General features: G+C 68.2%; 101 protein-coding genes, 1 tRNA gene, 1 pseudogene and 1 CRISPR repeat array (1 of these 104 running past the window's edge). Of the genes and pseudogenes, 53 read left to right on the top strand and 50 right to left on the bottom strand.

Going from position 1 to position 112,632, the window contains the following annotated elements; translation table 11 throughout:
• Nucleotides 1–22 precede the first annotated feature (22 nt).
• Together NL115_RS08200 and NL115_RS08205 are read left to right on the top strand one after the other, a co-directional pair.
• Complete coding sequence (locus NL115_RS08200) at nt 23–1,477, top strand: amidohydrolase family protein (protein WP_254832693.1); 1,455 nt, start codon at nt 23–25, stop codon at nt 1,475–1,477.
• 95 nt (nt 1,478–1,572) lie between these two features.
• Nucleotides 1,573–2,037: a DUF3592 domain-containing protein gene (locus NL115_RS08205; protein WP_254832694.1), complete on the top strand. Its 465-nt coding sequence runs from the start codon at nt 1,573–1,575 to the stop codon at nt 2,035–2,037.
• Between the two features lie 263 nt (nt 2,038–2,300).
• Here NL115_RS08205 and mutS read toward each other — a convergent pair whose 3' ends face one another.
• Entirely contained in the window at nt 2,301–5,054 is a 2,754-nt protein-coding gene (mutS, locus tag NL115_RS08210) for a DNA mismatch repair protein MutS (RefSeq protein WP_254832695.1), read from the bottom strand.
• A 196-nt stretch (nt 5,055–5,250) separates the two neighbouring features.
• On the opposite strand from mutS, the gene trxA reads away from it, so the two are divergent.
• Together trxA and NL115_RS08220 are read left to right on the top strand one after the other, a co-directional pair.
• A complete protein-coding gene (gene trxA, locus NL115_RS08215; RefSeq protein ID WP_254832696.1) occupies nt 5,251–5,664 on the top strand; it encodes a thioredoxin in 414 nt (137 codons plus the stop codon).
• A gap of 75 nt (nt 5,665–5,739) precedes the next feature.
• Nucleotides 5,740–6,471: a CPBP family intramembrane glutamic endopeptidase gene (locus NL115_RS08220; RefSeq protein WP_254832697.1), complete on the top strand. Its 732-nt coding sequence runs from the start codon at nt 5,740–5,742 to the stop codon at nt 6,469–6,471.
• Between the two features lie 18 nt (nt 6,472–6,489).
• Here the strand turns inward: NL115_RS08220 and NL115_RS08225 are convergent, their stop codons facing one another.
• From NL115_RS08225 to NL115_RS08235, 3 genes are all read right to left on the bottom strand, one after another.
• The gene (locus tag NL115_RS08225) at nt 6,490–6,750 is read right to left on the bottom strand and encodes a DUF2249 domain-containing protein (RefSeq protein WP_254832698.1); all 261 of its coding nucleotides are present in this window, start codon (nt 6,748–6,750) and stop codon (nt 6,490–6,492) included.
• A 79-nt stretch (nt 6,751–6,829) separates the two neighbouring features.
• A complete protein-coding gene (locus NL115_RS08230) occupies nt 6,830–7,144 on the bottom strand; it encodes a hypothetical protein (protein WP_254832699.1) in 315 nt (104 codons plus the stop codon).
• A 150-nt stretch (nt 7,145–7,294) separates the two neighbouring features.
• Complete coding sequence (locus NL115_RS08235; RefSeq protein WP_254832700.1) at nt 7,295–8,428, bottom strand: TIGR04053 family radical SAM/SPASM domain-containing protein; 1,134 nt, start codon at nt 8,426–8,428, stop codon at nt 7,295–7,297.
• Between the two features lie 97 nt (nt 8,429–8,525).
• On the opposite strand from NL115_RS08235, the gene NL115_RS08240 reads away from it, so the two are divergent.
• Nucleotides 8,526–9,188 (top strand): helix-turn-helix domain-containing protein, encoded by a 663-nt coding sequence (locus tag NL115_RS08240; RefSeq protein WP_254832701.1) that lies wholly within the window; start codon nt 8,526–8,528, stop codon nt 9,186–9,188.
• Between the two features lie 30 nt (nt 9,189–9,218).
• Here the strand turns inward: NL115_RS08240 and NL115_RS08245 are convergent, their stop codons facing one another.
• Complete coding sequence (locus NL115_RS08245) at nt 9,219–9,560, bottom strand: CGCGG family putative rSAM-modified RiPP protein (RefSeq protein ID WP_254832702.1); 342 nt, start codon at nt 9,558–9,560, stop codon at nt 9,219–9,221.
• A complete protein-coding gene (locus tag NL115_RS08250; protein ID WP_254832703.1) occupies nt 9,557–9,808 on the bottom strand; it encodes a DUF2249 domain-containing protein in 252 nt (83 codons plus the stop codon). The genes NL115_RS08245 and NL115_RS08250 overlap by 4 nt, the downstream gene beginning before the upstream one ends.
• Before the next feature lie 336 nt (nt 9,809–10,144).
• Here NL115_RS08250 and NL115_RS08255 point away from each other — a divergent pair, with 336 nt between their 5' ends.
• Complete coding sequence (locus NL115_RS08255) at nt 10,145–10,666, top strand: GNAT family N-acetyltransferase (RefSeq protein ID WP_254832704.1); 522 nt, start codon at nt 10,145–10,147, stop codon at nt 10,664–10,666.
• 50 nt (nt 10,667–10,716) lie between these two features.
• Here NL115_RS08255 and NL115_RS08260 read toward each other — a convergent pair whose 3' ends face one another.
• The 3 genes from NL115_RS08260 to NL115_RS08270 all read right to left on the bottom strand — a co-directional run bounded on the left by NL115_RS08260 (nt 10,717) and on the right by NL115_RS08270 (nt 13,529).
• Nucleotides 10,717–11,916 carry a TIGR04347 family pseudo-SAM/SPASM protein gene (locus tag NL115_RS08260; RefSeq protein WP_254832705.1) on the bottom strand — a complete coding sequence of 400 codons (1,200 nt, stop codon included), beginning with the start codon at nt 11,914–11,916 and terminating at the stop codon, nt 10,717–10,719.
• Nucleotides 11,913–12,224: an Htur_1727 family rSAM-partnered candidate RiPP gene (locus NL115_RS08265; protein WP_254832706.1), complete on the bottom strand. Its 312-nt coding sequence runs from the start codon at nt 12,222–12,224 to the stop codon at nt 11,913–11,915. The genes NL115_RS08260 and NL115_RS08265 overlap by 4 nt, the downstream gene beginning before the upstream one ends.
• 138 nt (nt 12,225–12,362) lie before the next feature.
• A complete protein-coding gene (locus NL115_RS08270; protein WP_254832707.1) occupies nt 12,363–13,529 on the bottom strand; it encodes an RNA ligase in 1,167 nt (388 codons plus the stop codon).
• 135 nt (nt 13,530–13,664) lie between these two features.
• Between NL115_RS08270 and NL115_RS08275 the strand changes: the two genes are divergently transcribed.
• Complete coding sequence (locus NL115_RS08275) at nt 13,665–14,339, top strand: RNA ligase partner protein (protein WP_254832708.1); 675 nt, start codon at nt 13,665–13,667, stop codon at nt 14,337–14,339.
• 63 nt (nt 14,340–14,402) lie between these two features.
• Here the strand turns inward: NL115_RS08275 and trpB are convergent, their stop codons facing one another.
• The gene (gene trpB, locus NL115_RS08280) at nt 14,403–15,569 is read right to left on the bottom strand and encodes a tryptophan synthase subunit beta (RefSeq protein ID WP_254832709.1); all 1,167 of its coding nucleotides are present in this window, start codon (nt 15,567–15,569) and stop codon (nt 14,403–14,405) included.
• Nucleotides 15,570–15,958: 389 nt separating this feature from the next.
• Here trpB and NL115_RS08285 point away from each other — a divergent pair, with 389 nt between their 5' ends.
• From NL115_RS08285 to NL115_RS08320, 8 genes are all read left to right on the top strand, one after another.
• A complete protein-coding gene (locus NL115_RS08285) occupies nt 15,959–16,663 on the top strand; it encodes a coiled-coil domain-containing protein (RefSeq protein ID WP_254832710.1) in 705 nt (234 codons plus the stop codon).
• A 134-nt stretch (nt 16,664–16,797) separates the two neighbouring features.
• Entirely contained in the window at nt 16,798–17,103 is a 306-nt protein-coding gene (locus NL115_RS08290; protein WP_254832711.1) for a hypothetical protein, read from the top strand.
• 72 nt (nt 17,104–17,175) lie between these two features.
• The gene (locus NL115_RS08295; protein WP_254832712.1) at nt 17,176–17,538 is read left to right on the top strand and encodes a hypothetical protein; all 363 of its coding nucleotides are present in this window, start codon (nt 17,176–17,178) and stop codon (nt 17,536–17,538) included.
• Between the two features lie 94 nt (nt 17,539–17,632).
• Nucleotides 17,633–18,052 carry a dCTP deaminase/dUTPase family protein gene (locus NL115_RS08300; protein ID WP_254832713.1) on the top strand — a complete coding sequence of 140 codons (420 nt, stop codon included), beginning with the start codon at nt 17,633–17,635 and terminating at the stop codon, nt 18,050–18,052.
• 45 nt (nt 18,053–18,097) lie between these two features.
• Nucleotides 18,098–19,429 carry a hypothetical protein gene (locus tag NL115_RS08305; RefSeq protein WP_254832714.1) on the top strand — a complete coding sequence of 444 codons (1,332 nt, stop codon included), beginning with the start codon at nt 18,098–18,100 and terminating at the stop codon, nt 19,427–19,429.
• Nucleotides 19,430–19,555: 126 nt separating this feature from the next.
• Nucleotides 19,556–20,347 (top strand): hypothetical protein, encoded by a 792-nt coding sequence (locus NL115_RS08310; RefSeq protein WP_254832715.1) that lies wholly within the window; start codon nt 19,556–19,558, stop codon nt 20,345–20,347.
• Nucleotides 20,348–20,349: 2 nt separating this feature from the next.
• Nucleotides 20,350–21,324, top strand: a complete 975-nt coding sequence (locus NL115_RS08315; protein WP_254832716.1) for a hypothetical protein — start codon at nt 20,350–20,352, stop codon at nt 21,322–21,324.
• A 1-nt stretch (nt 21,325) separates the two neighbouring features.
• Nucleotides 21,326–22,246, top strand: a complete 921-nt coding sequence (locus NL115_RS08320; protein ID WP_254832717.1) for a hypothetical protein — start codon at nt 21,326–21,328, stop codon at nt 22,244–22,246.
• 24 nt (nt 22,247–22,270) lie between these two features.
• Here the strand turns inward: NL115_RS08320 and NL115_RS08325 are convergent, their stop codons facing one another.
• Nucleotides 22,271–24,346, bottom strand: coding sequence for a hypothetical protein (locus tag NL115_RS08325; RefSeq protein WP_254832718.1), 2,076 nt, complete (start codon nt 24,344–24,346; stop codon nt 22,271–22,273).
• Nucleotides 24,347–24,445: 99 nt separating this feature from the next.
• On the opposite strand from NL115_RS08325, the gene mutL reads away from it, so the two are divergent.
• From mutL to NL115_RS08345, 4 genes are all read left to right on the top strand, one after another.
• Nucleotides 24,446–26,731, top strand: coding sequence for a DNA mismatch repair endonuclease MutL (gene mutL, locus NL115_RS08330; RefSeq protein ID WP_254832719.1), 2,286 nt, complete (start codon nt 24,446–24,448; stop codon nt 26,729–26,731).
• A 281-nt stretch (nt 26,732–27,012) separates the two neighbouring features.
• Nucleotides 27,013–27,966 carry a PfkB family carbohydrate kinase gene (locus NL115_RS08335; protein WP_254832720.1) on the top strand — a complete coding sequence of 318 codons (954 nt, stop codon included), beginning with the start codon at nt 27,013–27,015 and terminating at the stop codon, nt 27,964–27,966.
• Between the two features lie 235 nt (nt 27,967–28,201).
• Nucleotides 28,202–29,515 carry a PGF-CTERM sorting domain-containing protein gene (locus NL115_RS08340; RefSeq protein ID WP_254832721.1) on the top strand — a complete coding sequence of 438 codons (1,314 nt, stop codon included), beginning with the start codon at nt 28,202–28,204 and terminating at the stop codon, nt 29,513–29,515.
• 156 nt (nt 29,516–29,671) lie between these two features.
• Nucleotides 29,672–30,151, top strand: a complete 480-nt coding sequence (locus NL115_RS08345; RefSeq protein WP_254832722.1) for an RNA-binding protein — start codon at nt 29,672–29,674, stop codon at nt 30,149–30,151.
• Nucleotides 30,152–30,266: 115 nt separating this feature from the next.
• On the opposite strand, the gene NL115_RS08350 is transcribed toward NL115_RS08345, so the two are convergent.
• The gene (locus tag NL115_RS08350; protein ID WP_254832723.1) at nt 30,267–30,530 is read right to left on the bottom strand and encodes a hypothetical protein; all 264 of its coding nucleotides are present in this window, start codon (nt 30,528–30,530) and stop codon (nt 30,267–30,269) included.
• A gap of 167 nt (nt 30,531–30,697) precedes the next feature.
• Here NL115_RS08350 and NL115_RS08355 point away from each other — a divergent pair, with 167 nt between their 5' ends.
• The 5 genes from NL115_RS08355 (at nt 30,698) to NL115_RS08375 (ending at nt 35,290) form a co-directional block, all read left to right on the top strand.
• Nucleotides 30,698–31,426: a type 1 glutamine amidotransferase gene (locus NL115_RS08355; RefSeq protein WP_254832724.1), complete on the top strand. Its 729-nt coding sequence runs from the start codon at nt 30,698–30,700 to the stop codon at nt 31,424–31,426.
• A gap of 87 nt (nt 31,427–31,513) precedes the next feature.
• Nucleotides 31,514–32,167, top strand: coding sequence for a hypothetical protein (locus tag NL115_RS08360; RefSeq protein WP_254832725.1), 654 nt, complete (start codon nt 31,514–31,516; stop codon nt 32,165–32,167).
• A gap of 329 nt (nt 32,168–32,496) precedes the next feature.
• On the top strand, nt 32,497–33,381 hold the full coding sequence (locus NL115_RS08365) for a lipoate--protein ligase family protein (RefSeq protein ID WP_254832726.1): 885 nt from the start codon (nt 32,497–32,499) through the stop codon (nt 33,379–33,381).
• A 95-nt stretch (nt 33,382–33,476) separates the two neighbouring features.
• The gene (locus NL115_RS08370) at nt 33,477–33,716 is read left to right on the top strand and encodes an Rdx family protein (protein ID WP_254832727.1); all 240 of its coding nucleotides are present in this window, start codon (nt 33,477–33,479) and stop codon (nt 33,714–33,716) included.
• A 179-nt stretch (nt 33,717–33,895) separates the two neighbouring features.
• Nucleotides 33,896–35,290: a wax ester/triacylglycerol synthase family O-acyltransferase gene (locus tag NL115_RS08375; protein WP_254832728.1), complete on the top strand. Its 1,395-nt coding sequence runs from the start codon at nt 33,896–33,898 to the stop codon at nt 35,288–35,290.
• A 54-nt stretch (nt 35,291–35,344) separates the two neighbouring features.
• Here NL115_RS08375 and NL115_RS08380 read toward each other — a convergent pair whose 3' ends face one another.
• Both NL115_RS08380 and NL115_RS08385 read right to left on the bottom strand, forming a co-directional pair.
• Entirely contained in the window at nt 35,345–36,004 is a 660-nt protein-coding gene (locus tag NL115_RS08380) for a hypothetical protein (protein ID WP_254832729.1), read from the bottom strand.
• Between the two features lie 94 nt (nt 36,005–36,098).
• The gene (locus NL115_RS08385) at nt 36,099–36,785 is read right to left on the bottom strand and encodes a helix-turn-helix domain-containing protein (RefSeq protein ID WP_254832730.1); all 687 of its coding nucleotides are present in this window, start codon (nt 36,783–36,785) and stop codon (nt 36,099–36,101) included.
• 137 nt (nt 36,786–36,922) lie between these two features.
• Between NL115_RS08385 and NL115_RS08390 the strand changes: the two genes are divergently transcribed.
• Entirely contained in the window at nt 36,923–37,714 is a 792-nt protein-coding gene (locus NL115_RS08390) for an alpha/beta fold hydrolase (RefSeq protein ID WP_254832731.1), read from the top strand.
• A gap of 106 nt (nt 37,715–37,820) precedes the next feature.
• On the top strand, nt 37,821–39,866 hold the full coding sequence (locus tag NL115_RS08395) for a bacterio-opsin activator domain-containing protein (RefSeq protein WP_254832732.1): 2,046 nt from the start codon (nt 37,821–37,823) through the stop codon (nt 39,864–39,866).
• Nucleotides 39,867–39,990: 124 nt separating this feature from the next.
• Here NL115_RS08395 and NL115_RS08400 read toward each other — a convergent pair whose 3' ends face one another.
• The 3 genes from NL115_RS08400 to NL115_RS08410 form a co-directional block, all read right to left on the bottom strand.
• Nucleotides 39,991–41,175 (bottom strand): tail fiber domain-containing protein, encoded by a 1,185-nt coding sequence (locus tag NL115_RS08400; protein ID WP_254832733.1) that lies wholly within the window; start codon nt 41,173–41,175, stop codon nt 39,991–39,993.
• A gap of 20 nt (nt 41,176–41,195) precedes the next feature.
• The gene (locus NL115_RS08405; protein WP_254832734.1) at nt 41,196–41,642 is read right to left on the bottom strand and encodes a hypothetical protein; all 447 of its coding nucleotides are present in this window, start codon (nt 41,640–41,642) and stop codon (nt 41,196–41,198) included.
• Between the two features lie 518 nt (nt 41,643–42,160).
• A tRNA-Tyr gene (locus tag NL115_RS08410) sits at nt 42,161–42,234 on the bottom strand.
• A gap of 230 nt (nt 42,235–42,464) precedes the next feature.
• Between NL115_RS08410 and NL115_RS08415 the strand changes: the two genes are divergently transcribed.
• The 4 genes from NL115_RS08415 to NL115_RS08430 all read left to right on the top strand — a co-directional run bounded on the left by NL115_RS08415 (nt 42,465) and on the right by NL115_RS08430 (nt 45,569).
• Nucleotides 42,465–43,007: a double zinc ribbon domain-containing protein gene (locus tag NL115_RS08415; protein ID WP_254832735.1), complete on the top strand. Its 543-nt coding sequence runs from the start codon at nt 42,465–42,467 to the stop codon at nt 43,005–43,007.
• 358 nt (nt 43,008–43,365) lie between these two features.
• Nucleotides 43,366–43,542, top strand: coding sequence for a transcriptional regulator CdrS (gene cdrS, locus NL115_RS08420; protein WP_254824288.1), 177 nt, complete (start codon nt 43,366–43,368; stop codon nt 43,540–43,542).
• A 3-nt stretch (nt 43,543–43,545) separates the two neighbouring features.
• Nucleotides 43,546–44,721, top strand: a complete 1,176-nt coding sequence (gene ftsZ, locus NL115_RS08425; protein WP_254832736.1) for a cell division protein FtsZ — start codon at nt 43,546–43,548, stop codon at nt 44,719–44,721.
• A 164-nt stretch (nt 44,722–44,885) separates the two neighbouring features.
• On the top strand, nt 44,886–45,569 hold the full coding sequence (locus NL115_RS08430) for an RAD55 family ATPase (RefSeq protein ID WP_254832737.1): 684 nt from the start codon (nt 44,886–44,888) through the stop codon (nt 45,567–45,569).
• A gap of 261 nt (nt 45,570–45,830) precedes the next feature.
• On the opposite strand, the pseudogene ncsA reads toward NL115_RS08430, so the two are convergent.
• The 7 genes and pseudogenes from ncsA to NL115_RS08465 form a co-directional block, all read right to left on the bottom strand.
• A pseudogene (ncsA, locus tag NL115_RS08435) lies at nt 45,831–46,796 on the bottom strand (tRNA 2-thiolation protein NcsA); the annotation flags it as partial.
• An 801-nt stretch (nt 46,797–47,597) separates the two neighbouring features.
• Nucleotides 47,598–47,888, bottom strand: a complete 291-nt coding sequence (locus tag NL115_RS08440) for a DUF8036 family membrane protein (protein ID WP_350355307.1) — start codon at nt 47,886–47,888, stop codon at nt 47,598–47,600.
• A gap of 8 nt (nt 47,889–47,896) precedes the next feature.
• Nucleotides 47,897–48,169 carry a winged helix-turn-helix domain-containing protein gene (locus NL115_RS08445; RefSeq protein WP_254832740.1) on the bottom strand — a complete coding sequence of 91 codons (273 nt, stop codon included), beginning with the start codon at nt 48,167–48,169 and terminating at the stop codon, nt 47,897–47,899.
• Nucleotides 48,170–48,264: 95 nt separating this feature from the next.
• Complete coding sequence (locus NL115_RS08450; RefSeq protein ID WP_254832741.1) at nt 48,265–49,161, bottom strand: spondin domain-containing protein; 897 nt, start codon at nt 49,159–49,161, stop codon at nt 48,265–48,267.
• A gap of 165 nt (nt 49,162–49,326) precedes the next feature.
• Complete coding sequence (locus NL115_RS08455) at nt 49,327–49,911, bottom strand: NADPH-dependent FMN reductase (protein WP_254832742.1); 585 nt, start codon at nt 49,909–49,911, stop codon at nt 49,327–49,329.
• Between the two features lie 64 nt (nt 49,912–49,975).
• A complete protein-coding gene (locus tag NL115_RS08460) occupies nt 49,976–50,770 on the bottom strand; it encodes a class I SAM-dependent methyltransferase (protein ID WP_254832743.1) in 795 nt (264 codons plus the stop codon).
• Nucleotides 50,771–50,893: 123 nt separating this feature from the next.
• Nucleotides 50,894–51,061 carry a hypothetical protein gene (locus NL115_RS08465; RefSeq protein WP_254832744.1) on the bottom strand — a complete coding sequence of 56 codons (168 nt, stop codon included), beginning with the start codon at nt 51,059–51,061 and terminating at the stop codon, nt 50,894–50,896.
• Nucleotides 51,062–51,453: 392 nt separating this feature from the next.
• Between NL115_RS08465 and NL115_RS08470 the strand changes: the two genes are divergently transcribed.
• Together NL115_RS08470 and NL115_RS08475 are read left to right on the top strand one after the other, a co-directional pair.
• Nucleotides 51,454–52,119, top strand: a complete 666-nt coding sequence (locus NL115_RS08470) for a DUF7504 family protein (protein ID WP_254832745.1) — start codon at nt 51,454–51,456, stop codon at nt 52,117–52,119.
• 18 nt (nt 52,120–52,137) lie between these two features.
• On the top strand, nt 52,138–54,312 hold the full coding sequence (locus NL115_RS08475) for a hypothetical protein (protein WP_254832746.1): 2,175 nt from the start codon (nt 52,138–52,140) through the stop codon (nt 54,310–54,312).
• Between the two features lies 1 nt (nt 54,313).
• Here the strand turns inward: NL115_RS08475 and NL115_RS08480 are convergent, their stop codons facing one another.
• The gene (locus NL115_RS08480; RefSeq protein WP_254832747.1) at nt 54,314–54,457 is read right to left on the bottom strand and encodes a DUF7503 family protein; all 144 of its coding nucleotides are present in this window, start codon (nt 54,455–54,457) and stop codon (nt 54,314–54,316) included.
• A 192-nt stretch (nt 54,458–54,649) separates the two neighbouring features.
• On the opposite strand from NL115_RS08480, the gene NL115_RS08485 reads away from it, so the two are divergent.
• Complete coding sequence (locus NL115_RS08485; protein WP_254832748.1) at nt 54,650–55,414, top strand: nucleotide-binding protein; 765 nt, start codon at nt 54,650–54,652, stop codon at nt 55,412–55,414.
• Nucleotides 55,415–55,555: 141 nt separating this feature from the next.
• Here NL115_RS08485 and NL115_RS08490 read toward each other — a convergent pair whose 3' ends face one another.
• The 3 genes from NL115_RS08490 to NL115_RS08500 all read right to left on the bottom strand — a co-directional run bounded on the left by NL115_RS08490 (nt 55,556) and on the right by NL115_RS08500 (nt 58,357).
• Entirely contained in the window at nt 55,556–55,798 is a 243-nt protein-coding gene (locus tag NL115_RS08490) for a hypothetical protein (RefSeq protein ID WP_254832749.1), read from the bottom strand.
• Between the two features lie 256 nt (nt 55,799–56,054).
• Complete coding sequence (locus NL115_RS08495) at nt 56,055–56,945, bottom strand: hypothetical protein (protein WP_254832750.1); 891 nt, start codon at nt 56,943–56,945, stop codon at nt 56,055–56,057.
• A 176-nt stretch (nt 56,946–57,121) separates the two neighbouring features.
• Entirely contained in the window at nt 57,122–58,357 is a 1,236-nt protein-coding gene (locus NL115_RS08500) for an RNA-guided endonuclease InsQ/TnpB family protein (protein WP_254832751.1), read from the bottom strand.
• Nucleotides 58,358–59,337: 980 nt separating this feature from the next.
• Between NL115_RS08500 and NL115_RS08505 the strand changes: the two genes are divergently transcribed.
• Nucleotides 59,338–60,252, top strand: a complete 915-nt coding sequence (locus NL115_RS08505) for a hypothetical protein (protein ID WP_254832752.1) — start codon at nt 59,338–59,340, stop codon at nt 60,250–60,252.
• Between the two features lie 269 nt (nt 60,253–60,521).
• On the opposite strand, the gene NL115_RS08510 is transcribed toward NL115_RS08505, so the two are convergent.
• Nucleotides 60,522–61,130, bottom strand: coding sequence for a PH domain-containing protein (locus NL115_RS08510; protein WP_254832753.1), 609 nt, complete (start codon nt 61,128–61,130; stop codon nt 60,522–60,524).
• Nucleotides 61,131–61,369: 239 nt separating this feature from the next.
• Here NL115_RS08510 and NL115_RS08515 point away from each other — a divergent pair, with 239 nt between their 5' ends.
• Nucleotides 61,370–62,056 (top strand): CPBP family intramembrane glutamic endopeptidase, encoded by a 687-nt coding sequence (locus NL115_RS08515; protein ID WP_254832754.1) that lies wholly within the window; start codon nt 61,370–61,372, stop codon nt 62,054–62,056.
• Nucleotides 62,057–62,134: 78 nt separating this feature from the next.
• On the opposite strand, the gene NL115_RS08520 is transcribed toward NL115_RS08515, so the two are convergent.
• From NL115_RS08520 to NL115_RS08530, 3 genes are all read right to left on the bottom strand, one after another.
• Nucleotides 62,135–62,587, bottom strand: a complete 453-nt coding sequence (locus NL115_RS08520; RefSeq protein ID WP_254832755.1) for a DUF6141 family protein — start codon at nt 62,585–62,587, stop codon at nt 62,135–62,137.
• Nucleotides 62,588–62,666: 79 nt separating this feature from the next.
• Entirely contained in the window at nt 62,667–65,054 is a 2,388-nt protein-coding gene (locus tag NL115_RS08525) for a type II CAAX endopeptidase family protein (RefSeq protein WP_254832756.1), read from the bottom strand.
• Nucleotides 65,051–65,911 carry an ABC transporter ATP-binding protein gene (locus NL115_RS08530; protein WP_254832757.1) on the bottom strand — a complete coding sequence of 287 codons (861 nt, stop codon included), beginning with the start codon at nt 65,909–65,911 and terminating at the stop codon, nt 65,051–65,053. Before NL115_RS08530 ends, NL115_RS08525 begins: the two co-directional genes overlap by 4 nt.
• Nucleotides 65,912–66,180: 269 nt before the next feature.
• On the opposite strand from NL115_RS08530, the gene NL115_RS08535 reads away from it, so the two are divergent.
• The 4 genes from NL115_RS08535 to NL115_RS08550 all read left to right on the top strand — a co-directional run bounded on the left by NL115_RS08535 (nt 66,181) and on the right by NL115_RS08550 (nt 69,813).
• Entirely contained in the window at nt 66,181–67,071 is an 891-nt protein-coding gene (locus NL115_RS08535; RefSeq protein WP_254832758.1) for a CPBP family intramembrane glutamic endopeptidase, read from the top strand.
• Nucleotides 67,072–67,365: 294 nt separating this feature from the next.
• A complete protein-coding gene (locus NL115_RS08540) occupies nt 67,366–68,310 on the top strand; it encodes an ABC transporter ATP-binding protein (RefSeq protein WP_254832759.1) in 945 nt (314 codons plus the stop codon).
• Nucleotides 68,307–69,140, top strand: a complete 834-nt coding sequence (locus NL115_RS08545; protein ID WP_254832760.1) for an ABC transporter permease — start codon at nt 68,307–68,309, stop codon at nt 69,138–69,140. The genes NL115_RS08540 and NL115_RS08545 overlap by 4 nt, the downstream gene beginning before the upstream one ends.
• A gap of 358 nt (nt 69,141–69,498) precedes the next feature.
• Nucleotides 69,499–69,813, top strand: a complete 315-nt coding sequence (locus tag NL115_RS08550; protein ID WP_254832761.1) for an SHOCT domain-containing protein — start codon at nt 69,499–69,501, stop codon at nt 69,811–69,813.
• Nucleotides 69,814–70,130: 317 nt separating this feature from the next.
• Here NL115_RS08550 and NL115_RS08555 read toward each other — a convergent pair whose 3' ends face one another.
• From NL115_RS08555 to NL115_RS08570, 4 genes are read right to left on the bottom strand one after another with little or no spacing between them, the layout of a single operon-like run.
• On the bottom strand, nt 70,131–71,006 hold the full coding sequence (locus tag NL115_RS08555) for a CPBP family intramembrane glutamic endopeptidase (RefSeq protein WP_254832762.1): 876 nt from the start codon (nt 71,004–71,006) through the stop codon (nt 70,131–70,133).
• Nucleotides 71,007–71,873, bottom strand: a complete 867-nt coding sequence (locus NL115_RS08560) for a CPBP family intramembrane glutamic endopeptidase (RefSeq protein WP_254832763.1) — start codon at nt 71,871–71,873, stop codon at nt 71,007–71,009.
• Nucleotides 71,874–71,877: 4 nt separating this feature from the next.
• Nucleotides 71,878–72,774, bottom strand: a complete 897-nt coding sequence (locus tag NL115_RS08565) for a CPBP family intramembrane glutamic endopeptidase (RefSeq protein WP_254832764.1) — start codon at nt 72,772–72,774, stop codon at nt 71,878–71,880.
• A gap of 6 nt (nt 72,775–72,780) precedes the next feature.
• Nucleotides 72,781–73,518 carry a sensor domain-containing protein gene (locus NL115_RS08570; RefSeq protein WP_254832765.1) on the bottom strand — a complete coding sequence of 246 codons (738 nt, stop codon included), beginning with the start codon at nt 73,516–73,518 and terminating at the stop codon, nt 72,781–72,783.
• 102 nt (nt 73,519–73,620) lie between these two features.
• Here NL115_RS08570 and NL115_RS08575 point away from each other — a divergent pair, with 102 nt between their 5' ends.
• Nucleotides 73,621–74,019 carry a DUF5518 domain-containing protein gene (locus tag NL115_RS08575; RefSeq protein ID WP_254832766.1) on the top strand — a complete coding sequence of 133 codons (399 nt, stop codon included), beginning with the start codon at nt 73,621–73,623 and terminating at the stop codon, nt 74,017–74,019.
• Nucleotides 74,020–74,042: 23 nt separating this feature from the next.
• A complete protein-coding gene (locus NL115_RS08580; RefSeq protein WP_254832767.1) occupies nt 74,043–74,930 on the top strand; it encodes a CPBP family intramembrane glutamic endopeptidase in 888 nt (295 codons plus the stop codon).
• Nucleotides 74,931–75,367: 437 nt separating this feature from the next.
• On the opposite strand, the gene NL115_RS08585 is transcribed toward NL115_RS08580, so the two are convergent.
• The gene (locus NL115_RS08585; protein WP_254832768.1) at nt 75,368–79,015 is read right to left on the bottom strand and encodes a type IV secretory system conjugative DNA transfer family protein; all 3,648 of its coding nucleotides are present in this window, start codon (nt 79,013–79,015) and stop codon (nt 75,368–75,370) included.
• Between the two features lie 1,172 nt (nt 79,016–80,187).
• Here NL115_RS08585 and NL115_RS08590 point away from each other — a divergent pair.
• On the top strand, nt 80,188–80,340 hold the full coding sequence (locus NL115_RS08590) for a hypothetical protein (protein ID WP_254832769.1): 153 nt from the start codon (nt 80,188–80,190) through the stop codon (nt 80,338–80,340).
• A gap of 1,079 nt (nt 80,341–81,419) precedes the next feature.
• Nucleotides 81,420–82,349: a transcription initiation factor IIB gene (locus tag NL115_RS08595; RefSeq protein WP_254832770.1), complete on the top strand. Its 930-nt coding sequence runs from the start codon at nt 81,420–81,422 to the stop codon at nt 82,347–82,349.
• 817 nt (nt 82,350–83,166) lie between these two features.
• Here the strand turns inward: NL115_RS08595 and NL115_RS08600 are convergent.
• Genes NL115_RS08600 through cas6 form a run of 5 tightly spaced genes read right to left on the bottom strand, consistent with a single transcriptional unit; the run spans nt 83,167 to nt 90,626 of the window.
• Nucleotides 83,167–85,845, bottom strand: a complete 2,679-nt coding sequence (locus tag NL115_RS08600) for a CRISPR-associated endonuclease Cas3'' (protein ID WP_254832771.1) — start codon at nt 85,843–85,845, stop codon at nt 83,167–83,169.
• Nucleotides 85,846–85,851: 6 nt separating this feature from the next.
• Entirely contained in the window at nt 85,852–86,637 is a 786-nt protein-coding gene (gene cas5b, locus NL115_RS08605) for a type I-B CRISPR-associated protein Cas5b (protein WP_254832772.1), read from the bottom strand.
• Between the two features lie 31 nt (nt 86,638–86,668).
• Nucleotides 86,669–87,706 (bottom strand): type I-B CRISPR-associated protein Cas7/Csh2, encoded by a 1,038-nt coding sequence (cas7b, locus tag NL115_RS08610; RefSeq protein ID WP_254832773.1) that lies wholly within the window; start codon nt 87,704–87,706, stop codon nt 86,669–86,671.
• A 5-nt stretch (nt 87,707–87,711) separates the two neighbouring features.
• Nucleotides 87,712–89,835 carry a type I-B CRISPR-associated protein Cas8b/Csh1 gene (gene cas8b / locus NL115_RS08615; RefSeq protein WP_254832774.1) on the bottom strand — a complete coding sequence of 708 codons (2,124 nt, stop codon included), beginning with the start codon at nt 89,833–89,835 and terminating at the stop codon, nt 87,712–87,714.
• Nucleotides 89,832–90,626: a CRISPR-associated endoribonuclease Cas6 gene (cas6, locus tag NL115_RS08620; protein ID WP_254832775.1), complete on the bottom strand. Its 795-nt coding sequence runs from the start codon at nt 90,624–90,626 to the stop codon at nt 89,832–89,834. The genes cas8b and cas6 overlap by 4 nt, the downstream gene beginning before the upstream one ends.
• A gap of 148 nt (nt 90,627–90,774) precedes the next feature.
• On the opposite strand from cas6, the gene NL115_RS08625 reads away from it, so the two are divergent.
• From NL115_RS08625 to NL115_RS08650, 6 genes are all read left to right on the top strand, one after another.
• A complete protein-coding gene (locus NL115_RS08625) occupies nt 90,775–91,341 on the top strand; it encodes a CRISPR-associated protein Cas4 (RefSeq protein WP_254832776.1) in 567 nt (188 codons plus the stop codon).
• Nucleotides 91,342–91,343: 2 nt separating this feature from the next.
• Nucleotides 91,344–92,345 carry a type I-B CRISPR-associated endonuclease Cas1b gene (gene cas1b / locus NL115_RS08630; protein WP_254832777.1) on the top strand — a complete coding sequence of 334 codons (1,002 nt, stop codon included), beginning with the start codon at nt 91,344–91,346 and terminating at the stop codon, nt 92,343–92,345.
• Nucleotides 92,346–92,606, top strand: coding sequence for a CRISPR-associated endonuclease Cas2 (gene cas2 / locus NL115_RS08635; protein WP_254832778.1), 261 nt, complete (start codon nt 92,346–92,348; stop codon nt 92,604–92,606).
• Between the two features lie 106 nt (nt 92,607–92,712).
• A CRISPR array of direct repeats spans nt 92,713–99,497; the repeat unit is 30 nt; unit sequence GTTCCAGACGCACCTTTGAGGGGTTGAAGC.
• A 193-nt stretch (nt 99,498–99,690) separates the two neighbouring features.
• Nucleotides 99,691–100,524 carry a deoxyribonuclease IV gene (locus NL115_RS08640; RefSeq protein ID WP_254832779.1) on the top strand — a complete coding sequence of 278 codons (834 nt, stop codon included), beginning with the start codon at nt 99,691–99,693 and terminating at the stop codon, nt 100,522–100,524.
• Between the two features lie 109 nt (nt 100,525–100,633).
• Complete coding sequence (locus NL115_RS08645; protein ID WP_254832780.1) at nt 100,634–101,536, top strand: GAF domain-containing protein; 903 nt, start codon at nt 100,634–100,636, stop codon at nt 101,534–101,536.
• A complete protein-coding gene (locus NL115_RS08650; protein ID WP_254832782.1) occupies nt 101,536–102,243 on the top strand; it encodes a DUF7504 family protein in 708 nt (235 codons plus the stop codon). Before NL115_RS08645 ends, NL115_RS08650 begins: the two co-directional genes overlap by 1 nt.
• A 19-nt stretch (nt 102,244–102,262) precedes the next feature.
• On the opposite strand, the gene NL115_RS08655 is transcribed toward NL115_RS08650, so the two are convergent.
• Nucleotides 102,263–103,774 (bottom strand): class I adenylate-forming enzyme family protein, encoded by a 1,512-nt coding sequence (locus NL115_RS08655; protein ID WP_254832783.1) that lies wholly within the window; start codon nt 103,772–103,774, stop codon nt 102,263–102,265.
• A 126-nt stretch (nt 103,775–103,900) separates the two neighbouring features.
• On the bottom strand, nt 103,901–104,704 hold the full coding sequence (locus NL115_RS08660; protein ID WP_254832784.1) for a helix-turn-helix transcriptional regulator: 804 nt from the start codon (nt 104,702–104,704) through the stop codon (nt 103,901–103,903).
• 189 nt (nt 104,705–104,893) lie between these two features.
• Between NL115_RS08660 and NL115_RS08665 the strand changes: the two genes are divergently transcribed.
• Entirely contained in the window at nt 104,894–105,979 is a 1,086-nt protein-coding gene (locus NL115_RS08665; protein WP_254832785.1) for an outer membrane protein assembly factor BamB family protein, read from the top strand.
• A gap of 84 nt (nt 105,980–106,063) precedes the next feature.
• Here the strand turns inward: NL115_RS08665 and NL115_RS08670 are convergent, their stop codons facing one another.
• Entirely contained in the window at nt 106,064–106,750 is a 687-nt protein-coding gene (locus NL115_RS08670) for a DUF7095 family protein (RefSeq protein ID WP_254832786.1), read from the bottom strand.
• Nucleotides 106,751–106,814: 64 nt separating this feature from the next.
• The gene (locus tag NL115_RS08675; RefSeq protein ID WP_254832787.1) at nt 106,815–107,312 is read right to left on the bottom strand and encodes a DUF4442 domain-containing protein; all 498 of its coding nucleotides are present in this window, start codon (nt 107,310–107,312) and stop codon (nt 106,815–106,817) included.
• Between the two features lie 101 nt (nt 107,313–107,413).
• On the opposite strand from NL115_RS08675, the gene NL115_RS08680 reads away from it, so the two are divergent.
• The 3 genes from NL115_RS08680 (at nt 107,414) to NL115_RS08690 (ending at nt 109,390) form a co-directional block, all read left to right on the top strand.
• Complete coding sequence (locus NL115_RS08680) at nt 107,414–107,899, top strand: hypothetical protein (RefSeq protein ID WP_254832788.1); 486 nt, start codon at nt 107,414–107,416, stop codon at nt 107,897–107,899.
• Nucleotides 107,900–108,198: 299 nt separating this feature from the next.
• A complete protein-coding gene (locus NL115_RS08685) occupies nt 108,199–108,705 on the top strand; it encodes a CopG family ribbon-helix-helix protein (protein WP_350355297.1) in 507 nt (168 codons plus the stop codon).
• Nucleotides 108,698–109,390 (top strand): cob(I)yrinic acid a,c-diamide adenosyltransferase, encoded by a 693-nt coding sequence (locus NL115_RS08690; RefSeq protein ID WP_254832789.1) that lies wholly within the window; start codon nt 108,698–108,700, stop codon nt 109,388–109,390. The genes NL115_RS08685 and NL115_RS08690 overlap by 8 nt, the downstream gene beginning before the upstream one ends.
• A gap of 328 nt (nt 109,391–109,718) precedes the next feature.
• On the opposite strand, the gene NL115_RS08695 is transcribed toward NL115_RS08690, so the two are convergent.
• The 4 genes from NL115_RS08695 to NL115_RS08710 form a co-directional block, all read right to left on the bottom strand.
• Nucleotides 109,719–109,931, bottom strand: coding sequence for a hypothetical protein (locus NL115_RS08695; protein ID WP_254832790.1), 213 nt, complete (start codon nt 109,929–109,931; stop codon nt 109,719–109,721).
• 459 nt (nt 109,932–110,390) lie between these two features.
• A complete protein-coding gene (locus tag NL115_RS08700; protein ID WP_254832791.1) occupies nt 110,391–111,398 on the bottom strand; it encodes a signal peptidase I in 1,008 nt (335 codons plus the stop codon).
• Complete coding sequence (locus NL115_RS08705) at nt 111,395–112,579, bottom strand: hypothetical protein (protein ID WP_254832792.1); 1,185 nt, start codon at nt 112,577–112,579, stop codon at nt 111,395–111,397. Before NL115_RS08705 ends, NL115_RS08700 begins: the two co-directional genes overlap by 4 nt.
• On the bottom strand, nt 112,576–112,632 hold the 3' portion of the coding sequence (locus tag NL115_RS08710; protein ID WP_254832793.1) for a hypothetical protein. It continues 768 nt past the right edge of the window; only the last 57 of its 825 coding nucleotides appear in the window; its start codon lies beyond the right edge, outside the window; it ends in the stop codon at nt 112,576–112,578. The genes NL115_RS08705 and NL115_RS08710 overlap by 4 nt, the downstream gene beginning before the upstream one ends.

Raw genomic sequence — 112,632 nt, forward strand, 5'->3', positions numbered from 1 at the left:
GGTCCCCCATGTACGTCGAACCATGACCGACCTCCTGATTCACGATGCGATCGTCGTCACGGTGAATCACGGGAACCAGATCCTGGAGCGCGGCTCTATCCGGGTGACGGACGGAACCATCTCGTCGGTCGAACCGACCGAGCCTGCGGATCGAGCCGCGGCCGCGGAGCACGTGATCGATGCCAGTGGCAAGGTCGTGATCCCCGGGCTCATCGACGCCCACCGCCACACCGATTTCGCGCTCGTCCAGGGCCTGTTCAGTGAACTCGACGGTGATGAACTGCTCAAAGAGGCCTTCGCGTTGTACCACACCGCCGAACCGACGCTGGGAGACTCGTTCTTCGACGCCGCGTGGCGGCTCGCCTGCCTGCGCCAACTCACACACGGGGTCACGACGGTCAACGCGATGGATTTCACGCCGGAACTCGGAGCGGAAGCGATCGGCGAGAGCGGATTACGCGGCGTGATCGGACCGGAGCTCGCGGACTTTCTCGACCCGGCGTCCGCGGACGAACAGCTCACAGCTGCCCGGCGGTTCATCGAAACTCATCACGATACCTACGACGGGCGTGTCACCGCGAGTATCGCGCCGGGTGGCGAAGCCGGCTGTTCGCGCGAACTCTGGGAGGGAGTGGCCGAACTCCGGGCCGACTATCCCGACCTGCGGCTCCACACCCATCTGTACGACGCTGCCGAGGGCGACACGATGGCTGCGGGGAGCGGTGCTGACGACCCGCTCGACCTACTCGACCGGTACGGCCTCCTCGATGAGCGAACACTGCTGACCCATCTGCTGCATGCCGACCGTGGCGACGCGCGGCGGGTCGCCGAGTCCGGCGCACACGTGCTTCACTGCCCGACCGTGTACAGTTACTTCCGGGCTGGAGCGCGAGCCTGGTTCCCGCTCCCGGCGCTCCGGGAGTTCGGCGCGAACGTCGTCATCGGCCTGGACGACCCGTTCTGGTTCGATTCCTGGGACCTCATCCAGGAAGCCAAGCACGCTCGACTGTTGTCGAACTTCGAATACGGGGCCCAGCAATGGTCCTCGTACGAACTGCTCAGGATGCTCACCATCGATGCCGCACGCGCACTCGGGCTCGACGACCAGGTCGGGAGTCTCGAACCCGGGAAGCGCGCCGATCTCGTCGTCGTCGATATCGATACCCCGCGCCACCGGCCGTACAGCAATCTCCCCTCCGTGCTGATGAATACCGTCACCGCGGGAGATATCGAGACGGTCGTCGTCGACGGCGAGGTTCTCATGCAGGAGCGGTCGGTCGAATCGATGGATGTCGAGCGCGTTCACGCAGCCGCAACCCGAGAACGCGACCGGCTCCAGGCGCGTACCGGCTGGGAAACGTCCCTCGCGGGCAGTACGCCGCCGGACAGGTCCATACTCCGGCGTGTGTCCGCACGACCCCTGCTGAGAGCGGTGAAGCAGTACGGACGGGGGGTCGTCAATCGACATCTGTGGTGAGTCGGACAGCGGACGGATGGGTCTCCCTGGACAAGGGACTGCAGCACCAGAGACAGTGGTCCCTCCCTTTTCTCGGCTCCCGCCCCGTCGCCGGTATGGAGATCAACGGCCCATCGGGACCGTTCGGCATCGCACTCGCCCTCCTCGTCGGCCTGGGGGCGATGGGGTACGGCGTCTACGACTACACCCAGCAGACGTCGGCGCTGGAGTCCGCGACGACGGTGAACGCCACCATCGTCTCCACCGGCGTCGAGACGAACCAGCAACGGCGCGGGACGAGTTACAGCCCGCAGGCGACGTTCGACTACAGCTACGAGGGGACGAACTACACCGCCTCGAACGTGTATCCGGGGGAGATTCCGCGGACGTTCAACAGCGAGGGGGCCGCCAGGGCGCAGTTGGAGGGGTACGAACAGGGCGCCACCGTGACGGCCTACGTCCCCCGTGACGACCCCGGTGACGCGTTCCTCCGACACGAGAGCAGCAACACGCCGTTCCTCGTCATCGGGTTCGGTCTCCTGTTCGTCCTCGGGACGGTGTACTCGGCGTTCCGGGAGTAGGGTGGCATCGAGCCGAGTACCCGGAGACTGATGCAGGTGCCACCCCATCGTGTCCGCACGCCCCCCGGTGCGTGGCGGTTCGCGCTCGTCGTCCCCTCGCCTCGCTGCCCGTCGGCGTCGTTGGCCCGATTGCCGAACTCGGCGGCGATCCTCGCTGCCTGGGTGGTGAAGGCCGTTGCCTCGTGAGCCGCTGCCCCGACTGTAATCCGGGAAGCCGGCGGGGGAGATTGGGGGTCTGTCGGCGCTGTCCAGCGGTCCCGTGGTCAGTCATCCAGTCGGCGCTGCCACTCCTGCACCCGCGAGAGCAACTCCACGGGAGACGTATCCTCGACATCGACGCCCTGTAGCTCCTCCAGCACGGATTCGGTCGTCGGGTCGAGCGCCTCGGGGTCGCTTCCGCCATCCGCGGTCGCACCGTCGGTGAACTCCCCGCCGTCGAGGTCGAAGACGGCCTGGACGGTCTCGTCGGGGCTCGTCTCAGACCCCGACCCCTTCGCCTCGATGGCCTTCTCCTCGCGGAGCCGGTCCAGCACGTCGCGCGAGCGCTCGACCACGGGCGCCGGCACGCCCGCGAGGTCCGCGACGTGGACGCCGTAGGAGCGGTCGGTCGCGCCGTCGCGCACCGTCCGGAGGAACGTCACGTCACCGCCGGACGAGTCCGGCGAGCCTCCGCTCGCTTCGCTCGCGGAGACGCCGTCGCGCTCCGCGGCCACGTGGACGTTCTCGACGCGGGGAAGGTGCTCGGCCAGACTCGTGAGTTCGTGGTAGTGGGTCGCGAACAGCGTCTTGGCGCGGACCTCGTTGTGGAGGTACTCCGTCGCGGCCCACGCGATGGAGATGCCGTCGTACGTCGCCGTCCCGCGCCCGACCTCGTCCAGGATGACGAGCGAGTCCTCGGTCGCGTTGTGCAGGATGTTGCTCAACTCCTGCATCTCGACCATGAACGTCGAGCGACCCTGCGCGAGTTCGTCGAGCGCCCCCACTCTCGTGTAGACCCCATCCACGAGCCCCACGCGCGCCTCGCGGGCGGGCACGAACGAACCGACCTGCGCGAGCAGCGTCACCAGCGCGGCCTGGCGCATGTACGTCGATTTGCCGCTCATGTTCGGCCCCGTCACGAGCAGGAAGCGCCGGTCGCGGTCCAGCCGGAGGTCGTTGGGGACGAACTCGACGGACTGCTCGACGACGGGATGGCGGGCCGCTTGCAGGTCGAGCACGTCCTCGTCGGTCAACTCGGGCTGCGTCCAGTCGTTGCGCACGGCGTGCTCGGCGAGCGCACAGAGCGTGTCCAGTTCCGCGAACGCCCGACCCACCGCCTGCAGGAGGTCGGCCTCGCCACCGACCCACTCGCGCAACTCGCGGAAGACCTCGGCCTCGAGGTCGCCGCGCTGCTCCTCCAGGCGCATTATCTCGCGCTCGCGCTCCTCCAGTTCCTCGGTGACGAACCGTTCCGAGTTCTTCAGCGTCTTGATGGCCTCGTAGTGCTCCGGCACGTCGTCGCTCTCCGATTTCCCGACCTGGATGTAGTAGCCGTCCGTCTTGTTGCGGCCGACGGAGAGGTGGGTGAGCCCGTACTCGCGCTTCTCGCGGTCGGCGAGCGTGTCGAGCCACTCGGCGGCCTCGTCGTGGCGCTCGACGAGTTCGGCCAGTTCCTCGTCGTACGAGGGGCGAATCAGACCGCCCGCGGTCAGCGATTTGGGCGGGTCGTCGGCGAGCGCGGCCTCCAGTTCCTCCCGGACCTCGGCGGCCGATTCGCCGTCGAGGTCGGCGAACAGGTCGGCGACGGGCGAGTCGGCCAGGCGGGGCGAGGATTCGACCGCGTCGACCAGCGTCGGCAACTCGGCGAGCGTCTCGCGCACCCGCAACAGCGCGTCCGGGCCCGCACTGCCCGAGGCGGTCCGCGAGGCCAGCCGTTCGAGGTCGTAGGTTCCGTCGAGCCGCTCGCGCAGGCGGTCGCGGGCCATCGCGTCGGCGGCGAGCGCCGCCACCGCACCCTGCCTTCGTTCCAGCTCGGCACGGTCCCGGCGGGGCCGACCGAGCCACTCCTTCAGCAGCCGCCGGCCCGCGCTGGTCTCCGTGTGGTCGAGCGTGTCGAACAGCGACCGGCCGTTGCCGGTCATCGGCTCGGTGAGTTCGAGGTTGCGCTGGGTCGTCGCGTCCAGGGAGACGTGGTCGTCGGGCGTGTACGCCTGGATGCGCGAGACGGAGGCGAGCGCGCCGGCGCCCGTCTCCGCGACGTACGCGAGCGCGGCGCCCGCGGCCTGTATCGCGGGCTCCGAGTCCAGGCCGACGCTGTCGGCCGCGCCGTCGCCGAACTGCTCGCGGAGGGTGTGCTTCGCGCGGCCGGGGGCGAACGCCTCGGCGTCGTGGAGCGTGAGGCGTGTCTCGCCGCCGTCGGCGCCGAGCGACTCGCGCAGGCGTTCGAGCAGTGCGTCGTCGTTGCGCGCGTCGGGGCCCGGGAGCACCTCGGTCGGCGCGAACCGGTAGCACTCGGTCAGGGCGCGTGATTCCGCTTCGGGTCCGGAGACGGCGGTCGCGTGGAACCGGCCCGTCGTCACGTCGAGGAAGGCCAGCCCGACGGTCGGCTCGGACCCGCTCTCGCCCCGGACGAGCGTCGCGAGGTACTGGGCGTCGTCGCCGGAGGGGTCCAGCAGCGTCCCGGGCGTGACGACCCGGTCGACCCGGCGCTCGTGACCGTCGTCGACGGGATGCTGGTCGGCCACCGCCACCCGATACCCCCGCTCGACCAGCGCCTTCAGGTACGGCGCGAGGTCGTCGACGGGGACGCCGGCCATCGAGTAGTTCTCGCCGCCCGACGAGCGCTGGCTCACCTTCAGGTCGAGCTCTCGGCCGACGAGTTCGGCGTCCTCGCCGAAAAATTCGTAGAAATCCCCCATCTGCATCGCCAGCACGTCCGCCTCGGCCTCCCGCCGGAGTGCGACGTACTCGCCGACGATACCCGACGCCTCCGTCGGTTCGCCGGTGCCGAACCAGTCCTCGTCGGGCGAGTCGGTCATGGCAAGAGAGTGGTGCGGGCGAGGGCAAAAACGGTCGGATTCCGGGGTGGAACTGAACTCCGTGGGGTCCCCCGGCAACGGCGCCGCCACCTCGCCGTGCGCTGCCGCGCAGACCGGAGAGGAGGAACCGACGACCGGATTGTATTGCTGGATTTGTGCAAAACTCTTAAATCTAACAGGCGAGTACGGTGTGTCGATGAGCGAATCAGACAGCGACCTGTCGGAGGCACGAGCACGGAAGGCCGAGGAACTGCGATCGCGGGCTGAATCGGGAGTCGACAGTACCCCCGGCCGCGACGAGCCGGTCCACGTCGGCGGCCCCGACGAGTTCCAGTCCCTCCTCGACGAGGGCAGTGTCGTCCTCGTCGACTTCTACGCAGACTGGTGTGGTCCGTGCAAGATGCTCGAACCTATCGTCGCGGACCTGGCCGCCGAGACGGACGCGACCGTCGCGAAGGTCGACGTGGACCAGCAGCGCCAGCTCGCCACCCAGTACCAGGTGCAGGGCGTCCCGACGATGTACCTGTTCGCCGACGGCGAGCCGGTCGAGCGCATGGTCGGCGTCAAGCAGAAGAGCGAACTGGCCTCGCTGGTCGAGCAGTACACCTGAGCGAGCCGGTCGACGGGCCGGACTCCCCACGACAGCCGGCACCGGATTCTTCATCTCGGTCGCCGAAGTGCGAGCATGCCCGCCGCATCGGCGACCCCCTCGCCAGCGCCCGACCAGCGCTCCGTCTGGTGGTACGCTGGTGGCGCCGTGGCTCTCACCGTCTTCGGCGTCCTGATGTCGACCATCCTCTCGCTCCCGGCCGTCCTCCTCGGGGCGGTGACCCCGGGAACGTTCGTCCTCTCGGTCGTGCTGGGGGAGGCGGGCTTCGTGGCCGCGGCCGCCTTCTTCGTCCTCATCACGGACCGCGGGATGGCGTACTTCGACCGTGGGCTGCCGAGCGCGTGGGGGATGGTAGCTGCCGTCACCCTCGGCGCGTTCGCGTTCCGGACCGTCGTGGTGGCCGGCGCGGTGGCGCTCGGCCTCGACCCCTCGCCCCCGTCGCTGGTCGACACGCCCATCCCGGTCGAGACGCTGCTGGCGGTGATGATTCCGGCGTCGCTCCTCGTCGTCGGTCCTGCCGAGGAGTTGCTGTTCCGCGGGACCATCCAGAAGTACCTCCGCGAGCGGTTCTCGGCGACCGGCGCCATCCTCGGTGCCGGCGTCCTGTTCGCGCTGGTCCACGTTCCGACGCTCGTGGTGGCCTCGGGACCGAGCGCGGCGCTCTCGCTCGGCGTCATCCTCCTCGTCGGCCTCTCCTTTGGCTGGCTCTACGAGCGGACCGGCTCGGTGGTCGCGGCGATGGCCGCCCACGGCGGCTACAACGCCCTCATCTTCGGAAGCGGCCTGCTGTTGACGCGGCTGGTGTGAGCGGGCGTCGCCTCCGACTCACTTCCAGATGGCCGTCACCGCCACGTCGTCGGCCGTGACGGTCTCGAACTCGTAGCCGCGGTCGTCCAGCTTCGGATAGAGGTGCTGTGGTGCGCGGTCGTTGAACTGTACGAGGACCGTCTCGTCCGGGAGCTCGACGAGCCGCTCCAGCGTCTCCTTCAGGGGCGTCGGCGGGCCCGCCTCGACGTGGTCGAGCCGCTCGCGGGGGCGGTCGGTCGGCGCGTGCTCGAACTCCGGTAGTCGCCTGGCGCGTGACATATCCGGGACCAGGCGGCCCCATCCCCTCGCGGTTGCCCCGAACGTGTTCGGGTCCGGTCGACGGCCGCGCTCCCCGCTGCTACTCGACCACGTACGACTGGTACTCCCCACGCGTCCGCACGTCCACGAAGCGGTGCCGGCGGCCCTCGCCGGCGGTGCCCATCCCCGACGGGTCCGGACCGTCCGAATCGTACACCTCGTTGGCGCCCCGGAGGCCGCTGGCCGCGAGCCGCTCGCGGATGCCGTCGGGCAACGCCGCGTCCGGTTCGACCGTCACCACCAGCACCCGGTCGGTGAAGCTCTTCGCCAGCCACGCGTCCGCGACCGCCGGGTCCTCGGCCACGTCGGCGGCCAGGTCGCGCAGGTCGGCGCCGCGGTCGGTCCTCGGGGTCATCACGCGAACGGCCGACGGCAACCGATGAAGGCTCCTTCCCGAACATCTTCGGGCGCAAGCGCGACCGAAACGAAGAATATCACTAGAATGGTGGGGATTGTAGTTATATATCTGCCATTTGGGACTTATCTATACGATTCCGATCAAGTATCAATCTCCGCTGGCGAAATCGGCACTCTCGTGTTCGGGACCGGGCAGCGGTCCGTCGTACTCCTCGGGCACGTAGGCACAGAGCGGGTCGCTGGCGAGCGGGTCGCCGGTGTGGGCGTACGCCCGGGACCGGCTCCCCCCACAGACGCCGCGGAACTCGCAGGCCCCGCACTTCCCGGAGAGCGCATCGCGGTCGCGCAGGCGCCGGAACAGCTCCGAATCGCGGTAGATGTCGACGACGGACCCCTCGCGGACGTTGCCGGCGGCCTCCGGGAGGAAGCCGGACGGGTAGACCTCACCGACGTGGCTGACGAAGGCGAACCCGTCCCCGGCGACGATGCCGAGCCGTCGGTCCATCCCGCTGCCGGGGATGTCGGGGACCTCGCCGCCGTTCGGCCGGGCGGAGTCACGCAACCGCTCCAGACCGATGCGCCGGTAGGAGGGCGCCTCCGTCGTCTTCACGGCGAACGGCGCCTCGTCGTTCACGTCGTGGAGCCAGTCCATGACGCGCTCGGCACGCTCGGGCGAGATGGAATCCAGGGTCGCCCCCCGGCCGACCGGGACGAGGAAGAACACCGACCAGAGCACCGCACCTAGCTCGCGCACGCGGTCGCGGATGGCCGGCAACTGCTCGACGGTGTCGGCAAAGACCGTCGTGTTGACCTGCAGCGGGAGCCCGAGTTCGCGGGCGTGCTCGGCTGCACGGACGGTCGTCTCGAAGCTCCCCACCTCACCGCGGAAGGCGTCGTGGCTCGTGGCGTCGCCGCCGTCGAGGCTGAGCGCGAGCCGCTGGAGCCCTCGCCCGTGGAGCGCAGCCAGGGTCTCGCGGTCGAGCCCGTCGGTGCCCGATGGCGTGAGCGTCATCCGGCAGCCGGCGTCCGTGCCGTACCGGACGAGTTCGGGCAGGTCCGGCCGCTTCATCGGGTCGCCGCCCGACAGGACGACGAGCTGGTCGTCGCCGAAGCGAGCCGCGTCGTCGAGTAGCGCCTTCCCCTCGCCGGTCGACAGCTCCCGGGGGTCGCGGGCGGGCTGGGCGTCCGCGCGGCAGTGGTCACACGAGAGGTCACACGCCTGTGTCACCTCCCAGACGAGGACGAACGGCCGCCGGTCGGTGTCGAGTTCGGACGGTCGCATGGGCGCCGGTACGGTCCGAATCCTACCAACGGTGTGGCCCAGTCCCACACGATGGGAACGGGCATCGTTTAGGGCAGCGGGGCCCAGAGAGGAGGCAATGCCCCACGCCGAGTTGACGGTCACACTGCCGCCGGCGATCTGGATCGGCGCGGTCTCCCGGGAGTTCCCGGACGCGACGTTCCGGGTACTGTCCGCGGTCCCCCGCGACGAGGACGGGTTCGGGCTGGTCGATGTCCGGACCGACGACCCCGACGGCGTCCTCGCGTGGCTGCGGGACGCGCCGGCGGTGATGGCCGTCGAACCCATCCGGCAGGAGGCCGACGGTGTCGTCATCCAGTTCGAGACCTCGCAGCCGCTGTTGCTCGCGTCGGTACAGGCGTCCGGGGTGCCGCTCTCGCTCCCGGTCGATATCAGCGACGGTCGGGCCAGCCTGGAGCTGACGGCCTCGCGCGACCGCATCGCCGCGCTCGGCGAGGCGTTCGACGACCTCGGTGTCACCTACTCGCTGGACCGGCTGTACGAGTCCGTCGAGGCCGCCGCCCCCCTGACCGAGAAGCAGCGCGAGACCCTCCTCGCCGCGCTGGAGCATGGCTACTACGACACGCCGCGGACGGCCACCCTCTCCGAGCTGGCCGACGAGCTGGAGATGGCGAACTCGACGCTGAGCGAGCTCCTCCACCGCGCCGAGGAGTCGGTCATCAAGGCGTTCGTCGCCGACCGGCTCGACACGGACCTCGACGTGGAGCCGCCCGGCCCGTAGCCACCGACCCGCCGACCGACCTTCGTACCGTCACTCCCGGACGTGGACCCGGGTGACGAAGCCGCCACAGCCACAGCGCTCGACGAACTCGTGGTCGAGGTCACGGGCGTCCAGCTCCGCGTCGAGGTAGCCCTCGGGATGCCCGTGGTCACCGTGCGTGACGAGGTTGACGTGGTAGCCGGGGGCGGTCCGTTCGACCGCCAGCAGCGCCGCACGGACGAGGCGGCCACGGTCGTCGGCGTGGACCGGCTGCTCCAGATTGACCGACCAGGAGCCGTCGTGGTCCTCGGCGAGCGCGGGGTCCGCGGGGTCGACGACCACGGCGTCGTCCGGGTCGACCGCGTCGAGGTCGTGCGCGCGGTCGGCGCTCATCCCTCCACCTCCTCGGCCGGGAGCTTCGGGAGCGTCGCGACGAACTCCTCGACGCCGCGGCGCTCTACCTCGTAACCGTCCGCGTCGAACGCCTCGACCTCGGCCTGGAACTCGTAGAACAGCGGTTGCGGGTCGTGGTCGTTGATGATGGTCAACGCCTCGCCCGACGGGATTTCGGTGAACGTCTCGTGGATGCGGTCGTGGCGCTCGGCTGGCGGCAGGTCGCGGATGTCGAGTTCGGTGCTCATGACAGCCCATGCTCCGAGGGCCAGCAGCCTGGGCCTTCGCCCGAAGATGTTCGGGGGCGGGGCGTCGGCGACCCCGGGTCCGCGGGCGCTGCTCGGCTCGCCGCCCCGTTCGCACACTCGGTACACTGCCCTTCCGTTCCGAGGGGTTGTTTACACTATTGGGTACTAATCCGCATATACTCTTACACTGTTTCCTCCGAAGGACATTTCAGTTGACGGTTCCTATACAGGTGTAGTGATGGCTTCCCTGAGACCCCCCGTTGCGCGGGCCGCGTGGCGTGCCCCCAGCGGCGCACAGCCGGACACAGGTGCGGCGCGAGACTCGGGGTGGGTAGCATGATCGAAGGGCGCCGTGCCCCGTCGTCGGGCGGTCGATGGGGTCCGTCGGTTCGCGAGGCGTTCGAGGACGAGTACGGCCGGGAGATACGGTTCCGACCGTACGAGCCGAGTGACCGCGACGCGCTCGTCGGGATGTACGAGTCGTTCGACCCGGCCCAGCGCGCCCAGGGGATTCCCCCGGTCCGGACGGACGGCATCGAGTCGTGGCTCGACAGCGTGCTGGACGGCCCCTCCGTCCTGGCCTGGCACGGGGACCGGGTTGTCGGACACGTCGTGTTCGTCCCCGACGGGGACGGTGGCCACGAACTCGCGATATTCGTCCACCAGGCACATCAGGAGGCCGGCATCGGTTCGCGGCTCCTCGATGCGGGCCTCGACCACGCACGCGAGCAGGGCGTCGCGAACGTCTGGTTGCTGGTCACCTGGGGGAACACGCGAGCGCGCGGCCTCTACGAGAAGTCGGGGTTCACCGTCGACGACCCGACCGGCAGCGACCTCCGGATGTCGAAGCGGCTCTGACAGCCTCCTGCGGCCCGCCAACGCTCCCGACGCCGCTCAGTCCGCCGTTCTCAATCGGCCGCCCCGCCGTCGCCCGCCGGGGTACCGGCGCCGCGCTCGGCCGGCGTGAGGTAGCACTGCGGGTCCGTCGCCGCGATGTCGTCGGTCACGGTCAGCGCACGCAGCCGTGAGGCCCCGCGGCAGATGTCGGCGTACGCACACGACCGGCACTGCTCGCCGAGGCTGGCGGGGCGGTCGCGCAGACGGCCCAGCAGGGGATTCGACTCGTCGTCCCAGATGGCGCCGAACGGACGGTCACGGACGTTGCCGAGGCTGTAGGACTGCCAGAACTGCGTCGCGTGGACGTTCCCCAGGTAGTCGATGTCCGCGACGCGCTCGCCGGCCGGGTCGCCGCCGTTGCGCTCGAGGTAGCGCCGCACCCGGCGGGCGCGCTCCTCGCCGAACGCCTCGCGCGCGTACTCGACGAGGTACGCGGCGTCGCAGTAGTTGCCCACCAGCAGCGTCTCGATGCCGGCGCCAGAGTGGTACTCGCGGGTCAACTCGACCAGCTCCGTGATGGCCTCGCGCCGGCGCTCGGGAGTGAGGTCCGCCTCGGGAACCCCACGGCCGCCGTAGGCGAGGTGGTAGAAGCAGAAGCGGTCGACGCCCACGTCGGTCAGCAGGTCGACCACGTCGGCGATGTCGTCGACGGTCTGCTCGGTGACGGTGTAGCGCAGGCCCGTCTTCAGGCCGGCATCGAGACAGGCCTCGATGCCCCGGACCGCGGCGTCGAAGGCGCCCGCCTCCCCCCGGAAGGCGTCGTTCGTCTCGCGCCCGCCGTCGACGGAGACGCCGGCGTACGCGAGGCCGGCGTCCCGCAGCTCGCGGGCCCGCTCGCGGGTCAGGAGCGTCCCGTTGGTCGAGAGGACGGGCCGTAGCCCCGCCTCGCTCGCGTGCGCGACGAGTTCCGGGAGGTCGTCCCGGACCAGCGGCTCGCCGCCGGAGAACAGGACGACCGGGACCCCGTAGGCGGCGAGTTCGTCGAGCATCGCTTTCCCCTCCGCCGTGGTGAGTTCGCCGGGCGCCGAGCCGCAGTCGGCGCCGGCGTAGCAGTGCGCACACGAGAGGTTGCACTGCTTCGTCGTGTTCCAGACGACGACCGGGTGCTCCTGCCGGCGCTCGCGGATCTGCTCGGCGTCGGAGTCGGCCCCGTACCGGAGGCCGTCGCCCGCCGCGTCGAGGTCGTAGAGGAGTTTGCTGATGGATATCACGACGGCTCACCCCCAGCCTCGGTCCGGTACCCCGCACCGAGGTCGCGCGTCGTGACCCGGGACACCTCGGTCGCCGGGCAACACCACACCGTCGTTGCCTCGGGGAACAGCCCGGTCGCCCGTTCGTGGGCGGCCTCGGGGTCGGGCGCCGTCACGCTCCCGGCGTGACGGAGCGGTTCGGTCGGCGACTCGCGCAGGAACAGCTCCCACTCCGGCTCGCCGTCCGACCGCGGGGTGTCGACGGTGGTCCACCCCGGTCCGGTGTCAGAGCGAGTCCGCTCGTCCGGCGCGTCACCTTCGTCCGTCATCACACGGGCGGAGGGACCGGACCCACCTTGATGGTGCCACCGGCTCCCAGGGCGTGGGAACGATGGCGGCCTCGTGACGGCGTTCGACCGGAAACGGAGGGGTGGCTGCGAGGGGCGGCCCGCCCGCCGCCGGCCCGCTTACTCGTCGTACGTCCCGCCCTCCAGGTAGTACTCGACGCGGTCGCGGGTCGCCGCGGCGGCCTTGACGAACTCGACGACCCGCTCGCCGTCCTCCCAGCGGTCGTCGATTATCTCCACCGAGAGCCCTTGCTGGCCGAGGTGGTACAGCAACGCCTCGACGGTATCCGGGTCGCCGCGAACGGTGTGGCGCTCGCCGACCGGTTCGTCGGTCGCAACGTCGTGGATGGTCTCGACGAACGGGAGGAGGATGGACTCCCCGAGGTCGTGGGCGCGCTCGCGGAGCCGCTCGTCGTCCTCGTCGAACTCGGCGGCCTGGAACGCCTCGCGGACGATGCGCGAGAAGACGAAGTCCTGCCCCAGATCGAACGGGAGCGAGAAGGCGTACGCCAGTTCGTCGTGGTGCTGGGCCTCGGTCGTGTACTTCACCATCGAGTGGCCGTCGTCGGCCTTCAGCACGACGCCCTCGCGGCCGGCCGCGTCGAGGTCGGCGATGGCCTCGCGGACCACCTCGATGGCGGCCGCCGGCTCCGCGCTGCCGAACAGCCGCGGCTGGGCGAAGCCGTACCGGTCACAGAGGTCGCGGCGCTCGGCGACGGGCAGCGGCACGCCGGCGGCACGCTCGCGGACGCCGAAGACGCGGAACGCGTTCGTCTCGATGCCGTCGTAGTCGTGGGTCGTGTACGGCGTCTCGGGCCCGACGAGTTCGGCACACAGCATCCGCCCGGGATGGTCGTCGAAGAAGGCCGCCGTCTCCAGCCGCTCGCGGGCCAGCACGGTCGTGTACGGACAGACGTGCCCGCCACGCGTGAACGCGAGGACCGTCGTCCCGTCGGCATCCTCGGCGTCACCACTCGCCTCGTCAGCCGTGTCCACGCGGACGATGCGGACGTTGAACCCGTCGAGCTTCTCCTCGACGTGGACGGTCTCGTCGGGGTCGAACACGGACCGGAGGCCGGCGTCGAGCGCGAGGACCCGCGCGACGCTCGGATAGCCCCGGACGACGGTGCCGTCCCCGAGCACGACGGTCCCGCGCTCGACGCCGTGCCGGGCGGCCGACAGCGCGTGGTACGTGAGTCCCTCGAACTCGCGCTCGCGGAAGTGCTCGAACAGCTCCGCGGGCTCGTCGGCGGTCGAGTCCAGCCGGTCGAACCACGCTTCGTCCATGTCCCAGGGGAGGCCACAGCCGCTGAAAAGTAACGGGGGTGGTTCCCAGGGGGCGTGGGACGACCGACCGCAGGCCGCCCGGAGCACCCCTGGGGCGGGGTGATACCTTTGTACACCGGCCCGCAACCCCCAGGTATGCCCGGCGACCTCCCGCGCCAGCAGTTCGTCCTCGACACGTCGCTGTTCATCACGGAGGAGATCCGCGAGGACGAGGAGTCGCTGGAGGACGCGGTGCTCCGGCTGCTGGACCTGGTGGCGACCGCACGGCTCGAGCTGAACATCTCCTGTTACATGCCGCCCTCCATCCACGACGAGCTGACGACGATGCTCCGTGACCGCGAGGTGAGCGAGGAGGTGTTCGAGCGGCTCGACACCTGGGTCGTCCGCAAGAGTCCGGACCGCTATGGGGTCACCATCCCGGCGGACATCGTCTACGAGTTCATCGACGAGATGTCCGGCCGCGTCGACCGCGGGCTGCGTGTGAGCGAGGAGGCGCTCCGTGAGGTCGAACAGCTCGACCCCGACGCGCTGACCGCCGAAGGGAACGACTACGTGACCGAGGCCGACCGCATCCTCTCGAAGATGCGCGACAAGTACCGGCGGGCGCTCCGCCAGGGCGTGCTCGACTCCCGCGAGGACTTCGACCTCCTCATCCTCGCGCGCGAACTCGACGCCGGTGTCGTGACCGAGGACCGCGGCGTCATCAGCTGGGCAAACGAGTTCGGCCTCCGGTACGTCCGCGGTGGGCGCTTCCCGACGCTGCTGGAGGAGTACCTCCGGGCGACGGGTGGCGACAGCCAGGCCGAGTGACGGGCCGGAGCGGGCAGTCCGGTCCCGGTGGTGCTCGTCGACGGGCCCGTTGGCCCGTCCCGTCTAGCTCAGGTCGAAATACTCCGCGGCGGTCTGCATGTCCTTGTCGCCGCGGCCACAGAGGTTCACGAGCAGGGTGTCGTGGCGGTCCTCCTCGGCCAGTTTGCACGCCAGCGCGATGGCGTGGCTCGGCTCCAGGGCGGGGATGATGCCCTCGGACTCGCTGAGTTCGCGGAACGCGGCCATCGCCTCGTCGTCGGTGATGCCGTGGTACTCTGCGCGCCCGAGTTCCTGGAGCGCGGCGTGCTCGGGGCCGACGGCCGGATAATCGAGCCCCGCGGAGACGGAATGGTTCTCCGTCTCCTCGTCGATGACGTGGGTCTTCATCCCCTGGAACACCTGGGGTTCCTCGCGCTCGGTGGCCGAGAGCGGCGCGGAGTGGTGGCCCGAATCCAGGCCCTTGCCCGCCGGCTCGGCGCCGTAGAACGCCACGTCGTCGTCTTTGAACGCGTGGAACAGACCGATGGCGTTCGAGCCGCCACCGACACAGGCGACGCAGGCGTCCGGCAGGTCACCGTGCAGTTCCTGGACCTGCTCGCGGGCCTCGCGGCCGATGACCGACTGGAAATGTCGGACCATCCGCGGGAACGGGTCCGGGCCGACCGCACTGCCGACGAGGTAGTGGGTCTCCTCGGTGTTCTCGACGAGGTCCTCCATCGCGGCGTCGACGGCCTCGGCGAGCCCCTCGTTGCCGCGCTCGACCGGTTCGACGTCGGCGCCCATCAGCCGCATCCGGAACACGTTCATCTCCTGGCGCTGCATGTCGTGCCGGCCCATGTAGACCGTCGTGTCCAGGTCCAGCAGGGCACCGACCATCGCCGTCGCGGTGCCGTGCTGGCCGGCGCCGGTCTCGGCGATGAGTCGCTCCTTGCCCGCCCGCTTCGCGAGCAGGGCCTGCCCGAGCGTGTTGTTGAGCTTGTGCGCGCCACCGTGGAGCAGGTCCTCGTGTTTGAAGTAGATGTTCGCGTCGTAGCGCTCGCTGAGCGTCTCCGCGTGGAAGACGGGTGTCGGCCGCCCGCCGAAATGCTCCAGCAGGTACTCGAACTCCTGCTGGAACGCCTCGTCCTCTTTCAGCTGGTCGAACGCGCCCGCGAGTTCGGCGAGCGGCTCCTCCAGCGGTTCCGGGACGTGTCGACCGCCGTACCCCTCGAACGTGCCTGGGTCTGCCATACAGCGGGGGCGAGCGCACGGATGTAAAACCTACTGCCATCGGTAGTATCGTTCGTGCGGGCGCCCACACGCGGCGTGCCCCGTCGACCCCGTATGGGCGTCACACCCCCCGTGACCGTCCACGTGAGGCTCTGACACCATCGTTCCGCGCGTTCGCCGTTCAGGATAAACACCCCGGTCTATTCGGGCAACAGCGCTACCGGCCCGGAGACGAACGTACGAGGTGAGTGCGGGCCCCGTCTCACTCGGGATGTCGAGGTGCCGAGGCCGGGCCCGCCGCCGCGACCGTCCTCCGCCGCGGCCCGCTCTGACATTCATTGGCTTTCTCTGGTATTGAGTGGTTTCTACACCCAATCTTTATATAGGTGCATGACGTAGGAAGGAGTACAATGGCAGACAGCAACTCCCCGTTCGGTATCGCGTTCGAGGCACAGCGCAGCGCAATCCAGACCGCCCAGGACGGTATCCACACGGCCGTCAGCATCCAGCGCGACGTGAACGAGGCCTTCGTCGACTCCATCGAGCCGACCCGCGAGGTCTCCGAGAGCGGCGCCGACCTCGCCCGCTCCGGCGTGGAGGCCTACCTCGACGCCGTCGAGGCGGCCCTCCCGAGCGACCAGGAGGTCGTCGATGACCTCCGCGAGAGCATCGACGAGCAGCTCGACACCCTCGCCGAGAACCGCGAGGAGGCCGCCGACCAGATCGAGGAGAACCTCCGCGACGGCGCCGACTCCGTCGACGAGTTCCTCGCCGACTTCCTCGAGAACCTCGACGAGCAGGTCGACTCCCTCCTCGAGTCCAGCGAGGACCTCGAGGACCAGACCGTCGAGGCCCTGGAGGAGCTGCAGGACCAGATCGAGGAGCTGCAGGACGAGATCGAGTCCCGCGGCGACGAGTTCGAAGAGCAGGTCGCCGACCAGCTCGACGGCTTCCAGGAGAACTTCGAGGACGGCGCCGGCCAGCTGAGCGAGTCCATCGAGGACGCGACCGAGCAGCTCGAGGACGCCGCCGACGACCTGCAGCAGCAGGTCGACGAGGTCTCCGAGGACATCCAGAGCCAGGTCGACGACGTCTCCGAGGACGTCAGCGCGTAAGCGCCTCGACTCGACGCTCCCACCCTTCCCCTTCCTCGACCGCCGGGCGCGTCGCCCGGCGTCGCTCCCACTCCGTAGCGGCTGCGCCGTCCGCGGGCCGTGACCTTTCTGTCCCCGCCCCCGCAGACCCGGGTATGGGCGACGAGACCGAGCGCGACCCCGAGGCCACGCTCGAGGAGTGGAAGGAATCGATGCAGGACGAACACGAGCGGGCCATCGCCGAGCCCGACCCCGACGCCGCCCACGAGGTCGAGGGGGTCGTCCAGGTGAGCTACCGCGTCGGCTACGACTACGACCCCGACGAGGGGCTGGTCGTGGCCGAGTCCGAACAGGTCGACGAGCGCGGGGAGCCCGAGCTGCTGGGCTGTTCCTGCGGCGTCCGCGGGATGACCCGCGAGGAGGCCCGCGAGCATCTCGCCGCGGCACGCGGGGCGGAGTGACGGTCGCCCGCTGGACCACCGCCTCGCTGTCCCGCCGAAACCGGTTTCGGGACGGCCGCCATCGGCCACTGCATGGCTGGGGAGGACCGATTCGTCGGGGAGGTGACGGGTGTGAACGAGCGGGGACCGACCGGCGCGGTGGTGGAGAGTGTGGAGGTACGCCATCCGGAGCGAGACGAGACGGTCACCGCCGACGTGGCCGAGCGGTACGACCAGGGAGACGAGGTAGCTGTCGAGTACTCAGAAGCGATTGGGGGGTATCGGGTCTTCGGGGAGTGGGAGGCGCTTCTGGACGACCTCGGCATCGTGGTCCAGCGGATGGACGTTCCCCACTCGGCGGCGCGCCGGGCGTTCAGACAGGCTGGCGGTGACCCCGCGGCGGCGTGTCAGCTGCTCGAGACGAGTGGAGTGAGCGACGAGGACGAGACGGGATAGCCGTCGACGGGCGCGAGGACCACGGCGACCGGTGACCAGCGGCCACGGGGCCGTGTCCCGGACGCTTTTCGCTGCGCCCGCCGAACGACCGTCCATGTCACTCGCGGACCACCTCACCGGTATCGTCCACGAACCGACCCAGACCGGGGGCGCGGGGGTCGACCTGACCGTCGACGCCGTCCACGCGGTCACCGGTCCCGGCGCCATCGATTTCGGTGGCGGCGAACTCGAGGCCGCCGAGACGACGGCGCTGGACACGGTGAAGAACGATCCAGACGACGACTACGGCTGGTGGACGCTCTCCCCCGGGACGTATCTGGTCGAGTACAACGAGTCGCTGGACACGGACGACCCGCTCGTCCTGCAGCCCCGGGACGCGCTCGTCGAGCAGGGGGCCAGCCACCCCACGCTGCACGTCACGGACCTGCCGCGCGTGCCGGTGTCGGTGCCAGAGGCGGGCCTGCACCTGAAGGAGAACGCGCGGGTGTCGACGCTGGTCGCGCCGGACGCGTAGCCGCCCCCGACAAAGCACTTATCGGGCGACGGTCACCCACCTGCCATGCGTGGCCCGGCCGCCGTCGCGGCAGCGCTCGCGGTTGCACTCCTCGCGGGAGCGGTGCTCGGCCCGGCCGCGGCCAGTTCCCCGCCACGGCCCGTCTGTCCCGCCTGCGGCACGCTGTTCGAGCGGGCCGCCGACGAGCGTGGCGTCGACGTGACCGTCCACGAGAGCACGGCGCTCGTGCGGGTCCACGAGAACGGCAGCGCCGTCTGGACGATCCGCAACCGGCTGAACGCCACGGACGGCTTCCGCGAGCCCCCCGACACGCTCGACGCGACGGCTCGCGGGCTCGCCGACCGGGAGTACGGTCCGCCCCGGGACGCGACGCTCCGTGACACCCGCGTCGAGGGTGACGCCGCCGTCGTCGTCCTGCACGACCCGGATGCCGCCGAGCGTCACGCGGGCCTGCTCGTCGTCGACTACCTCCACACCGGCGGTGACGGCACCGGAATCCGGCTCAACGCCGACCGGTTCTCGATTCGCGGGCCATCCGGGACGGTCGTCACGAACACGCCCGCGAGCGGCAGCGCGAACGGGTCGACGGTGACGTGGACCGGCTCCGTCGCCGGCCCCGGGTACGTGGGGCCGTCCCTCGACGGGTCGCCGTACGTCGCCTTTGGGGCGCCGTCCGACCGGGGACTCCGGACGACCGCCGCACTCGCGCTCGCGACGCTCCCCATCGTCGTCGGGGCGCTCGGCCGGTTCCTCCTCGGTCAGACGCTTCTGTTCGCCGGCACCCTCGCGGTCGTGGCAGCCGCCGCCCACGGCCACGAGTTCGAGCGCGGTCCGGTGGCCTACGGTAGCGTCCTGGCTGCTGTCGGCGCCGCGGGCGCACTGCTCCCCGGCCTCGCGAACGGTCCAGGCTGGGTGTCGGTTCCCGCGCTCGCGGCCGTCGGCATCGGTCTCGCGGCGACACATCCGGCCATCAGGGGGCGCCGGTGGACGCCGGGACGCCTCGCGGCAGGCGCCGGCGTCGTCCTGGGGCTCGCCTCGGCCGTGCTGTTCGCGCTCGAACTCGCCATCGACGCGTACGACCCGTTCCGCGCGACGGCCCGGTCGCTCGGCCTGGCGCTCCCGTTCGCCGCGTGTCTGCCGCTCGGAGCCGCACTCCGCGGCCGCCGCCGAGAGGTACTGGTCTGGGGCGGGGTCGCCGTCCTCGCGTTCGTCGTCACGACGCTGACGCTCGTGAACCCGGCCGACCCGCCCACGGGCCTCGGTGGCGGCCTCCTGCTGGTGTTCCTGTACGGCTTCGCTGTCGCGTTCCCGGTGCTGGGCTCGCTCGTCCTCGCGACCGGGTTGGCGCTGGCGTCCCGGGAATCGGGGTATGATTAGGGGTACTGGAAAATAATCGAGCATAGATGCCAAATAATCCCGAAATTCTGGTAATATGGCGGGAATAGGATTTTACACGCGTGGAATATCCTAACGAGATAGTCGTTCCGGCGACGACTCCCGGCCATGTCACGCCACGACTCGTCCCGTCGACCGCTGCTAGCTGCGCTGGTCGCGTGGCTTCGGGCCCGGAGCCCGTCGCTCACGGCTTCGCCGTTCGCACGGGGGGATTCGCTGCTGGGCCCCGATAGCGTCCTCGGCCGTCGACTCCGCCGCGCGCACCACGCGGTCGAGCGGTTCCGCGTCCGCGAGCACCTCCGTCGGACCGAGCACGCGCTGCGCCGGGCCGACCGCCCCGACCTGACGCCCGAACAGCGCCGGCGCCGCGAGCGCCACCTCGACCGCCTGCGCGCGTACTGGCGACGGGGCCGGTTCCCGTCGAACCACGCCGAGTCGGGCCGGGCGCCCGCGTTCGTCTCTCCCGACGACGGTACTCTGTGCGCCGTGGCGAACCTCCTCGAACGGGACCACCCTGACCTCGTCGCCCGGACCGCCACGAGGGACAACACCGTCCGGGTCGAGGCCGTCGAGGGGACACCGCTGGAGGACTCGCTCGCGGCATGGGCCGAACACAACGGTTTCACGCGCGCCGAACTCGCGCGGGTCCAGCCCTCGTACCCCCACAGCGTCCAGTTCGCGACGACCTGCGGCCCGGTGGCGTGCTGGGTCGCCGGCGCGGCCTGTGCGCTCGTCGGGAGCGCCGTCTTCGCCACGACGGAGTGGGTCGGCTACCGGCTCGTCGGCGAGTGGTTCCCGGCGAAGCCGCTGAAACGCCGCGCCGCGCTGGGGTACGCGACAGCGATGAACGGCTTCCTCGCCGTCTTCCTGGCGCTGGTGCTGTACGCGCTGTTCCCGTGACGATGGCGGGGGACGACGCTCCGACCACCGGCGACCCGCCGGAGCGGACCCGTCGCGCTGTCGTCGCGCTGTCGGCGTGGACGGCCGTCGTCGCCGTGCCCGGGTTCGCGCTCTCGGGGACGGTGGCGTTCTGGGGCGCGCACGACCACCTCTCGCGCGCTGGCTCCGGTCCCGCCGCGGTCCTGGCGAGCGACACGCTGACGCTGTTCCTGACGACGGTCCTGGGGACGGCAGTGGTCCTGCCGTTGCTCGTCGCGGGAACACGACTCGCACAGCCCGATACCTCGGGGGCCGCGACAGCGGTCGGCGCAGTCGTCGGCGTCGCCGGTCCGTTCGGGCTCGCTGCGACGATGGGTCTGCTCCTCGGTCTCGCTCCCAGCCGCTCGACACTCCTCCTCGCCGTCACCGGTGGAGGCCTGCTGGCCGCGGTCCTGGCTGTCGGCTCCGGCGTGGAGGTCACCCTCCGCCGCCTTTCCGGTACCACAGCCGCGGACGGCGGGCGGCCAGACGCCGGCGACGCCCGCCCCTGGCTCGCGTGCTGCTGGAACTACTGGCTGGTGGGCGCACTCGTCCTCGGAGCGGTCGGCGGTGGCCTCGTCGGCGCACCGCTGGGTGGTGCCGTCGAGACGTGGAGCGGGACACCGCAAGCCTCGTTCGACTACGAGACGACCGAGACGGCGAACGGGACGCGGCTGACGGTCACGCACGACGGGGGCGACGAGATTCCTGCCGCGGGGCTCCGGCTGACCGGGAACCTCACAGCGGTGCCGGGGGCGAACCAGACCCACGCGGGGCCGTGGAACGGCTCGACGACGCATATCGAGCAGACGTTCCGGCCGGGCCCACACGTCGCGCCCGGAGACCAGGTCGCCGTGGGCGTCCCCGAGGGCTGCGTCGTCCGGGTGGTCTGGGAGGGGCCCGCCGGCGACTCGGTCACGCTCGGGAAGTACACCTGTGGGGAGGACGGGGAGCGCTGAGATGCCACCGAACGACCGCGGAACGGCGGGTGCGACCGACCGCGACGGGACGGCCCGCGCGGCCCGGTGGCTGGCCGCCCAGACCGTCGTCGTCGTCGCCCTGCTCGCCGGCGTCGTCCACCGGCTCACGATGTCGACGCTGCTGGAGGGCGAGATGTCGTACATGGGTACCGGGGGCTCCGGCCTCGGCGCGGTCCTCGGCCGCCGCGCGGTGCAGGCGTTCCTGCTGGCGGGCGCCGTGCTGTTCGCCTGCTGGCCGGTGCTGGTCCTCGGCGCCCGCCGGGCCGAGGGGACGCGACTGCGGTGGTCCCTCGCGGCGGTTCTGGTCCCGGCCGCGGTGACGGCTGTCGTCCTCGTCGGCGCGAGTGGTGACCGGTGGCTGCTCGTCGTGCCCATCGTCGTGGTGGTGGCTGTCGGCGTTCTGCTGTCGCTGGCGGTGTCGCTGCTGGCCGCGATTCACGCGCGGTCGGCTCCTGACGGGCGGCTGGTCACGCTCGCGCTCGGGGTTGCTGTCCTCGCCGTCTGCGCGTTCGCCGTCGGTGCGGCGGCTGCGGCGCCGCTCGGCGGCCTCGTCGAGGTGCAGCAGTACGGCGGTGTTCCGGTGGCGAGTTTCGCGTTCGAGCCGACCGAGACACCCGATGGGACGCTGCTGGCCATCACGCACGACGGCGGCGACCGGGCACTCGCTGACCGGGTCCACGTCGAGGGTAACCTCGCCCCGGTGCCGGATGCCGACCAGCCGCGGCCGGGCCCGTGGAACGGTTCGACCTCGCACGCGGCCGACGGCCGCGTCGTCGAGCCGGGTGATTCGGTGACGGTCGGCCTCGGCGGGTCGGACGACTGCGTGGTCCGGGTCGTCTACCGTGACGGGGCCAACACAGCCTCGCTCGGGCAGCACGAGTGCGGGTCGGCCGGGCCGTAACCCGCTCCGGACCCGTCTCTCGTCTCACAGCTTCTCGGCGTCGAGCGCCTGCTCCGTCCGCCGCTGCAGCTGCTCCAGCCGCCGGTCGACGGCGTTCGCGGTCGCCCCGGGGACGTTCTCCCGGGCCGACGACAGTGCCTCGCCCACCCGGTCGAGCCGCGTGGCGACGGCCTGGAGCTGCCGGTCGGCGCCCTGCCCGTCGCCCTGTTCGGCGCGTTCCAGCGCCCTGACCGCCGACCGTCGGACCGCGTCCAGCGCGGTCGCCAGCCCGCCGGCCGGTCCGGGCGGCGTGGTGCGGTTCCCGCCGCCCTGCCGGTCGTTCCCATCGTCCGAACTCCCATCGTCCGCGTCGGCGACCGCGTCGCGCGTCTCGCCGGAGAGCGACCCGAGGAACCCCGCCAGCGAGGCCTTCCCCGTCCGGGGGCGCTCCACCGTCACCGGGTCGTCCGCATCCCCGTCGGGGTCGGGGTTGACCCGGAAGGCGCCGACCTCGTCGGCCGCGTCCCGGACCTCGGCGGTGTAGGCCCCGTCGCGGTGGACGTAGACGGCGTCGCGGCCGTCCAGCCGGCTGTCGTAGATGCGGCCGCCGAAGTCGTCCTCGACGGCGGCCCGCCGGAGGTCGTCGTCGGTCCCCTCCGTGTCGATGCGGAGCTTCCGTGCGTCCTCGTTGGCGACCATCGCGACCGTCCCATCGGCGCCCGCCGCGGTCGGCCCGTCGGCTTCGACGCGCTCGCTGTGGGGGGCGCGCCCGGCGCCGTTGACCGTCAGCCGGTGCTCGCCGGCGGGCACGTCCGCGACGATGGCGCCCTGGAAGGAGGGGACGGCGACGGGGTTGCTCTCGACGAGGGCGATGGATTCGACGGCCGGTTCCTCGGTCGTCACGCCCTCTCCCTCGGGGGCGTCACTGTCGGGGGTCACGTCCCGGACGGTGGCGACCAGCCGGGCCGCCGGGCCGCCCTCACCGATGGCGTCGTAGCGCTCGGCCAGCGTCGCCCGGTGGTTGGGGTCGCTGATATCCGTCGCCGGGTTCCGGTAGCGGGACTGCTTCCAGGGCGTGGCGGTGGCCGTGAGGTGGCTCGCGACGGCGTCCTCCACGAAGCCGGGCACGGCGAACTCGAAGCTCAGCTGTGGCCCGACGAAGGCGTCGATGTCCTCGGCCTCGGCTGTCGGGACGAGCTCGTACGCCGCGTCACCCTCGGGACCGAGCGCCAGGCCCGACCGCCGCTCGGGAAGCTCGGATGGCGGACTCGCCAGCTCCGTGAACGACCGGACGGTGAGCTCCGGTGGGGCGAGATGCCGTCGCTCGAACGCCGGCAGCTCAGGGTGCTCGTACACCGGTGCGTCGTCCAGTTCGGGGATGGCGTACGGCAGCCGGAACCCCTCGTCGCGGGGGAGCCCGTAGGCGACCGGCAGCTCCGACAGCGCCTCGACCACGCCCAGGGTGGCGTTGGTCACGTCGGCGGCCGCCGCGTCGAGCGGCAGTCGCTGGAAGCTGTCGGCCAGCTCGTTCAGCGAGAGTGCGCTGGAGTGTGACCCCAGCTCCGAGAGGACCCGCGGCCGGCGCCCGGGGTCGATGAACTCGTTGTTCGGGACCGACCGCGAGTGCGCGCTGGCGACGTACAGCTGTGCTGTGTCCGTTTCACCGTCGACGAAGACGTGGAGGGCCTCCCAGTCGTGCCAGTGGAAGTTGGTCGTGAACTGGTCGAACGCCGAGTACCACCAGAACTGGACCACCTCCAGCGGGGAGTCACGGTAGCGTCGGCCGTTGTAGAACACCGTCGGCGATGGCGGTGCGTCGGGCTCGTACGCCTCCAGGTAGCCGTTCACCGCGTCGAACCCGGTGACGACACGCTCGCCGTCCCGGTCGGTCGCGTACGGCCGGGGGTCGGTCGGGAACCAGGTCTCGTCGGCGTCGAACTGGAGCGTGGGGGCGAACCGTTCGGCCAGTTCTCCCGCCCGCTCCTCGCCCAGCGCCTCGGTCGCCGCCGTCGAGCCGCCGTCGCCGTTCCCGCCGAGCATCGAACAGCCCGCCAGCGTGCCGGCGCCGCCCGCGCCGGTGGCCACGAGCAGGTCCCGCCGGGTCAGCGTATCACGCTCCATGTCTCCCGTTCTCGCGGGAGTGGTATGCACTTACTGGCCGGTCCCGTGGTGCCTCCGACCGTAACGACCACCTTTCCCCCCACCGTTCCCCCGTCAACAGTGCCCGAGATCCACGAACTCGACGCGGCGACGGTGGACCGCATCGCGGCCGGCGAGGTCGTCGAGCGCCCCGCCAGCGCGGTCAAGGAGCTGGTCGAGAACGCCATCGACGCCGACGCCACGCGCGTCGAGGTGGCCGTCGAGGCCGGTGGTAGCGACGGCATCCGGGTCTCGGACGACGGCGTCGGGATGACTCGCGAGGCGGTCGAGCGCGCGGTCCGCGAGCACACGACCTCGAAGATACGGGACGTCTCCGACCTCGAATCCGGCGTCGGGACGCTCGGCTTCCGCGGCGAGGCGCTCCACGCCATCGGCGCCGTCTCGCGGCTGACCGTGCGCACGCGCCCGCGGAGCGACCGCGAGGACCTCCCGGACGACGCGGCCGAGACGGGGACGGAACTCGTCGTCGAGGGCGGCGAGGTCACGAGCGTCGAGCGCGTGGGCTGTCCGGAGGGGACGACCGTCGAGGTGGACGACCTGTTCTACAACGTGCCCGCGCGCCGGAAGTACCTCAAGCGCGACGCCACCGAGTTCGCCCACGTCAACCGCGTCGTGGCGGGCTACGCGCTCGCGAACCCGGGTGTGGCAGTTTCGCTGACCCACGACGGCCGCGAGACGTTCGCCACGCCCGGGCAGGGCGACCTGCGCGGCGCGATGCTCGCGGTGTACGGCCGGGAGGTCGCCGAGGGGACCGTCCTCGTCGGCGGTGGCGGCGCCGAGTCCTCGACCGAGGCGGCGCGGGCGGCCGCCCGTCCCGACGACGCACCGGCCGACGCGGAGCCGGACGGTCCGCTCGACGGGGTCTGTGGGCTGGTCAGCGACCCCGAGACGACCCGTGCGGGCCGGGAGTACCTCAACGTCTATGTCAACGGCCGCTGGGTCACCGCTCGCGCCGTGCGGGAGGCCATCGTGGAGGCCTACGGTGGGCAACTCGCGGGCGACCGCTACCCGTTCGCCGCCCTGTTCCTGTCGCTGCCCGCGGGCAAGGTGGACGTGAACGTCCACCCGCGCAAGCGCGAGGTCCGGTTCGCCGACGAGGACGGGGTGCGCCGGCAGGTCAAACGCGCGGTGCGGTCGGCGCTCCTGAAGGCGGGCCTGGTCCGCTCGTCGGCACCGCGCGGGCGTTCCCAGCCCGAGCAGACCGAAATCAGTCCGGAGCGAGCCGTGCTGGAGTCCGACTCCCTGGCAGGGACCGGCGACGAACCTCGCCGCGTCGATGACGGCCGGTGGGTGGCCGAGGCGACCGACGCGGCGCCCGACCCGGGTGTCGAGGACCCCGGCCCGGACGCGGCCGAGCGGGAGGCCCGGACCGACACCGACCCCGGCCGCTGGCGCGTCGCCGAGAGCGACGGCATCGCGCCGACCGCCGCCCCCGACGTGGACGAGTCCGGTGACGGCTCGGCGGGCTCCGGGTCCGCGCCGCCCGCGGCCGGCGCCGCTCCCGGTGGCCGGACGGGGGCGGCGACCCCCGACACCGACCGGAGCGAGGAGACCGCGGCCGGCGCCCGGACCGCTCCCGGTTCGGGGGGTGCTTCCGCTGGAACCGGTCCGGCCGAGGACGGCAACGACCCCCACCGGCGCTTCCGCGGTGCGACCGAGCAGCGCACGCTCGGCGGCGAGGCCGTCGACCGCTCGTTCGCGTTCGACCGACTGCCCGGGATGCGGGTGCTCGGCCAGCTCTCGGAGACGTACCTCGCGGCCGAGACCGACGATGGCCTCGTGCTCGTCGACCAGCACGCCGCCGACGAGCGTGTCAACTACGAGGCGCTCCGCGAGCAGTTCCTCGACGGGCCCGTCACGACACAGACGCTCGCGGAGCCGGTCTCCGTGGCCGTCACCAGCGAGGAGGCCGAACTCGTCCGCGAGCGCGGTGCGGCCCTCGAACGCCTGGGCCTGTCGGTCGCGCTGGCCGCCGACGAGGGCGAGGGAGGGGACGGCGACGCGAGCCGGGCCGTCCACGTCTCGGCGGTGCCGGCCGTCCTCGCCGACGCGATGGACGCCGACCTCGTCCGGGACCTGCTGGCCGACCTCGCGGCCGGGGACCCGGATGCGACCGTGACCGAGCGCGTCGACGCGTTGCTGGGCGATATGGCCTGCTACCCCGCCATCAAGGGCAACGAATCGCTCCGCGAGGGGACCGTCGTCTCGCTGCTGGAGGCACTCGACGACTGCGAGAACCCGTACGCGTGCCCGCACGGGCGTCCGACGCTCGTGGAGTTCGACTTCGGGGAGATCGAGGACCGCTTCGAGCGGGACTACCCCGGGCACTCCCACCGTCGGGCGTAGGGTGACGATGGGGCCCGTGGCTGGGTAGCCGAGGCTGCAACCGGGGTGGCCTCTTGTGCCTCCGGCGAGTGCGATGACCACCGACTGGCGACTGGAGGGCGGCAGTCGGGAACTGGCGGCTCTCGGCGAGCCTCAGTGTGTGTACGTTCGTCACCCCGCCGCCGGACGAGCCGGGCTGACCAGCCGGTGACGCGGCTCCGGCGGCGGCGACCCGAGTCGGCCAGTGGCGACCCACGCGACCGACCACCCCAACTAAACCACCCGGGCGCCTTCCGCCGGGCATGACCGAACTCGTGACCTTCGGAGAGACCGGGCTCCGGCTCTCCGCGACCCCCGGCGAGCGGCTCGAGACGGCCGACCGGCTCCGGGTACGGGCGGCCGGCCCGGAGAGCAACGCGGCGGTGGCCGCCCGCCGGACCGGGGTGGCGGCGACGTGGTTATCGCGGCTGCCCGACACGCCGCTGGGGCACCGCGTGGCCGACGAACTCCGGGGATACGACCTCGATGTCGTCGTCGAGTGGGTCGACCCGGGCGCCGAGGCCGACCGCGTGGGACTGACCTTCGAGGAGCGTGCGGGCCCGCCCCGCGGTGATGCGGCGGTCACCGACCACGCGGGCGCGGCGATGGCGGGTGTCTCGATGGACGACGTGCCGGTCGCGCGCGTCGAGGCCGCGGATATCGCGTACACGACCGGCGCGACGCCGGCGCTCTCCCCGCGCGCCGCGACCGCGACCGCGCGCTACCTGAAGGCCGCGAGCGACGGGGGCGCGGTCACTGCCCTCGATATCGCCTACCGGCCCGACCGCTGGGACGGGCCGGACGCGGCCCGCGAGACGCTGACCGAGTTCTTCCCGGCCGTGGACGTGCTCCTGACCAGCGAGGCGGACGCCGAGGCGGTGCTGGACGAGGATGCCCAGCCCGCGGCCGCGGCGAACGCGCTCGCGGCTGCGCACGGCTTCGATACCGTCGTCGTCCACGGCGCGCGCGGGGCGACCGCGCTCCACGACGGGACCGTCTACGAGGTCGACGCCGTCAAGGCGGAGACCCGCGACGATGCCGGTGCCGCCGACGCGTTCGCGGGGGCCTTCTGTGCGGAGCTGGCCGCGGCCGACGACGTGGAGGTGGCACTCCGGACGGGCGTCGTGACGGCCGCGCTCGCCCGAACCATCGAGGGGAGCGTGCCGGCGGTCCGCCGCGACGAAGTCGACCGGCTTCTGGCGACGCTCGACGACTGACCGGCGCCGGGCCGTGGGGCTCGCCCCAGTGACGCATCCGGGGCCACGAGCCGCCGACAGACCGAGCGCATGCGGCGCATTTACTATCTGTTCAGAAACATTACTGGCGAAGCGAGTACGGCGCCGAGTTGATATGGCACTTCAAGGCACCTCTAATGGCCGTACAGCCGCGTGACATACGTTGCCAAGAATAGCCAGCAAGCTTATACATCGGACGAAGAAACGACTGGCTGTCATGAACTGGAAAGCACTCGTGGTCGCGGTCTCCCTGGTCGTCTCCGCCGTGGGGGCGCCGATGGCTGTTGCCGCGACGACGAGCGTGGCCGACCAGCAGGCGTCCGGCGAGGTGCAGAGCGGTACCTACGTCTCGTTCGAGACGGCCGACAGCGCGGTCGTGGACTACACGGTCAACGGGAAGACGGTCGTCGACCGGCTGAGCGTCCAGTCCGCGTCGAAGGCGAAATCTCAGTCCAGCGGCGGGCTCGGGGTCAGCGTCTCCGGCTCGGTCTTCGCCGGGGCGGGCCTCGACATCGCGAGCACGTTCAGCGCCGACGCCAGCACGACGGCGACGGTCCAGTCCGAGAGCGGCGCGGAGATCGTCGCTCACGACAACGACCGCGGTATCGTGGTCGTGAAGACGAACGGCGAGAGCCACGTCGCGCGGTTCAACACCACCAGTGACTCCAGTGCGGAGCAGGTGTCCGAGAAGCGCGCCGTCGTCACGAAGGAGGACGGCACCACCGCGACGGTCATCGTCGCCGGTGACGGTAACGTGACTGTCTCGGACAGCGGCAACGTCACGGCCCAGACTGCCGAGGACGCTCGGGTCGTCTACCGCCAGTACGAGGGCGAGCGCAACAACTCCGAGAAAAAGCAGGAGCGGCTGATCGAGAACGGTACCGCGGTCGCCGAGGTGTACGTCCAGGCCGCCGGTGACGCCGCGAGCGACGCTGGCGACGACAGCGACAGCACGCCGACGGACACCGCGACGGCGACCCCGACGCCGACCGAGGCGCCCAGCGAGGAGGCCGAGGAACGCAGCGCCGACGTGGTCCGGTACAGCGAGGACACGACGGTCGAGGTGACCGAGAACGCTGCCGGCACGTTCAACGCGACGGTCGAGCGGGCCGAGAGCGAAGGGAAGGTCGTCATCATGAGCGTCTCGGAGGCCGCCTTCGAGAACGCGGAGAACGCCGAGGTGTACGTCGACGGTGAGGCGGCGGTCGAGGCCTCCTCGTACGCCGAGGTCGAGAACGCCGCGGACGGCGGCGAGACCTCGAAGTACCTCGTCCGCTCCTCGAGCAGCGCGCAGGCCTCGACGGACGTGGTGGTCGGTATCAACCACTTCTCCGCCCGCGAGGTCTCGATGCAGTCGCAGGACGCGGATGCGGACACCAGCGAGGGGTCCACCGCGACCGCGACGGCGACCGACGCGAGCAGCGGCGACGGTGACGACGCGACCGAGAGCGGCGGGCAGCCCGGCTTCGGTGCCGGCATCGCCGTGGTCGCGCTCGTCGGTGCGGCCCTGCTCGCCCGCCGGCAGCGGTAGCGAGTAGCGAACGGACGGGCGCTGTGCCCGTATCGGTCTCTCGGCTCCCGGCTCTCTCCGACGCCCCGTTTCTCCCGTCTTCGCGCCCGGTAGTGGGGACACTGCCGTCGGCGCGGGACTGCCACATTTATCGGTACCCCGTGCCGAGCGTGGGGCATGGACGTGAAGTCGCGCCACCATCTCCGGGGTGACGAGATCGACGAGATCGTCGACCACATCGCGGACCGCCTCGGCGTCACCGTCGAGGGCGACGCCTGGGAGGACGTGGAGTTCGTCGACGACGACCGTCGGGTCGTGCTCGTCGACGGGGAGCCGGCGGTCGCCTTCTACGACGGGGAACCGTTCCTGACCGTGCAGGGTGCCAACCAGTTCCCGCCCGAATCCCGCATCGTCACCGTCGACGCGGGCGCCGTCTCCTTCGTCTCCGACGGCGCGAACGTGATGCGCCCCGGCATCGTCGAGGCCGACGACGCCATCGACCCCGGCGACCTCGTGGTCATCGCCGAGGAGACCCACGGGAAGGTGCTGGCGGTCGGCCGGGCCGACGTGCCCGGCGACGAGATGGTCGGCGAGTCGGGGAAGGTGGTCGACTCGCTCCACCACGTCGGCGACGACCTGTTCGAGTTCTCGGTCTGAGTCACTCGCCGCCCGGCAGTTGCCACGTGCCGAGGAGATAATCTGGTAATTGCTGCACTCTATACAGTACGGGAGAGAAAATCTGGCTCGGGAAGAGATAACGGAGAAATGCTGGCTATTGGGTCCGTTTCGAGGGGTGGTCGCCGACGAACGCGGCGGGGTCGCGCTGGAGGTCGACGGCGATGCGGCAGGCCTCCAGCGGTAGTTCCGGCGGCACGTCCCGGTACTGGGTGGAACCGTTCTCCGTGTACTCGACGGTGACACCGTACTCCCGGAGTGCGTCGGCGAGCTGTCCTCTCCCGATGAGTGACCCGTCGTCCTCGTACACGACCGCACGGGCCGCGGCGATGCGCTCTGCCTGTGTGGGACCGCGTGCCATCTCCTGGGCCATGTTCGTAGTGTGTGTTTGACTCTCACGCCGGCGGTCTTGTTTTCTTCGGCGAGATACAGAATCTGATACGTCTACAGGCCGTCAGCGGGCGATATCGGATGTCGCGGTTCGTGCCGAAACGTGTATCTGAGACTCTCTGCTAGCGGGAGGCAACTGTGAGCGACGACGCGGCGGACAGACTGCGACTGGCGCTGCTGAACGCCTCGACGAGCGAGCGGGCGACGAGTCAGAACTTCCGGCGGGAGCTGGACGCCGACCTCGCCGAGTTCCAGGTCAACGACGGCCAGTTCCCGCGGGGCTACGAGTTCGACGGGTTCGTCGTCACGGGCTCTGCGGTGTCGGTCTACTGGGACTCCGAGGCCGAGTGGGTCGACCCTATCTCGGAGTGGATTCGCGAGGCCGTCGACCGGGGGCTGCCCGCGCTCGGCATCTGCTTCGGCCACCAGCTGCTCGCCCACGCGCTGGGTGGCGAGGTGGCGGACATGGGCGAGTACGAACTCGGCTACCGCGAGGTGGAGCGCATCGACGACGGCGACCCGGACCCCCTGTTCGAGGGGCTGGACGACTCCTTTCTCGTGTTCACCACGCATTCGGATACGGTGGCCCAGGTGCCGCCGGGGGCCGAGGTCATCGCCGAGAACGACTACGGCAACCACGGCTTCCGGCTGGGCCACGTCGTTGGCGTGCAGGCCCACCCCGAGTACGACCAGACGATGGCCGAGGCGGTGACGCTGACGAAGGACCTGCCCGACGAGCGCATCCAGCGCGTGCTCGACGGTATCACCGACGAGAACTACGCCCGGGCGTGCGAGACGAAGCGCCTGTTCGACAACTTCACCGACTACGCGCGCTGCGTGCGCGACGAGCGGGTCGCCGCGGACTGAGGCCGCTCCCTCGGGCCTCGCCGCCCTGCGGCCCCCCGTTTCCGGTCGAACCCATGGCTTATCCCGGACGCGTCGCCAGTCCCGCGTATGCCCTCTCGACGCTCGCTGCTCGCCGCCAGCGGCACTGCTGCCGCGACCGCGCTCGCCGGCTGTTCGGCGCTCACCGGCCCTGAGGGGTCGGCCGCCAACGTCGCGGAGCACCGTGACCTCCGGCCGGAGGACGGGTCGGTCGTGGCGCGGACGACCGCCGAGCGAATCGGCTGTCCCCGCGGCGATGTCGAGGTCCGCAACGTGGCCTACGAACTGCCGGACGGCGACCTCCAGACGGTGACCGTCATCGAGGTCCGCCCCGGCGCGCGCGGGTGCGACGACAGCGACTGGCGTCACGCGGGGACCGACGTGACACAGGCGTGGTCCCAGTCCATCCCCGGGACGGACACGGTGGTCACCGGGAGCGAGACGAACGTTCGCTACGCGGACACCGACGACCCCGAGGTCTACCTGCAGAACACCGGCAACTCCGAGTCCGGCGAGTGGCAGGTCCGCCGTGCCAGCGGCGACGGTGACGTCCGCGAGCGCTACGCCTTCCGCTCGACGTACGCCGGCGCTGCGGTCGAGGCCGGGGACGAACTCGCTGCGGTCACCGTCGAGGTCCCGTTCTCGACCGGCGGGCTGCTGGGTGGCGACTCCGAGACGGTGACGCTGTCGGAGACGCTGGTGTACGGGGAGCGCGAGGAGTGAGCAGCAGCACTGTTCTTGCATACCGCGCGAGCAGGGCGGGACTCCGTCCCGCTTGCAATCGGACGTCGTCCGATGACGAAGCGAGTGCGGTTTCACCGACCGGCGACCCCGAAGGGGCCGGAGGCCGGCCTGTTTTCTGAACAGGTTTCGGCGTCATCAGAACGCGAAGCGCTCTGATTGCCCGTGGAACCGCTTCGCGATTCCACGACGCCGAGTGGTTCGCACAGCGCGCCCGAAGGGCGCGCGAGCAAACCCGAGGCGTGAAAAAGCTCCGAGGCGTGAAAAAGCTCGTCGCAACCGCTATCCCCGCGCCGCCGCTACGCGGGGCCATGAGCATCACGGACGCCGACTGGCGACTCATCCGCGAGGAGGTCGTCGGCGGGGCGAGCGCGATGGCCCACGACGAAATCGCCGCACGGACCGCGGCCGAGGAGGGTATCGGGACGGTCCGGCTCTACCAGTGGCTCCCGTCCTGTCTCTCGCTGGGCTACCAGCAGGACTCCGACACCGTGGACTGGGAGTTCTGCGCGTCGAACGGTATCGACGTGGTCCGGCGGCCGACGGGCGGCGGCGGCATCTACCACGACACCCACGGCGACATCGCCTACTCCATCATCGCGCCGGCGGACGTGGTGCCGGGGAACCTGGAGGCAACGTACGAGCTGTTCTGCGAGCCGCTGTTCGCCGCGTTCGAGGAGCTGGGCGTGCCAGCGACGTTCGCCGAGGAACCCGCCGAATCGCTGTACGAGCCGTCCTGTTACCTCCGGGGCATCGACCCCGCACACGATATCGTGGTGGACGGCAAGAAACTCGCGGGCAACGCCCAGTACCGTACCCGTGACGCGGTGGTCCAGCACGGCTCCATCAGTTTCGAGGTGGGCGCCGAGCGCCATCTCTCCTGTTTCACGGACCCGCCGGTCGGCGCCGAGACGTTCCGCGAGCGCGTGGCCGGACTGAACGAGAGCGCGAACACGGAGCGGGACACGCCGGTCGACTCCCAGCACGTCGGGATGATGGACAGCCTCAATCTCGAGCGTGACCGCGCGGTCCGGACCATCGAGGACAGCCTCGCGGCGTGGTGTGGCATCGAGCGCGACGAGTTCGTCGACGACGAGTGGACCGACACCGAGCGCGAGGCCGCCCGCGACCTCGCCGACGCGAAGTACCGCAGCGAGGCCTGGACCCGGGACCGCGAGGACCCGACGGACGATTGAGCCGCGCGGCGAGCCGGTCGGGGTCCCCGGTCCCCGCCCGGCAACGTTCGCGTACGCCCGACGCTTTATCAGGTGGGCAGAGGTAGGGGGTGGTCATGGCTCAGGTCGAAATCGAGTACTGTGCCCCGCGCCGCCTCGGCGGCGAGGCCACCGCGACCCGCCGGGTCCTCGCGGACTGGCTCGGCCAGCGACACGACGTCGAGGTCTCCTGTTCGCCCTCCGCCGAGGACTGCTTCTGCGTGAGCGTCGATGGCGACCGGGTCTGGTGTACGGACCCGTCCGGCCGCATCGACCCGTTCGAGGCGGTGGCGGCGGTCCGGTCGCAGCTGGCGTAGGTTCGTTCGTACACGCCTCGCTCGCGACGACCGAGGGCTGTGGACCGACGGCCTGTCCGGCCCGGGTGATTGATACCACTGGGCGTGAATCTCGGTCTCATGCGACAGCGACGCCGCCGGTGGGACGGCCGAATCGCAACGCGTGACCGGCTGCCGGGATGGTTCACGGGGGCTGGACGATGAGCGACGAGCGCGAGCCCCTGTCGGGGCCGGACAACGCCTGGCTCCAGATGGGGCAGGCGACGAACCTGACCAACATCACGGGGATGCTCGTCTTCGAGGAGCGGGTGACCTACGAGGAACTCGTCGAACGCCTCGACGAGCGACTCCTCCGGTTCGACCGGTTCCGCCAGCGGGTCCACGGTGGCCACCGCCGGTTCCGGCGGCCGGAGTGGGCGTTCTCTCCGGGCCTCGACATCGAGACGCACGTCACGCACGTCGCACTGCCCGAACCACAGGACAAGGCCGCCCTCGAACGGTTCGTCGGCGGACTGATGAGTCGCCCGCTCGACGAGGACCGCCCGCTCTGGGAGGCGTTCCTCGTCGAGGGCGTTGGCGACGGGAACGCCGCCATCTTCCGCATCAACCACTCCGTCGCCGACGGCTTCGCCCTGCTCTCGGTGATGCTGGGGCTGGTCGATGACCCGAGTGCCGTCGAGTTCCCCTTCGATGGCATCGAGGCGGTCGTCGAGGCGGACGAGGCGGCCGACGGGGACGGACCCGGGGCGCCCCGGTCGGGTACCGGCGCCGATGCTGACACCGAGGGCGGTGACAGTGGCGCCGCCGGACTCCTCGCCCGCGCCCGGTCGAGGGTGAGCGCAGCCGGGACCGCCGCGCGCGCGGTCGGGGTCGCGGTCGACCTGCTGACCCGCCCCGACGAACCGGAGACCTCGCTCCGCGGGGAGCTGCGGACCGCCAAACGGGCGGCCTGGACCGACGCCATCGATATCGATCTGGTGAAGGCCCTCGGCGAGGAGCACGATGCCACCGTCAACGACGTGATGCTGGCGGCGACGGCGGGCGCGTTCCGTCGCCTCCTCATCGAGCGGGGCGAGGATATCGAGGACCTCGAACTCCGGAGTTCGGTGCCGGTGAACCTCAAGCCGATGCCCGAGCGGACGGAGTCACTGGGCAACTACTTCGGGCTCATCTTCCTGCCCATCCCGGTCCACACCGCCGACTTCGGCGAGCGCATCGCCATCGTCCACGAGCGGATGGACCGCGAGCGCGCGATGATAGAGGGTGTGCTGGTCTACCTCCTGTTCGAGTTCGTCGGCCGGGCTCCCGGCGTCGTGCAGGACTGGGTGCTCGACCAGTTCGAGGACGCCGCCACTGGCGTCGTCACCAACGTCCCGGGACCGATGAACACGCTCGAGTTCGCCGGGAGCGAGGTGTCCGACGTGCTGGTCTGGGCGCCCGAGGCGAACGACCAGGGGCTGTCGCTCTCCATCTTCAGTTACGACGGCAGCATCCGGGTCGGCGTGGCCGCCGACGCCGGGCTGCTGGACGAGCCCTCGCGACTGGCGGACGCGCTCGAGGAGGAACTCGCCGAGCGGGCGGCCGATCTGGAGTGAGCCACGGCGCGCCGGCGGCCCGTCGAGCCCCGCACCACGGCGGCTGCGCGGGGTTCAGTCGTTCGGCCGGAGGTCGACGAGGTGGCCGCAGTTGCCACACTGGTAGACGCCCTGGGTCTGCTCGGTGAACAGCGAGCCCAGTCCCGTGTCCCGCTCCTGACAGCGGGGGCACTGGTCCGGGCTGGAGTACGACGGCCCGCCGCCTGTGTCCACGGGGAGCATCCGCTCCAGGAAGCGCTGTTGCATCTCCGCCTCCAGTTTCCCCTTCGTCCGGCCGCGCGACTGGTGGTAGGCACCCTGCGCATCGGCGCTCTGCTGTCGCCCGATCAGCTGGTCGAAGTCGGCCTTCGGACAGTCGCGGTTCTCCAGCACGATGTCGCCGTTCGGGGCGACGGTGACGGTGGCGTACCGGGTCGAGTGGAACCGCGTCGCCCCGACGTACCCGCCCGCGACCACGGCGGCGAGCATCACCGGCACCGCAAGCGATGGCACGACGATGACCAGGACGAGCCCCAGCACGACTCCCACCAGCAGCCCCAGGAGCACCCCGAGGACCGCCCCCTTCACACTGGCTCCCTTCGGGTGCACGTGGAGTCCCGCCCGCGTCCCCTTCGAGACGTCCCGCGTCGCGACCACCTCGGCCTCGGCGCTGTCGTACATCACGTTCTCGGCGTGCGCGATGGCCGCCTGCCGCACCTGGTTCGAGGTGGACATCGCCCGGGAGTCCCACGTGCGACAGGAAGAAGATTACGCCGATTCGAATCCGACACCGGGCCGACGGCCGCTCGGTCCGGTCGGATGGCCCCGGTCAGTCTGGGAGGGGCGGCCACGTCGTCGCCAGCGTCTCCTCGATGAGCTGGGTCTGTGCGCGACGCAACCGCTCCGAGAGCGAGGCCGCGGTGATGTCGAGTTCGGCCGCGACCGCCTCGAGCGACGCGCCCCGCGGGATGTCGAAGTAGCCGCGTTCGTACGCCGTCCGGAGCGCCTCCTGCTGCCGGTCGGTCAGCCCGTCGCCGGGCGGCTCGGGCTCCCCGTCCCGGGTGAGTCGGTTCAGCCGGAAGGCCGCGTTACGCTGCCAGAACGACGAGAACGCGCCGAACGATTCCCGGTCGGCGAACCAGCCGGCCTGCCGCCAGCCCGTGGGCCTGGCCTCGATCCGTTCGATGATGGCGTCGGCCGTCGCCAGTGCTTCGAGGCCGTCCAGGTCGTCGATGTGTGCCCCGAGCTGTTCCTCCAGGCTGAGCGCCGGGACGACCTGGTACCGCCGCGTGTCGCCGGCCACGCCGACCAGCGTCCACTCCTCCACGTCGTACGCGTCACTCAGGGCTGCCTCGATAGCCGGCCGACTCCCACCCCGCGTGGTCAGCAGGAACAGCGGCCGCGCGCCGTGATTGAACTGTAACTCCAGCACCAGGGTCGCGTCGGACACGGCCGCCGCGACGTCGGTGAGTGGGAGCGCCTCGCAGTGGATGTCGAACTCCGCGACGAACCCCATACGCGTTCGTTCCGGTCCGGAACCATGGGGCTACCGGACTGCCGCCCGGGACGCCCGTTGCCCGGTTCCTGCTCCACTTCAATGGCCTAACCACTGAGAGTACGGCTTAGCCGCGTCCCTCCCGGACACGAACGTGTATGCAGTCGACTCACTCCCCTGATGGTACCGACATCGTCTACGAACGGCACGGCGACGGACAGCCGCTCCTCCTCCTTCACGGTGGGATGGCTCCACGCGACTACTGGATGCCGGCCATCCCCCACTTCGACGAGTACGCCGCCGTCGTCCCCCAGCGCCCGGGCTTCGGCACGTGTCTCGACGATGCCTCGGAGACCGGCCCTGGCGAGGTACTGGACCGCGAGGCACGGTACGTTCGCGAACTGGCCGCCGCGGTCGACGGTGACCCGATTCTCCTCGGGCACTCGTTCGGCGCACTCACCGCGGTCGAGGCCGCGACCGACGCGGACGTCGCCGCCGTCCTCGCGTACGAGCCGGCGGTACTCCCCGAGGACTACCGCCGGACGGCGGACCTCTCGGCCCGGATGCAGTCGCTGCTCGACGAGGGGAAACGCCAGGAGGCCGTGAAACGCTACGTCGAGCAGGTCCTCCATCCGGACGGTATCGACGACCTCGACGCCTGGCTGTCGGCGTGGCCCGTCTGGCCGGGCTGTGTGGACCTCGCCGAGGAGGTCGTCCGGATGAACCGCGCCGTCGAGCAGTACCGGCTTCCCGACCGACTCGCGGCCGAGGCGCCCGTGCTCGTCATGTCCGGAACTGACGGCCCGGATTTCCTTCGGGAGAGCGCCCGCGCCGTTCACGACGCGCTCCCGCACAGCCGCTTCGTCGAGTTCGACGGCGTCAGCCACAGCGGCCCCTCGGAGGCCCCGGCCCTGGTCGCCGCCGAGGTCGAGGCCTTCCTCCGCAGCTAGACGACAGCGCCCCTCGCGGCTGCAGGTACACCGGCACTGTCGGCCCGCTGTCGCCGTCCCTGTAGCGACCCAAATGAGTTTACCACTTCCCGTTTCTGTCCCGAACATGGACGACGCGAGCCGATTCCGGCCCGGATGGGCCGACCTCGCGGCGGCGGTACCGGGTGGGGTTGGTGTCCACGCAGACGGGGGGTTCGTCCACGTCTCCCCGGAGCTGGCGGCGGCGGTCGGGATCGAGGCCGACGCCCTCGTCGGCGAGCACTGGCGGTCGCTGTTCCCGTCGACGGAGGCGGACCGCATCGAGACGGAGGCGGTCCCGCCGGCCCGGAACGGGACGGACTGGACCGGAGAGGTCAGCCTCGACGGCGGGACGCCGGCCGACCTGACGCTGTCGACGACCGAGCGGGGTGCTCTCGTGTGGCTGGTCGAGGCGTACCCGACGAGGACCGACGGCTGGGACGGGGAACGAGCCGGCGGCCGCGACGGCCCCCCGGCCGACGAGCGGCAGTCACCGCCGGGGGGTGGCGGGGTCCGGCCGGCCACCGGGCCCGGACCCGCCGACCCCTCCGGTCCCTGGAGCGACCCCTGGGAGGGGCGCCGGTTCGTCGAGAACGTCGTCGACGCGCTGGACGACGTGCTGTACGTGGTCGACGAGGACGGAACACTGGTCTTCTGGAACGAGGCGCTGCGCGAGCGGTTCGGCTACAGCGAGGCCGAGTTGGCGGCGCTCGACCCGGCGGACTTCCTGGTTCCTGCCGAGTCCGACGAGGTGCCCGAGGACCCGGCGGCGTTCGTCGACGTACCGGACCGACACAACGTGGTGAACCTCGTGACGAAGGAGGGTGAGTCCATCCCCCACGAGCTCCACGGGTCGACCTATACGGACCCGGAGACCGGAGCACGCTACCGGGTCGGTATCGGCCGGGACATCACCGGCCGGCTGCAGCGCGAGCGGGCGCTGAAGCGCCAGCGCGACGAACTGGCCACTCTCGACGGCATCAACGAGGTCCTGCTGGCGACCGTTCGGGAACTGGTCGGGACGGCCAGTCAGGGGGGCGTCGAGCGGCGGGTCTGCGAGCGGCTGGTGGCCTCGGACCGCTACCGGTTCGCCTGGGTCGGCGAGCGAGAACTCGACGGCGACCAGGTCGTCCCCCGCGTGACCGCCGGCGAGGGCGACGGCTACCTGGACTCGGTCACACACACCATCGACGGGGACGAGCGGGGGACGTCCGACGAACCGGTTGGCGCGGCGCTCCGGACCGGCGAGATACAGGTCGCCGACGCTGTCGCCCCCGATTTCGAGCACCGGGCGGTGGCACGCGAGCGGGACTTCGAGTCCGTGGCCGCCGTCCCGCTCCGCAGCGAGGGGACCGTCTACGGGGTACTCGTCGTCTACGCGGCCCGCGAGGGCGCGTTCACGCCCCGCGAGCGCGACGGCTTCGACGTGCTCGGACGGACCGTCGGGACCGTGATACATGCCGCCCGGAGCCGTGAACTCCTGTTCGCCGACGCCGTCGTCGAACTGGAGTTCCGGGTCGACGGCGGCGTGCTCGTCCCGGTCGCCGCCGAGGCGGACTGTGAACTGGAGCTGGAGGGGTACGTCCCGTCGGGCGAGGCGTGGGTGGTCTACTGCGCGGTCGACGGGGCGCCCCCCGACGACGTGGCCGCCGCCGCTGGGGCGGACCCTCGCGTCGAACGCGCCCGGACGGTCACCGCGGCTGACGGCGGCCGGGTCGAACTGCTCGCCGGGGAGGCGTCGCTGCTGCACGCGGTCGAGGCCGCCGGGGCGACCGTCCGGACGGTCGTCGCGGGCCCCGACGGCGCCGACCTCGTCATCGAGGCGCCGGTCGACGCCGACGTGCGCGACCTGATCGGGACCGTCCAGGAGACGTTTCCGGACCTGGCCCTCGTCGCACGCCGGGAGCGCGACCGCGAGGTGACCACCGTCGGCCGCCCCGGCGGCCTGCTCGACGCGCTCACCGGCCGACAGCGGGAGGCACTGGAGGCGGCCTACCGCGCGGGCTACTTCGCGTGGCCGCGCGAGAGTACCGCCGAGGAGGTCGCGGCGTCGCTCGGCCTCGCCGCGCCGACGCTCCACGGGCACCTCCGGAAGGCCCAGCGGACCATCCTGGCCGCGCTGCTGGACGACTGACGGGCGGAGAGGCGAAGGCACCAGCGGGGACGCCGGTGCGGGTGGCGGCAGGACGGACGATAGCTGGCCGGCCACCGTCGTCCGGAGTCCCGTCCTCGTCGACGGCTGGTCGGAGCAGGAGCCGTCAGTCCGCCGTGGACCTCTCGCCGCCACCGGCGGCGTCGGTGCTGTCGACCTGCCGTTCGAGCGCCGCCAGCCGCTCGCGAAGCGCCTCGTTCTCGGTTGCCAGTTCCTCGATGCGCTCGTCCTGCTTCTCGATGCGCTCGTCTTGCTCTTCGATACGGTTCTCCTTCTCCTCGACGCGCTCGGCGAGGCCCTGTATCGCGGCCAGTGCGACCCCGTCGGCGTCGACGTTCGCGATGCGGTCGGCGTCGGCGCCGAGGCCGAAGGCGTCGTGGAACTCGCCCGCCATCGGGCCCATGTGGGTGGCGTCGGCCTCGGCGTCGTACTCCCAGGTCGACACGTCGAGGGACTCGACGCCGTCGAGCACGCCCTGCGGGTCAACCGTCTGGACGTTCGACTTGGCGCTGGCGGCGCTCAGCGAGGACCACGAGCCACTGCCCGCGGAGAGCCGGACGCCCGCCGAGGCGTCACTGGCGGAGAAAATCGTGACGCCGCCGCCCGCCTGGAACACCATCTGATTGGCCTGGGTCGCCTGGACCGTCCGCCGGGTCCCGTCGCCCCAGACGAAGCTCCCGTCCTCCGACGCATCCGCCTGGCGACCGGCGGCGAAGCTGAAACGCCCGCTCGCCGTGTTGCTCTTCCCACCGGGGACCGTCGCGAACCCGTTCTCGATCTCCTGGATGCTACTGGCCCCCTGCTGTGGGGACCCCCCGTCGGTCGTGTTGTTCGCACCGCCGCAGACCACGTCGCCGAACCCGCCGGCCTCGTTCCTGCTTCCGCCCCCGATGGCGGAACTCCTGCCGTCGGCACCATTGAAGCTTCCGCCCGCGACCGTCGCCCCGCCGGCCGCCCTGTTCTCTCCGCCGCCGCTGATTGTCGACGCCTCACCGTTGAGGCTGTTCTGGTAGCCGAAGGCGATACCGGGGGTGTTGCTCTGTGCCGGCGCCCGATACCGTGCCAGCGCCAGCGCCGGGAGCCAGTTCTCCCCGTCACCGATGGAGACGACGCCGGTATCCGTGGCGAGGAACTTCGCGCCGTCGACCGGCTCGTAGTTCGAGCGGTTCGCTTCCTCGTCGCGGATCTCGATGTCGGTGTCGTACTGCCGGAAGTTCTCGTTCAGCGGCTGGTGCCAGTCGGTCGCGCCCTCCTCGGGTATGTTGTAGGAGTGATTGGGTGTCTCGGGCATGTGTCAGTCGATGCGTCGCGTCACGGGGCGACGCCCCCGTAGCCGTACTCGCCGTACGTCTGCTCACCGTAGTCGCCCTCGGGCCGACCCGTCGGTGTCGCCGTCCGGGGGGATGTGTCGGTCGGCGTCGCCGTATCGGTGGGTGTGTCCGCTGGTGTCGCTGTCTGGGTGTCCATCGGCGTGTCGGTCGGCCGGTCCGTCTCCGGCTTCCCGGTGGTCGTCGTCCGGGGCTTCGCCGTCGGACTGGCTGTCGCCGTCGGTGTCGGCGTCGCGGTTGCCGTCCCGCCGTAGCCGTACGTCGTCGGGCTCGGCGTGGACTCGGCGTCACTGCCGTCACTGGTGTCGTTGCCACCGCCGTCGCCGCCGTCGCCCCCGCGGAGGCCGGAACAGCCGGCCGTCGCCGCCGTCACGAGCAGCGAGGCCGTCCCCAGCAGCGTTCGTCGGTCGATGTCGAGTCTGTCGTCCATGTATCGGATGTCGTGATTATCGTCGGTCGGTGCGCCTTGCCTGTGTGCGGAACGAGGGGGGGGGACAGGGGCTCCTGGCACTTGGGGGGTCGGACGACGGCTGAGTGAGCATATCCTGGACGGCGTGGCCCCCACAGCCATCCCTGCCGGGAGCGGTCACGCCCCCGTCACCCCGAAACCGTGCGTGCGAAGGAAGCACATCCCGAAGTCATGCGGACCGGGTTTCAACCCGGACGCTATGCACGTAGGGCCGGCGGCGTGGTCAGGGTGTTGTCCCAGGTGCGGCTGTACGGCAGGGACCCTCCGGCCATCACCGAACAGGCCTCGTTGACGACCGCGCCCGAGGGCGCGCACTCCCCATCCCACAGCACGCACGTCGCCGAGTCCGTCTCGCCGGGCGCGAGCGGATTTCGGTGAACGCTGCGCTCGTCGGTCGGAGCCGTGGCTCGTCGGGTATCTCGTCGGTCGGGTCTGGGTATCGCTTCCCGGACTCGGCCACGGTTCGACTGGAGAAGGAGTCCGCCCTCCCCGATTTGAACGGGGGACAAGTCGATCTACAGTCGACTGCTCTACCAGTCTGAGCTAAGGGCGGGCACACGGAACTGGGCCGGTCGCGGACTTAATCGTTATCATCCCGTGAGGGCGTGGGCCGTGGACACACGGTGTCCGACAGGCGTGTGTGTGTCGACACGTCGTCGACCGTCGTCAGCCACCGACACACCGGTTACAGGCCCCTGCAGCCGGGAACGCGGCCGGGCGCCGGCAGACGGGCGTCTGACGCACGCGAAGGTTGATGTACCGTGACACACAACGTCGGACAACGTGAGCAAGATAACGTTCCGGGCCGACGACGACCTCGTGGCCCAGCTGGAGGAGTTCGATGCCTCCAAGAGCGAGGTCATGCGCGAGGCGCTCCGCGAGTACCTCGGGGAGCCGGCCGGGACGTCCGCCGACACGTCCGACGCCGCCGAGGTGGCCGACGCCGGGACGCTCGACGAGCTGGTCGCCGAGCGGGTCGATGCCATCATCACGGACCGGCTGGAGGGCTACCGGCCGCCCACCGAGAGCCAGGATATCAACGTAAACATCTCTCTCGACGGCGAATCCGGGGCGAGCGCTACCACCGAGGGTGGTGAGCGTAACACGGTGCCCACAGAGGGCGCAAACGAGGCCGAGTCGGGGGAGAATCCGTGTGCTCAATGTGGTGAGAAACTCACGCAGGACCACGTTTACTGCCCGAACTGTGGTGAGAAGGCGAGCCACCGCGTGTTCTGCGAGTGCGGCGACGAGCTCCGCTCGGACTGGGCGTTCTGCCCGTCCTGCGGCCGTCGGACGACGGCGGCTGACGTGTTGGACAGTCCGTAAACGGCGGGAAAAAACGTTCTATTCGGTGGTTACGGGATGATGGCTACTTCCGCCGGAGGTAAACCGACCGTCGATGGCCGGCCGTGTCCGCCAGTCCGGCACGGTTCGGCGACCCTCGAAACCGTTGTAAACGCCGTAATCGCGCGTCTCAACCGAGTTTACGCGGTTGTGCGACGTTCGTCATACGCTCGCAGAAAGGTTTAAGTAATAGCCGTCAATGCATACTTCTGCGTAAGACGGTCGTCTTACAGCGCGGGTGGTCGGATTACATCCGGCCGCTGTCGGGCGGTTTCGCGCTGTACGACGCATGCGGGTGTGTGCCGCACGCCGTCTTACCGACCAACAAGGGAGCAATACAATGGAGCGTGTGACACTACGGATTCCGAAGCAGCAGATCGAAGAGGTCGAGCGAATGGTCGATACGGGGGAGTTCCCCAACCGGAGCGAGGCGATCCGGTCGGCCGTTCGTGAGATGTTGAACGAACACGAGGATACCGACCGGGCCAGCGACCGGCGCGGCTGGGCCAAGGTGTAGACGATGCAGGACATCGTCAACTCCGCTCTGGAGAACGCCGAGGCCGAGTCCCGGGAGATGGACGACGGCGACGGTGCCAGCGACTTCGGTGACCCGCGGATCGTCATCGTCGGAGCTGGTGGCGCCGGGAACAACACGGTCAACCGGCTCTACAACATCGGCGTCGAGGGTGCCGAGACCATCGCCATCAACACGGACAAGCAGCACCTGCAGATGATCGAGGCCGACACGAAGATCCTGGTCGGCAAAAGCCTCACCAACGGGCTCGGCGCTGGCGGCGACCCCTCGATGGGCGAGCGCGCCACCGAGATGGCCCAGGGAACCGTCAAGGAGGTCATCGGCGACGCCGACCTCGTCTTCGTCACCGCCGGCATGGGTGGCGGGACGGGCACCGGCGCCGCGCCGGTCGTCTCGAAGATCGCCAAGGAGCAGGGCGCCATCGTCGTCGGCATGGTGTCGACGCCGTTCAACGTCGAGCGCGCCCGCACGGTGAAGGCCGAGGAGGGTCTCGAGAAGCTGCGCAACGAGGCCGACTCCATCATCGTGCTGGACAACAACCGCCTGCTCGATTACGTGCCCAACCTGCCCATCGGCAAGGCGTTCTCCGTGATGGACCAGATCATCGCCGAGACCGTCAAGGGCATCTCCGAGACCATCACCCAGCCGAGCCTCATCAACCTGGACTACGCGGACATGACATCGATCATGAACCAGGGTGGTGTGGCGGTGATGCTGGTCGGCGAGACCCAGGACAAGAACAAGACCGAGGAGGTCGTCAACGACGCGATGGAGCACCCGCTCCTCGATGTCGACTACCGTGGCGCCTCCGGCGGACTCGTCCACATCACGGGCGGTCCCGACCTCACCCTCAAAGAGGCCGAGGGCATCGCCCAGCGCATCACCGAGCGCCTCGAGGCCTCGGCGAACGTCATCTGGGGCGCGCGCATCCAGGACGAGTACAAGGGCAAGGTGCGGGTCATGGCCATCATGACCGGCGTCCAGTCGGCCCAGGTGCTCGGTCCGACGACCCAGAAGCAGGCCGACGCCTCCCGCGCGGCCATCGAGGGCGATGCGGTCCAGGAGTCCACCGGCACGGACACCTTCGGCGTCGGCGAGACCGACGGCGGCAAGCCCGAGGTCGAGGGCGAGAAGAACAACGGTCTGGACGTTATCCGATAGATACGGATACTGTCAGTTTTCTTTCGGGTGCATACACGGGCTGGAGCAGCTGCTAAGCTATTTTTCCGGATTCAGTGTCTGTAGACTTGTCTGACAGGTGTCCGCTCAACGTCGGACACCGCCATCCGAGGCGTTAAGCGCTTCCTGCCCCTTGTCCGGGACGAATGTACAGGCTGGTGGACCCGGAGCGGACCGGGGGCCTCGCTCCGCTCGACCGGCGCGTGGCGCCGGGGACCAGCCTCCTCGTCGCGGGCCCGGTGATGACTCGGAAGGAGCGGCTGGTCGCGGCCATCCTCGCCCCCGGCCACGCGGCGGGGGAGGGCGTCACGATGGTTTCCACCGAGGACCACGCCGACGCCATCGAGGACCGGTTCGCCGAGTTCGTCGATGTCGATGGGTCCCGGTTCGGGCTGGTCGACTGCACCGGGCAGTCGTCCGGCGAGGGGCTCTCGGGCCCCGGACGCGTCCAGCACGTCCCCTCTCCGAACGACCTGACGGGGGTCGGTATCGGCATCACGCGGGCGCTGGAGTCGCTGTCCGTCCGCGGCGACGGCTACCGGTTGGGGCTCGATTCGCTGTCGACCCTGCTCGCCTACCGCTCGCCGGAGGACGTCTTCAAGTTCTGCCACGTGCTCGCGACCCGACTGGCCAGCCTGGGGTGTCTCTCCGTCCACACGCTGGATACCGACGCGCACGACGACCGGACGGTGAACATGATCGCTCGGGCGTTCGACGGGAGCATCGACCTCCGGCAGGCGCCCGGCGAGGCGTCGCACGGTCGGCCGTACGAACTCCGGTTGCGCGGCTTCGACGGCGGGGCGGGGTGGCAGCCGGCCGCCCTGCCCTGACGGGGCCGTCGGCCGTACCGTCTTCAAACACCGAACAGGTACGGAGCCGCCCCCGGCGCGAGCGACTCGAGGATATCTGACCCGGTGGGATGTCTGTTCCGGCGGCGTCCGCGTCGTGCTCGTCCGGTCGGCGCCCGCTTCGGTCGGCGCCCGCTTCGGTCGGCGCCCGCTTCAGTCCGCGTCCACGTCCGCGCCCGCGTCGTGGTTCCCCTCCGGGAGCTCCTCGGAGTCGTGCCCGTCGAGTCCGGCGCCCGCGTCGTGGACGGACTCGACGAGCGCACACTTCCGGCAGACCGCGCGCGTGGTCGGCGCGCCACACCGCTCGCACTCGCCGGTTCGCTCCGCGCCGCGGTCCCGTGCCGCGGCCGCGAGCCGCGCCAGTTCCTCGTACCCCGACATCACCGAGTGGCGCGTCCCGGGGTGGTCCTCCTCCAGCGCGAGCAGGTGCTCCTGTATCTCGCCGCGGTAGGCCTCGCTCGCGTGCGGGCACTCGGCCATGTGCACGGGGAGGTCCCGGAGGTGGGCGTACAGCGCGACCTCCTTCTCGGGGACGTCGCGCAGGGGTTTGGCGCGCGGGACGAACGGCCCGCCGTCCGCGGCGTCCGCCGAGTCTCGCTCGTCGAGCGGCCCGAGCGAGGCCTCCCAGTGGCGTGCCATCTTCGTCACGTCGCCCGAGAACAGGTTCATCAGCGCGGTCTGGGCCTCGTCGTCGAGGTTGTGGCCCGTCAGCAGCAGGTCGGCCTCGAGGTCGGCGGCGTACTCCGAGAGCAGGTCCCGGCGGAAGACGCCACAGTACGCACAGGGGGCCATCCCCTCGGGGTCGTCGTCGGCCACGTCGTCCATCTCGAGACCGAACTCCTCGGCGTAGCTGACGACCTCGTGGTCGATGTCGAGCTCCTCGGCCAGCTCGAGACAGGCGTCGAGCGAGGCGTCCCGGTACCCCTCGATGCCCTCGTGGATGGTGAGCGCGACGAGTTCGATGCGAGGGTCCTCGCGGAACGTCTCGTGGAGGATGCTCGTCAGGACGACGCTGTCCTTCCCGCCCGAGAGGCCGACGAGCCACGTCGCCGGGTCCTCGGGTGTTGCGTCCGACGGGACGAGGCTGTCCTCGCGGACCCGCGAGCGCACGCGGGACTCCACGGAGCGCCGGAAGTGCTCGCCGCAGAGGTGGAGCCCCGAGTACGCGAGGTGCGTGACCGCGTCCGCTGGACACTTGTCGCACTGCATCTGGTCTGGGGTTGGTGTGTGGGCGGTTGTGGGTTTCGCTCCGGGACGTGCTGGGCGAGGCTGGTCGGAGATTCCGATACGGCGACAGCGGAGGCCCTTACGAAGCCCTCGCGCTCTCGACTTCCGTCAGAGCAAGCTCTGACGACCTCTCGCTCGCTCCGCTCGCGCGAGCGTCCGCGGCTCGCTGCGCTCCTCGGCCTCGCTTCGCTCGGCCTGCGGTGCTTGCGTCGCCGGGGCCGGGTCGAGAGCGCTCGCCCTTCGATTCCACCAGGGGGGACTGTTTCGGGTCGAGCGACGAACATGGTGGTTCCAGGCGAGCAGGGTGACCCCACCCCTCCCCGCGCCAGCGCCGGGGAACGCCGAACACGCTCGCTGCGTCGTCGGGCTACGCCCGACTGCAAGCGGGACGGAGTCCCGCCCTGCTCGCGGTTCGACGCGGGTGGCGCCGGCGCGCTTCCTGTTCGCGGAACTGGCCGGCCGACCAGACTACGGGCCGGGAGCGCGTGGTTCGCGGCTCGCCCGGGAACCCGCGCGACCTGGGGAAGGGCAGGGCCACAGCGCCCGTGCCGCGTTCAGTCCCTGGTGGAATCGAAGGGCGAGCGGGCTCCGGGTCACCTGACGACGTAAGCACCGCAGCGACCGAAGGGAGCGAGGCGCGCAGCGAGTCAGGGTCCCGGAGCGCGCGAGGGCTTCGTAGGTGTAGTCTGCGATAGTATACCAGGATTAGGTGGTCTAATCAAGTAATGTGTTGGTTAGTTCGGGAATAATTCGATAATATCTGGAGTAAAATTCGCACCCTAGCTACTGCATCGTGACGTACGTCAGGAAGGCTAGCGCCACCGACTGCAGTCCCCGCATCGCCAGCACCGCGGTCTCGGCGGTCGTGGACATCGCGAACAGCGACTGCATGGAGAAGAAGAAGTAGATGGCGACGAGGTTCTCGACGAGCAGGACGGCGGCGAACGCGACCAGGCCGAGCGTCATCGGTGTCCGGAAGGTGCGGTAGTTGCGGAGCCAGACGACGAGCAGGCCCCCGAGCGCGAGGCTGTTGAGGACCGCCAGGGCGGTCGCCAGTGCGAGCGTGGTGGTCATCGCCATTGTCACAGGTGTTTCGTGATCTCCTCGAAGGTCTCGCGGTTGTGCTCGAAGCGGTCGGTGAGGAAGTAGAGCTTGCCGTACTCGTCGCCGCCGGTCTCCACGACGTCGTGCTCGGCGAGCTTGTCGAGGTGGTGCCGGACGGTGTTGTAGTCCACCCCGAGCTCGTCGGCCAGCTGGTTGGCGTTCCGGGGGCGCTCGTCGATGAGCCGGACGATGCGGGCCCGGTTCTCACCGCCGCGCGTGCCGGCGATCAGATACCAGAGCGCCTTCTCCATCGAGGGGACCCTCGTCGGTGCCTCACAGGGGGACGTCTACAGGCTTCCGGTCGGAGCAGTGCCTGTCTGCCCAGGGCCCCCGGCCGACGGCCGTCTCAGTTGTCGTTCATCCCGTCACTGTTCCCGCCGTCCATCGATTCACCCTCCCCCTCGCCCATCGACTCGCCGTCACCCTCCACCCGCTCGACGGTCACGCGGACGACATCGGCGATGGCGGGGTAGTCGTAGCCGTTCACCTCGCGCATGGGCGCGACGACCTCGCGTTCGACGTCGCCGACGCCGGCCCCGCGCTGGCGCTGGACCTGGTGGGGGCCGACGCCGGGCTCCTGATTGACCTCCGTGCCGGCGTCCCAGAACGAGACGTGGTCGGTCACGTCGCCCGTCACCAGCTCGTCGCCGTCGACCAGCTTCAGCCCCGAGGCGCCACCGAGCGCGTAGAAGGCGTCGTTCGAGGGGACGAACATCGTAACCGCCGAGAGGTAGTTGTCCGGCCCGCCGCGAGCGACATCGACCTCGAACTCGTAGGCGTCGCCGGGGAGCAGCGGCCCCGGGCCGTCGGCACCGACGGGTGTCGTGAACGCGCCCGCCTGCGTCACGCTGTCGCGACCGCTCAGGGACTCGACCAGCCGGCCGGGCATCCCGTCCTCGGCGATCTCCTCCAGCCCGTTGCCGCGCTCGGGGGCGCCGTGCGCGAAGAGCGGCTCGTCCGGGGAATGGACCGCGAACGCGCCGGGGGAGAGCGGTACCGGCTGTTCGGCCGCCTCGCCGTCGGCCGTCGTTGCCAGCGTCGTCCCCGTCGAGACGTTCTCGATGCGCACGCGTAGCGCCTCCCGGGGCTGGACGCTGAACCGGGTGTCCGCCAGCACGCTCCCGCCCGCCCCGACTGCCAGCGCGCTCGTGCCGACCGCTCCGGCCCCGAGCAGGAAGGTGCGCCGCGAGGTTCCGATTCCACTGTCGCCGCGTCCGTCGTTGCCGCCGTCGTTGTCGGTCATTGATGGCTCCGTGCGGGTCTCCGCACACCCTGCCGGTGGCGCGACGGGTAAAAGATGATTTTTCAGAGAGGTACCGGAGTCCGTCCGGGGTCCGTGCCGGCTCCGGTGTGGATTCCTCGTGGATTCGTCTAGAGTTCGTCGGCGGCCCGGCCGGGGGCTCGCGGGTCAGTCGCCCGCGGCGCCGGGCGGCCCGGCCAGTTCGGGGTAGCGCTCGACACCGGCGTACCGGACCAGCTCCGCTCCGAGACGGCGGACCCGGTCGGTCAGGTCGTCGTCCGCGATGCCGTCCTCGCGGACGAGCGAGTGCGAGTCCGGAACCGCCACCTCGAGCGGCACCGTCCACGCGTTCAGCGTCCGGCAGACCGCGCGGAGGTGAGCCAGCGCCGGCCCGGGGTGCGAGCCGGCGGCGACCTCGACGAGGCCGACAGTGGCGCCGCCGAACTCGTCACGACCGAGGTGGTCGAGTGCGTCCTTCAGCGCTCCCGTGTCGGAGCCGTGGTAGTTGGGTGTGCCCAGGAGTACCGCGTCGGCGCCCGCGACGGTCTCGCCGAGGGCGGCGGCGGCGTCCGACGGCGTCGGGGCATCGGGGTCCAGACGCGGGAGGTCGTGGTTGCGGAGGTCCACGAGCTCGGTCGCACCACCGGCGGCACGGGCGGCGTCGAGGGCCTCGGCCAGCACGATGCGCGTCCGGCTCGCGTCTCGGAGGCTCCCACACAGGGCGACGACGTGTGGTTCGGGCGTGGGGGACATCGCCCCGGCGTAGCGATGCCGTGCGCAAAGCTCCTCGCTGGAATCCATTCCTGTTTCGTAACTGTCAGGTGTCGTCGACCGACCCGACGACCACGTGGAACGGGACGACCTCGCGCCGTTCGTACGCCTCGTCGCGGACCTGCCGGACGACCTCCCGTCCCATGTCGCGCCAGGACTCCCGGAGCGCGTCGAGGTCCTCCTCGCTGCCGGCCATCGTCGCCCGGCGCTCGCGGAGGTCGGCGCCGCTGGCCTTCCTGGTCGCGGCCTCGACCTCGCGGTCGGCGTACGGCGGCTCGACGACCCGCTCGTGGTCGTAGCGCCGGCTCCGCACGTCGCCGAGGCCGGCCGTCTCGAACGTCTCGCGCGCGTTCGCGCCCAGCGCCACGTCCGTCGCCGCCCCCTCCAGGTAGCGCTCGCGGGCGCGGCGAGCGAGCGCGGCCTCGGCGTCGACGCTCGACTCGACCGTGACGGCGGCGTTGTCCGGTTCGATGGCGGCCACGCGCTCGCGGGCGACGCGGGCGAACTCGCGCACCACGCCGGTCGGGTCGGGCAGGTTCACCAGCAGCGCCTGGCAGACGACCACGTCGAACGCGTCGTCGGGGAACGGGAGCGACCGGGCGTCACCGCGGACGACCGGCCCGTCGCGTCGGGCGTGGGCCAGCAGGTCAGGGTCGCGGTCCAGCCCGACCACGCGACCGGGGCACTCCTCGCGGAGGACTGCGGTGAGTTCGCCGGTGCCACAGCCGACGTCGAGGACGCCGTCGGCGTCGCGCAGGCGGAGGTCGGCGAGTGCCTCGCGCGAGTCCTCCCACATCCCTCGTCGGGTTTCGGTCAGGTAGTCGGCGCCGAACCGTCGCATCACTCACGGTGAGGTGGGGTGGCGGGAAAAGCAACACGGGGCACCGTCGGCGGTCGGCTGCGGGTGGCCGACGCTATCGGGTTGGGTGGTCGGAAGAACGGTGCGGCAGAGCGGACGGACCGCTCAGGAGAGCTTCGGGACGAGGGGCGCGCCGGCCTCCTCGTCACGGGAGAGTACACGGCCCCCGTCCTGTGCAATCGTGGGCGTCTCGTCCTCGGTGGACTGTCGGGGCATCTCCGGAACCATCGGTTCGATCTCGTGGGTTGGGCGGTCCGTCATGGTCGTTTGCATGGACAGGCGTGCTGTCCTCGATTCATCATGGATGTCCATCGGGTATAAACCTTCATGTTCTTTCCTGCCAATTCCGGCAACTATTGCATCGACCGGCGCTCGTGGGTGTCGAGGATGCGGACGTTCGTCGGGATGATGGGGCCTTCTCCGACGTAAATCGAGCGGCATCCGGTATCTCGAGGAAACTTCTGGACGAACGTTTCGGAATGATGGACCGTGAGGAATTATCCAGGGCCGCGCCTGAACGCGGCTGGACGGACGGCGAACGTCAGCCCGGGCCGGCCTCGCCGCGTGGGTCGCCATCCCGCGCCCGGCGTTCACCCGTCGGTTGTTGCAGGCTCCGAGAATCGTAGCCAACCCTTATTTTCCCGTACCTGAAAGGATGACCAACCATGGGTCCAGAGGGGCGGGGTGACGAGTTCGAGGCGGCACTCACGGAGTTACGGCGGTCCGGCAGCGCGTTTCTGGTCGCCGGGGCCGTCCCGGACCGGGTCCACCGACAGACGTGTGACGAGCTGCTCGGACCGGCTGACGACGAACGGCTGTTCGTCCGGGTCGGTACCGGCGCGGAGTCGGCGAGTGACCCCACGGACGGCGACCGGGTGCTCGAACTCGACGTGACCTCCAGGGGCGCCGCGGCCACCGATGCGCCGGCCGGCGGCGCCGGTGCCGTCGCGGGCGGGGCGAGCAGTAGTGCCCTCACGGTGGTCCCGACGCTGTCGTCGGCCGGGGCGGCGTTCGAGGCCGAACTCGCGGCGCTCGACACCACGGCGGACCGGGCCCCCCGCGTCTGTGTGGAGTCGGTCCTGCCACTGGTCGAGACGAGCGGCGAGGAGCAGGCCTTCCGCTTCCTCCATCTCGTCACCAGCCGGGTCCGGCGGCTCGGTGGCACCTGCCATCTCCACCTGCCGCTCGCGGCGGACAGCGAACTGACCGGGACGATGGCGGCCCTGGTCGACACGACCGTCGAACTCCGCCTCGCCGACGACCACCCGGAGCAGCGCTGGCATATCCACGAAGCGGGTATCCGGTCGGACTGGCTCCCGCTGACCGAGTGACGCGACGACGAACCCATCATGACAGGCAACGGCTCCCCTGGCGTCTCGTTCGCGGCGGCGACCGAGGAGCCCGGGCTCCGGGTCCTCGACCCGGTGGACAACCACCAGTACCAGCTGGACACGCCGGCCCCCGTCGAGCCGGTGCCGACGTCGGGCGACCGGTTCGCCTACCCCGTCGACACCGCGACGGCGGTCCGGACGTCGGCCGTTCGGCTCCCGACCGCGACCAATGTCTACGTCCGTTCGCCGGACGGCGCGCTGGTGGCCAGCGTCGAACATCTCGAACAGGCCACGCTCGACGCCGCCCGGTACACGCTCGAACTGCTGACACCCATCAAGTGCTACCTGCAGGTCGAGTCGGGGGTCTCCATCGAGGCGGACTTCGCCGAGACACGCATCGACTTCGGCGACGACACCGATGTCCTCGTCGGTGCGCGCTCGCGCCGGACCCGCCCGGCGACGACGGTGACCACGACGGCGGACCCGGCGGACCTGCTGGCGACCGTCTCGACGTTCGGCGCCGCGCTCGGGACCACGATGCCCGAACGCTCCTATCCGAGCCTCCGCGGGCACCCGCCCGCGGTCGAACTCGGTGACGAACTGGACACGTGCGGACTCGCTCCCGTCGCGACCGACGTGTGGCTCGAACTCCCCGAGACGACGGAGGCCGCGCTGGTCGCGGCGCCGCTGGCGTACTACCTCGGGGCCGAGGTCCGGGTCGCCGACGAACCACGCATCGTGACCGACGGAGCCTCGTACCCGCTCGACGGGCCCGGTGGCTTCGAGCGTACCGTCGAGCGTACGCTCAAGACGCTGTTCTTCATGGATTGTCTCACCCGCTACGACGGTGCGTACGGCCACGGCCGCCGCCTCGACGAGCGCGAGGCCGTGAAGGGCCAGCTAGATGTCGACTTCGAGGCGCTCTACCACGCCGACCACGCCGACCGCGTCCAGGAGTACCTCTCGGTCCCCTACCGGGTCATCGAGCCCCACCTGCCGCGGTGGAAGGTGGCGGCGACCGCCCGGCCCACGGCCACCTCCATCGAGACGCTCCCGTTCCTCGTGAACGACCTCGCGCTGGTGCGGACGCCCCGCTCGCCCAGCGAGGAGAGCGACGAAGCGGCGTCGGAACAGGCGGCGGCGGTCTCGTCGTTCCTGTCCGGCGGCGGGTCGACCCGGGCCTCGCCCGGGGAGTTCACCCGCGGCCCCCGCACCGACAGTTTCACCCGGAGTTCCTCGCCGGGCGGAGGCGGGACCGCGGCGAGCGCCGGCACGGACGACCTCTCGTTCGTCAGCCCGGAGCCGGCCGACACCCTCGAACAGGTGTGGGTCGGCGACGGTATCCCGTTCGGAGCGAGCGAGGCGGTCCTGACAGCATATCGAAACCGGATCGGACGCGAGGCCGGCGACGGGGAGATCGACATCACGGTCGTCTGTAACGACGCGGCGATGGACGAGGAGACGGACGTGGAGGCGGTCTATGGCCAGCGCGACCGGCTCCCGTTCGACGTGGAACTCAGGTACGACCTCTCGACCGACGAACTGGCCCAGCTGCTCGCTCAGGACCACGACTTCCTCCACTACATCGGCCACGCTGAACCGGACGGGCTGGTCTGCCAGGACGGGAAACTCGACTGCGCGGGACTGGACGAGACCGGCGTGGACACGTTCTTCCTCAACGCTTGCCGTTCGTATCAGCAAGCGCGGGGACTCATCGATGCCGGCGCCATCGTCGGCGTCGGGAGCCACACGGACGTCACGAACGCCGGTGCGGTCGAACTCGGCCGCACGATGGCGCGACTCCTGGAGCACGGGTACCCGTTCCGGGCCGCGCTCGACGTTGCGCGTGACCACCATCCTATCGGCGAACAGTACATCGTGGTCGGTGACGGGAGTCTGGCGGTCGTCCAATCCAACGCCGGGACGGCGCTGCTGTGCGATCTGACCGTCTCGAACGAGGCGGATCTCGAACTCACCATCCACGGCTTCCCCACCCCGGCACACGGTATCGGAACGGAGTTCATGCCGCTCCTGGATCAGGCCGAGAACACGTACTATCTCTCCTCGGGCGAAATCGATAGCTACCGGCTGTCGACGACTGACGTGACCGACTTCTTCAGCTACCAGCCCCTCCCGGTTCGTCTCGACGGTGAACTGGTCTGGAGCGATACGCTGGACGTAGAAGAACTCTGAGTTACGGGCCGGAACCGCTGACTCCGGAGGCCACTGCGCTCCCCGACTGACTCAGCAGCAGCAGCAGCGTGAACAGGACGCCGGACATCCGCGGGTGCTCCTTGAGGTACGTTGCGACCGTTTTCTCCGCATCTTCAGTGTTCATCGCAACCTAATCTTATCGCTATTTGTATTGAAATTAACTAAAAGAACCCGACAATTCCGATGTGCAATAAGGGTTTGCACTACCACGAGTATGGAGCCAACTTAGTTTTTGGCACGTGAACACTTGACGCGGACTGTCGAAGCACCGTCGCGCGCCAAAATTTTATCAGCGGAACCGCTGCAATCGAGCGTAATGGTCGAGGCGGTCGCAGTCGCGAGTGGCAAGGGGGGAACTGGCAAGACGACGACGACGCTCGCGCTGGGCATGGCGCTGGCCGAAGAGTACGACGTGACGGTCGTCGACGCCGACACCGGGATGGCGAACCTGCTGTTCCACGCCGGGCTCCGGGACGCCGACACGACCCTCCACGACGTGTTGCTGGGGACGGCCCCGGTCGACGCGGCGACGTACGACCGCTTCGGGATGCGGGTCGTCCCCTGTGGCACGTCGCTAGCGGCCTTCGAGGCGGCCGACCCGACCCGGCTCCGTGAGACCGTCGCCACCCTCGCCCGCGACACCGACGTGCTCCTGCTGGACTCGCCGGCCACACTGGGCTCGAAGAGCGCCGTCCTCCCCGTCGTGCTGGCCGACCGCACCGTCGTCGTCCTCGAGCCCACCATCCCCGCCCTCTCGGACGGCCTGAAGGTCGGCGAGTACGCGACCGCCTACGGCACCGACGTCGCGGGCGTGCTGTTCACCAAAGCCGATGGCTCGGTCGACGACGAGCTCGTCGAGCGTGCCGAACGATATTTTGACGTCCCGGTCCTCGGCGCGATTCCCGAGAGTACGGTCGTGACCGAAGCAGCAGAGCAGAACGTACCGCTCCTCGCGCACGCACCTGAGTCGCTTGTTGCTCAGGCATATCGCACGGCTGCCGACCGGCTCACGATTCGGGACAGCGAGGCCGAGGCGATTGCACAGCACGCGGTGAGTGCAATCCAGCCGCAGCGGCCGTGAAGAGCTACTCGGTGGGTTCTGTGAATTCCTCTACTCTTGATGGAGCTGAACTGCGGAATCGAGAGACCATATCCCGCAATCGACCCGTACCTCCTGTGATCCGGAAAGAGTCCGGCCAGCGAATCCGTTCCTCCGGGGGGCTTACGTCACGTCATCCCGGCCATACCATCGGTACAGCCCAATACAACTCCAGCAGGCGTATGCTACCGAGAGCGGTGCAAGGAGGTAGAACAGATCGACGCGCGCCACGAGCAGGTCGAGCGAAACCGACCCCGGTGGTACGTACAGGAAGGCAGCGACGAGGGCGGCGACGCCAGCGAGAACGTTCGACAGATGGAACAACCAGTCATCGAGGCGAATGAGGCTGGCACCGATGGCGTCCATACGACTGGGTACGGCCAGTCTGTCAAAAGTATCGCCGAGTCGAGATCACTGCATCGTCGATCCATCCTCCGGTCTCCTCACGACTCGTGGCCAGTACACATTCGATCGGCGCTCTGCGTACCGCCGCGGTTCAGGAATCGACTACTTCTCGCGAGGTTCAACTGTGTCACTTCGCCGACTTCTCGGTCCGTCGTACTGATAGAACACCGGTGGGACCGCGCTATCGCGGACCTCCTGTGGGATACGTCCAGGTGGTCTACGTGCTGTCTCCGAATGGCCCGGCCTGAATTCGAACGTCGTAGTTCTGGGGGAGGTCATCGAGCGTCACCCGGATCAGGAGTGGGACGACACGCTCGTCATCGAGCGCGGTCAGCTCGTTCATCGCCTGTCGTTGACTCCGCCCGAAGCTCGCACTGCCGTGCTTGACCTCGATCGGGTAGACCCGGCGAAGGGCCGGCTCATCACGCTCGTGTGAGCGGTCGCCTGACGACATCTGGTGTTCGGCCGCGCGTGTATCGCGTTCGCCTTGGCGCTCCGGTTCGGTGCCTCCTGACTCGGTTCGGTCGTAGACCGCGAAGACCGCGTCCGGGACCCAGGAGTGGTCCTTGGGCCTCTCGATGGACGCAAACCGATCCAGCGAGTTGCCTTGCCGAAACCGCAGGTGTTCGTCTTCCACACCGAGGTCCTGACAGGCGTAGTGGACGACCGGTGCGGGCCGCCGGCCGACACCAGTGAGCAGCGCCTGCGCGAGTGCCCCGACCTCGTTGCCACGCGCCTGGAAGGTCCACCCCTCTTCGGGCGGCTCTCGTTCGGAGGGACTGGACTCGGCTGGCCGGGTTCGGACCACGTAGTAGTCGAATCGGTCGTCGTTCGCGGCCGCGGATTGGAGTTTCACCTCGTCGTTCGTGACGAGCGTGGCCTCCGCCTCAGCGACGGACGGATAGCTGAACGACCCGCTACTGGTCGTCCGCTTCTCCAGCAACTCGGGATCCGTCTTCGCCGCCTTCCGCGTTAGCTTGACCAGCACCCGTTCTCGAGGCGTGGACCCATCGCCGTCGGCAGCATCCCCCGAGGTAGTCCCGGTAGTCCCGTCGCTGTCGCTCGCGCTTCCGAACGACGAGTCGAGCGTCCGTTGGTCGTCAGTCATCTTGTTGCCCCCGCGGCGACATCGTAGACAGAACGACCGACCCGTCCATGTACCTGATGATGGTGCTTCTCACGGCAGCAAGCACCCCTCGGCAGTGCCTATGCTTCGGACTTCCTCGAACTGCACTCCAGGAAGGATGGGTCGCCACGGACCTTGATCAACTGTCCGGGAAGGACTTATCCGTGAACGGTCGGCTCCGCCCGCTCCTCCGGATGGGGAGTGAACCCATCGTCGGGAGCAATCGTTCCGGATTTCAGGGCACATTGACTGGCGCCCGGCCGGTGTGACGGCGTGTGGCCACACCGGACTGCTCGAAGACCGATATTCTTCGCGGCGTTGTAATCTGCGTGGACCTCGTAGCCACAGGCTTGGCAGTGAAAGCGGTCGCGCCGCGGGCGGTTGCCCTCGGCGACGTGCTCACAGTCGGTTCGTGAACACTGCTGACTCGTGTTTCGAGGGTCGACGGTCAGCACGCGGATGCCGTGAGTCGCTGCCCTGTACTCCACGTAGGTAACCAGCCGGTCGAACGCCCACCGATGAAACCGATCTCCGCCGGGTAGTCGATCGGTGATCCCTGTCAGGTCCTCGAAGGCGATGACCGTACAGTGGTGTTCTCGGGCTTCCTCGATGATGCCGTTCGCGACGCGGTGCAAGTCGTGCATCGTGCGCCGTCGATTACGCGTCCGTATCCGCGTCAGCGTCCGGTAGGCACTTCGGGTCCCTGTCTCCTGTAGCCGGCGTTGCCGCTCCGTGACCTCCTCGCGACGGTGTTCCAGTTCACGACCCGAGAAGAATCGGCCCGTGCTTGTCACGGCGAGCTGCTCGATGCCGAGGTCGACTCCGAGAACCGTTCCGTTCTCGGCAGCCTCCTGTTCGGCCGCCGGCCTCTGCCGGCGGAACCCGAGGTGTAGATACCACTCACCGTCTCTGACCGTGAGCGTGCTTTCGGTCACCTCCCAATCATCGTCGTCGAGATACTGGTACTGATAGCCGTCTTCGTCCTCGGGAAGCACGAGGTCACACCGGACGCGGCTCGCCGTCGTTGCGAGCGAAACGGTCCCATCGTCGAACAGCGTCATCGTCCGCGAGTCGTATCGAACCGTCGGGGCGCTGAATTCGGGCTTCGATACGGTGCGACCGTTCTCCGCGCGAGTCTCACACGCGCTGATCGCCTCGGCCGCCTGATGGGTGGCGAGGATCGCGTGCTGGCTTCCGAGCCCCGTCTCGTCTCGAATCGTTTCGTAGGCTCGGGACTGCAGCCGCCGCTTGCTGGTACAGTTCGGCCAGCCGTTCTCGACCGCCAGCTGACATCCGCGCTTCCACGCGCTGACCGTCCGTTCGAGGAGCTGGTGCTGTTGCTCCTCGACGGCCAGCCGCGTGATCGCCGTCCGGCGGATGTAGTCGTCGGCCACACCCCCAGTTGGTCCCGGTTTCGTACTTAAATCTCAGCAAGAGGGTGGAGGTCCTGCTTACTGTGGGCCCGCCTCGCGCTCGGAGTGTTGTAGGGGGACAGACTACAGAGAGGGCCTCATCCGCAAGATATCAATGTGTAGAAGTCTGTGGCGTGGCCTCCCAAGCGGACCTACGAACGCCAACCCCCTCAGAGGGTGCAGTCTGAAGATCGCCAAGAAACGGCTCTCTCTGTCCCGTCTAGGCCGAACCGACGCCACAGCGATGTGACCGCGCTGGCTCGTGACCAGCAGCCTGGAACGGCGAGTCGCTCCTGAATCCACCCCCGAGGCGGCTGGGAGCCACTACACGCCCGCGCCGTCTTGCGGTTTTCCAGACCCGCGACTCGCGACTGCAGCACCGCCTGTATGACCCGACACCGCTGTCAGGCCGTGACTCGCCGATCTCGACTGTCGGTCGGGGGCACTCCTCGTGACCAACCCATAATTGGACCAATATTTTGGTAGTAGATACGGCGCTATAGACGACTACATACCTGTCTCGTTGCCCGACTCACGTCCATTTCGAGACATGATGTTTGAATGATAGTTATCGTATCGCTGGATGCCAGATACGGCGCAGCAGGCGCCTTCTTGCCGGTCCAGCATCCCGCACGTGTGGCAGGTGGCTCGCTTCGACGCCGCCCCGGCGCTGGACACATACATGCAGCAATAGCGGCACGCTTGCGGATGATCTGCCCTCTGTAGTTACAGCATCGGAATCGACCGACGGGGGGCCAGAGGCGGCACCGCGTCTGGTGGCCCCGAACCTGGAGCCGGCTCGAGGGCGACCACTGACTAGGGGGGACCTGCAGATTGCCGGCCAGGGCTCCGGTCGAAACCACTTCCGCCGCGGTTGGCGACGATTTAGGTGCGAGTGGGACGAGACACCTACTGGGGAGGCGCCTGTCACACGCTCCCCAGCTCCCTACAGGCGGTCCAGCATGAAACGGCGGGCCATCCTCCGTGCCGCTGCAAGCATACCGGCCCTCCGACCGGGAGCCGCGACTGCGGCGCCGCCGGTCACGGACGATATCTCGGAGGGCTACTTCGGGGCACTTCCGGACACGAAGGCCGAGCGGAACGACGCCGTCGTCGGCTGTGCAACCGAGCTGTGTGCGGCTCGCAACACCGTCTCCGAGACGGCGCTCGATGCAGTCGTCGCCGGGAGCGGCTCCGCGGATGATATCCTCCGCCGACTCCGGTTCGGGGTTCGCATCCTCAACACGTACGACATCACGAACGCGATCGACGAGGGGATGATCGAGACCGGAGAGCGGGATCTCCGTGACTACACCCGCTACATCCCGCTTGTGGAGAGCTACAACAGCCTCTGTAGTGCCGCCTGTGCCATCGAGCCACCCGACCCGAAACCAGAGACCGTCATGAGCTTCCTCTTTGCAGCAGCGGCGTTTGGACTGGAGGTCGCACTCTGGACCGTCGGAGCACCCTACAAGATGGCGTGGGGCGGCACCCGGTTCGTCGCCAATCGTACGTTCCTCCGCTTCGCCAAATACGGCTGCCGTGGCTGTATCGCACTGCTAATGAGTGAGCTCCACTGGGCCATTCGGGGCTCGATCTACGGGGAGGTCGTCACCGAGAATACCATCGAATTCGTCTGGGCACAGCTCCAAGACCTCCAACGCGATGCCGAGCGGTGGGACTACGATGTGGAGCTGGCGTATTCGTACGCGGAGATTCAGGAGATCGTAGTGTCTAGGGAACCCCAGCACGGTGGGGCGCTTGGACCGCTCCCCCAGGAGAACGAGGGACCGATCGAACGATTGCTCTCTGACATCGAGTTCCCGAATCTCGACTTCGACATCGACTTGCCAGACCTAACTGACCTCCTCCCGTAGACAGCTGATACCGACGGGGGCTGAAGCACGATTCGTGCACTCGATCTTTGCTGAATCCCTCAATCGGTGACAGTTCTCAACGGCCGTGCTGCATACAGGGCGCAAGTCGCGCAAGATCACCGACACCGATTGCTGTCGGAGTGGTGGTTGCTACTCGCTCATGTATCATTATCACCCAACCACTAGGATAAACGATGGACTCGAGTTCCATCTGGAGGCCATCAGCAACCGTCCTGAGAAATACTCTGAAGAAGCTGGCAGCCACTTGGTCAAGTGCCCCGCCCCTGTTCGAGGAGTTCCCTGATTCGTCGCAGTTCGACCAGTAGCTCCGGGGCCTCGGTCTCCGTTGTCGTTCGCTTGGGCGTCACTCCCGGAGTGTCGCCCCCCTCCGTCGCTTCCGGTGGACGCCGCCGGACTTTGTCGAGGATCTGATCCTTGATGTCCGCGAAGTCGGCAACCCCGCCGATGGTGAGCTCAGCACCGGTCTGGCCACCGAATCCCGCGGTGTGGATGCCGACGGCTCCGGCCCCGACGAGACGCTGGAGCGGACCCTGACTGGCGTTGACGTTGGTGATGCGGTTGTACGGGACCGTCGTCTTCTGCTGGAAGAACACACCACGTTCGTACTCGAGTTCGTCGTCCGTGAGCCTGTACGCGGCCGTCCGGTAGAACGCTGGAATCCACCACGTGACGAAGCCGAATGCGGTGACCACCAGGCCGACACCGACGTACACGACCCACGGATTCATCTCGAAGAGGATGCCACTGTAGGCGAGCACGCCGATGGCCGTAACGATGGGGACGAGGACGAGCGCCTCGATGGCGAAGAAGTAGCGGGTGAGCTTCTCCGGCTTGAACCACTCGTGTTCTGGTCTCATACCCGTAGAACGGCGTCACAGCGACTTGAAGCAGCGTCCTGCGTCCCAGGATACGAGAAGGGAAACGATCGACCGGTCCAGGCCGGATCGGATGGCACCTCCGAGACAGACGGGGTCACGGTGGGTACGAACTGCCAGGAGGTCTCCAACAATAACCGATACGGGCGGTTCTCCGTCCGCAGGAATCCTCTTCGGGACTTATTCTCACTGGCCACGAATCGGCAGCTGAGTGATTGCCGATGTCAACAGACACGAAACAATCCCGATCTCGCCCCGGGGTATCGCTCGCCATCATCGTAGGGCTGGTCGTCGCGCTCTTCGGCAGCACCCTCGTGGGGCAACTCGACCTGGCAGAGCGACTCGGAACGTCGGCGGCAGAATCGCTGCTGGTGAACTCAGTGACGATGTGGGTGTTGGTCGGAGGCTTGCTCGCGCTCGTCCTCTACTGGGAAGACCGCCCACTCGCGTCGGTCGGTCTCGAGCGCCCAACGCGTCGCCAGGTGATCGGTGGCATAGGCGCTGGTGTCGTGGCGCTCGTGCTCGGGCTGCTGGCCACAGGCCTCGCCGTCGCAGCCCTCAACCTGCAACAGCCCGAGACGCTCTCGACGATTAGTTCTCTCTCACTGCCAGTGAAGCTCGCGATTATCGGAACGGCAGTTGTGACCGAGGAGGTACTGTGGCGAGGCTACCCAATCGAGCGATTGACCGAACTCACGGGAAGTATCTGGATCGGGGCTGCCACGAGCTTCGTTGTGTTCCTCGCTGTCCACTACCCGGCCTGGGGACTCGTCGGTGCCATTCCACAGGCAGTCTTCGCCCTCGCACTCGTGGGGGTATACGTCTGGAGCCGGAACGTCATCGCCTGTATCCTGACGCACGCCGTCATTAATTCGGTCATGATACTGGTATTGCCGACGTTCCTCTGAACCACCACGGTTTGATTGATGCCGAATTTTGGTTGATGCGAGCCTCGTGAAGAGGATCAAACGGCGCGGGGTACGTTCTCAGCGAGTCGCATCGGACATGGTCTCTCGAATCGCCGTGGCCAATTCGTCGGGACGCTGGCTCCCGAGCAGCACATCTCGGTCGTCGGACCGCGTCAGGAACACACCGCGCGAGCCACGCACGTTGTACGCAATCGCTCCCGGACGCCAGCGGATTCCCCACCCGCCGTACTCCCGGAGCGGTCGATACGTCGTCGCCTCTGCGGACTCGGTGGCGGTCCAGGGGACGCGCCTGAACGACCGGTGGAGCGGGGCGAACCGGATGTAGAGGCCATCGTCTCGGACCTCGGTGACGAGTCGGAGCGACCACATGAACCCGCAGATGGCTCCAGTGAGGACCAGGCCGAGCGGTCCACTTCCGACGACAGTTACCAACCCGACGAGGCCCAGCAGGGCCCAGAGCCACCACTGTCGGAACCGTTGCACTTCGCGGAAGGCACCCTCGCGTGACACACCAGTACACTCGGACGGAAGAGGTTGAGAACCTCTCGCCTCCCGGCAAGACCGACCCGATCCGGGCGAACAGGGACCCTCAGCCGAGCAGACCGTGTGCGATACCCGGCGCGAGGAGTCGGCCCCGGCGCAGGCGGAGCCAGCCGTAGACCAGTCCGCCCGCGAAGGCCGAGACGAACAGGAACCACGCCGAGAGCGGGTAGTAGCCGACGTGCGCGGCCGAGAAGGCAGCGGCCTGCAGCACAAGCGCGGGCCACGCGCCGACGCGCTCGGCGAGGGCGGACTGGAGGAAGCCACGGAACAGGGTCTCCTCCTGGAACGCGGCGACGGCGAAGCCGAACAGCAGCATCAGGAGCGTCCCGGTCAGCGAGGGGGCCTCGCTGACCGGCGCCGCGGGGAGCGGGCCGGCGACCGCCCCGATGCCGAGCGTCAGCCCCGCGATGACGGCGAACGAGAGCACGAACCCGCCGACCCCCCAGAGCACGTCCCGTCCGAGGTGGTCGCGGTCGACCCACCACGCGACGACATCGACACCGACCCAGCGGGTGAACCCGAGGTAGACCAGCCCGACCGACCCGACGAGGGTGGTCCCGAGGACGAGAATTGCGAACTCGAGCGGCTGGCTGGGCGAGGGCTGGGCCCACAGCGAGCCCCAGAGCAGCGCCCGCAGGCCGACGAACGCGGCGAGTAACACCAGTCCCCGTCGAAGTTGCCGGTCGGTGAACGAGGTGTCGAGCGCCGTCGCCGCCGGCTCGGTGCCCGGGTCGGCGCCGTAGACTGGCGATGCGAACCGGGCGACAGCCCGCCGGTAGCCGCCGTAGCCGACGCCCAGCAGGACGATCGCCGCGACGACCGGAACCGCGGTCGTGAGGAGGAGCTGGGCGTCACCGGAGAGGCCCGGGTCGGACAGGAGGGCACCCGCCCCACCCAGTGTGGCGACGGCGGCGACGACGAACGCGCCGAACATGTGGCCGAGCAGCACCCACTGACTCGGGGTCGCGACCGCGTAGCCGCGGAAGGTTTCCCGGCGCTCCAGCGACGGGAGCGTCGTCCCGAGGCCGAGGCCGAGGCCCACGCTCGCGGCGGCCGCGACGACAGCGAGCACCACCAGAACGACCGCCGATACGAGCGTGGCGCCCGTCCCCCAGGCGAGGACGATCGCGCCGACCACGGCGAGCGGCGTGCCCAGGAGGAGGCCGGCCAGCGCGTGGCCCCGGACGAACGTCCGGGGCGGACGTGCCACGAGCGCCTCGAGGACCCGCATCTCACCAGCCTCGCCCAGCGGGTTCAGCCCGAACACCGCCCCGGCGACGTAGATGCCGGCGAACGCGAGGACGCCACCGGCCGCCAGCGGCACCAGTTCGGGGGCGGTCGCGACGCCGAACACCGCCGTCACTGCCATGATGACCAGCGGGAACAGTGTCGAGAAGCGGGTCGGGACGCGAACCCACCGGGTCCACAGCCCCAGCGCGATACCCAGCGCCGGCGGAGTGGTCCGGCGCGGGAACGACCGTCCGGCGTGTCCGTGCCCAGCGGCGGCGGCCTCAGTCGCCGCAGCCGCGTCCCGGCCCAGCATCCCCGTCGGCGTCGTGTCGGCGAACCAGAGCCGTGGGGCGAGCCGCGCGGCGAGCGCGAACAGGAGCGGGATGCTCGCGAGGAGAGCGGCCCCGACCGCGTACGCGACGGGTCCGGGCGGGGCGACGAGCGACGTACCGGCGAAGACGAACGAGAGGTAGTGGGTCGTCGGGGCCGCGACGGTCGAGAAGACGGCGAGTTGCGAGGACGCGAGCGCCGCCGGCGCCGTGACGGCGTAGCCCAGCCCCATCAGTACGAGCAGGAGGACGACGCCGGCGGCCTGACTCAGCCGGCGGAGCAGTTCGCTCTGCAGGAGTCCCAGCATGAACAGCTGTCCGACGACGGTCCCGGCCATCACCACCGCCACGAACAGCGGGACAACCGCGAGGACGGTCGTCAGCACGACCGACGGTTCCCCGGCGCCGAGCGCGAACGCGCCGGCGAACAGGAGCGTCGGGAGCAGCACGAACCCGACCAGCTGGACCGTCGAGACGGTGAGCAGCCCCAGCAGCACCGCCCGCGGGCTCGTCGCCGTCAGCAGGAACGCCTCGCCCTCGGGCCGGCCCGTCTGGAGCGTCCGCATGGCCGCCATCACGACGAAGACCGCGACCAGCAAGAGGAGGTGCGTCCCGAGGAGGCCCATGTCAAACGCTCCCTCACCGGCGGCCGTCCGGCCCGCCTCGTGTGCGACGCGGGACCAGAGGACGAACAGCGGCGCGAAGACGACGACCGCGCCGAGCAGCGTGAGTCGCTGCTTGCGGGTTCCCAGCGAGTTCCGGGTGTGGCGCCGGATTTCGACGCGGGCGATACCGAGGCCGTGGCGCACATCGTGACGGAGGCCGTCGTGCACGTCGTCACCGCCACCGCCGCCACCGCCGACGGCGGTGCTCATGGCCGCGGCTCCGTGGTGTCACCTCGGGACGCCCCCGCGCCCCCGTCGGATGCCTCCTCGGCGACGGGTTCGGCCTCGTGGTCGGCGGTCACCTCGAGGAACGCCTGTTCGAGCGTGCGCTCCTCGCCGGTTTCGGCGCGGCGTTTCAGGTCGACCGGCGACCCCTCCGCCACCAGCCGGCCCTCGTGGAGGACGCCGATGGTGTCGGCCAGTTCGTCGACCACGGACAGAATGTGTGTCGAGAGGAACACCGTGGTCTCTTCGTCGACGAGGTCGGCGAGCACGTCGAGGACGGTTCTCGCGGCCCGCGGGTCGAGCCCGCTGGTCGGCTCGTCGAGGAAGATGACCGCCGGCCCGTGCAGCAGCGCCTGGATGAGACCGATCTTCTGGCGCATCCCCTTCGAGTAGGTGCCGATGGGGCGGTCGGCGGCGTCGGTCATGTCCAGACGAGCCAGCAGCGACTCGATGCGGTCGGCGGCCACGTCCTCCGGGATGTCCTGGAGGAAGGCGGCGTAGGAGAGCTGCTCGCGACCCGTCAACTCGTCGTACACGGGCGGCTCCTCGGGCAGGTAGCCGAGGTACCGGGTGATTGCCCGCCGGTCGGTGAGCGGCGTCCCCATGATGGTCGCCGTCCCGGCCGTCGGCGGGAGCAGCGTCGTCAGCATCCGCATCGTGGTCGTCTTCCCGGCCCCGTTCGGGCCGAGGAACCCGTAGACATGCCCCGGGGGGATGGTCAGGTCGAGATTCTCGACGGCGACGTGGTCGCCGAAGCGCTTCGTCAGGCCCTGCGTCTCGATGGCCCACCGGGAGTCCCCCTCGGACGGGCGACCCCCGGTGGCGGTGGACTCGGCGTTCATGCTGTAGGATAGTCAGGGGCGGAAAAAGCGGGTGGTGCTGATTCCCTCCCCGTGAGAGACACGAGCCGGCCGTCGTGGAGTGCCGCGCACCGCTTTCGGTCGTGACGGGCCGAGCGACGTGTCCCCGACGCACGGGGGACGCGAGCACGGCGAGCGACACGACCGTGTCCCACGAGTGACGCGACCGCGACGCCACCAGCGACACGACGGTTTCTCGTCGCCCGGGAACGAGCGGCCCGCTTCATCTCGATTCGGAGCGACCGCTACGTATGGACAGCGCTATCGACACTGGCGGGGCCGGTGCCGGGGGCGCCGGTCGACCGCTCGCGTTCACCGAGGACCGGCGGCCGGCGCTGCTGTTCCTGGCCGTGACCGCCCTGGCGACGCCGGCCCTGATCCTCCTGGCCGAGCGGTTCCTCCCCCGGACGGGGATGGCGAGTCTCCTCTTCACGACGACGGCCATCACGCTCGTCGCCGTCGTCGCGTGGCTGGCGCTCCGCCGAGAGGGTGTCTCGCTCGATGCCATCGGCTTCGGGTGGCGCCGGGTCGTCCCCGGCGTCCTGACGGTAGCGGCCGTCTGGGCCGGGGCGCACGTGTTCGGGTGGGTCGTCCTGGCGGTCCGGGGCGAGCAGCTCTCGCTGGGCATCCCGGTGGGTGCGACGGCGACCGGCTGGCTCGCGACCGCCGTGATGATGTGGGTGTTCGTCGGCATCGCCGAGGAGTTCGCGTTCCGGGGCTACCTCCAGAACAAGGTCATCGCCCACGTCGGCGGCGGGACACGGGCTCGCACGGCCGGCGGGGTCCTCCTCACCTCGGCGCTGTTCTCGCTGTGGCACATCCCGCAGTTGACCGTGGTCCGCGGGCTCTCGCCAACCGAGATGGCGCCGGTCCTCGCGGTGTGGGCCATCTACGGGATCATCCTCGGGACGGTGTACGAACTCACGCGGAACGTCGTCCTCGCCGGCGTCCTCCACGGGACGTTCAACCACAACCCCGTCCTGCTGCTGGGCCCCGAGGGTGAGGCGGTGACCGACCTCACGCTGCTGGTGCTGCCGCTGCTCGCGGTGGCGGTGTGGTACTACCGACGGTGGGCCCGAACGGCCCGCCCGGACGATTTCCGGCCACAGGCTACCCGTCCGGAGACGGCCGGGGACGCCTGAACGGGTGCCGGGGACGCCTAGACGGGTGCCGGGGCATCCGACCCGGGTCGCCCGGGCCGAACCGCCCGAATCGGAACGCCTGGCCGTGGCGCCGGCCACGCGCGAGTACCTGCGCCGGTGACACCCCGGACCGGTCGCGTCGAGAGTCCCCCGGGTCAGTTCTCGATTCGCAAGAACGACGTACCGAGATTAAGAGCGGTGGCACCGGATCTGCACCCGTGATCCTCCGATGACGCGATTCACGACACGCAGCGAGGTGGTCGCCACCTCCGGATCGGCACGGACGGTGAGCCGATGACAGCCATCGAGACCAGCGACCTGACGAAGCGCTACGGCGAGACCGTGCTCGCAGTCGACGGCCTCGACCTGACCGTCGCGGAGGGCGAGGTGTTCGGCTTCCTCGGCCCGAACGGGGCCGGCAAGTCGACGACTATCGACATGCTGCTGGACTACGTCCGCCCGACCAGCGGGACCGCGACCGTTCTGGGGTACGACGCCCAGGCGGAGACGAAGGCGATTCACCGCCGGGTCGGTATCCTCCCTGACGGCTACGGCCTCTACGACCGGCTCTCCGGGCGCAAACACCTGGAGTTCGCCATCGATCTGAAGGGAGTCGAAGACGATCCCGACGAGATTCTCGACCGGGTAGGACTGGAGCGCGAGGCGGCCGAGCGCCGTGTCGGCGGCTACTCGAAGGGGATGACCCAGCGGCTCGCGCTGGGGATTGCGCTCGTCGGCGACCCGGACCTGCTCGTGCTGGACGAGCCCTCCAGCGGCCTCGACCCGAACGGGGTCCGCGAGGTCCGCGCCATCGCCCGCGAACACGCCGAGCGCGGCGGGACGGTCTTCTTCTCCAGTCACATCCTCAGTCAGGTCGAGGCGGTCTGTGACCGTGTCGGCATCCTCAACCGGGGCCGGCTCGTCGCCGTCGACACCATCGAGGGACTCCGGGAGTCGCTCGGGACGGGCTCGACCATCGAACTCACGGTCGGCGAGGTGCCCGAGGATCTCTCGCTGGAGGGAATCGCGGGCGTTACGACCGTCACGGTCGACGGTCGGACGGTGCGGGCGACCTGCGCCGAACCGGAGACGAAGATCGCCGTCGTCGAGCGGCTGCAGGCCGGCGACGCCGCCATCCTCGACATCCGGACCAGCGAGTCCTCGCTGGAGGACCTGTTCGCGGCCTACACCGGGACTGGGGGGACACCCGAGGAGGCCCCGCAGGAGGTGGCCCGATGACCTGGACCGTCGTCGCTCGCAAGGAGTTCACCGACGCCTTCCGGGCACGCATCCTGTGGGGCATCGTCGCCATCATCGGCGTCCTGACGGGAGCCATCACGCTGGCGACACGGTTCATCCCGGGCATCGAGCCGAACCCGCTTACGGGCCTCGGAGCGGCGGCCCAGTTCGCCGCGATGCTCGTCCCCATCATGTCGCTCGTCGCGGCGTACCTCGCCATCGCCGGCGAGCGCGAATCGGGGAGCGTGAAGGTGCTGCTCGGGCTGCCGCCGTCGCGCGGCGAGGTGGTGCTGGGCAAGTTCCTCGGCCGCGGCGGCGTGGTCGGCCTCGGACTGGTGCTCGGGTTCACCGTCGCCGGGGTCGCTACGGCGGCTGCCTACGGGACCCTCCCGGTCTCGACCTTCGTCAGCATCACGCTGCTGACGGTCATGCTCGGCGTGACCTTCGTCGGTATCGCGGTCGGCATCTCGGCCGCGACCGGGACCCGCGCCCGCGCCATGACCGTCTCCATCGCGGTCTACCTCGTCCTCGTGCTCCTCTGGGACCTCCTCCCGCAGGGGCTGCACTTCCTCGTCCACGGGACGACCCCCAGCGGCACGGTCCCCGGCTGGTTCCTCGGCCTGCAGGCGCTCAGCCCACCGGGCGCGTACAACGCCCTCGTCATGGCGGTGCTGGGGGCCGGCGACCCCACGGTGCCGGGACTGGCCGCCAGAGTCGACGGCTCGCTTCCGATCTATCTGGAGAGCTGGTTCCTGCTCGGCCTGCTCGCGCTCTGGACGCTTATCCCGCTCGCGCTGGGCTACCGCTGGTTCGAGCGGGCCGACCTCTGACGCCAGAGCGACCCTCACCCGGAGGGAATCGCCCTCGCCGGCTGCCCCCGTCACGACCGTAGTGGAATCACGAGTACCGTCCCAGTCGGTACTCGCTCCGAGATCGATATCGGCAGCCGCCGTCTCAACGACTACCTCGTCTCAGTCGGGGTGCCGGCCGTCGTGGGTGGCTTCCTCGTCCCGCTCCTGCTCGTCGTCGTGCTGCTGGCCCTCCGGTCGTCGCTGGTCCCCGGCGAGACAGCCGGAACGTGAGTTGGCCCGACGGCGGAGCCTGCGGTCACCCTGGCCGACCGCCGGGGTTCCCACCGGGCGAGAACCGGCGCCACGACTTATCGCCGAAGATGGCGTCGATACAGGCATGAACACCGTAGCGACCACACTGCTCCAGATGGGCCCACACTACGGCCAGATGGACGGCGGCTGGATGGGGGTGGGATGGACGGGCTGGGCCGGCATCTTGGCGATGATTGTTTTCGCCCTGCTGCTGGCCGCCGTCGTCTTCGCCCTCGTGCGGTTTCTGTTCGTGCCGCTCGTCGAGGCGGCCGACCGGTATGACGAGGATCGAACGACCGACCCCGCGCTCGCGACGCTCCGGGAGCGGTTCGCCCGCGGCGAGATCGACGAGGAGGAGTACAACCGGCGGCGGCGAATCCTCACCGAGAAGACTGCCTGATCTCGGACGCCGCGCCGAGAAGGTTCTCGTTGGGGGGAGCAACGGTTCGCTATTCTCGGAAAATATGGTGTCGATATTTCCACTAACTAGAGAGTAAGATAAAATATATATATATATATTGGTGAAAAATCCGCCTTTGGTGTGCTATTCCGGTTGTATCCCGCTTCGGAGCTCCTCACTCATCGAATCGGCCGGTCGTCTCGGAGGACGCTGTAGTGGTCGGTCGGAATCTCGTCTCGTCGGATCCGAACCATCGGACCGGGCCAGTTCCCACGATGTCGTAACCCAACCCGTCCGAGCTAAATGGGTGCCAGGGGTCAATCGGAGGGAGTCTGCCCGACGCCGAGGGTACCGGGAACGCGGTCCCACACGAGCACCAGAGCGACGATGAGCGTCGCAACGACGACGAGGACTCCGGACTCGCCGACCCACGTGGTTGCCAGTGCCCCGCTCGAAAACGTGTCGAACGGCCCCTGGATGACGGCGTTCCACGCGGAGTGACCCAGTATCGCCGGCCAGATGCTCCCGGTCTCCAACGTCCACGCCGACCAGAGCACCGTCAGCGAAACCGCCACGACAACGAACGATGCCGCGGAGAGCGCCCGTGATCGTCCTGCAGCGTATTGGCCAGTCAGGATCAGGGGGACGTGCCAGCAGCCCCACAGAACCCCGCCCGTGATGATTGGGGCCGGGACCCCGGCCTCGACCAGCCGCGAATTCATGTATCCCCGCCACCCGATCTCCTCCCCCGCTGCCGAGATGACACCGACGACCGCCCCGACGGTCGCGGCGAGGAGTAACTCGCCAGCGAACGCCGATATCGGGTTCGGCGCCCCTGCTGGAGTCGAGAACTCGACGAGACCGAGCCCCCAGGCTGTGCCGTACGCGATGGCGCCAACGACGACCGGGAAGAGGATCGCCAGGAGCACTCGGACGGCCACCGTGCGCTCCCGAAGCCGGAACGACAGATCCTCGAACCCCTCGCCGTTCGCGACGCGTGCGATTCCCGAGGCGAGCGCGGGCACCCACATAAGTGCCAGCACGTACTCGAGTTGCTGTCCGATAGGGGTACTGGCGCGGATGATCAGGGACAGGAGCGGGACCGACCCGAGCAGGACCAGTCCGAGATAGAGGATGAGCCCCCGTCGGGCCGTCCGCACGTCGTCCTGGGTCGTTGCGTGTCGAGCGAGCATCTACGCACCCTCCTGCCGTTGTGGGGAGAAATCTGGGGCGTTCGTCCCGCTCGCCCACCGGCGGTAGTACCATGCCGTGAGGGCGAGGACCGGAATCCCGACGACCAGCGCGAGCTCAGAGACCGGGACCCCTGCCACGATGATCGGCTGCCAGTTGAACGTCCCGTGCAGGATGCCGACGAACACGACGTTTCGCGTGTACTCGTAGAGCACCCCGAGGACGAGCCCCAGAAGGACGATTCCAAGTAACGACTGGGCGATGGCGACCGGCGACGTGATGCCGCCGATCAGGACCCGCTGGGGGATGTGGATGAGAGCGAACAGCATCACGCCAACGAGGATCGCCCCTGCCTTCCTGATTCGACTGTCGCTGGCATCGAACAGCGCGATGGCCTTGTTCTGGAGGTAGCCACGGAACGCGAACTCCTCGGCCATTCCGTTGAACGCGAGATACGCGATCCCAGCGACCGCCCACATCCCGGCCGGCGTGTACTCGTCCGAGAGTTCGATGCCGATTTCCTCGCCCGAAACCAACACCGTTCCGGCACCGACGACGTTGAGCAGCACGTAGAGCCCGACGACGGCGAGCATGCCCGGAAAGACGTGCTCCCGACCGAGGCCGACGTCCCGCGCGGTGACCCCATCGAGTCGGAGGGCGACCCAGCCGACGCCCGCGATGACGGCGAACGTCGCCGACAGGACGACGAAGAAGCCGAACTGGCTCTCGAGGTGTGGATAGATCGCGAGCGGGACGACCACGATGATCAGTCCCGTTACACCGAGCAACAGCGCCGGTGGTCCCAACCGTCGCTCGAACTCGATCGACGATTCTCCGTCGGTGGATCGGGAGGTTGAACGTCTGGTCATGGTGTTAGTCCGTCGGCTGTGGGCGTCTCAATCCGTCGCCATCCGAGAGCTGACGTGCCCCTGCCTGCGCGGCGCCGGTGACGTCACCACGAGCGAGGCTCCGCCAGCCGAACGCCACCAGGAGCGCGCCGACGAGGACCGCCCATGCCACGAAGCGGGCGAGTTCGCCGGTCGGCGTGAACATCCCCTCGACGGGGTAGAGCCCCTGCCCCGCGTTCACGCCCGCGTGGAACACCATCGTGAGCAGGACGCTCCCGCCGGTGCTATTGTACAGCAGCGTCGCGACGATCGAGATGCCGATGACGATGACGGCGTAGATTGGCAGGTCGACCGCCCAGCCGGTGACACCTCGTTCGATGATACCTGCGGGTGCGTGCCAGACAGCCCACACGACACCGATGATGAGACTCGAGACGAGGGCGCTGTATCGCTCCTGCAGGTAGGGAAGCGCGAACCCCCGCCAGCCCAACTCCTCGTTGCCCCCGCCCCAGAGGAAGATGTTGAGATACGCCAGGGGGATGGACGCGAGCGGATTGACCTCGCCCCAGTTCAATCGTCCACCGAGAAGCAGGTGGACGCCTGCCATGAGCGCGTACAGAACCAGCGGAAGTCCGAACGCGGCGAGCCACCAGCGCGGCGCGACGCGCCACCGGAGCACCTGCGAGAACCATCCCTTCAGACTTCCGCCCGTCAGGTAGGTCACGATGGCGGCCGAGACGGGCGGCCCGAAGCTCCCGGCCACGAGGACGAGAATCGCGGTCGTGTTGTACGCCATCCATCCTCGATCGATCGCAGTCAGTACCGGAAACCAGATTCCCCAGGTGATCGCGTAGGCACCGACGAAGAACACGAGGACCGGGTGCTCCTCGATCCGCTTGCGAACCGAATGGATACGACTCATGGCAGCTCACATCTCCTCGTCGTCTCCCCGGAGGAGCTTGGCGGTGTAACGCGCGTGGAATCGGGCGAGACTGTTCAGGAGGCTGAGCGCAACGAACAGGAATACGACACCGACGACGGAAGCCACGAGTGCCTCCGGGAACGTGTCAATGACCCATGGGCCGACGGTGTAGTCGCCGTCGACGACAACCCCACCGATTCCGAGGAGCACATCTGGATCGTCGTAGATGAACGGGGCTGTCAGGAACGCACCCGTAACGGCACCACTGACGGTGAGCGCGACGAACGAGACCAGTCCGAACCCGAACTTCGCGAGCACGAGGATGACACTCGTCCAGGTTGTCCGAGTCGTTACGAGTCGCTTGACAGCATCGACGAACCCGTTGCCCGGGAAGACGAGTCCGCTGGAGATGTCGAACTCTGTGAGGAACGTCGGTACCGTGGCGTTCACGCCGCCGAAGTATCTGGCCAGAGCAGCTTCGAACCCAGCGACAGCGGTCGCAGCAAAGAGCGTCACGAGGAGAATCGGCAGCCCGATCCACGTGATGAGTAGCCCGACGCCGAGCGCCACACCGACGACGAGACCGACGAAGTACACGAGTCCGAGCGGGAATGCGAGGGCGAGATACAGGAGGTTCTTGTACGTCTGTACCCGCAGCGGAGCACCGAGGCTTCGCCGAAGGGCCATAGAGAGCGTGGACTCAGCCGCTCCCGAAGACTGGCTGGAGGCGGGATTCGAGGCCATCACGGCTGGATATATAATTCGAAATACGTTAGCTCCGAGGACCATTCTCAGCCTGCTGGAACGGGGAGTGCAATCTATTTCGCTGCAGTGTGACTGTCTAGCATGGTCGGACGAACCGAACTCAAGAACGCAGCCATCGGCGCGGTGGTAACGATCGTCTTCTCGTTCACGGGCTTCTCGGCACTGCTCGGTGGGGTGATTGCGGGCTACCTACAGCAGGTGCCTCCGAAGCGCGGTGTGAAGACCGGAGCCATCTCGGGCGGGATTGCGGTCGTTCCGATACTCCTCGTGCTCGGTCTCGGATTCGGGCTCTTCCTCCTCCAGCCGTCAGCACTGGGGGCCCCCGGAGGCGTGGAACTCGCCATCATCCTGTTGGTCATGTTCCCGTTACTGTTCGGCTGGATCATCGGATTGAGCGCGGCTGGGGGCTACGTGGGCGCGTATCTCTACTCAAACGCACAGTCGACGAGCCGTGAATCGGGAGCTCCAGGGGAGCGATAGGGACGTCAGAACTGGTGCTCTCCATGAGAACCGCCGACCTGGATTCACACTCCGTCGAGCCCCTCATGTTCCGGGGCGGACTTTCCCTCCTCGGGGTGTTTATCGCGTTCATGGCGATCTTCCTCGCCGGCTGGACTGCCTACGTCACGCCGACACTCCAGCACGTGTTCGGGTTGTCGTCGGCCGATCCGTGGCGAGTCGTCCTCAATGTGTTTCCCGGAGCGATCATGCTGAGTGTCGGGTACGTCGTCCTCCGTCTGGAAGGCATCCGCTCTCGGGATGTCGGCCTCTCGTGGCCGCACGCTCGGTCGGGGACTGTCTGGTTCGTCGGCATCATCATCGTGCTGAACGTGCTGCTCCTCTTGGTCGCAGTCGTCACCGGGGGCCAGCTGTCGTGGAGCTACACGGACCAGACACCTGTCTTGATCATCGTGTACGCCCTCATCAACTGGATCTTCGTCGGTATCGCCGAGGAACTCGTCGCCCGAGCCTACCTGCAAAACAAACTGATTGCACTCGTCTGCGGCGGACAGGGTCGCTTCAGGAAGGCTCTCGCAATCGTCGCCGCCGCCGTGTTGTTTGCCCTCTGGCACGTCCCCCAGCGACTCCTGGTCGCCGGACTCGATGTGCCGCAGCTCCCTTTGAACATCCTTCTGTTGCTCGTGGCGGGGCTCGTCTTCGGTATTCTTTACGAGACGACCCGGAACGTGGTTCTCGTCGGACTGCTGCACGGTGCGTACAACTTCGCGCCGATCGTGGCTAACGTTCGGTACGCTACCGAGGGGTCGGCAGATATCCAGTTCCTTCTGCTCCTCGCTGTGGCTGGCCCTGTCATCATCGGGGTCTGGGGGTACTACCGGTGGGCACACGACCGTCGGACCAGCGATTTCCGACCACCGGTCGCTGGGTGATTAGCTCACGGCCCGAGTCTCGACGTTCGCGCGCCGGCACCCAACAGTACGCTGATACCGCGGGCATACGCTGCCACCGCGGACACGTGTTCTTGGCTGGCGCGGGCCTTGCGGTAGCTCCAACCTGACCTGGTGGGCCCTGCCGGCACCCTTCTGTCCCTGCTCGGCGGACTGGGTCCGCCAGTCTCAGACAACACCCACTACGAGCGCCCTCCGACGACAGAGGTGACGAAGAAGATTGCCGACATCGAGACTCCGATATATTCCCGGTGAAGAGAGCGTAATCGGCTGCTGAATCCATCCTCTGTATCGGTCACCGCCGTACTGACAACTGGTAAGAAGGTAGCGAAGGTGCTGCTGAACTCACCCTCTATAGTCCGCACGGCATCCGTGTCAGTTTCTAAGGGAGTCAACAACGCCACGCTTCTTTAGATTCCTCACCCCGCTCGCTCCGACTCCAACTCCCCCCGCGCGTACTCGAACGTGAGCACCTCGGTCAGCCCCGGCGTGTCGAGTTTGTACTCCCGTGGCGCCATGTTCTCGCTGTAGGTCGTCTCGACGCGTGGCTCGCCATCGGGGGCATCGTGCAACGCCGTCAGCACCGCGTGCCCATCCGCCCGCGTCTTGACGATCCACCAGGACTCGATGGGGTCGCAGGCCGCGATCGTGTCGAAGTCGGACGGAATCGCCTCGGCGCGGTCGTTGTTGATGCGCTCGGCCTCGAGCGCGGCCACCACCCCACCGTCATCGTCCAGCACCGCCGCATCCAGCCGGCCCTCCTCGACCTCGTGATAGCGCCGCACCTCGGCCCCGGGCGCGTCGGGGCCGACGAACTCCTGGTCGAGCAGTCGGGCGCCGACCTCGACCATCCCGACGTGGAGACTCGACTCCGAGAGATCGCCCTTGCCGTCGCCGTGGGCGACGCCCTCCCGGTGGCCGACACCGATTACCTCGCGCCCCTCGGGCGTCACGGTCAGCAGCTTGTGCGGCCGGCGGCAGTCCTCCCGCAACAGTCCGTCGTCGACGAGGTCGTCGACGGCGCTCGTCTCGATGCCGACGTACGCCTGCAGTTCGGTCATCGAGTCCCAGACGATGTCGTACTCCAGGTCGGGGTCGAACCGCTGCTGGTGGGCCATGTAGACCGCCGCGAGGAACCTGAGCTGCGCGTCGGAATAGTCGCTGGCCGCGCGCTCGCCGGTCGTCAGCTGCAGGTCGAGCGCACAGATGGGAATCGACTCCCGGTCCACGTCGGCCAGCGAGTGGTGGCACTCGATGGCCCGACGCATCCCCTGGCTGGTCGCCGCATACCGGTTCTCGCACTCGGTGCAGACCAACGGGTACGGCGGCTCGTCCAGATACGTGACGGGGTCGGGGAACCGATTCGAGTTCGGAATCGGCGACGTGGCCGCGGCGAGCGCATCGCTCGCCGCCTGCTCGGCGGTGTCGGGCTCCTCTGGGTCGGGGTCGCCAGCGGCCGGGCGCCCGATATCGACGCCGTGGGCCGCCCGGGTGCGCTCTCTGGTCACCGCCAGCTGCGACTCGAACAGCGTCGCCTGCGTGCCCGTGAGCGGCTCGTCACCATCCGGATGGCCGGCCGGCAACGGCGCCGATGCCAGGACGAACGGCTGTGGTTTCGCGTCGGCGAACGGCGCCGCCGGCCGGACGAGCCACTCGCCCCGCTCCAGGTCCCGCAGCCGGGCGGCCACCGCATCGGCATCGCGGTCGCGGGTGGCCAGCCGCTCGGCCAGGCGCCGGTCGACGCCGACGCTGCCCGTGATGATGGTGCCGACGTCGTTGAGCAACTCCGCGTAGACGCGCGGGTGGTGCTCCCGGACCTGCTCGGGGAACTGCATCGCGAGCGTGACCGCGAGCCCGAACGCCCGCCCCTGCGAGAGGAGCGTATCGAGGATGCCGGTCGTCGCGATGTCCGCGGCCTCCTCGATGTAGCAGTTGACCAGCGGTGGGTCACCGTTGCTGGGCGTCGCTTCGGCGCGCCGTTCGAGCGCCCGCCAGAGTTGCCCGAGGATGGCGACGGCCAGCAGGCGGCGGGCCCGGTCGCCGTAGCCGCTCATGTCGAAGACGATGACGCAGTCCTCGTCGAGGTGCTCGCGGAGGTCGAACGCGCCGACGCCCTCGTCGTCGGGTTGGGCGGTGAACAGCGGCGCGAGCCGGGCGTCGTTGGTCGCCGTCCCGATGCGGCGCGTGGCCGCGCTCATGATCGTGTCGAACGTGTTGGGGGCGTTGGCACTGATACTCGCGAGCTTCTGGTGGAGGGTGCCGTCCGAGACCGGCGGCGGATTGCCCGTCTCGTGGAACCGCGTGGCCGCCTCGAGCACGTCGTGCTGGGAGACGCTGTCGGCGCCGTGGACGGGGTCGAACTGTGCCGTGACGATGTGCTCGATCGCCTCGACGGCGGCCTCGGCGCTGTAGAACTTCTCCTCGCCCATCGCGGCGGCGAGCGTCTCGACGTACGCATCCGTGACCATCCGGACGGCGCGTTCGCGGGCGATGCCCGCGTCCAGTAGCGGCTCGATGGAGAGGAAGGGGAGGACGGGCAGGTACTCCGCGCAGTCGAAGTAGTGGATGTCATCGAGGGTGTCGTACTCCGCGAAGTGGGTCCGAGCGTAGTCCTCGGGCCCGCCGTCGCCCTTCGAGTCGATGTAGATGGTGGCGCCGTCGGTCGCCGCGTGGTTGGCGAGATGCATCCCCTGGCCAAGCGCGGTCTTGCCGGCGCCGGTCGTGCCGAACAGCGCGGTGTGCAGCGGCTGGACAGCCGGCGGGAGGGTGAATGCGGCGTCGAGTGTGGTTCGGTCGGCGGTCTTCGGGTGGCCGACTCGCATGCCCGGCGTGTCGAGGTAGTCGTTGAGGACGCTTCGGGGCGGGAGTTCGAGGCCCGTGCGCTCGGCTGGGGTCGGGTCGAGGGCGCGCCGGGCGGCCGGTCCGAGTCCGGGGCCGTCCGTACAGCAGCATGCCCCTAGTGCGGCCGCGTCCATGACGAGGGCGCGGCTGGCGTTGGCCGTCAGCGGCAGTTTCTGGCGGGTCGGTTGCGGCTCCGTGTACACTGTGCGGGCGAACAGGTCATCCCGGACCCGGCACGCGGCGTCGCTGCCCGGGGCGTGGACGGTCGTGTCGACCCGGTAGTGGTCGCTGCGCAGGGTGGCGAATGCGTCGTCGAGGGCCCGGGCCGTGGCCGCGGCCGCGTCGGACTCGGTCGCGACCGTGATGGCGCGGGCGTTGACCGTGAACGTCGCGGTGGGGTCGACGGTCGCGAGCTGTTCGAGCCGGCGTCGATTGTCCCTCGACAAGTCCGGGTCGGTGATCTGTGGCGCCGGATCCCGCCCCGCGCTGGGTTGCTGGCCCGGCGGGCGCCGTCGGCGAGGTGTGGTCCCTCCCCTGTGCGCGGTGTCCCCGTCGTCACGGTGCTCGCCGGGCTCCGGGAACAGCTCGCTGGAGATCTTCCCCCATAGCGTGTCCCTCCCCTCCTCGAGCTGGGTCGTCCGGTCGTGATGCTCGCCGCCCCAGTCGGCTTTCGGCCGGACGAGCAGTTGCAGGATGGCCCCCGCGTCGTGGGTGGCGAGGCTATTGAGGGCAGTCGCCAGCGGCCAGCTGCCGGCTCCGTCCTCGCTGTCGAACGTCTCGAGGGCTGGTAGGGGGAGTTGCCAGTCGCCCGGGCGCTCGCCGACACCCCGGTACTCCACGGCTGCGAGCGTGTTGTCGGGCGCACCCAGGCCGGCCGGCTGGTCGAGGACCGTGTGATGCTGGAGGTCGGCGCCGGTGAGCTCGAACGAGTCGGGCAGGGCCTGGCGCAGCGTCCGCTTGAGGGCCGCCCGGTCGCCGTTCTCGACGCCGGCGTACCAGTCGAGGCGTCGGTCGCCCGTCGGGCCCGTCTGCCCGGTCGCGACGAAACAGAACTCGTAGGTTGGCGGTGTGTCGGCCCGCAGGCCGCCATCATCGCGCCGGTGGAGCTGCCCGAGCGCGTGGCTGACGCGTTCGGGGTCGAGGTGGGCCTCACTGGGCTGGATACGGAGGTAGGGCTGTGCGTCATCGTCGGTCGTCGCTGAAGCGGGATCGCGCTCTGTCGCCATGCTTGGTGTGGGAGCAGGTGGTATACTGGGCCCCCATCTGGAAGTTTCGGGCTCAGCCGCGCCAAAAAAATGTAGTGGGATCGATCGGGGAGCGTGTGCCGTAACTCGGGCAGGTGTTGCCCGCGTGGTCGAACGGTTCTACAGACCGGGGTGCGCTCCGCACACGCGTCTGTGGTCTATCGCTGTAGCGTGGGACAGGTGGCCTGCTGTTCGAACGCGGACCCCCAGTAGCGTGGAGGGAGTCAGGCTGGGGCGGCGTGGATGGCACGGCGCTCGGCGGGACGGCGGCCGTAGCGGGGCGCCGAGTCGGGCGAGGCGACCGCGCTCAGCAGGGTGATGGGAGACTACTTGACGGGGCGCCAGCGTTCGCGACGGTGGGTCGGGCCCGGTGCACGACTACAGAGTCGAGAGACGGTGTTTCACCCGCGAAATCCCTCGATTCGGAACGCAGTGGTCGCGTGGCCGCGGAACCGGATCGCCACGGAGCGGGCGTCACTGGCAGAATCGCCGGGCTCGCCTCGTTTCGAATCATACGTAGACTAAGAGGATGGCGGTTACTCTGGTCCCGGCACACGGCTACAGACCCGACCCGTACGGGGTTTCTCCGATCTCGATACTTCCTCTCCATCTTCTGAATGGTCACCAATCAGACTGGCTCGATCGGCCGCGAACGGGGCGCTGACGGCGGTTGGTGTGCTGGCAGGGACGGAGCGATTTCCGACTCGCTGTGGCCGGCCGGGCCGCCATGGTCGGATCCGCTCAGCGGCCGCAAATCGGCCGGTTCGGGTCTGTAGTGATTCGGTGTCAGGGCGCCGTCCGTGACTGGCCATCGACACGTGCATCCCTGTCTGAGCTCCGGGGCTGCCGTGGGGACCGTGGCTCACCGCTGCCGCGTGTGCGGACGACGAGCCGGACACCCGCTCGACGACCGGAACCCTCCCCGCCGTGTGACGACCCGGTCGTGGGAAGACTGGACCAGTGGCCATTTTGTTTAAATATCCACCCCACGTTCGGCCACTTGCACCGCTCTTTCGGTGCATCCCACCCCCTCTTTCCCCCACCCCGCTTTTCATGCCTCGGTAGCGACGCGATCGGCTGGTGTCTCGTGTTATGTGTGCACGCTCCCCAAGAACTACCTGCCGTCCGCTCCGTTGCCGACGCAAGCTGGGAGGATGGGGACCGAGGACGACGCTGGGGATGGGGACGGGAGCCCCGACACGACGACGTGTCACGAGTGTGGCGTGCCGATTCGAGTGGCCGCGGACGAGACGGAGGTGGACGCGCTCGTGGCGCACTTCGAGCGCGAGCATCACGACGACGACTGAGCCGCACTCGTCGGCTTGCGGGTGCGAGTTGTGGACGGAGGCCGGTTACGACCCGATCACCACCGCGTGCCAGCAGGCGGTGCCCCGGGCGACCGGACGGTCGCGCAACTGGAGGAGACCCTCGGGGCTGGCACGGTGAAGTTGAGTTGTCGGCTGCTAGGTCGTGCGGCTTCGGGAGGCGAAAGGTGGGCCGTACCGCGACTCTGAGGTGCGGAGTGGGGGATGGATTCCCTCTCCCGCCTGTCCTGCTCTTGTTGAAAGCCCCCAGCGGCTCGACCGTGCCGGGACTCGCTGCGCTCCTCACTACGTTGCGGTGCTTACGTCGCCCGGGCCGGATCGAGCCGCTGGCCCCTTTCAGTCCCGCCCGGGTGGATGGTCGGTCGCGCTGCGGGTGCGCTAGCCCGGTGTGTTCGTGCGTTGGACTGCCGGCCGAGCGGCGAGAGGAAGTTGGGTCGGTGTGTTCGCCGTGGGTCTGCCAGCCGAGCATGCGATGGGCTAGTCGGTGTGTCCGTTACCGTTGGACTGTCAGGCGAGCATTAGTCGGGGGTGGGTCGGCTGCGCCTGACGGCTCGTCACGCGCGGCACGTGCGGGCGGGCGCGTCCCTCGGCACCGACCATTCCGGGCTGCCGGGCTTCCAGTAGGTTCCGGGCTCCGGTCGCGCTCACCCACAAGGGGTTGCGCGCGACCTGCCGGGCGTCTGCTTTGCCGCCAGCGGGTAAGCGCGGGGGGTTGCGCAGTATGCTCACCCCCCACGCTTACTCCGCTGGCCGGTCGCGCCCGCCCGGTTGCCGCGCGTGACTGGTGGGGGTCCCGAGCAGACCGCGCTCTCGCTCGCGCCCCTGCGGGGCGCTCGGAGGCGCGAGCGAGAGCGCTGGTGCTGGTTCGGTCGTGTGGTCGTGTGAGGAAACCCCGCGTTAGGGCGCGGGGGGTCGGGCGCTCGGTGAAGCGCCTCCGTGCTACCGCAATGTCTGTTAGAACCATCTTCGGTGAAGAAGTTTCGGACGAATCGAGTGACAGTCAGGCGGTCGATGCGCGGAACGTGGACTGGCGGGCGTCGTGCCCGGAATGCGAGGGCCGTGTGATTTCGGAGGACGTCGAGGCGGTGTGTGCGGACTGTGGGCTTGTCGTGTCGATCGATGCCCTGGAGCGGAAGCCGGGGCTGAAGGCGCACGCACCAGCGGGGACGGAGCGCGACGGTGAATGGGCGGTCGAGCCGACGAAGGAGCTGCGGGTCGACAAAGGGCTGCATACGACCTTCTTCCTCTCGACGGACGGGAAGGGCAATACGCTCTCCCCGGAGCGGAAGGACAAGATGGAGCGGCTGCGCCGTCGCCACAAGCGCTTCACCATGCACGACAAGCGGGACAAGCGCCTGAACGAGGGGTTCCGTGATATCGGGATGCTCGGGGCGAACCTCGAGTTGCCCGAGCACGTGACGACGGATGCGTCGCGGTATCTGGAGGCGGCGAAGGAGGCGCGGCTGCCGGGCGGCCGGATGGCATGGGAGTCGCTGGCGGCCGGGGCGGTGCTGCTGGCTGGCCGGAAAGCCGGTGTGGAGCGCAGTCCTCGGCAGATCGCCGAGCACGCGAAGACAAGTCGTGAGCGGGTGTGTGCGGCCGCCAGGAAGATCCGAGTGCAGACGGACGTGGACGTTCCCCCGGTGCGAGACAGAGCGGTTGATCGGGTGGTCGCGGCGCTGAACGATGAACTGGACGTGGCGACCGGCATCGATCTGGTCCGGGTCGCGGAGCGGCTGATGGACGTGGCTGACGAACGTGCCATCGCACCAGGCACGGCGCGGATGACCGTGGCCGGGGCGGCGGTGTATGCGGCAGACCGGCTGACCGACGGGAAGGCTGTGACCCAGGCCGAGGTGGTCAGGGCAGTCGGCGAGACGGTACCGACCTCGAAGTGGAAGATCGCGAACTACTCGCGGGAGCTGCACGACGCGAGTGAGCGGCGTCACCAGCCGACGGCGACAGTGGCCGGGCTGGTCGCGGACGACTGAGGGGGATGCAACCCCTTCGTTTCGGGTCCACGGCCCCGCGACCCCGCCGCCCCACCCTCCGCTCCGTGCTCGCTCGCTTCGCTCGCTGCGCGCGCAGCCACGACCTCTGAGGGAGGTGGTCCAAGTTGGAGGCTACAAACAGAGGAGTCGGTGTTCACGCCGAGAGGCGGTCGAGTCACTCGAAGACGTCGCAGCCGGTGGACAGGAAGCGCGAGAGTGCGCTACCGCTGGTAAGGCGGTGTGGCTTGTGGGCCGACAAGGTGCCCTACCCCAGTGACGCCGAGTTGCACTGGTGGGAGAGTGGCGACGGCTGGTTCCTCGAGGTCTGGGGGAAGACCACGGCCGGTGGGGATCCGAGGATTCGCGCTGCCTATATTAGAACGCGACCCGCCCAGCCGTTTCACCGACCGCGTGGTGGCTTCAGCCTCTCAAAGGAGCGTCTGGAACTGCCCTTGTCGGTCGTCGGTTCCCATATCTGGATGCTTCAACCCCTCAAAGGTGCGTCTGGAACACGGCGGATTGAGCAGCATATCCTGCGCCGTCCGGTAGCTTCAACCCCTCAAAAGTGCGTCTGGAACTGGAATCTGCCCGTGAAATCGGCAGTGTACGGTCTGCTTCAACCCCTCAAAGTGCGTCTGGAACCGATGTACGGTCCCGTTCGGGTGGACCACGTCCCAGCTTCAACCCCTCAAAGATGCGTCTGGAACCATGCCCGATTCGCCGGACGTATGCCTTACAAGCGGGATTAGCAAGTATATTTTCCATCACCCCCCCGATTCCCGGTGTCCCCCCGAGGGGTCGATGGAACGGCCAGCTGTTACAGAACCGTGAATCGACCTCCGATTCCCTCTTGGTCCTCAACAAGACCCGCCCCGGCTAGATTGTACGCAAGTCCCGGCTGGTTGGTATACTCGAAGAGTTGGATGCCTTCGGTGTCGCCGCGTGAGTTTCGGTCGAGACGTGGAACCTTGGTTGCGGATTCCATCACCGTCTCGGGAACCGAGACTCGCAGACTCGAAAGCCCCTCTGCAGCCTCGTAGGCCGCTCTCGTCGGGACTGGCTGGAACTCGGCGGCAGCATCCGAGATGACGGTCTCGTCGCCCGATGACACGCCGACGACCGTATCGACCGTCTGATAATCACCGATAAGTGAGCGTCCGAGCAGCCGGTCCCCTTCACAGGCCTCGATCTCCTCGGTGATGCCCTGGTCGCCGACCTGTTTATCTTCGGCCAGCCGGTCGAAGTACCTGCGGACCGCCACGTCTGATACCTCGCTGTCGGGGATCTCCGAGTCGCCATCCAACTCCGACAGCGTCGCCGAGACGAGCCGAAGGTGACTAGGAATCGACTGCTCGTACACGTGCTCGGCGGGTGGTGGGTCCGCTGGATTCGCCGGCGTCTCCTCTGACGGTCCGGCGAGGGTCCAGATAATCACCTCTCCACCACGTTCGCCCCATTCGAACGACCGATTGCAGCGGCCGGCTGCTTGCACGATGCTATCCAACGGTGCGATATCGCGATACACCGTGTTGAAGCTGAGATCGACCCCAGCCTCGACGGCTTGCGTGGCGACGAAGACGAACGGGCGGTTCGCTGTCGAGAGATGGTCTGCAAGATGTATCAGGACCCGGCGGTCGAACGGCCGGAATCGGGAGTTGAACGTGAGGAGGAACGTCTCGTCTGTTCCGGGGGTCGAGTCCGTCGGCCCGAGTCCAGCACGAGCACGCACCGACCTGGCGACCGCTTCGGGGTCGAGGTCGGTGACTGGGGCGGCACGCTCTTCGAGGACATCGGCGAGTGCGTGGCCCAGGTGGGTGGTAGAGGGCTGTTGCTTCAGTTCCTCGGTCAGGATGCGTGAACTCTCGATGGTGTTGCAGACCGAGAGAACCGATGTGCCCTCCTCACGAGCGCGTTCGTGGATGCGATCGGCGGCTTCCGCATGCGCGACGTACTGCGTCGGGCGGTCCGGACTATGTGCATATGCCGACTCGTCGCAGCGGTAGGTCACCCGCTCCGCAGAGCGGAAATACGACCTCGTGCTGTGTGTCTCGTGACGCGGTTGTTGAGCTGCCTCGGACGCTGTTCGGCCTCGCTCCAGAAGGTCGGCAGTCTCGAACGCCCGGAAGAGTGGTGGCTCCGTCGCCGTCATCGAGATGACCCGCGCGCCGTACTCCTCGGTCAGTATCTCGAGGATGCGGGGCATAGCGGCCCACCAGTCCTTCGGTAGCGCTTGTGGTTCGTCGAGGATGACGACGGACCCCTCCAGCGCTGGGAGCTTCGTGCCTCGGCTCGTGGTAGGTCCGACGAGACTCTCGAAGAGTTGCACGAACGTGGTCAGGACGACGCCGGAGCGCCAACTCTCGCCGAGGAACTCGATGTCGTCACGTTCCTCAGCCCGGTCGCCGTAGGTCACCGTCTCGGAGAGGTGGTGGTGAACGGTGAACGCTGTCCCGGTCGGGTCGGCCCCCCAGATGGACTCGTCTTCGAACTGGGCTCGCGTCTGCTCGATGATACTGGTGAAAGGGAGGGCGTACACCAGGGTCCGTTGTGGCGTCATCTCCGGGAGTGCCGCTTTGGCGGTGAGTGCGCCACTGATGCCAGTGAAGGTCTTCCCGAGGCCCGTAGGGAGTCGGAGGGTCGCGACCGATGGTGCCTCCGGGTCTTCTATCCAGTCCTGGACGCCGGCCACAACCTGCTGGCGGGCATCCTCGCGGAGCGTGTTCAGCGTCGCCTCGAGGTCGGAGTCGGCCGTCCCTTGCAAGGTCTCGATATAGTCGTCAAGCGGGCCCCGTGCGAGTGAGCCATAGTCGTACAGTGCAGCGGTCGTCAGACCGCTCGCATGTGACTTATCGGCCAGGGTGAGGGCTCCCCAGTAGCGGAGTGTTCGGTCGTACAGTCTACCCGGAAGTGCCTCCGAATCGGGTTTCGGCGGTGAGAGCGGTGGGGCCGTCGTACTGAGTGATTCCAGGCCGTCCACGACGGTCCCGTCCTCGAAGCGGGTGCGGAAGTCCGCCCATGAACCGGCCCCATCGGTCGCAAGTCGGATTATCTCGTCCGCGAGGTCGGCCGCTTCGGCATCGATTCGTTCCACCTGATTATGCAGGGCCTCGTGCTGATACGCCTCGGTGAGACGAGTTCCAACATACGGGGCGGCATCGGGAATCGTGCCATGGTGTTTGGCGACCGCGAGCGCGCCGGCGAGCTGGTCCAGCGGCTCCAAACCCTGTTGCTGCAGCGCGTAGAAGGTGACGAACGCGCCGATTCGAGCGTGATACCGCTCTGTGTCCGGACCGTTGTACTCTTTGCGAATGTAGGCCTGGAACTGTGGTGTCACTTTGCCGAAGTCGTGTAACAGCCCGATCGTCCGCAGCGGGATCGCGGCCCGCTCGTGGCCGAGTGTTACGGCGCGGTCTGCGACCGCCTCGAGATGATCCTGGAGGAGGAGCGGGTTCTCGCCGAAGGGATTCGTCGGATGTGAGATGATGGGCGTGGGCATGGTCGATCAGCGGAAGACGACCGTAGCATCGTCCACGGATGCAGCGTGAACGTTCTCAGCGTCGAACCGAACCGAGTCCTCAGCGTGTGGCGTGTAGACCAGGTCGTCCAGTCTCGTCGTTCGTCGCCCACCAGCATGCTGCTCCATGATCGCCGGAGAGCGCTCGACTCGGTACGCGACACCCGGCTGCGGGATGGTGTCCGCCAGCGGAACCGGGACGACTGAGTCGACCGGCTCCGACTCGGGGAGGCGTTCGACCTGATGCTCGCCGAGATACTCGACAGAGGCGAGATATTCGGAGAGCCCCATACTGGGTGGGTAGGTGCTCGTCCCCGCTTCGAGATGCTGCCGGAGGTCGGTGTAGAACGACTCGTTCTCGACGGCGACATCGATACGATAGGCAGGATTGATCAGCACCTCGTAGTTGTGTATCTGCCGGTGCTGTGTCGTATCCTGATACATTATCGAGCGAGACCGACGACTCCCCGCCCGCTGTGATGCTGCTGCGTCCGGGTCGGTACCGACACCCGTCGTCGGGATATTGAGGCTTCGTAGGTCGGCCATCGGGGTGATCGCGACGGCACTCTGCCCCTCGCCGAACGTTTCGTAGTAGCTATCTCGTGGCGCCCCGACGATAGCTGCGAGCAGCCCCGCAGCTGTCGTCCGAGGGATGACGTCGAACGTCTGCTTCGTCGCCGTCCGGCCGTACTTCTTGAAGTGCCCCCAGTCCGCACGGATCTCGAGCGACAGGCAGACATCTGGAATCCCGTCGCTATCGATTGTCGGCGTCATGGGCGACTCCAGCGGTCAACACGAGCCCACATCATTCGGCCAGGTCGCGCTCTTCGTACGGGTCAATGGCGTGGACCGCGTAGTCCTCGTGCTGAATCATCGATTCGATATCATCGCCAGCGTGTTCGGTCCCATCGTGGATGAGCGATAGATTCCGATTCCCGGTGACATGCAGCGTGTCGATACGGTCGCTCTCGTCGTGTAGCGCGTCGACGAGCGCCGTCATATCCACAGCCACATCGACGACGGATCGTGGGGAATCTGCCGACCGCCCCTCGTCGAGTTCGACGAGGTTCTGGAGATCGCCCATGTGGTAGTGCTCATCCGCGTACTCCACACGGAGGTAGAGCCGCGGTGCCTGGCCGACCTTGCTCCGCGAGGTGGCCTGATTCTTGATGGACCGCCAGCAGAGCGTGTCGAGCCGCTCCACGTCGCGGTTGGAGAGGTGGGTGTCCTTGGCGGCTTCGCCGTCGACGAGCCCGTAGAACGGGAAGATGCCGTAGACGATGCGCTTGTCGTCGAGTCCGAACCCACCCTGGCGATTCTCGTCACCCGTCGAGATGACGCTCGTGAGAGAGTCGTATTCGTCGTTCTCCTCGACCTCGTTCAGCGACCGTGCCGGGAGGAACTGGACCGGGCCCTGGTAGTTGTTCGGGAAGGCGCCCGCGAGGGCGTTGCGAAGCTCCTCCTCTTCATCATCGTCACTGGAGTTGAACGAGAGGGTGGCCCCGAAGTATCGAACGTCGGTGGCTGCATCGAGGAATGCAGCCCCGACATCTTCGATGTCCTCGATGTCATCGGCATCGGAGATATCCCCGAGAACGTCCTTGGCAAGCGTCGTCCGTCCGTACGATCGGCCGCCCATCTTCTTCACGTAGATGTCGTAGCCGTCGTCCGCGAGCTGGTCGCGAAGGTATCGCTTGAGCCGGACATCGGTGATGATGGCCTGCCCGGTCTCGGGGTCACGGCGTGGCCGATTGTCGTTCATCGGGTTGCCGTTGGGGTTGCAGTCTTGTGCGTCGGTCAGGAACAGAATCTCGGAGCGTGGAATCGGTTCGGTCTGGCTCATTGGTATCAGTCAGCCGCGTCGGCGGTCACTTCACTCTCTGTACTCGTGTTCTGGCCGCGGATCTCGAACGCGACCGGCATCGCCCGCCGGCCGAAGGCTTGGCCGAGCGAATACGCGAACTGGAGGTCGCGTTTCGAGAGGGTCCAGTCCTCCGGGTCCGCCTCCAGGGCGTCCAGTAGCCGGTCGACGACCTCCGGGTAGAGGATGTCGGACGAGTAGTCGTCTTCGGCGGCGTATATCTTCGCCTTCTCCAGTGCCGTCCGGACGGCCTGCGACAGCCCACGCGCGGTGATTTCGTCGGCCGGCGTCCGGATGTCGAGCGGGCGGCCGACGTTGCGCTCGTTCTCCTGATACCAGCTGACCTGGCCGACGAGGACGCCGGCGAGGAAGGCCCCTCGTCGCTCGGGATCCTCCTGCAGTAGTGGGCGGTCAAGAAACGATTCCAGTCGCCGCTCGCGAATCGTATCGATGTCTGTGGGTTCGGATTGCTCGGTCATGGTCGTCCATTCGGTCGTGGGTGCGGGCTCGACCGGTGGAATACCGTCAACGAGACCCGCCCGCGAAAGGCTCTCTAACTGTGCGAGTTGCATCCCAGCGAGTTGCGAGGGGACTGGGTCTGTTCCGTCGAACTCGTCGCTGAATCGCTGCATGTACTCCTCGAAGAGCGTCTCCGCGCGCAGTGGCTCTCCGGCGAGGAGTCGGTGATCGGCGACGCGGCGGAAGTCGTCACCGACCTTGTCGGTATCACGTCGCTGGAAGCCGGCATCGATGAACGCTCCTAACAGGATGTCCTTCGTCGCACGGCGTCGCCGCGCGGTTTCTCCAGGCCCCTCGGTGTCGATTTCGAGAAGCGGCCAGTTGGTCGGAGCTCCGAAGTTGCTCCGGGCGGGAGCGAACGAGGGCCCCGCGAGCGTCGCCAACAGGGCGTCGGCGAGTTGGCGGGCGTGATACATCGTGACGGCATTCGACTCGGCGACGACGTGTTTGTCGTCCCCGATGGGCATCGTCAGCAGGTAGTATCGGAGTTCCTGCTCGGCCAATTCGGGAGCGTACTCCTCGAGGTCGTACGTCACGACACCCATCGGCGGTTCCTTCTTGTTCTGCTCGACATCCAACGACTGGATGGCCCGATACAGGGCGCTAGCCTTCTCGGGGGTGAGTTCTCCAGTGAAGTACGGGAGGGCGTACACCTCCATCCCCCCGCGCCGCATCACCGTCTTCTCCAGCAGGTCCTCGGCCTTCTTGAACAACATCGCCGTCTCGGCGGAGACCGGGTAGTTCCGCCAGGACTGCGTTCGGTCGAGGGATGGCTGGTTGTCCGGGTGCTTGACCGAGAACAGTCCGAACGGGCTCTGTGGCGTTCCGACGAGGGTGTCCTCGCTTCCGTTCACTGCGTCGACACCCGGGCCGCGTGAGATTCTCGACCCGCCGATGTTCTTGTCCGCCATATTCTCACCGGCGTAGCGCCGCATCGCCTCGTTCATCACCGGCAAGCCGTCCGGATACAGCCACTGGACGCCATCGGGGCCGTCGTAGTCCTCGAGGTCGCTCGTATCGAGCCTAACGGCGACGGTCACCACCCGCTCGGCCGTTCCAGCGAGGAGTTCTTCGGTCACGTCGGCTATCTCGTCCAGTGTCTCGTCATCCCCGAGCACGTCGGTGACCGCCTCGACGACCCAGCCATCGGGGTGCCCGTCGTCGCTCTCGAAGACGCTGCGGACGGAATCGTAGCCGCACCAGTCTCCGAGTCGGCTTACGTATGTATTCGCGAATGAGTCAGGGGAATTGCCGGTCTTCGAGCCGATCTGGGTGATGCTATAATCTCTCCCCTTACCGGCCGGGTTCTTCGAGACAGCCAAGGCCTCGACGATGTCCTTGGTCAGTGTGTCGACCGTCACGTCCCACGATGAGGCGGGGTCGTCGTCGGTGAGGTCGATTCTGACCGTGACGTATTCCCCGTCCAGGTAGTCGTCCAGTGTCGAACCGGTGCGGAACAGCCCGTCGTCGCTGGCCCCCACGGCGAGAACGCCGTACATCGCCATGATATCGGGGAGTTCCACGGGGGCGCGCCCGTGTTCCCAGAAGTCCCCGATGGCCTGCTCGAAGGCTTCTACATCGACATCGCTCACGCTGGTTCACCCGTCGGGAGCGTCTTGTCTTCGATATTGAGGAAGCCGAGCCCGAGCGCGTTCCGCTCGCCGATTCCGGTGTCGAGTGCGAGGTTCAGATGGCGGCGGTGGTCGTCGTCGCGAACGCGATACCCGAACCGCCACTTGCTCAGAACGACCTCGCGCTGTTCTCCCTCCGAAACCGTCAGCGGGAGCGCGTACGTCTTCAGGAGTTCGTACTCCTCGAACAGGTCGCCATCGCTGTCCGAGGGCCCCGGGAGGTAGTCGGGCTGAAAGCGATTGTGCTTCCGGTCGAGGTTGTTCACCAGCTGCGTCTGGAACGGTTCGGTCGAATACTCCGGCCGCCAGAAGAGCGACTCGCCATCGCTCTCGTCGGCGATACCGTACTCGTCCTGTCGCCAGGGTGGAATCCGGACGAGGACGCCAGAACCTGTCTCGAGTGTCCCTGTCGAGCCCGGCTCTCCCACGTCCGGCGAGAGCGGGACGACCTCTTCGATACGGAACCGCATCTCACCGACATTGAACTCACGGTCGGCGACGAGACCATCGGCGACGGCCTGGAGGACATCGCGATCGGCCGCAGCGACGAGGACGTGTCGCTGATCACCGGTCTCTATCTCTCCCCACGGGAATATCTGCGAGTTGCAGATTCCAGGCGGCCGACCGCTGTCGTGGAGGTCGTCGAACTCGGAACGGTCGAGTCCCTTCCAGAGCCGGCCCCGCAGTTTGTGATGCGCCGCGTTGTTGTACCGGGCATCCGCCGTCGCCCGAAGTCGTATCAGGAGACGCACTGATTCCCGTCCCCCGGATAGTATACCAATTCAGTCATACGGTGCAGACCACGATTCCGTCGTGGGGGTGTTAACTCTAGGCGTGGAGTATATCGATGGATGCTAACCAGCAACAAGGTTATCAGTCCGGCCTCCTGCGTCTATCATCATGGACTCAGTGGGGTGGGAGGGCGACAGTGTCGTCCAGCGATACATCGCTCGGGAACGCGATACACACCGCGAGCCTCGGGTCCGTATCACCGGGCTGATGATGCAATATCACGAAGTGTGTACGCGGGAACTGTGGTTCTTCTCGCGAGGTGTGGATATTGACCGAGAAACATCCAACATCCAACGAGGCACGCACATCGACGAGACGAGTTATGAAGGGCAGCGGCGGTCATTCAGTATCAATGGCCGTATCGTCTTAGATATGCTCGATTCCGGGGAGGTGATGGAAGTGAAAGCCTCCTCGGCATTAGAGGCGCCAGCGAAACTTCAACTTCTCTACTACCTCTGGTATCTGGACGAGATTTTGGATATCGAGCGTGACGGAGTGCTTGCATATCCGGCAGAGCGTAAACGCGAGCCTGTCGAACTCGATGCGGACTCACGTGAATGGGTCGAAGAATCGATTCGCGGTGTCATTCAGACGGTAGAACGAGACGAACCGCCCGAACTCGAGAAGAAGCCGTACTGTGACAGCTGTCTGTATCAGGACATCTGCTGGGTGTAACGATGACGAAGCCCAATCACCATATCTTCGCCGACGGGGATCTCAAACGGAACGAAGGGACACTCCGAATCGATACTCTGGATGGAGAGACGGAATACCTTCCAGTGGAGAGCGTCGACACGCTATACCTGCATGGACAAATAACGTTTAACACTAGGGCTCTGGGGTTGCTGAACGAACACGGCATCCCCGTACACGTATTTGGTTGGAAGGACCACTATCGGGGCTCGTACCTACCGAAGCGGGATCACATTTCCGGAGACACGGTCGTGCAACAGGTCCGGGCGTACGACGACCCGGCACGGCGATTGAGCATTGCTGAGGATTTCGTAGCGGCTAGTATCCATAACATGCGGGCAAACGTGCGATACTACGATGATAAGCGGGGCGATTTTACGGGGGCACTGAACCGGCTCGAAGGTTTGAAGCAACGAGTCTGCGACGATGATAGGGACTCTATCGACGAACTCAGGGGAATCGAAGCAACAGCGCGGAAGGCATACTACCGCTGTTTTGATACCATTCTCAGAGACCCATTCGAGCTGACGCAGCGTGAGTACAATCCACCAACTAGTGAGGCAAATGCGTTGATATCGTTCCTCAATGGAATGGTCTACACGTCCTGTGTCTCTGCCATTCGGCAGACTGCTCTGGATCCAACTGTCGGGTTCCTCCACGAGCCTGGAGAGAGACGTTTCACCCTCTCACTCGATATCGCGGATATATTCAAACCCCTCCTCGCCGACCGCGTCGCGTTCCGAGTGGTGAATCGGCAACATATCAGCATCGATGATTTCGAGTCCGAACTGGAAGGCTGCCTCCTCTCGGAAGACGGCCGTCTGGCAGTACTTGAGGAATTCGAGAAGATGTTGGACGAAACAATCGAACATCCGAGGCTCAACCGGAAAGTTAGCTACAAAACGCTCGTCCGCACGGACGTGTACAGCCTGAAGAAGCATCTCATCGCGAACGAACCGTATCGGGCCACTGAGAGGTGGTGGTGAGTGCTCGTTATCGTCGTATACGACGTGCCTGCGGAGCGGACGCGGGTCTACCGCAAACTGCTCCGGCAGAAGTTGGAACACATCCAGAACTCGGTCTTCTACGGCAACCTGACTGAAGGCCAGGTGACGAAATTAAAGAACCAAATCGACGACCAACTCGTGCCAGAGGACTCGGTAATGGTATTCGAGGCCGAAACGCAGGACTACGTCGATTATACAGTGTTTGGAAGCGCTGAGAGGCCGGGAAGCCGGTTCACATAGCTGCGAATCCATCGACCCCCCGGGGTGTAGGCGGGAATTGGGGGTCGATGAAAATCCTGATGAAGAACCGACCGTATAGAGCCTTATGCCCCGTCAATCAGGCATGGTTCCAGACGCACCTTTGAGGGGTTGAAGCGGTCTCAATCGATACCGACCCGCTCGACGGTCCGCGCGTTCCAGACGCACCTTTGAGGGGTTGAAGCAGGACGCTCTCACGGGCGTCAGGCGGCTCGCTGACGGGTTCCAGACGCACCTTTGAGGGGTTGAAGCGTGCTTGAACTGCCGTTCGTGGATACGGTTGACATGGTTCCAGACGCACCTTTGAGGGGTTGAAGCTGTTTGTCCGGGCAGTTGCACCCGTCGCCCCGGGCGTTCCAGACGCACCTTTGAGGGGTTGAAGCCAATCCTGAAAGTGGTGCTTGCCCGTCTTCGAGGCGTTCCAGACGCACCTTTGAGGGGTTGAAGCGAGTGCGAAGCGTGCGGCCACCGGCAGCGCGAGGTGGTTCCAGACGCACCTTTGAGGGGTTGAAGCATCCTCGAAACCGTCCGGCGTGGCCTTGACGAGTGGTTCCAGACGCACCTTTGAGGGGTTGAAGCAGCGCCCACGTCGAGCAGGCCCTGACCGAGGGCGAGGTTCCAGACGCACCTTTGAGGGGTTGAAGCCAACGCGGCCATTTCTTTGGCAGACAGGGCAACAAGGTTCCAGACGCACCTTTGAGGGGTTGAAGCGTGGACCAGCCTGGGCGGATGCAGAACCACCTTGTTCCAGACGCACCTTTGAGGGGTTGAAGCGGGCACCCGCTGTCGACGTGCGAGAGCAGTTCCTGCGTTCCAGACGCACCTTTGAGGGGTTGAAGCGTCCGCTTCGACAAGTTCGCGGAGGGCAACTGGCTGTTCCAGACGCACCTTTGAGGGGTTGAAGCAGCGTGGCCGGTGGTCCGGCTTCGCGGGGTTCAATCGTTCCAGACGCACCTTTGAGGGGTTGAAGCCTCCGCGGATTCGGATGTGGACATGGGTGTGTATGTGTTCCAGACGCACCTTTGAGGGGTTGAAGCGACCGGGAACGACGACGAACAGACGGGGGCACCACCGTTCCAGACGCACCTTTGAGGGGTTGAAGCAGCGCGTTGCTGTGGAGGTCGCCCCGGGAGCCGTTGTTCCAGACGCACCTTTGAGGGGTTGAAGCAGTTGGGACAGTACGCTGGTGTGGTTGTCACCCTGTTCCAGACGCACCTTTGAGGGGTTGAAGCTGTCCCCGAACGACCACCACGCATCGCTGTGGCGTTCCAGACGCACCTTTGAGGGGTTGAAGCGAGTGCAAACTCTGCGGGGATGAATTCGAAGAATGGTTCCAGACGCACCTTTGAGGGGTTGAAGCAACTATGGCGGAGAAGTGTGGAAATTCGGGTTTAGGTTCCAGACGCACCTTTGAGGGGTTGAAGCTCCCTGGAATATTCGGGAAGCGATTGACGATTTGCTCTTGTTCCAGACGCACCTTTGAGGGGTTGAAGCGAGCGACGGCGTAGAGTTGCCGCCGCCGGACGCTTCGTTCCAGACGCACCTTTGAGGGGTTGAAGCAGAGCCAGGAACGAGATGGTCTCGACGAGGGCCTTCGTTCCAGACGCACCTTTGAGGGGTTGAAGCGTCCGCGTCAAGGCGACGGCGACCACGGCGGAGTTCCAGACGCACCTTTGAGGGGTTGAAGCTCCCGGATGTCGTGGATGAGGCGGCGGTTCAGCTTTGTTCCAGACGCACCTTTGAGGGGTTGAAGCGGTGTGCCCGCACCCGCTCGGGCGTTCCGTCCGCAGTTCCAGACGCACCTTTGAGGGGTTGAAGCAGCCAGCACTGCGACTTCGACGAGCTGGGCGACACGTTCCAGACGCACCTTTGAGGGGTTGAAGCGGCTACACCGGCCACGACAAGCGCGTCAACACCGAGTTCCAGACGCACCTTTGAGGGGTTGAAGCTCGGATGGAGCGAACGTGGCCGTCGTGGCGGCCGGGTTCCAGACGCACCTTTGAGGGGTTGAAGCGCGCACGCGGCGCAGATGTGGCCGGTGTCGGCCTGCGTTCCAGACGCACCTTTGAGGGGTTGAAGCGGATACACCGCGCGGGCCGCCGCCTCCAGGACCTCCTGTTCCAGACGCACCTTTGAGGGGTTGAAGCTCGATGCGGGCGGTCATGCCGGCTCAGCCACCTCGTTCCAGACGCACCTTTGAGGGGTTGAAGCTGGAAGTAGTCGCCTTCGTCCTTGTAGCCGAGAATGTTCCAGACGCACCTTTGAGGGGTTGAAGCGATCGCTACAGCGAGGTGATGGGCGAGGTCGACGAGGTTCCAGACGCACCTTTGAGGGGTTGAAGCGACTGGGCGCGCCGGATGGAGAACGGCGACCCCATGTTCCAGACGCACCTTTGAGGGGTTGAAGCTCGCAGCCCCGGTGGACAGTGAGCAACCGCGAGGTTCCAGACGCACCTTTGAGGGGTTGAAGCAGCTGGCCGCGCGATTCCTCCTGCCCGCGTTCGCGCGTTCCAGACGCACCTTTGAGGGGTTGAAGCGACATCCCGCAGATGCAGGCCGCGCTCCGGCGCATCGTTCCAGACGCACCTTTGAGGGGTTGAAGCGAAATCGACTACTCCTGGACCGTCGAGGGGAGCGCCGGTTCCAGACGCACCTTTGAGGGGTTGAAGCTGGGGCAACCACCACAGCGAACCGGACGTGTGCGGGTTCCAGACGCACCTTTGAGGGGTTGAAGCGGCCTCGTGGAGGACCTCGCGCGGTTCGAGGACCGTTCCAGACGCACCTTTGAGGGGTTGAAGCTTCGGCTATGAGTCTACTCGCTGGGACCGCGAGGTTGTTCCAGACGCACCTTTGAGGGGTTGAAGCAACGTGGCGGCAGTCGGTGGGGTCGTGAATTTGACGAGTTCCAGACGCACCTTTGAGGGGTTGAAGCGCGAAAGCGGCGCTGTACTGCATCGTCGCGGCCATCGTTCCAGACGCACCTTTGAGGGGTTGAAGCGCCGTGACCTCGTCGGTGACGGCCGCCGACTCCGAGAGTTCCAGACGCACCTTTGAGGGGTTGAAGCCACCTCGTCGAGCGGCAGGTGGACGTCCGGACCATGGTTCCAGACGCACCTTTGAGGGGTTGAAGCTCGAGCATCCTCATCTCGGAGTTCGGCGCTATCCTGTTCCAGACGCACCTTTGAGGGGTTGAAGCTGCTCCGGCTGCGGATACGGCCCCGCGACTCGCCGGTTCCAGACGCACCTTTGAGGGGTTGAAGCTCATAGATTGTGTTCGTTTCGCCGCCAGCGAGGAGGTTCCAGACGCACCTTTGAGGGGTTGAAGCGAGCAGACGTTCATCCTCGACGACCAGACGGGCGCGTTCCAGACGCACCTTTGAGGGGTTGAAGCGCATCCGATCCGCCAGCCGCCGCGCCCAGCGACCGTTCCAGACGCACCTTTGAGGGGTTGAAGCGCCCGCCTCGCCACGGGGCGTGATTGTGGAGACGGTGTTCCAGACGCACCTTTGAGGGGTTGAAGCGAGCGAGACGGCGTCCCGCTCGTCCGGTGCGAGGCCTGTTCCAGACGCACCTTTGAGGGGTTGAAGCCTCGACCGCGAGCAGGCACAGGACCACGCCACGGTCGTTCCAGACGCACCTTTGAGGGGTTGAAGCTGACGGCTCGGGTCGGTTGACCTGCGCCGTTACTATTTAAGAGAAGATGACACGTTCCAGACGCACCTTTGAGGGGTTGAAGCAGGGCGACGAGTACGCCTATCGTCCCACCCACCGGGTTCCAGACGCACCTTTGAGGGGTTGAAGCGTCAGGGCCTGCTCGATCTCCGAGTGGCCCATCGCTGTTCCAGACGCACCTTTGAGGGGTTGAAGCATCGGGCACGGGGACTACCCGTTCACGCCGTTCGCGGTTCCAGACGCACCTTTGAGGGGTTGAAGCCTCGCCATCAACGGCCGCCCGGACGCGACCGGCGCGTGTTCCAGACGCACCTTTGAGGGGTTGAAGCATCGGGCACGGGGACTACCCGTTCACGCCGTTCGCGGTTCCAGACGCACCTTTGAGGGGTTGAAGCCTCGCCATCAACGGCCGCCCGGACGCGACCGGCGCGTGTTCCAGACGCACCTTTGAGGGGTTGAAGCGTTATCGTCGCCGGGATGACGATGGGGATGGCTGCGGTTCCAGACGCACCTTTGAGGGGTTGAAGCGCCATCCGAGATCTCCAGCCGGCCGAGGACCTGGTTCCAGACGCACCTTTGAGGGGTTGAAGCTCCCGGTCGCAGCATCCAACCCACCGGCGATGTCCGGTTCCAGACGCACCTTTGAGGGGTTGAAGCAACCAATTCTACGACGTGACTGAGCGCCAGGTCGGTTCCAGACGCACCTTTGAGGGGTTGAAGCTGGCGACGGACATGCGCCACCTCGAAGAGCTGGTGTTCCAGACGCACCTTTGAGGGGTTGAAGCGGCCCCTTCTCGCGGTAGACATCAACCAGCCCCGCCTGTTCCAGACGCACCTTTGAGGGGTTGAAGCAGACGGATGCCGAACGGCATGTGCCCGGACTGCGTTGTTCCAGACGCACCTTTGAGGGGTTGAAGCTCGCAAAAAAGTCGTTAATTGGCCCCTGAATCCGCAGTTCCAGACGCACCTTTGAGGGGTTGAAGCGAACACGCAGGTCCAGGCTGTCGACACCGACACCGGGTTCCAGACGCACCTTTGAGGGGTTGAAGCGATAGAGAAAACCTGCATCGCGCCCCACCCTGCCCGGTTCCAGACGCACCTTTGAGGGGTTGAAGCGTTCGCCTGGTCGTCCGACCGCTCGGGGTCGCGGGTTCCAGACGCACCTTTGAGGGGTTGAAGCACGCCCATCCGATACTGGGCGGCAAGATACGTCAGGTTCCAGACGCACCTTTGAGGGGTTGAAGCGTCACGCGGCGCGGGCCAGCACGTCCAGCTCGACCGTTCCAGACGCACCTTTGAGGGGTTGAAGCTAGTTTTCAGAATAAATGCGTGATATGGTAAAGCGGTTCCAGACGCACCTTTGAGGGGTTGAAGCTGTTCTGTGGTCACTCTGAACAGAGAACGAACAACCGTTCCAGACGCACCTTTGAGGGGTTGAAGCGGGCCCGCGACGACCGAGCGGTTGCCCTCGGTGTGTTCCAGACGCACCTTTGAGGGGTTGAAGCGTCGCCACCGTCTACATCGCCGATAACGGCCACACGTTCCAGACGCACCTTTGAGGGGTTGAAGCTCCGCGGGCAAGCGGTCGACCACCAGGAGCAGGATGTTCCAGACGCACCTTTGAGGGGTTGAAGCACCGGCGACGGCTACCGCGTCACCGTCCGCGACGGGTTCCAGACGCACCTTTGAGGGGTTGAAGCCAGAGCAGGTCCCCGAGTTCCTCCGCGACGACGGCGTTCCAGACGCACCTTTGAGGGGTTGAAGCTGCGGACCGATTCCAGCACGGTCGAGCGCCTTCTTGGTTCCAGACGCACCTTTGAGGGGTTGAAGCAGCAACAGCTACCCGCCCGCACTGTAAAACTGAGGGGTTCCAGACGCACCTTTGAGGGGTTGAAGCTGCTTGTCGCAGATTTCACGACCGAACCAGATTGCGTTCCAGACGCACCTTTGAGGGGTTGAAGCTGTCCGCCGTATCGGGTGCCGGGCCTCTTGCGCGTGTTCCAGACGCACCTTTGAGGGGTTGAAGCTCAGCGATGTAGGAACCGAGGTTGCCGATGGGTCCGGTTCCAGACGCACCTTTGAGGGGTTGAAGCGTGTTCACCATCCCCTGGACGATGGTCTCGGTATGTTCCAGACGCACCTTTGAGGGGTTGAAGCTCGATGATGGCCTCGCAGCTGGAGAAGACACAGCGTTCCAGACGCACCTTTGAGGGGTTGAAGCGAGGGCATCCTGCTCTCCGACGGGCTCCCCGAGAACGTTCCAGACGCACCTTTGAGGGGTTGAAGCACACCCTCCTGAGCGGCGGGAGCGCCGCTCTCGACGTTCCAGACGCACCTTTGAGGGGTTGAAGCGCGACTGCTGTGTAGCGACCGCACGGATGCAAGGAACGCGTTCCAGACGCACCTTTGAGGGGTTGAAGCGAGTGGTCGGCCCGAACTCAGGAAGCCGTCGCGAGTTCCAGACGCACCTTTGAGGGGTTGAAGCACCCCTCGCACCCCGTTTGGCTTACTACATGTGTAGTTCCAGACGCACCTTTGAGGGGTTGAAGCGACCATGTCGAGGACCGCGACCGCGCCGACAGCGACGTTCCAGACGCACCTTTGAGGGGTTGAAGCTCCGAGACACCGATGTCTTCGGGGTCGTCCGGGAGGGTTCCAGACGCACCTTTGAGGGGTTGAAGCCTCACAAGCGACGACCAGACCATCACCACGAAGGCAGTTCCAGACGCACCTTTGAGGGGTTGAAGCTTCTGGAGGGCGCCGTGCAAGGCATCCCGAACCGCGTGTTCCAGACGCACCTTTGAGGGGTTGAAGCTTGTCGTCGGTGTCCATGGTCACGTCGCCAGGGCGTTCCAGACGCACCTTTGAGGGGTTGAAGCAGACACCGCAAGGTCGTATCACTGACGCTTCAGAGTTCCAGACGCACCTTTGAGGGGTTGAAGCGTCGGCGTGAGTGGTATCCTTGAGCGCGTGACGGTTCCAGACGCACCTTTGAGGGGTTGAAGCGGGAACAAGTCCGATGCCATCCGCGGGCTGCTCCGTGTTCCAGACGCACCTTTGAGGGGTTGAAGCGGCAGTGGCGGCGCGGCGGTGAACATCTCCACAGTTCCAGACGCACCTTTGAGGGGTTGAAGCTTGCTCGCCGAGCAACCGACGACGGCCAGCTGAACGAGTTCCAGACGCACCTTTGAGGGGTTGGAGCGACAAAGACGACACTAGGGCGGAGGCCGAGCGTCGCGCCGCGGAGTGGAACCTCGACGACCAGGTCGCGGCCGATGCCGACGCGTCCACCCGCCGCGACGGCGCGCGGTAGACGGCCGCCTCTCGGCCGGCTCCGTCGCCACGCCCGTGCCGCGACCGGAAGGCACTACGTCGGCCCGGGCGGACAGGCGGCCATGCTCAGAGTCGGCGCGCACACCTCCATCGCGGGGGGCGTCCAGAACGCGGTCGAGGAGCAACTGGAGTACGACGGCAACTGCGGGCAGATATTCAGCCACTCCCCGCAGGTGTGGGCGGACCCGTCCATCGACGAGGCCGACGCCGCGGCGTTCCGTGACCTCACCGCCGACCACGACGTGGGCCCGTGGGTCATCCACTCCTCGTATCTCGTCAACCTCTGTACGCCGAAGGACGACCTCCACGAGAAGTCCGTCGCCTCGATGCAGACGGAACTCGACGTCGCCGACCGCCTCGATATCGACTACGTCAACGTCCACCTCGGCGCGCACACCGGTGCGGGCGTCGAGGGCGGGCTGGCGAACGCCGTCGCGTCACTCGACGAACTGGACGTGCCCGACGGCGTGACGATTCTCGTCGAGTCTGACGCCGGCTCCGGAACGAAACTCGGCGGCCAGTTCGAGCACCTCGCGTACGTCTGCGACGAGTCCCGCCACGGCCTCGAGGTCTGTCTGGACACCGCCCACATGTTCGCCGCGGGCTACGACATCTCCACGCCCGCGGGCGTCGACGAGACGTTCGCCGCGTTCGCCGACACGGTGGGGCTGGACCGTCTCGCCTGCGTCCACCTCAACGACTCCAAACACGAGTGTGGCACCAACAAGGACGAGCACGCCCACATCGGCGAGGGCCACATCGGCGAGGATGGGATGCGCGCGTTCGTCAACCACGACGCCGTCGCGGACGTGCCGCTGGTGCTGGAGACGCCGACCGAGGACGGCCGGAGTTTCGCCTGGAACATCGAGAAGGTCCGCGAACTCGCCGCCGAGTGAGCAGCCGAGGGTGGCGCCCCGTGCTCCGTCGGGCCACCGGGCTCCGTCCACCCGCCGTTCCCCCGAGTGTTTATGCCGGGCGCCGCGCCAGTACGCATCGTCTACCGGAATGAGCGAGGCAACCGTCCTCTGTGTCGACCCCGACGACGACCCGGACGGGCCACGGGCCCGACTGGCCGCCGAGGCGGAACTCTCCGTCGTCTGGAGCGACTCGGTCGCGGCAGCACGACAGCAGTTGCAGGAGACCGACATCGACTGCCTGGTCACCGAGTACGACCTCCCGGACGGCACCGGCATCGACCTCATCAGGTACGTCCGCGACCGGGCCCAGGATATCGGGTGCATCCTCTACACCGCGACGGACCGTGAGACGGTGACCGAGGGCCTCGAGACACCGCTCGTCGTCGAGTATCTCAACCGTGACGGTCCCGCCGCGGCCGAGCGGCTGGCGGCGCTCGTCACCGTGACTGCCCAGCGGCGCACCCAGACGGCCTACCCGCTGCCCGTCGACGAGTCCGCACGACTCGCCACGCTGACGGGACTGGACCTCGGCTCCGACGCGCTCGCCGCGGCGCTCGACCGGGTCACCGAACTCGCCGTCCGGCATTTCGACCTCGACCGGGCGTCGGTCAACATCGTCGCGGAGTCCACACAGGAGGTGCTCGCCTGTACCGGCCCCGACCTGCCATCGATGCCACGCGAGGAGTCCATCTGCACGTACTCCATCCTCGACGAGGGGGTCACCGTCGTCGAGGATACGGCGGCGGACCCGCGCTTCACCGACAACGAGACGCTCGCCGCGCACGACATCCGGTTCTACGCCGGCGCCCCGCTCCGGACCGACGCGGGGCTCCCCGTCGGCACCCTCTGTGTCTACGACGACGAGCCCCGGACGTTCTCCGACGAGGAGGCGGGGTACCTGCAGCTCCTCGCGGCGTCGGCAGTCGAGTGGTTCGAGGTGTACGGACGGCTGGCGGGTCACGAGGCCGCCGCGGCCGGGGGTGACCGGTGATGCCCCAGGGTTCGGAGGCCTTCCGCTACGAGTTCCAGCCCGGTATCCCCCTGGAGGCGGCCGCGCCGGGCACGAACCTGCTGGTCAGCAGTCCCTCCGGCGTCCTCGCCCGCGAACTCGCGCTCGACCTCCTCACCGCGGGGTCGAGCGCCGAGTCGCTGCTGCTGGTCGCCGCCGACCTCGGGGGGCGTGGCCTGCTCGAACGGCTCGACCGCCCCACGCGGTCGGTCGACCGGTCGCGGCTCGGCATCGTCGACTGCACGGGCCCGGGCGACCGTGACGAGGAGCGGTTCACCACCCACGCCGAGCCCATCTCGAACCCGGGCGACCTGACGGGTATCGAGGTCGAGTTCTCCGTCCTCTACGAGAAGATCGCGGCGACGGCCGACAACGTCCGAATCGGGCTCCTGTCGCTGTCGTCGCTGCTGGCGCACGCCTCGCTCCGGGAGGTGTCCCGCTTCGTCCACATGCTGACCGGCCGCATCATCGCGACCGACGACCTCGGCGTCTTCGCCATCGACGCCTCGCTCGCGGACGACCGGACCGTCGAGACGCTGAGTCACTTCTGCGACCGCCACGTCCGGGTCCGAACCGGCGACGACGGGGGTGTCGAACTCCGGGTCGACGAACGGACGGCCGAGTCGGGCGCGTGGACGCCGCTGGACCACGCCGTCGGCGGCGAGGACTGGGATGGGGCGAGCGAATAGCGCGCGTGCTCTTTGGGCTCTACTCCCCGTACTCGTCCCGTAGAGCGACCTTGTCGAGTTTCATCGTCGCCGTCTGGGGCAGCGGCTCGTCGCGGACGTGGACCTCGCGGGGCACCTTGTAGTCCGCGAGCGCTCCCCGGCAGACGTCCTGCACCTCGTCGGCGGTCACGTCGCCGCGGACGATGGCGGTGACCTGTTCGCCCAGGCGCTCGTGGGGCGTGCCCACGACGGCGGCCTCCTGCACGCCGTCGAGTTCGTAGATGACGTCCTCGATCTCGCGAGGGTAGACGTTCTCGCCGCCCGAGATGAACATGTCGTCGATGCGGTCGTCGAGGAACAGGTGGCCGTCAGCATCGACGTGGCCGATGTCGCCCGAGCGGAGCCACTCCTTGCCCGCACGGGTGACGAACACCTCGTCGTTCTTCTCGGGCAGGTTCCAGTAGCCCTTCATCACGACGTCGCCGTGCCAGAGCAGTTCCCCCTTCTCGCCCTGGGCGACCGTCTCGCCGGTCTCGGGGTCCTCGACACGGGCCTCGGCCCACTCCTCGGCGACGGTGCCGATGCTGCCCGCCTTGTAGACATCCTGCCCGGGCGTGTTGCCGGCGGCGCCGAGCGTGGTCTCGGTCATCCCGTACCCCTCGTAGAGGTCACAGCCCAGTGCGGCCTCGGCCTCGTCGATGCGCTCGGCCGGCATCGGCGAGCCGCCGACGTTGAGCGACTCGAACGCCGACAGGTCGTACCCCTCGGTGCCGTGCTCCAGCAGGTCCAGCACCATCGTCGGGATGAGCATCGTGTAGGTCACGTCACGGTCGGCCATCGTCCGGAGGGCGAGTTCCGGGTCCCACTCCGGGAGGAAGTGGTTCTGGGCGCCGTGGGCCAGCGACGGCGTCGTCGTCGCGTTCAGCCCGGAGGCGTGGAAACACGGGGCCACGGTCAGGAACGAGGTTTCGGGCCCGTACTCCATCAGTGCGCGCCCCCCACGGGCGTTGGCCGAGAGGTTCCCGTGGGTGTGCTGGACCCCCTTCGGCCGGCCGGTGGTGCCACTGGTGTAGAGGATCTCCGCCACCTCGCTGTCCAGTCGGGGCTCGATTTCGAACTCCTTCGTGGCGTCGGCGACGAGGCCGCCGTACGGGGTGGTGCCCTCTGGAGCCTCGTCACCGACCACGACCAGCTCGGCGTCCAGCGGCTTCTCGGCGAACGCCTCGGCGGCCTCGTCGAAGACGACGATCGCCTCGGGGTCGGCGTCGGTGACGACGTGGGCGATCTCGCTCTGTCCGAACCGGAGGTTGATGGGCACCGGAATCGCGCCCAGCTTCATCGCGCCGAGGTAGCTCGTGAGGAACGTTGTCAGGTTCGGCAGGAACAGGGCGACGCGGTCTCCCGGCTCGACGCCCAGCCCCGCGAGTCCGTTCGCCACCGCGCTCGTCTCGGCCTCCAGTTCCCCGTAGCTCATCTCCCGCTTCGGGTCGGTGATGGCGAGTTCCCCCGGCCGGTCGGTGGCCTGGAACTCGACGTGGTTCGCGAAGTTCATCGGTTATCCGGGGTGCATCCCCGGACGGACGTGGGCCTGCCGTCCACTTGTTTATTATCGGTGAAATGACACAAGCGTCGTGTGCGTCACACGGTGTGTGTCTCGACACGGTGTGTGATGGGGCACTCACTCGGCGAAGTCCTCTGGAGTCAGGCGGGTGGCGTCCTCGCGGTGGGACTCGTAGGTGTCCAGCACCCACCCGTGGACCGGTTCCGCACGGGTTTCGATGCCCGCCTGGAGGTTGCCCGCGTCGTCGTAGGCCGAGATGGTGGCCACGTCGTCGAAGGCCGCGACCGACACCTGGAACTCCGTCTCGTCCGTGGCGAGATACATCTCCGCGCCGGCCTCCAGTTCCTCGCGGACCAGTCGTCGCGCCTCGGCGCGCGACGTGACCGTCTCGTAGTACTGCTGGGAGACGACGGCGCTGAACGACAGGCCGTGTTCGGTGATCTCCTCGTGGAACGGCTCGGCGACGACCGTCGTCCCCGTCGCGGCCGGGGCGACGCCGACGAAGCGGTCGGCGCCGCGGAGCAGTTCCTTCCAGCGGTCGACCGCTCGCAGCGGGTCGAACCGGTCCGGGTCCGACACCCGCGCGTCCGTCAGGAGTCGGAGGTCGAACGGGAACTCCGCGACCGGGAACAGGTCCCGGACCGGCCCCAGCCGGCAGGCCAGGTCCATCGAGTCGGCGAACTGCTCGTAGTCCGCCGCGACGAGGTCACCGACACGTGTCCGCTCGTATCCGTCCTCGCGCTCGACCACCCAGCCGCGGGCCGCGAAGTCGTCGAGGATGCGCCCCACCGTCACGTCCGATACGCCCGTCGCGGCCACCAGCTCCCGTTCGGTGTGTGGTCCCCCAGCGAGCCCGGTCAGCACGTCGACGCGGTTCTCCGACCGCGTCAGGAAGCTGATGGCCTCGAACGCGTCCACCATACGCGTGGCTGGGGAGTGTGGCGGATTAAATCCGACGCTGGCGCCGCTGGCCGTCGCTCACACCACGTCGCCACGCACCGGCCGCCCGTCACGCCCGCGCCGGTCGGCCAACGACCGACGCCGGACGAGCGGACGTGGGCCGCCGTGCCGTCAGGGATTTGATACTCCGTCCACCATGACCCGCCGTGTATGCGCGACGAGCGACGGGACGGCGGCGTCGGCGCCGAGCGGTGGCGGGTCGAAACCGGCGGGAAGATTCGAACCACGCCGGTGGTGAGACGGGGGGTCGTCTACGTCGGGAGTGACGACGGCCACCTGCACGCGCTGGATGTGGACAGCGGTGCCGAACGGTGGCGGTTCGAGGCCGGGTCGATGTCCTCCTCCGTGCCCGCCGTGGCGGATGGAACGGTCTATCTCGGAGGAGACGCGCGGCTGTACGCGGTGGACGTAGCGACTGGCACCCAGCAGTGGGCGTTCACCCCCGATGGGAAGCTGTATCCCACGCCGGCCGTCGTCGGGGACACGGTCTTCGTCGGTGGGTACGACGACGGTGCTATCTTGTACGCGCTGGATGCGGGCAGCGGCAGCGAACGGTGGCGGTTCGAGGGTGCGGGCGTCTCGCCGACGGTAGCTGACGGGACGGTCTACGCCGGGAACCCGACCGGTGACGACGGGGGGCTGTACGCGGTGGATATCGACACCGGGATGGAACGGTGGCGCTTCGGCGGTGGGAGCGCGGTCGGGACCGCACCGACGGTGACCGAGGACACGATATACGTCGGCTACCGGGACGACTGCCTGTACGCGCTCGACGCGGCGACGGGAGCCGAACGGTGGCGGTTCGACGGCGGGCGGTACCACCCCAGGTCCGCCCCGGCGGTCGCCGAGGGGGCGGTCTACGTCGGATGCAAAGATGGCTATCTCTACGCGGTCGACGCGACGAGCGGCGACCGAAGCTGGCGGTACGCGACCGGTGGGGCCATCTCGTCGGTCCCGGCGGTACGCGACGGGACGGTCTACGTCGGCAGCTACGACGGCCACCTGTACGCGCTGGACGCCGCGCGCGGAACCGAGCAGTGGCGGTTCGAGGCCGGTGGCGGGGTCTGGTCGCTCGCCGTGGTCGACGGCACGGCGTACGTCGGAAGCCACGACAATCACCTGTACGCGGTGACCGTAGCGGAACGGACCGACGCCGCTCGCCCGGCCCCGACGCGGTCCGAGGGCGATGGGGCGGACAGCACGGACGCATCCGGGGAGCGTCGGGATGGCGCGTGACGCGACCGGAGTGCAGCCGCCGGCGCTTCCGTCGCTGTCGTGGATTCTATCCCGGACGATAGCGCCGAGGCCGCGCGAACCCGCTCACACCACGTCGCCACGCACCGTCCGCCCGTCGCGCTCGCGCCGGTGCGCGCGCAGTTCCGCGGCCGCCGCCTCGGCCTCCTCGGGGTCCATCTCCAGCATCTCCAGCGCCTTCGACAGCGTCGGGAAGACGAACTCCCCCTCCCGGAGCTTGCGGAACGCCTCCTCGCTCCGGACGCCGCCGTCCTCACCCTGCACCCACAGGCACGCGGCCCGGGGGTCGAGCAACTGGGTGTAGTCCCCGCGGGCGCGGGCCCCGCGCAGGCGCTGGGTGACGTTGTTCTCGAAGCCCGTGTTGCACACCTCGAGGTGGACGGGTTCGTCGCTGTCGCCGAACAGGTGTGCGGCGAGGCACTTCTCAGGGGCGGCGTGGCCGTTCGCGTTCGCCCGGAGATGCTCCGGGTACTCGTCGGCCCACGCCGCCGAGACGGTCTTGCCGACGCCCTGCACGCCGTGGGACTTCCGGAACTCCTCGTCGCGCTCTGGGGCGTCCTTGAACAGCAGGTCCTTCGTCAGGTACACCTCCAGGCGCTCGACCGGGTCGACCCCGAGGACGAGGTCGCCGGTCACCCACACCTCCCGCACGGGGACGGGCATGCGCTCTGCTTCGATGGTGTCGACCAGGTCGTCGAGGCGGTCGACGGCGGCCTCGCGGCTCCAACCGTCACCGGCCGCGTCGTCGGTCATAGGGGTCGGTAGCTTCCCGAGCCACAAGTCTCGCTCGGCTCCCGGCGGCCCGCTGTCCCCGCGCTCACTCGTCGCGCCGGACGTACAGCGTCTTCTCGACCTCGGCGTGGACCACGCCGTCCTCGTCGACGAGGTCGACCTCGTAGACGCGGTCGGTCGACTCGCCCGGGGCGAGTTCCTCGCGGATGGCGTCGGTCTCGGATTCGGGCAGTTCGAATCGGGCGTGGAGGGTGGACTCGCCGGGCTCGCGGAACCGTATCTCGGCGGACTTGTCCCAGATGGTGAACTCGTCGCCCAGCGTCCGGATGAGCATCAGCATGTATATCGGGTCGACGGCGGCGTACATCGAGCCGCCGAAGATGGTGCCGACGTAGTTGCGCGTCCACAGCGACCGCGGGACGGCGACGTGGACCTCGCGCCAGTCCCGGCTGATGTACTTGACGCGCCCGCCGCCCAGCCGGTAGGCCGGGAAGAAATTGAACAGTCGCCGCTCCAGTCGCGTCCGGAGTGACTCGTCGCGCTCGCCGGGGAACGGGCCGGCGTGCTCGCCCGTGGTTGCCATCGCTACGCTGCTCGGCGAGCGGGCCGGAAAGCCCTGCCGGACGCCGCCTCCACGGACCGTGGGTGTCAAGCGTTATACCCCGGGCGCTGCCACCGGCGGACATGGTGGACCCGCGCGTCCGGACGGCGATGGAGCTACTGTTCGGCTACGAACGGGGGCGGAGCGGTATCTACCTCTCGTATGCCGCCATCGTCGCGGCGCTCGCGTTCGTCGTCACCGCCTCCGTCTGGGGTGGCCTCGCCGTGTTCGACTTCGAGCGGTTCCGCGCCGTCGGCCGGCCGCTCCTGCTCGGCATCTGTGCGCTGGCCGCGCTGCTGGCGGGGCTCCACGGCTACGCCAACGACGGCGTCGTCATCGGCGTCGCGGTGGCGCTCGCGCCGCTCGTCGGCCTCCTCGGGTGGGGCGCGGTCGCGGTGAACCTCGAACTGGCCACGCCGGGCGCGGGCCAGTCCGGCTTCGACCGCCTCGCCCTCCTGGGGCTCGTCGTCGGCAGCCTCCTCACCCTCGTCGGCACGCTGGTCGGGCGACTGACCAGCTCGGACCCGGCTCGGAACGTCCGCGAGGAGACGCCCATCGAGGTCGACTGAGGCGCGGCGGCACCTGTTCTCACGGTCGCAGGGGCTCTCCCGACCGACAGGGTGTTCTGTATGTGGGCAAGCAACTCTCCAAGATGCGCGACAAGTTATTAATTGTGGCCCTATATTTAAAAATTGGCATATATTCTTAAAATGGCCATATGGTATGTAATATCTGTTACAGGGACAGAACGATGTCGTGCTGTTCCGCTCTGGAGATGGCTGGAACGCAGCCGAGCCACTAGAGATTCCACGCCCGTTCCAGGGTCACACCCCACTCCTTAATATCTCGGTGCCCACCAGTTACTAACATGACCGTCGTGAGCATCTCGATGCCCGAGTCCCTCGTGAACCGGCTAGACGAGTTCGCTGAGGAACACGGCTACACCGGCCGGAGCGAGGTCGTCCGGGAGGGTGCCCGGAACCTGCTGAGCGAGTTCGAGAACAAGCGGCTGGAGGGGCGGAACCTGCTCGGCGTCGTCACCGTCGTGTTCAACTACGAGACCTCGAACGCCGAGGAGCGGATGATGCAACTGCGCCACGAGCACGAGTCGCTGGTCACCTCGAACGTCCACAACCACGTCGGCGACCACTACTGCATGGAGCTGTTCATCGTGGAGGGGTCGCTGGAGGAGATCTCCGGCTTCGTCGGGAAGGTCCGCGCCACGCAGGACACCCTCAGCGTCGACTACTCCGTCCTGCCGGTTGACGACTTCGACGGCGTGCTGGAGGAGGCGATGGCGGCCGCCGAGGACGGGGACGGGAGCGACGCCGACGGTGGGCACGACCACGGCCACTCCCACGACGACGATGACTGACGAGCCCGCGAGCCCGGCTGACACCCGGGCGAACACCCCCGGTGGGGGCGTCCGGCCGACGGCGCGGGACATCGAACCGGCCGCCCCCGACGAGTTCGGCCTCGTGCAGGCCTGGTGGGGCGACGGGAAGGGGAAGACGACGGCCGCGCTCGGGATGGCGATGCGCGCCGTCGGCCACGGCTACCGGGTCCACGTCCTGCAGTTCATGAAGGGGGGCGCGGATTCGGTGGAGGACGTCCGCGGCGAGTACAACGCCATCGCGGCGCTCCCGGGTTTCAGCTACGAGAACCTGGGGCACTACGGCTGGCACGCGATGCCCGACGGGAGCGAGGAGCGCGACCACTCGGCCGAGGCCGACGCGGGCCTGGACCGCGCTCGCGACCTCGTCGCGGCGGCAGCCGACGCGAACCTGTCGACACCGTTCGACCCGGACGCCGATGCCGACGAGGGGATGCACATGCTCGTGCTGGACGAGGTGCTCTACGCCGCCGAGCGCGAGCTGGTCGACCCGGCGGAGGTGGTGGAACTGGTCGAGTCCAAGCCCGATGACCTCGAACTCGTCCTGACCGGTGGGCACGCCCCGCCGGAGTTCCTCGGCGACGCTGCCGACCTCGTGAGCGAGGTCCGCAAGCATCGCCACCCCATCGACGCCGGGCAGCGAGCGCGGAAGGGCACCGAGTACTGACCCGGCCGCGGGCCGGCCCGGCGAGTGCGCGCCCGCCCGCAGGCACCGGGTCAGAGGAGTGGCGTACGGCGGTCCGGGTCCGCCGTGCGTCTGACGAACCGCCGGTCAGTGTGACCACCGTCTGACGGCCGACGAACGGTATGACACAAGGCCTATTACGGAGACAGCGCCCGGGTCGAGTGGAGGATGTGGGAGTCACACGCTCCGCTCCCCGACCGCTGCGGTCGGTAACGCGGACACACGCACACACACTCCCTTTCGTTCGCCCGCAGGGCCCTGCGGTGGCCCCGGGCGACCCGTATCACACCCCGCCAGCGGCGGGACCGTTCTAGAAGAGTTCGATCACGAACCGGACCACGCCGAGGAGCACCAGCACCCCGAGGAGGTAGGTCAGACCGACCACAACGTTGCGCTTCCAGCCGCCGGGGACGAACCCCGGAAGCAGCCGCAACGGGCAGGGTCCGGGCCTGGAGTCGCTGTCCTCGGTACCGCGGGTCGACGAGCGGCCGCGGAACGGTGCCATCAGCGTCAGGACGCTCATCATTACTCGGTCCCCTGATTCTGACGTTCGGCCGGTGTTGGCGTTGGCGTTGGTGTCTCGGCCGGTGTTGGCGTTGGCGTTGGTGTCTCGGCCGGTGTTGGCGTTGGCGTTGGTGTCTCGGCCGGTGTTGGCGTTGGCGTTGGTGTCTCGGCCGGTGTTGGCGTTGGCGTTGGTGTCTCGGCCGGTGTTGGCGTTGGCGTTGGTGTCTCGGCCGGTGTTGGCGTTGGCGTTGGTGTCTCGGCCGGTGTTGGCGTTGGCGTTGGTGTCTCGGCCGGTGTCGGTGTTGACGTCGATGTCTCGGCCGGTGTCTCCGTCCCTGTCGGTCTCACGTCTGCACTCGCCGTGATGCTCACCGTCTCGGTGTCGCCGAGGGTCGCGACGGTCGCGACGCCGCCGATTCCGGCAGCGATGAGGAACGTGGTCACCAGCAGCGCCAGCACTGTTCTCCGCGTTCGTGTCTCAGTCATCTGTGGACTCCTGTCCCCGCTCGGGTCCCGGGCGCGACGGGGGCGCGCTCGCACCGCCGGGGCGGTCGGTCTGTCGTTCGGGCTCGCGAGGACTGTCCTCGCCGGGGGAACGGGCGGCACGCGCCGCCAGCAGCCAGGTCACGGCGAGCAGCAGCAGGGCCATCACGGCTCCCGCCAGTATCATCGCGGACTCGACGCGGATCTCGTTGTACAGCATCCAGCCGCTGTAGGACGCCAGCACGACGAGGACCAGGAACGTGAGCCCGAGGTCCAGCGTCTTCACGCCGTAGACGGGCTGGGACTCGCCACCGCTGGCGGGCCCGGTGTCGGTCGTCGATGTCGTCCGGCGGGGTTCCGGCGGGGTGCCGGTCGTCGTCTGCGGTGTCGCGAGCGCCCGCGATGTCGGCGCCCTGGCGTCGTCCGTCTCCTCGACCACGCGCCGGATGGCGGGCCGGGTGGCGGTCGGCGCCTTCCGACGGCGTCGGGCCGCCGTGTAGCGCCAGCCCTCCGAGAGGACCAGCAGGCCGATGGGGACGACCACCAGCGACAGGATGCCGATGGGGGTGTTGGCGAACTGGACCACGTACCCGACGTACGGGAGGACCACCACGACCTCCCCGACCACGCTGTCCGGCCGGACGAGCGCGGGGTCGGGGTCCTCGTTGGCGTCGCCCATCGTCCGGAAGGCGACCCCCTGCTCGTCGGTCACGCGCTCGACCACCCGGTGGGTCGTCGGGATACCCCCACCGCGCTCGTACGTGATGACGTCACCCTTGCGGATGCTCGCGGCCGGGCCGGCGGCGACGACGACCGCGTCGCCGGCGGACATGTACGGCTCCATCGACCCCGAGAGAACGACGTAGCTCCGGTCGGCGCCGACCAGCTGTGGGACACCGAAGGCGGCGAACGGGGCTACCGCCGCCAGCACGACGACGAGCACCAGCGCACTCACGAGTGCGCGGTTCGCGCGCCGGACCGCGGCTGCGCCCTCGGCGGTCATCGGCCGCCCTCTGGGGCGTACAGCAGTCCCGCAGTGGCGTTGTCGACGAAGTCGGTCGGGTCGGCGTAGGTGGCCTCGGTCGGCCCACCCTTGATGACGACCTTGCAGAGGTCCGGTCCGACTGTACCGTCGCTGTTCAGGAGTTCGAACGCGACAGCGTACGTCTCCGTGTCGTTGTCCTTCAACTCGACCTCGGTGACCGCGAGGTCGTACTCGCTGTCCGCGCACGAGGGATCATCGCCGTCGTCCGGGAGGTCGTATCGCCCCTTGACGATGTAGCTGTCGTCGATGGTGTCCGGGTCGTAGTCCGGGTCCTCACCGACGACATCCAGGGCCCCGCCGCAGCGGTCGACGTACTTCCGGGAGACGTCCAGCTTCCCGAGCTTCGTGCAGGTGCCGTCGAGCCTGCCCCAGACCTCGATGAAGCTGATGCCCTTGTAGTCGGGCTGTTCCTCGGGCGGGTCGTCACAGCGCCGTCCGGGGGTCCCGGCGAACGGGTTCTCCTCGCCCGCGTGGTTGCGACACTGGGCCGCGACGAAGTCGATGTCGACGCGCACGTCGCCCTGCCCCTCGAAGGAGTCACGGAGGGCGTAGTCCAGCCGGAGGCAGACCGGGTCGTCGAGACAGGCCTGGTTCCCCGGCTGGCGGTTCGGCCGCGACCGGCCATCGAGGGCGAACCCCTCGCGGAAGGTCTCGACGAACTCGCGGAGCGAGCTCCAGGGTACCACCACTGCCCCGATGTCGCCGGTGGCGCAGTCGACGTACCGGAGCGTCATCCGGAGGTCGTCCACCAGGGTCCCGCTCGCCGCGATACACGATGGGCGGAACCAGGGATACGCCGGGTTGTTCGGCGACGCCTCGTTCCCCGTCTCCGGGAGCAGGAGTCGGAGGTCGACCTGCCCCTCGTCCCCGGGTTCCAGCTCGCCGAGGTCGAGGGTGAACCGGTCACCGTCGACGAGGCGCTCGCTGGCGCCGTTCACCGAGCTGGCGACGACGAGGTCGACGATGCCGGTCACGAACGTCCCGTCGAAGCGCTCGCGGTCGAACAGGCTGGCACCGGTCGAGAGGCCGACGAAGCCGCCGGTCGCGCCGACGGCCGTCATCGCCGCGAGCAGCTGTCGACGGCTCAGGCCGGCGACCGCGCGCTCGTCCGAGAGACCTGCACGGGAGCCCTGGTTCATCGCGACCCTCCGGTGAACGGGTTCTCCGCGCCACAGGACTGGCCGTGGAACCG

The sequence above is a fragment of the Haloglomus salinum genome, assembly GCF_024298825.1.
GTDB classification, from domain to species: domain Archaea; phylum Halobacteriota; class Halobacteria; order Halobacteriales; family Haloarculaceae; genus Haloglomus; species Haloglomus salinum.

Bases quoted from the DNA above. Each gene is read 5' to 3' on its own strand.
- NL115_RS08200 (WP_254832693.1), top strand. From the start codon at position 23: ATGACCGACCTCCTGATTCACGATGCGATCGTCGTCACGGTGAATCAC.
- NL115_RS08205 (WP_254832694.1), top strand. From the start codon at position 1,573: ATGGAGATCAACGGCCCATCGGGACCGTTCGGCATCGCACTCGCCCTC.
- mutS (WP_254832695.1), bottom strand. From the start codon at position 5,054: ATGACCGACTCGCCCGACGAGGACTGGTTCGGCACCGGCGAACCGACG.
- trxA (WP_254832696.1), top strand. From the start codon at position 5,251: ATGAGCGAATCAGACAGCGACCTGTCGGAGGCACGAGCACGGAAGGCC.
- NL115_RS08220 (WP_254832697.1), top strand. From the start codon at position 5,740: ATGCCCGCCGCATCGGCGACCCCCTCGCCAGCGCCCGACCAGCGCTCC.
- NL115_RS08225 (WP_254832698.1), bottom strand. From the start codon at position 6,750: ATGTCACGCGCCAGGCGACTACCGGAGTTCGAGCACGCGCCGACCGAC.
- NL115_RS08230 (WP_254832699.1), bottom strand. From the start codon at position 7,144: ATGACCCCGAGGACCGACCGCGGCGCCGACCTGCGCGACCTGGCCGCC.
- NL115_RS08235 (WP_254832700.1), bottom strand. From the start codon at position 8,428: ATGCGACCGTCCGAACTCGACACCGACCGGCGGCCGTTCGTCCTCGTC.
- NL115_RS08240 (WP_254832701.1), top strand. From the start codon at position 8,526: ATGCCCCACGCCGAGTTGACGGTCACACTGCCGCCGGCGATCTGGATC.
- NL115_RS08245 (WP_254832702.1), bottom strand. From the start codon at position 9,560: ATGAGCGCCGACCGCGCGCACGACCTCGACGCGGTCGACCCGGACGAC.
- NL115_RS08250 (WP_254832703.1), bottom strand. From the start codon at position 9,808: ATGAGCACCGAACTCGACATCCGCGACCTGCCGCCAGCCGAGCGCCAC.
- NL115_RS08255 (WP_254832704.1), top strand. From the start codon at position 10,145: ATGATCGAAGGGCGCCGTGCCCCGTCGTCGGGCGGTCGATGGGGTCCG.
- NL115_RS08265 (WP_254832706.1), bottom strand. From the start codon at position 12,224: ATGACGGACGAAGGTGACGCGCCGGACGAGCGGACTCGCTCTGACACC.
- NL115_RS08270 (WP_254832707.1), bottom strand. From the start codon at position 13,529: ATGGACGAAGCGTGGTTCGACCGGCTGGACTCGACCGCCGACGAGCCC.
- NL115_RS08275 (WP_254832708.1), top strand. From the start codon at position 13,665: ATGCCCGGCGACCTCCCGCGCCAGCAGTTCGTCCTCGACACGTCGCTG.
- trpB (WP_254832709.1), bottom strand. From the start codon at position 15,569: ATGGCAGACCCAGGCACGTTCGAGGGGTACGGCGGTCGACACGTCCCG.
- NL115_RS08285 (WP_254832710.1), top strand. From the start codon at position 15,959: ATGGCAGACAGCAACTCCCCGTTCGGTATCGCGTTCGAGGCACAGCGC.
- NL115_RS08290 (WP_254832711.1), top strand. From the start codon at position 16,798: ATGGGCGACGAGACCGAGCGCGACCCCGAGGCCACGCTCGAGGAGTGG.
- NL115_RS08295 (WP_254832712.1), top strand. From the start codon at position 17,176: ATGGCTGGGGAGGACCGATTCGTCGGGGAGGTGACGGGTGTGAACGAG.
- NL115_RS08300 (WP_254832713.1), top strand. From the start codon at position 17,633: ATGTCACTCGCGGACCACCTCACCGGTATCGTCCACGAACCGACCCAG.
- NL115_RS08305 (WP_254832714.1), top strand. From the start codon at position 18,098: ATGCGTGGCCCGGCCGCCGTCGCGGCAGCGCTCGCGGTTGCACTCCTC.
- NL115_RS08310 (WP_254832715.1), top strand. From the start codon at position 19,556: ATGTCACGCCACGACTCGTCCCGTCGACCGCTGCTAGCTGCGCTGGTC.
- NL115_RS08315 (WP_254832716.1), top strand. From the start codon at position 20,350: ATGGCGGGGGACGACGCTCCGACCACCGGCGACCCGCCGGAGCGGACC.
- NL115_RS08320 (WP_254832717.1), top strand. From the start codon at position 21,326: ATGCCACCGAACGACCGCGGAACGGCGGGTGCGACCGACCGCGACGGG.
- NL115_RS08325 (WP_254832718.1), bottom strand. From the start codon at position 24,346: ATGGAGCGTGATACGCTGACCCGGCGGGACCTGCTCGTGGCCACCGGC.
- NL115_RS08335 (WP_254832720.1), top strand. From the start codon at position 27,013: ATGACCGAACTCGTGACCTTCGGAGAGACCGGGCTCCGGCTCTCCGCG.
- NL115_RS08340 (WP_254832721.1), top strand. From the start codon at position 28,202: ATGAACTGGAAAGCACTCGTGGTCGCGGTCTCCCTGGTCGTCTCCGCC.
- NL115_RS08345 (WP_254832722.1), top strand. From the start codon at position 29,672: ATGGACGTGAAGTCGCGCCACCATCTCCGGGGTGACGAGATCGACGAG.
- NL115_RS08350 (WP_254832723.1), bottom strand. From the start codon at position 30,530: ATGGCACGCGGTCCCACACAGGCAGAGCGCATCGCCGCGGCCCGTGCG.
- NL115_RS08360 (WP_254832725.1), top strand. From the start codon at position 31,514: ATGCCCTCTCGACGCTCGCTGCTCGCCGCCAGCGGCACTGCTGCCGCG.
- NL115_RS08365 (WP_254832726.1), top strand. From the start codon at position 32,497: ATGAGCATCACGGACGCCGACTGGCGACTCATCCGCGAGGAGGTCGTC.
- NL115_RS08370 (WP_254832727.1), top strand. From the start codon at position 33,477: ATGGCTCAGGTCGAAATCGAGTACTGTGCCCCGCGCCGCCTCGGCGGC.
- NL115_RS08375 (WP_254832728.1), top strand. From the start codon at position 33,896: ATGAGCGACGAGCGCGAGCCCCTGTCGGGGCCGGACAACGCCTGGCTC.
- NL115_RS08380 (WP_254832729.1), bottom strand. From the start codon at position 36,004: ATGTCCACCTCGAACCAGGTGCGGCAGGCGGCCATCGCGCACGCCGAG.
- NL115_RS08385 (WP_254832730.1), bottom strand. From the start codon at position 36,785: ATGGGGTTCGTCGCGGAGTTCGACATCCACTGCGAGGCGCTCCCACTC.
- NL115_RS08390 (WP_254832731.1), top strand. From the start codon at position 36,923: ATGCAGTCGACTCACTCCCCTGATGGTACCGACATCGTCTACGAACGG.
- NL115_RS08395 (WP_254832732.1), top strand. From the start codon at position 37,821: ATGGACGACGCGAGCCGATTCCGGCCCGGATGGGCCGACCTCGCGGCG.
- NL115_RS08400 (WP_254832733.1), bottom strand. From the start codon at position 41,175: ATGCCCGAGACACCCAATCACTCCTACAACATACCCGAGGAGGGCGCG.
- NL115_RS08405 (WP_254832734.1), bottom strand. From the start codon at position 41,642: ATGGACGACAGACTCGACATCGACCGACGAACGCTGCTGGGGACGGCC.
- cdrS (WP_254824288.1), top strand. From the start codon at position 43,366: ATGGAGCGTGTGACACTACGGATTCCGAAGCAGCAGATCGAAGAGGTC.
- ftsZ (WP_254832736.1), top strand. From the start codon at position 43,546: ATGCAGGACATCGTCAACTCCGCTCTGGAGAACGCCGAGGCCGAGTCC.
- NL115_RS08430 (WP_254832737.1), top strand. From the start codon at position 44,886: ATGTACAGGCTGGTGGACCCGGAGCGGACCGGGGGCCTCGCTCCGCTC.
- NL115_RS08440 (WP_350355307.1), bottom strand. From the start codon at position 47,888: ATGACCACCACGCTCGCACTGGCGACCGCCCTGGCGGTCCTCAACAGC.
- NL115_RS08445 (WP_254832740.1), bottom strand. From the start codon at position 48,169: ATGGAGAAGGCGCTCTGGTATCTGATCGCCGGCACGCGCGGCGGTGAG.
- NL115_RS08450 (WP_254832741.1), bottom strand. From the start codon at position 49,161: ATGACCGACAACGACGGCGGCAACGACGGACGCGGCGACAGTGGAATC.
- NL115_RS08455 (WP_254832742.1), bottom strand. From the start codon at position 49,911: ATGTCCCCCACGCCCGAACCACACGTCGTCGCCCTGTGTGGGAGCCTC.
- NL115_RS08460 (WP_254832743.1), bottom strand. From the start codon at position 50,770: ATGCGACGGTTCGGCGCCGACTACCTGACCGAAACCCGACGAGGGATG.
- NL115_RS08465 (WP_254832744.1), bottom strand. From the start codon at position 51,061: ATGCAAACGACCATGACGGACCGCCCAACCCACGAGATCGAACCGATG.
- NL115_RS08470 (WP_254832745.1), top strand. From the start codon at position 51,454: ATGGGTCCAGAGGGGCGGGGTGACGAGTTCGAGGCGGCACTCACGGAG.
- NL115_RS08475 (WP_254832746.1), top strand. From the start codon at position 52,138: ATGACAGGCAACGGCTCCCCTGGCGTCTCGTTCGCGGCGGCGACCGAG.
- NL115_RS08480 (WP_254832747.1), bottom strand. From the start codon at position 54,457: ATGAACACTGAAGATGCGGAGAAAACGGTCGCAACGTACCTCAAGGAG.
- NL115_RS08485 (WP_254832748.1), top strand. From the start codon at position 54,650: ATGGTCGAGGCGGTCGCAGTCGCGAGTGGCAAGGGGGGAACTGGCAAG.
- NL115_RS08490 (WP_254832749.1), bottom strand. From the start codon at position 55,798: ATGGACGCCATCGGTGCCAGCCTCATTCGCCTCGATGACTGGTTGTTC.
- NL115_RS08495 (WP_254832750.1), bottom strand. From the start codon at position 56,945: ATGACTGACGACCAACGGACGCTCGACTCGTCGTTCGGAAGCGCGAGC.
- NL115_RS08505 (WP_254832752.1), top strand. From the start codon at position 59,338: ATGAAACGGCGGGCCATCCTCCGTGCCGCTGCAAGCATACCGGCCCTC.
- NL115_RS08510 (WP_254832753.1), bottom strand. From the start codon at position 61,130: ATGAGACCAGAACACGAGTGGTTCAAGCCGGAGAAGCTCACCCGCTAC.
- NL115_RS08515 (WP_254832754.1), top strand. From the start codon at position 61,370: ATGTCAACAGACACGAAACAATCCCGATCTCGCCCCGGGGTATCGCTC.
- NL115_RS08525 (WP_254832756.1), bottom strand. From the start codon at position 65,054: ATGAGCACCGCCGTCGGCGGTGGCGGCGGTGGCGGTGACGACGTGCAC.
- NL115_RS08530 (WP_254832757.1), bottom strand. From the start codon at position 65,911: ATGAACGCCGAGTCCACCGCCACCGGGGGTCGCCCGTCCGAGGGGGAC.
- NL115_RS08535 (WP_254832758.1), top strand. From the start codon at position 66,181: ATGGACAGCGCTATCGACACTGGCGGGGCCGGTGCCGGGGGCGCCGGT.
- NL115_RS08540 (WP_254832759.1), top strand. From the start codon at position 67,366: ATGACAGCCATCGAGACCAGCGACCTGACGAAGCGCTACGGCGAGACC.
- NL115_RS08545 (WP_254832760.1), top strand. From the start codon at position 68,307: ATGACCTGGACCGTCGTCGCTCGCAAGGAGTTCACCGACGCCTTCCGG.
- NL115_RS08550 (WP_254832761.1), top strand. From the start codon at position 69,499: ATGAACACCGTAGCGACCACACTGCTCCAGATGGGCCCACACTACGGC.
- NL115_RS08555 (WP_254832762.1), bottom strand. From the start codon at position 71,006: ATGCTCGCTCGACACGCAACGACCCAGGACGACGTGCGGACGGCCCGA.
- NL115_RS08560 (WP_254832763.1), bottom strand. From the start codon at position 71,873: ATGACCAGACGTTCAACCTCCCGATCCACCGACGGAGAATCGTCGATC.
- NL115_RS08565 (WP_254832764.1), bottom strand. From the start codon at position 72,774: ATGAGTCGTATCCATTCGGTTCGCAAGCGGATCGAGGAGCACCCGGTC.
- NL115_RS08570 (WP_254832765.1), bottom strand. From the start codon at position 73,518: ATGGCCTCGAATCCCGCCTCCAGCCAGTCTTCGGGAGCGGCTGAGTCC.
- NL115_RS08575 (WP_254832766.1), top strand. From the start codon at position 73,621: ATGGTCGGACGAACCGAACTCAAGAACGCAGCCATCGGCGCGGTGGTA.
- NL115_RS08580 (WP_254832767.1), top strand. From the start codon at position 74,043: ATGAGAACCGCCGACCTGGATTCACACTCCGTCGAGCCCCTCATGTTC.
- NL115_RS08585 (WP_254832768.1), bottom strand. From the start codon at position 79,015: ATGGCGACAGAGCGCGATCCCGCTTCAGCGACGACCGACGATGACGCA.
- NL115_RS08590 (WP_254832769.1), top strand. From the start codon at position 80,188: ATGGGGACCGAGGACGACGCTGGGGATGGGGACGGGAGCCCCGACACG.
- NL115_RS08600 (WP_254832771.1), bottom strand. From the start codon at position 85,845: ATGCCCACGCCCATCATCTCACATCCGACGAATCCCTTCGGCGAGAAC.
- cas5b (WP_254832772.1), bottom strand. From the start codon at position 86,637: ATGACGCCGACAATCGATAGCGACGGGATTCCAGATGTCTGCCTGTCG.
- cas7b (WP_254832773.1), bottom strand. From the start codon at position 87,706: ATGAGCCAGACCGAACCGATTCCACGCTCCGAGATTCTGTTCCTGACC.
- NL115_RS08625 (WP_254832776.1), top strand. From the start codon at position 90,775: ATGGACTCAGTGGGGTGGGAGGGCGACAGTGTCGTCCAGCGATACATC.
- cas1b (WP_254832777.1), top strand. From the start codon at position 91,344: ATGACGAAGCCCAATCACCATATCTTCGCCGACGGGGATCTCAAACGG.
- NL115_RS08640 (WP_254832779.1), top strand. From the start codon at position 99,691: ATGCTCAGAGTCGGCGCGCACACCTCCATCGCGGGGGGCGTCCAGAAC.
- NL115_RS08645 (WP_254832780.1), top strand. From the start codon at position 100,634: ATGAGCGAGGCAACCGTCCTCTGTGTCGACCCCGACGACGACCCGGAC.
- NL115_RS08650 (WP_254832782.1), top strand. From the start codon at position 101,536: ATGCCCCAGGGTTCGGAGGCCTTCCGCTACGAGTTCCAGCCCGGTATC.
- NL115_RS08655 (WP_254832783.1), bottom strand. From the start codon at position 103,774: ATGAACTTCGCGAACCACGTCGAGTTCCAGGCCACCGACCGGCCGGGG.
- NL115_RS08660 (WP_254832784.1), bottom strand. From the start codon at position 104,704: ATGGTGGACGCGTTCGAGGCCATCAGCTTCCTGACGCGGTCGGAGAAC.
- NL115_RS08665 (WP_254832785.1), top strand. From the start codon at position 104,894: ATGCGCGACGAGCGACGGGACGGCGGCGTCGGCGCCGAGCGGTGGCGG.
- NL115_RS08670 (WP_254832786.1), bottom strand. From the start codon at position 106,750: ATGACCGACGACGCGGCCGGTGACGGTTGGAGCCGCGAGGCCGCCGTC.
- NL115_RS08675 (WP_254832787.1), bottom strand. From the start codon at position 107,312: ATGGCAACCACGGGCGAGCACGCCGGCCCGTTCCCCGGCGAGCGCGAC.
- NL115_RS08680 (WP_254832788.1), top strand. From the start codon at position 107,414: ATGGTGGACCCGCGCGTCCGGACGGCGATGGAGCTACTGTTCGGCTAC.
- NL115_RS08685 (WP_350355297.1), top strand. From the start codon at position 108,199: ATGACCGTCGTGAGCATCTCGATGCCCGAGTCCCTCGTGAACCGGCTA.
- NL115_RS08690 (WP_254832789.1), top strand. From the start codon at position 108,698: ATGACTGACGAGCCCGCGAGCCCGGCTGACACCCGGGCGAACACCCCC.
- NL115_RS08695 (WP_254832790.1), bottom strand. From the start codon at position 109,931: ATGAGCGTCCTGACGCTGATGGCACCGTTCCGCGGCCGCTCGTCGACC.
- NL115_RS08700 (WP_254832791.1), bottom strand. From the start codon at position 111,398: ATGACCGCCGAGGGCGCAGCCGCGGTCCGGCGCGCGAACCGCGCACTC.
- NL115_RS08705 (WP_254832792.1), bottom strand. From the start codon at position 112,579: ATGAACCAGGGCTCCCGTGCAGGTCTCTCGGACGAGCGCGCGGTCGCC.